This is a genomic window from Enterococcus sp. AZ091, assembly GCF_051714805.1.
Taxonomy (GTDB): domain Bacteria; phylum Bacillota; class Bacilli; order Lactobacillales; family Enterococcaceae; genus Enterococcus_D; species Enterococcus_D gallinarum.
The window spans coordinates 576,713-692,055 of record NZ_JBIOSO010000002.1; the positions used below are offsets into that span (position 1 = coordinate 576,713).

100 protein-coding genes, 2 pseudogenes and 1 riboswitch (2 of these 103 running past the window's edge) are annotated in these 115,343 nt (G+C 39.7%); of the genes and pseudogenes, 87 read left to right on the plus strand and 15 right to left on the minus strand.

Annotated elements, in window-relative coordinates:
* The 15 genes and pseudogenes from IGJ28_RS15160 to IGJ28_RS15230 all read left to right on the plus strand — a co-directional run.
* On the plus strand, positions 1 to 394 hold the final stretch of the coding sequence (locus IGJ28_RS15160; protein WP_438845471.1) for a glycoside hydrolase family 125 protein. It extends 896 nt beyond the left edge of the window; the window shows 394 of its 1,290 coding nt (coding positions 897–1,290); its start codon lies beyond the left edge, outside the window; it ends in the stop codon at positions 392 to 394.
* Between the two features lie 32 nt (positions 395 to 426).
* Positions 427 to 3,111, plus strand: a complete 2,685-nt coding sequence (locus tag IGJ28_RS15165) for an alpha-mannosidase (RefSeq protein WP_252711475.1) — start codon at positions 427 to 429, stop codon at positions 3,109 to 3,111.
* Between the two features lie 5 nt (positions 3,112 to 3,116).
* Positions 3,117 to 3,974: an ROK family protein gene (locus tag IGJ28_RS15170; protein WP_005470873.1), complete on the plus strand. Its 858-nt coding sequence runs from the start codon at positions 3,117 to 3,119 to the stop codon at positions 3,972 to 3,974.
* A 249-nt stretch (positions 3,975 to 4,223) separates the two neighbouring features.
* Complete coding sequence (locus IGJ28_RS15175) at positions 4,224 to 5,105, plus strand: ABC transporter permease (RefSeq protein WP_086269301.1); 882 nt, start codon at positions 4,224 to 4,226, stop codon at positions 5,103 to 5,105.
* A gap of 13 nt (positions 5,106 to 5,118) precedes the next feature.
* Complete coding sequence (locus IGJ28_RS15180; RefSeq protein WP_003125954.1) at positions 5,119 to 6,039, plus strand: carbohydrate ABC transporter permease; 921 nt, start codon at positions 5,119 to 5,121, stop codon at positions 6,037 to 6,039.
* Positions 6,040 to 6,061: 22 nt separating this feature from the next.
* Positions 6,062 to 7,534, plus strand: coding sequence for an ABC transporter substrate-binding protein (locus IGJ28_RS15185; RefSeq protein ID WP_003125956.1), 1,473 nt, complete (start codon positions 6,062 to 6,064; stop codon positions 7,532 to 7,534).
* 206 nt (positions 7,535 to 7,740) lie between these two features.
* Entirely contained in the window at positions 7,741 to 8,361 is a 621-nt protein-coding gene (locus IGJ28_RS15190) for a YesL family protein (RefSeq protein ID WP_003125957.1), read from the plus strand.
* Entirely contained in the window at positions 8,354 to 10,099 is a 1,746-nt protein-coding gene (locus IGJ28_RS15195; RefSeq protein WP_003125959.1) for a sensor histidine kinase, read from the plus strand. The genes IGJ28_RS15190 and IGJ28_RS15195 overlap by 8 nt, the downstream gene beginning before the upstream one ends.
* Complete coding sequence (locus tag IGJ28_RS15200; protein WP_005470875.1) at positions 10,083 to 11,573, plus strand: response regulator transcription factor; 1,491 nt, start codon at positions 10,083 to 10,085, stop codon at positions 11,571 to 11,573. Before IGJ28_RS15195 ends, IGJ28_RS15200 begins: the two co-directional genes overlap by 17 nt.
* A gap of 107 nt (positions 11,574 to 11,680) precedes the next feature.
* Positions 11,681 to 12,265 carry a YitT family protein gene (locus tag IGJ28_RS15205; protein ID WP_170081272.1) on the plus strand — a complete coding sequence of 195 codons (585 nt, stop codon included), beginning with the start codon at positions 11,681 to 11,683 and terminating at the stop codon, positions 12,263 to 12,265.
* A 367-nt stretch (positions 12,266 to 12,632) separates the two neighbouring features.
* Positions 12,633 to 13,844 (plus strand): MFS transporter, encoded by a 1,212-nt coding sequence (locus IGJ28_RS15210; RefSeq protein WP_438845472.1) that lies wholly within the window; start codon positions 12,633 to 12,635, stop codon positions 13,842 to 13,844.
* Between the two features lie 113 nt (positions 13,845 to 13,957).
* Positions 13,958 to 15,277 (plus strand): annotated as a pseudogene (locus IGJ28_RS15215) (APC family permease).
* A complete protein-coding gene (locus IGJ28_RS15220) occupies positions 15,274 to 16,239 on the plus strand; it encodes a D-2-hydroxyacid dehydrogenase (protein ID WP_252711474.1) in 966 nt (321 codons plus the stop codon). Before IGJ28_RS15215 ends, IGJ28_RS15220 begins: the two are co-directional and overlap by 4 nt.
* Positions 16,240 to 16,582: 343 nt before the next feature.
* Complete coding sequence (locus tag IGJ28_RS15225) at positions 16,583 to 17,302, plus strand: metal ABC transporter ATP-binding protein (RefSeq protein WP_252711782.1); 720 nt, start codon at positions 16,583 to 16,585, stop codon at positions 17,300 to 17,302.
* A 1-nt stretch (position 17,303) separates the two neighbouring features.
* Positions 17,304 to 19,058, plus strand: coding sequence for a metal ABC transporter solute-binding protein, Zn/Mn family (locus IGJ28_RS15230; protein WP_301554792.1), 1,755 nt, complete (start codon positions 17,304 to 17,306; stop codon positions 19,056 to 19,058).
* 66 nt (positions 19,059 to 19,124) lie between these two features.
* On the opposite strand, the gene IGJ28_RS15235 is transcribed toward IGJ28_RS15230, so the two are convergent.
* A complete protein-coding gene (locus IGJ28_RS15235) occupies positions 19,125 to 19,985 on the minus strand; it encodes a metallophosphoesterase (protein ID WP_005470881.1) in 861 nt (286 codons plus the stop codon).
* Between the two features lie 360 nt (positions 19,986 to 20,345).
* The gene (locus tag IGJ28_RS15240) at positions 20,346 to 21,026 is read right to left on the minus strand and encodes a hypothetical protein (RefSeq protein WP_252711473.1); all 681 of its coding nucleotides are present in this window, start codon (positions 21,024 to 21,026) and stop codon (positions 20,346 to 20,348) included.
* Positions 21,027 to 21,213: 187 nt separating this feature from the next.
* Between IGJ28_RS15240 and IGJ28_RS15245 the strand changes: the two genes are divergently transcribed.
* The 14 genes from IGJ28_RS15245 (at position 21,214) to IGJ28_RS15310 (ending at position 35,095) form a co-directional block, all read left to right on the plus strand.
* Positions 21,214 to 21,987, plus strand: coding sequence for a TatD family hydrolase (locus IGJ28_RS15245; protein WP_081131481.1), 774 nt, complete (start codon positions 21,214 to 21,216; stop codon positions 21,985 to 21,987).
* Entirely contained in the window at positions 21,977 to 22,552 is a 576-nt protein-coding gene (gene rnmV, locus IGJ28_RS15250; protein WP_113849481.1) for a ribonuclease M5, read from the plus strand. The genes IGJ28_RS15245 and rnmV overlap by 11 nt, the downstream gene beginning before the upstream one ends.
* Complete coding sequence (gene rsmA, locus IGJ28_RS15255; protein WP_252711472.1) at positions 22,549 to 23,451, plus strand: 16S rRNA (adenine(1518)-N(6)/adenine(1519)-N(6))-dimethyltransferase RsmA; 903 nt, start codon at positions 22,549 to 22,551, stop codon at positions 23,449 to 23,451. The genes rnmV and rsmA overlap by 4 nt, the downstream gene beginning before the upstream one ends.
* A gap of 254 nt (positions 23,452 to 23,705) precedes the next feature.
* Positions 23,706 to 24,320: a hypothetical protein gene (locus IGJ28_RS15260; RefSeq protein ID WP_003125974.1), complete on the plus strand. Its 615-nt coding sequence runs from the start codon at positions 23,706 to 23,708 to the stop codon at positions 24,318 to 24,320.
* A 215-nt stretch (positions 24,321 to 24,535) separates the two neighbouring features.
* Positions 24,536 to 25,306, plus strand: coding sequence for a C39 family peptidase (locus IGJ28_RS15265; protein ID WP_371823123.1), 771 nt, complete (start codon positions 24,536 to 24,538; stop codon positions 25,304 to 25,306).
* 486 nt (positions 25,307 to 25,792) lie between these two features.
* Positions 25,793 to 26,746 carry a homoserine O-succinyltransferase gene (locus IGJ28_RS15270; RefSeq protein ID WP_252711471.1) on the plus strand — a complete coding sequence of 318 codons (954 nt, stop codon included), beginning with the start codon at positions 25,793 to 25,795 and terminating at the stop codon, positions 26,744 to 26,746.
* Between the two features lie 326 nt (positions 26,747 to 27,072).
* Positions 27,073 to 28,164 (plus strand): aminotransferase class I/II-fold pyridoxal phosphate-dependent enzyme, encoded by a 1,092-nt coding sequence (locus tag IGJ28_RS15275; RefSeq protein ID WP_252711470.1) that lies wholly within the window; start codon positions 27,073 to 27,075, stop codon positions 28,162 to 28,164.
* A 266-nt stretch (positions 28,165 to 28,430) separates the two neighbouring features.
* Positions 28,431 to 29,246 carry a MetQ/NlpA family ABC transporter substrate-binding protein gene (locus IGJ28_RS15280; RefSeq protein WP_103299481.1) on the plus strand — a complete coding sequence of 272 codons (816 nt, stop codon included), beginning with the start codon at positions 28,431 to 28,433 and terminating at the stop codon, positions 29,244 to 29,246.
* 15 nt (positions 29,247 to 29,261) lie between these two features.
* Positions 29,262 to 30,842, plus strand: a complete 1,581-nt coding sequence (locus tag IGJ28_RS15285; RefSeq protein ID WP_438845474.1) for an ABC transporter substrate-binding protein — start codon at positions 29,262 to 29,264, stop codon at positions 30,840 to 30,842.
* Between the two features lie 310 nt (positions 30,843 to 31,152).
* Positions 31,153 to 32,115, plus strand: a complete 963-nt coding sequence (locus IGJ28_RS15290) for an ABC transporter permease (protein ID WP_005470889.1) — start codon at positions 31,153 to 31,155, stop codon at positions 32,113 to 32,115.
* The gene (locus IGJ28_RS15295; RefSeq protein WP_003125985.1) at positions 32,112 to 32,942 is read left to right on the plus strand and encodes an ABC transporter permease; all 831 of its coding nucleotides are present in this window, start codon (positions 32,112 to 32,114) and stop codon (positions 32,940 to 32,942) included. Before IGJ28_RS15290 ends, IGJ28_RS15295 begins: the two co-directional genes overlap by 4 nt.
* Before the next feature lie 5 nt (positions 32,943 to 32,947).
* Positions 32,948 to 33,820 (plus strand): ABC transporter ATP-binding protein, encoded by an 873-nt coding sequence (locus IGJ28_RS15300; protein WP_252711469.1) that lies wholly within the window; start codon positions 32,948 to 32,950, stop codon positions 33,818 to 33,820.
* Positions 33,817 to 34,713, plus strand: a complete 897-nt coding sequence (locus IGJ28_RS15305; protein ID WP_103299487.1) for an ATP-binding cassette domain-containing protein — start codon at positions 33,817 to 33,819, stop codon at positions 34,711 to 34,713. The genes IGJ28_RS15300 and IGJ28_RS15305 overlap by 4 nt, the downstream gene beginning before the upstream one ends.
* Complete coding sequence (locus IGJ28_RS15310; RefSeq protein WP_252711468.1) at positions 34,703 to 35,095, plus strand: OsmC family protein; 393 nt, start codon at positions 34,703 to 34,705, stop codon at positions 35,093 to 35,095. The genes IGJ28_RS15305 and IGJ28_RS15310 overlap by 11 nt, the downstream gene beginning before the upstream one ends.
* Before the next feature lie 68 nt (positions 35,096 to 35,163).
* Here IGJ28_RS15310 and IGJ28_RS15315 read toward each other — a convergent pair whose 3' ends face one another.
* On the minus strand, positions 35,164 to 35,820 hold the full coding sequence (locus IGJ28_RS15315; RefSeq protein ID WP_003125990.1) for a Crp/Fnr family transcriptional regulator: 657 nt from the start codon (positions 35,818 to 35,820) through the stop codon (positions 35,164 to 35,166).
* Between the two features lie 258 nt (positions 35,821 to 36,078).
* Here IGJ28_RS15315 and IGJ28_RS15320 point away from each other — a divergent pair, with 258 nt between their 5' ends.
* From IGJ28_RS15320 to IGJ28_RS15335, 4 genes are all read left to right on the plus strand, one after another.
* Positions 36,079 to 37,302 carry an MFS transporter gene (locus IGJ28_RS15320; protein WP_103299824.1) on the plus strand — a complete coding sequence of 408 codons (1,224 nt, stop codon included), beginning with the start codon at positions 36,079 to 36,081 and terminating at the stop codon, positions 37,300 to 37,302.
* A 20-nt stretch (positions 37,303 to 37,322) separates the two neighbouring features.
* The gene (locus IGJ28_RS15325; RefSeq protein WP_003125992.1) at positions 37,323 to 37,505 is read left to right on the plus strand and encodes a hypothetical protein; all 183 of its coding nucleotides are present in this window, start codon (positions 37,323 to 37,325) and stop codon (positions 37,503 to 37,505) included.
* Between the two features lie 182 nt (positions 37,506 to 37,687).
* Positions 37,688 to 37,786, plus strand: a riboswitch (THF riboswitch).
* Between the two features lie 26 nt (positions 37,787 to 37,812).
* On the plus strand, positions 37,813 to 38,343 hold the full coding sequence (locus IGJ28_RS15330; RefSeq protein ID WP_029486579.1) for a folate family ECF transporter S component: 531 nt from the start codon (positions 37,813 to 37,815) through the stop codon (positions 38,341 to 38,343).
* A 152-nt stretch (positions 38,344 to 38,495) separates the two neighbouring features.
* Positions 38,496 to 39,680, plus strand: a complete 1,185-nt coding sequence (locus IGJ28_RS15335) for a glycoside hydrolase family 3 N-terminal domain-containing protein (RefSeq protein WP_103299491.1) — start codon at positions 38,496 to 38,498, stop codon at positions 39,678 to 39,680.
* A 106-nt stretch (positions 39,681 to 39,786) separates the two neighbouring features.
* Here IGJ28_RS15335 and IGJ28_RS15340 read toward each other — a convergent pair whose 3' ends face one another.
* Together IGJ28_RS15340 and IGJ28_RS15345 are read right to left on the minus strand one after the other, a co-directional pair.
* The gene (locus IGJ28_RS15340) at positions 39,787 to 40,674 is read right to left on the minus strand and encodes an Rgg/GadR/MutR family transcriptional regulator (protein WP_252711467.1); all 888 of its coding nucleotides are present in this window, start codon (positions 40,672 to 40,674) and stop codon (positions 39,787 to 39,789) included.
* 457 nt (positions 40,675 to 41,131) lie between these two features.
* Positions 41,132 to 42,613, minus strand: coding sequence for a helix-turn-helix domain-containing protein (locus tag IGJ28_RS15345; protein WP_228073953.1), 1,482 nt, complete (start codon positions 42,611 to 42,613; stop codon positions 41,132 to 41,134).
* Between the two features lie 777 nt (positions 42,614 to 43,390).
* Here IGJ28_RS15345 and IGJ28_RS15350 point away from each other — a divergent pair.
* Complete coding sequence (locus tag IGJ28_RS15350; protein ID WP_252711466.1) at positions 43,391 to 44,437, plus strand: hypothetical protein; 1,047 nt, start codon at positions 43,391 to 43,393, stop codon at positions 44,435 to 44,437.
* A 250-nt stretch (positions 44,438 to 44,687) separates the two neighbouring features.
* On the opposite strand, the gene IGJ28_RS15355 is transcribed toward IGJ28_RS15350, so the two are convergent.
* Positions 44,688 to 46,373: a cache domain-containing sensor histidine kinase gene (locus tag IGJ28_RS15355; RefSeq protein ID WP_171917403.1), complete on the minus strand. Its 1,686-nt coding sequence runs from the start codon at positions 46,371 to 46,373 to the stop codon at positions 44,688 to 44,690.
* A complete protein-coding gene (locus IGJ28_RS15360; RefSeq protein WP_113849492.1) occupies positions 46,370 to 47,887 on the minus strand; it encodes a response regulator transcription factor in 1,518 nt (505 codons plus the stop codon). The genes IGJ28_RS15355 and IGJ28_RS15360 overlap by 4 nt, the downstream gene beginning before the upstream one ends.
* Positions 47,888 to 48,055: 168 nt before the next feature.
* On the opposite strand from IGJ28_RS15360, the gene IGJ28_RS15365 reads away from it, so the two are divergent.
* The 6 genes and pseudogenes from IGJ28_RS15365 to IGJ28_RS15390 all read left to right on the plus strand — a co-directional run bounded on the left by IGJ28_RS15365 (position 48,056) and on the right by IGJ28_RS15390 (position 54,260).
* Complete coding sequence (locus IGJ28_RS15365; RefSeq protein ID WP_003126003.1) at positions 48,056 to 49,342, plus strand: ABC transporter substrate-binding protein; 1,287 nt, start codon at positions 48,056 to 48,058, stop codon at positions 49,340 to 49,342.
* 154 nt (positions 49,343 to 49,496) lie between these two features.
* On the plus strand, positions 49,497 to 50,372 hold the full coding sequence (locus tag IGJ28_RS15370) for a carbohydrate ABC transporter permease (RefSeq protein ID WP_021150076.1): 876 nt from the start codon (positions 49,497 to 49,499) through the stop codon (positions 50,370 to 50,372).
* A complete protein-coding gene (locus tag IGJ28_RS15375) occupies positions 50,369 to 51,190 on the plus strand; it encodes a carbohydrate ABC transporter permease (RefSeq protein ID WP_138372152.1) in 822 nt (273 codons plus the stop codon). Before IGJ28_RS15370 ends, IGJ28_RS15375 begins: the two co-directional genes overlap by 4 nt.
* A gap of 25 nt (positions 51,191 to 51,215) precedes the next feature.
* Positions 51,216 to 53,405 (plus strand): alpha-galactosidase, encoded by a 2,190-nt coding sequence (locus tag IGJ28_RS15380; protein ID WP_252711465.1) that lies wholly within the window; start codon positions 51,216 to 51,218, stop codon positions 53,403 to 53,405.
* A 355-nt stretch (positions 53,406 to 53,760) separates the two neighbouring features.
* Positions 53,761 to 53,988: pseudogene (locus IGJ28_RS15385) on the plus strand ((4Fe-4S)-binding protein).
* Positions 53,988 to 54,260, plus strand: coding sequence for a GNAT family N-acetyltransferase (locus IGJ28_RS15390; RefSeq protein WP_003126008.1), 273 nt, complete (start codon positions 53,988 to 53,990; stop codon positions 54,258 to 54,260). The pseudogene IGJ28_RS15385 and the gene IGJ28_RS15390 overlap by 1 nt, the downstream one beginning before the upstream one ends.
* Positions 54,261 to 54,338: 78 nt before the next feature.
* Here the strand turns inward: IGJ28_RS15390 and IGJ28_RS15395 are convergent, their stop codons facing one another.
* Positions 54,339 to 56,093, minus strand: coding sequence for an ABC transporter ATP-binding protein (locus IGJ28_RS15395; RefSeq protein ID WP_252711464.1), 1,755 nt, complete (start codon positions 56,091 to 56,093; stop codon positions 54,339 to 54,341).
* Entirely contained in the window at positions 56,090 to 57,814 is a 1,725-nt protein-coding gene (locus IGJ28_RS15400; protein WP_003126011.1) for an ABC transporter ATP-binding protein, read from the minus strand. Before IGJ28_RS15400 ends, IGJ28_RS15395 begins: the two co-directional genes overlap by 4 nt.
* Positions 57,815 to 58,228: 414 nt before the next feature.
* On the opposite strand from IGJ28_RS15400, the gene IGJ28_RS15405 reads away from it, so the two are divergent.
* The 13 genes from IGJ28_RS15405 to IGJ28_RS15465 all read left to right on the plus strand — a co-directional run bounded on the left by IGJ28_RS15405 (position 58,229) and on the right by IGJ28_RS15465 (position 73,481).
* Complete coding sequence (locus tag IGJ28_RS15405; RefSeq protein WP_081131461.1) at positions 58,229 to 59,290, plus strand: LCP family protein; 1,062 nt, start codon at positions 58,229 to 58,231, stop codon at positions 59,288 to 59,290.
* A 561-nt stretch (positions 59,291 to 59,851) separates the two neighbouring features.
* A complete protein-coding gene (gene arcD / locus IGJ28_RS15410; protein WP_003126013.1) occupies positions 59,852 to 61,264 on the plus strand; it encodes an arginine-ornithine antiporter in 1,413 nt (470 codons plus the stop codon).
* Positions 61,265 to 61,275: 11 nt separating this feature from the next.
* Positions 61,276 to 62,391, plus strand: coding sequence for an aminotransferase (locus IGJ28_RS15415; protein ID WP_021150069.1), 1,116 nt, complete (start codon positions 61,276 to 61,278; stop codon positions 62,389 to 62,391).
* Between the two features lie 42 nt (positions 62,392 to 62,433).
* On the plus strand, positions 62,434 to 63,657 hold the full coding sequence (arcA, locus tag IGJ28_RS15420; protein ID WP_029486596.1) for an arginine deiminase: 1,224 nt from the start codon (positions 62,434 to 62,436) through the stop codon (positions 63,655 to 63,657).
* Between the two features lie 51 nt (positions 63,658 to 63,708).
* Positions 63,709 to 64,731: an ornithine carbamoyltransferase gene (gene argF, locus IGJ28_RS15425; RefSeq protein ID WP_171917423.1), complete on the plus strand. Its 1,023-nt coding sequence runs from the start codon at positions 63,709 to 63,711 to the stop codon at positions 64,729 to 64,731.
* Between the two features lie 16 nt (positions 64,732 to 64,747).
* Positions 64,748 to 65,683, plus strand: coding sequence for a carbamate kinase (gene arcC / locus IGJ28_RS15430; RefSeq protein ID WP_003126017.1), 936 nt, complete (start codon positions 64,748 to 64,750; stop codon positions 65,681 to 65,683).
* Positions 65,684 to 65,706: 23 nt separating this feature from the next.
* Positions 65,707 to 66,396: a Crp/Fnr family transcriptional regulator gene (locus IGJ28_RS15435; RefSeq protein ID WP_156232261.1), complete on the plus strand. Its 690-nt coding sequence runs from the start codon at positions 65,707 to 65,709 to the stop codon at positions 66,394 to 66,396.
* Between the two features lie 184 nt (positions 66,397 to 66,580).
* On the plus strand, positions 66,581 to 67,042 hold the full coding sequence (locus IGJ28_RS15440) for an arginine repressor (protein ID WP_252711463.1): 462 nt from the start codon (positions 66,581 to 66,583) through the stop codon (positions 67,040 to 67,042).
* Positions 67,043 to 67,388: 346 nt separating this feature from the next.
* Entirely contained in the window at positions 67,389 to 68,333 is a 945-nt protein-coding gene (locus IGJ28_RS15445; protein ID WP_170081285.1) for a cation diffusion facilitator family transporter, read from the plus strand.
* 809 nt (positions 68,334 to 69,142) lie between these two features.
* The gene (locus tag IGJ28_RS15450; RefSeq protein ID WP_438845475.1) at positions 69,143 to 71,797 is read left to right on the plus strand and encodes a cation-translocating P-type ATPase; all 2,655 of its coding nucleotides are present in this window, start codon (positions 69,143 to 69,145) and stop codon (positions 71,795 to 71,797) included.
* A gap of 145 nt (positions 71,798 to 71,942) precedes the next feature.
* On the plus strand, positions 71,943 to 72,344 hold the full coding sequence (locus IGJ28_RS15455) for a MarR family winged helix-turn-helix transcriptional regulator (RefSeq protein ID WP_081131456.1): 402 nt from the start codon (positions 71,943 to 71,945) through the stop codon (positions 72,342 to 72,344).
* Between the two features lie 14 nt (positions 72,345 to 72,358).
* Positions 72,359 to 72,997 (plus strand): nitroreductase family protein, encoded by a 639-nt coding sequence (locus tag IGJ28_RS15460; protein WP_034704225.1) that lies wholly within the window; start codon positions 72,359 to 72,361, stop codon positions 72,995 to 72,997.
* Between the two features lie 124 nt (positions 72,998 to 73,121).
* Positions 73,122 to 73,481, plus strand: a complete 360-nt coding sequence (locus tag IGJ28_RS15465; protein WP_005470923.1) for a DUF1304 domain-containing protein — start codon at positions 73,122 to 73,124, stop codon at positions 73,479 to 73,481.
* A 181-nt stretch (positions 73,482 to 73,662) separates the two neighbouring features.
* On the opposite strand, the gene IGJ28_RS15470 is transcribed toward IGJ28_RS15465, so the two are convergent.
* Complete coding sequence (locus IGJ28_RS15470) at positions 73,663 to 74,265, minus strand: ECF transporter S component (RefSeq protein WP_003126027.1); 603 nt, start codon at positions 74,263 to 74,265, stop codon at positions 73,663 to 73,665.
* A gap of 103 nt (positions 74,266 to 74,368) precedes the next feature.
* On the opposite strand from IGJ28_RS15470, the gene IGJ28_RS15475 reads away from it, so the two are divergent.
* The 3 genes from IGJ28_RS15475 to IGJ28_RS15485 all read left to right on the plus strand — a co-directional run bounded on the left by IGJ28_RS15475 (position 74,369) and on the right by IGJ28_RS15485 (position 78,665).
* On the plus strand, positions 74,369 to 74,965 hold the full coding sequence (locus IGJ28_RS15475; RefSeq protein ID WP_003126028.1) for a TetR/AcrR family transcriptional regulator: 597 nt from the start codon (positions 74,369 to 74,371) through the stop codon (positions 74,963 to 74,965).
* Positions 74,966 to 75,366: 401 nt separating this feature from the next.
* Positions 75,367 to 76,731 (plus strand): C40 family peptidase, encoded by a 1,365-nt coding sequence (locus tag IGJ28_RS15480; RefSeq protein WP_170081286.1) that lies wholly within the window; start codon positions 75,367 to 75,369, stop codon positions 76,729 to 76,731.
* Positions 76,732 to 76,823: 92 nt separating this feature from the next.
* Complete coding sequence (locus tag IGJ28_RS15485; protein ID WP_438845476.1) at positions 76,824 to 78,665, plus strand: glucosaminidase domain-containing protein; 1,842 nt, start codon at positions 76,824 to 76,826, stop codon at positions 78,663 to 78,665.
* Between the two features lie 218 nt (positions 78,666 to 78,883).
* Here the strand turns inward: IGJ28_RS15485 and IGJ28_RS15490 are convergent, their stop codons facing one another.
* Entirely contained in the window at positions 78,884 to 79,507 is a 624-nt protein-coding gene (locus IGJ28_RS15490) for a hypothetical protein (protein ID WP_252711460.1), read from the minus strand.
* A 368-nt stretch (positions 79,508 to 79,875) separates the two neighbouring features.
* On the opposite strand from IGJ28_RS15490, the gene IGJ28_RS15495 reads away from it, so the two are divergent.
* The 3 genes from IGJ28_RS15495 to IGJ28_RS15505 all read left to right on the plus strand — a co-directional run bounded on the left by IGJ28_RS15495 (position 79,876) and on the right by IGJ28_RS15505 (position 82,573).
* On the plus strand, positions 79,876 to 80,262 hold the full coding sequence (locus tag IGJ28_RS15495; RefSeq protein ID WP_225585844.1) for a DUF7006 family protein: 387 nt from the start codon (positions 79,876 to 79,878) through the stop codon (positions 80,260 to 80,262).
* Between the two features lie 143 nt (positions 80,263 to 80,405).
* The gene (locus IGJ28_RS15500) at positions 80,406 to 81,176 is read left to right on the plus strand and encodes a putative ABC transporter permease (protein ID WP_081131452.1); all 771 of its coding nucleotides are present in this window, start codon (positions 80,406 to 80,408) and stop codon (positions 81,174 to 81,176) included.
* A gap of 203 nt (positions 81,177 to 81,379) precedes the next feature.
* Positions 81,380 to 82,573, plus strand: a complete 1,194-nt coding sequence (locus IGJ28_RS15505; RefSeq protein ID WP_159151289.1) for a 3D domain-containing protein — start codon at positions 81,380 to 81,382, stop codon at positions 82,571 to 82,573.
* Between the two features lie 106 nt (positions 82,574 to 82,679).
* Here the strand turns inward: IGJ28_RS15505 and IGJ28_RS15510 are convergent, their stop codons facing one another.
* Positions 82,680 to 83,612 carry an L-lactate dehydrogenase gene (locus IGJ28_RS15510; RefSeq protein ID WP_170081504.1) on the minus strand — a complete coding sequence of 311 codons (933 nt, stop codon included), beginning with the start codon at positions 83,610 to 83,612 and terminating at the stop codon, positions 82,680 to 82,682.
* 159 nt (positions 83,613 to 83,771) lie between these two features.
* On the minus strand, positions 83,772 to 85,241 hold the full coding sequence (locus IGJ28_RS15515) for a helix-turn-helix domain-containing protein (RefSeq protein ID WP_185079675.1): 1,470 nt from the start codon (positions 85,239 to 85,241) through the stop codon (positions 83,772 to 83,774).
* Positions 85,242 to 85,971: 730 nt separating this feature from the next.
* Between IGJ28_RS15515 and IGJ28_RS15520 the strand changes: the two genes are divergently transcribed.
* The 28 genes from IGJ28_RS15520 to IGJ28_RS15655 all read left to right on the plus strand — a co-directional run bounded on the left by IGJ28_RS15520 (position 85,972) and on the right by IGJ28_RS15655 (position 114,434).
* Positions 85,972 to 86,835 carry a hypothetical protein gene (locus tag IGJ28_RS15520; protein WP_252711459.1) on the plus strand — a complete coding sequence of 288 codons (864 nt, stop codon included), beginning with the start codon at positions 85,972 to 85,974 and terminating at the stop codon, positions 86,833 to 86,835.
* Between the two features lie 27 nt (positions 86,836 to 86,862).
* Complete coding sequence (locus tag IGJ28_RS15525) at positions 86,863 to 87,795, plus strand: LCP family glycopolymer transferase (protein WP_029486612.1); 933 nt, start codon at positions 86,863 to 86,865, stop codon at positions 87,793 to 87,795.
* A 15-nt stretch (positions 87,796 to 87,810) separates the two neighbouring features.
* On the plus strand, positions 87,811 to 88,590 hold the full coding sequence (locus IGJ28_RS15530; protein WP_252711458.1) for a YveK family protein: 780 nt from the start codon (positions 87,811 to 87,813) through the stop codon (positions 88,588 to 88,590).
* An 11-nt stretch (positions 88,591 to 88,601) separates the two neighbouring features.
* Positions 88,602 to 89,306: a CpsD/CapB family tyrosine-protein kinase gene (locus IGJ28_RS15535; protein ID WP_003126043.1), complete on the plus strand. Its 705-nt coding sequence runs from the start codon at positions 88,602 to 88,604 to the stop codon at positions 89,304 to 89,306.
* Positions 89,307 to 89,326: 20 nt separating this feature from the next.
* Positions 89,327 to 90,091 carry a tyrosine-protein phosphatase gene (locus IGJ28_RS15540; protein WP_005470967.1) on the plus strand — a complete coding sequence of 255 codons (765 nt, stop codon included), beginning with the start codon at positions 89,327 to 89,329 and terminating at the stop codon, positions 90,089 to 90,091.
* Positions 90,092 to 90,103: 12 nt separating this feature from the next.
* Entirely contained in the window at positions 90,104 to 91,921 is a 1,818-nt protein-coding gene (locus IGJ28_RS15545; RefSeq protein WP_252711457.1) for a polysaccharide biosynthesis protein, read from the plus strand.
* Positions 91,922 to 91,931: 10 nt separating this feature from the next.
* On the plus strand, positions 91,932 to 92,564 hold the full coding sequence (locus IGJ28_RS15550; RefSeq protein ID WP_005470969.1) for an acetyltransferase: 633 nt from the start codon (positions 91,932 to 91,934) through the stop codon (positions 92,562 to 92,564).
* Between the two features lies 1 nt (position 92,565).
* Complete coding sequence (locus IGJ28_RS15555; protein ID WP_005470970.1) at positions 92,566 to 93,687, plus strand: DegT/DnrJ/EryC1/StrS family aminotransferase; 1,122 nt, start codon at positions 92,566 to 92,568, stop codon at positions 93,685 to 93,687.
* The gene (locus tag IGJ28_RS15560; protein WP_208787508.1) at positions 93,677 to 94,300 is read left to right on the plus strand and encodes a sugar transferase; all 624 of its coding nucleotides are present in this window, start codon (positions 93,677 to 93,679) and stop codon (positions 94,298 to 94,300) included. The genes IGJ28_RS15555 and IGJ28_RS15560 overlap by 11 nt, the downstream gene beginning before the upstream one ends.
* A 19-nt stretch (positions 94,301 to 94,319) precedes the next feature.
* Entirely contained in the window at positions 94,320 to 95,471 is a 1,152-nt protein-coding gene (locus IGJ28_RS15565; RefSeq protein WP_208787509.1) for a glycosyltransferase, read from the plus strand.
* Positions 95,416 to 96,255 carry a hypothetical protein gene (locus IGJ28_RS15570; RefSeq protein WP_005470973.1) on the plus strand — a complete coding sequence of 280 codons (840 nt, stop codon included), beginning with the start codon at positions 95,416 to 95,418 and terminating at the stop codon, positions 96,253 to 96,255. Before IGJ28_RS15565 ends, IGJ28_RS15570 begins: the two co-directional genes overlap by 56 nt.
* A gap of 12 nt (positions 96,256 to 96,267) precedes the next feature.
* On the plus strand, positions 96,268 to 97,290 hold the full coding sequence (locus IGJ28_RS15575; protein ID WP_005470975.1) for a polysaccharide biosynthesis protein: 1,023 nt from the start codon (positions 96,268 to 96,270) through the stop codon (positions 97,288 to 97,290).
* On the plus strand, positions 97,287 to 98,396 hold the full coding sequence (locus IGJ28_RS15580) for a capsular polysaccharide biosynthesis protein CapF (protein ID WP_005470977.1): 1,110 nt from the start codon (positions 97,287 to 97,289) through the stop codon (positions 98,394 to 98,396). The genes IGJ28_RS15575 and IGJ28_RS15580 overlap by 4 nt, the downstream gene beginning before the upstream one ends.
* Positions 98,397 to 98,398: 2 nt before the next feature.
* Complete coding sequence (gene wecB, locus IGJ28_RS15585; RefSeq protein WP_005470980.1) at positions 98,399 to 99,526, plus strand: non-hydrolyzing UDP-N-acetylglucosamine 2-epimerase; 1,128 nt, start codon at positions 98,399 to 98,401, stop codon at positions 99,524 to 99,526.
* Positions 99,526 to 100,749 carry a glycosyltransferase family protein gene (locus IGJ28_RS15590; protein WP_208787510.1) on the plus strand — a complete coding sequence of 408 codons (1,224 nt, stop codon included), beginning with the start codon at positions 99,526 to 99,528 and terminating at the stop codon, positions 100,747 to 100,749. The genes wecB and IGJ28_RS15590 overlap by 1 nt, the downstream gene beginning before the upstream one ends.
* Positions 100,750 to 100,815: 66 nt before the next feature.
* Positions 100,816 to 102,060 carry an O-antigen ligase family protein gene (locus tag IGJ28_RS15595; RefSeq protein ID WP_438845477.1) on the plus strand — a complete coding sequence of 415 codons (1,245 nt, stop codon included), beginning with the start codon at positions 100,816 to 100,818 and terminating at the stop codon, positions 102,058 to 102,060.
* Positions 102,005 to 103,207, plus strand: coding sequence for a glycosyltransferase family 4 protein (locus tag IGJ28_RS15600; protein ID WP_208787511.1), 1,203 nt, complete (start codon positions 102,005 to 102,007; stop codon positions 103,205 to 103,207). Before IGJ28_RS15595 ends, IGJ28_RS15600 begins: the two co-directional genes overlap by 56 nt.
* A complete protein-coding gene (locus IGJ28_RS15605) occupies positions 103,191 to 104,588 on the plus strand; it encodes a lipopolysaccharide biosynthesis protein (RefSeq protein WP_005470991.1) in 1,398 nt (465 codons plus the stop codon). The genes IGJ28_RS15600 and IGJ28_RS15605 overlap by 17 nt, the downstream gene beginning before the upstream one ends.
* Positions 104,585 to 105,751: a nucleotide sugar dehydrogenase gene (locus IGJ28_RS15610; RefSeq protein ID WP_005470993.1), complete on the plus strand. Its 1,167-nt coding sequence runs from the start codon at positions 104,585 to 104,587 to the stop codon at positions 105,749 to 105,751. Before IGJ28_RS15605 ends, IGJ28_RS15610 begins: the two co-directional genes overlap by 4 nt.
* Before the next feature lie 461 nt (positions 105,752 to 106,212).
* Positions 106,213 to 107,142, plus strand: coding sequence for a PTS sugar transporter subunit IIC (locus IGJ28_RS15615; protein ID WP_208787512.1), 930 nt, complete (start codon positions 106,213 to 106,215; stop codon positions 107,140 to 107,142).
* Positions 107,143 to 108,000, plus strand: a complete 858-nt coding sequence (locus IGJ28_RS15620) for a PTS system mannose/fructose/sorbose family transporter subunit IID (RefSeq protein ID WP_005470996.1) — start codon at positions 107,143 to 107,145, stop codon at positions 107,998 to 108,000.
* A gap of 21 nt (positions 108,001 to 108,021) precedes the next feature.
* Positions 108,022 to 108,492 carry a PTS sugar transporter subunit IIB gene (locus IGJ28_RS15625; protein ID WP_005470998.1) on the plus strand — a complete coding sequence of 157 codons (471 nt, stop codon included), beginning with the start codon at positions 108,022 to 108,024 and terminating at the stop codon, positions 108,490 to 108,492.
* An 11-nt stretch (positions 108,493 to 108,503) separates the two neighbouring features.
* Positions 108,504 to 109,493: a D-isomer specific 2-hydroxyacid dehydrogenase family protein gene (locus IGJ28_RS15630; protein ID WP_252711456.1), complete on the plus strand. Its 990-nt coding sequence runs from the start codon at positions 108,504 to 108,506 to the stop codon at positions 109,491 to 109,493.
* On the plus strand, positions 109,490 to 109,891 hold the full coding sequence (locus tag IGJ28_RS15635) for a PTS sugar transporter subunit IIA (protein ID WP_252711455.1): 402 nt from the start codon (positions 109,490 to 109,492) through the stop codon (positions 109,889 to 109,891). Before IGJ28_RS15630 ends, IGJ28_RS15635 begins: the two co-directional genes overlap by 4 nt.
* A complete protein-coding gene (locus IGJ28_RS15640; protein ID WP_029486635.1) occupies positions 109,884 to 110,183 on the plus strand; it encodes a UxaA family hydrolase in 300 nt (99 codons plus the stop codon). The genes IGJ28_RS15635 and IGJ28_RS15640 overlap by 8 nt, the downstream gene beginning before the upstream one ends.
* On the plus strand, positions 110,183 to 111,358 hold the full coding sequence (locus IGJ28_RS15645; protein WP_252711454.1) for a UxaA family hydrolase: 1,176 nt from the start codon (positions 110,183 to 110,185) through the stop codon (positions 111,356 to 111,358). The genes IGJ28_RS15640 and IGJ28_RS15645 overlap by 1 nt, the downstream gene beginning before the upstream one ends.
* Before the next feature lie 483 nt (positions 111,359 to 111,841).
* Positions 111,842 to 112,642 (plus strand): acyltransferase domain-containing protein, encoded by an 801-nt coding sequence (locus tag IGJ28_RS15650; protein ID WP_438845478.1) that lies wholly within the window; start codon positions 111,842 to 111,844, stop codon positions 112,640 to 112,642.
* Between the two features lie 427 nt (positions 112,643 to 113,069).
* Positions 113,070 to 114,434, plus strand: a complete 1,365-nt coding sequence (locus IGJ28_RS15655; RefSeq protein ID WP_252711452.1) for a peptidoglycan DD-metalloendopeptidase family protein — start codon at positions 113,070 to 113,072, stop codon at positions 114,432 to 114,434.
* 218 nt (positions 114,435 to 114,652) lie between these two features.
* Here the strand turns inward: IGJ28_RS15655 and IGJ28_RS15660 are convergent, their stop codons facing one another.
* Both IGJ28_RS15660 and IGJ28_RS15665 read right to left on the minus strand, forming a co-directional pair.
* Complete coding sequence (locus IGJ28_RS15660; RefSeq protein WP_005471013.1) at positions 114,653 to 114,784, minus strand: hypothetical protein; 132 nt, start codon at positions 114,782 to 114,784, stop codon at positions 114,653 to 114,655.
* A 248-nt stretch (positions 114,785 to 115,032) separates the two neighbouring features.
* Positions 115,033 to 115,343: the 3' end of a hypothetical protein gene (locus tag IGJ28_RS15665; protein WP_252711451.1), read on the minus strand. Its footprint extends 466 nt past the window's final position; the window shows 311 of its 777 coding nt (coding positions 467–777); its start codon lies off the right edge, out of view — the gene reads right to left on this strand; it ends in the stop codon at positions 115,033 to 115,035.

Below are 115,343 nucleotides of genomic sequence, written 5' to 3' on the forward strand. Positions count from 1 at the left end.
TGATAGCAACGTACCGAATTTGATTGCCGTCCCTTATTTAGGTTACGGATCAGATCAAGATGAAACCTATTTAGCCACACGCAAAACGTTGCTCAGTTCCGAAAATCCTTACTTCTATGAAGGAAAATATGCGAAGGGGATCGGAAGCTCTCATACACCAGAAAACTATGTGTGGCCGATCGCGATGGCAATGGAAGGCATGACGACACCAGATAAGGCGGAGAAAGAACGAATCCTCAATCAATTAGTTGCAACCGATGCTGGCACCCATTTGATGCATGAAGGATTCGATGTGGATGATCCGACGAAATATACCCGGGAATGGTTCTCATGGGCCAATATGATGTTTTGTGAGCTTGTCATGGATTACTTTGATATTCGAGTAGAAAAATAAGCATCTCCGGCAAAAACGAGAGGAGTTAGACAATGAAAAAACAAATTTATATCGTATCTCATAGTCATTGGGATCGTGAGTGGTATATGCCTTATGAGCAACACCATATGCGCTTGATTGAATTGATGGATGATCTATTGGAATTGTTTGAGAAAGATCCTGAGTTCCACAGTTTTCATTTAGATGGTCAGACCATTATCCTAGATGATTATTTGGAAGTTCGTCCGGAAAAGCGGGCAGCGGTCAAACGAGCAATCGATCAAGGAAAATTACAAATTGGTCCCTTTTATATTCTTCAAGATGACTTTTTGATTAGTTCAGAGTCCAATACCCGCAACATGTTGATTGGAATGGCTGAAAGCAAAAAATGGGGAACACCCGTCATGCTGGGCTATTTCCCGGATACATTCGGGAATATGGGCCAAACGCCGCAAATGATGAAGCAAGCCAACTTACACAGTGCAGCTTTTGGTCGAGGAGTTAAGCCAATCGGGTTTGATAACGAAGTTTTACCGGATGATCAGTTTACCTCCCAATACTCAGAAATGAATTGGCGAGGTCCAGATGGCAGTGAGATCTTTGGTCTACTTTTTGCCAACTGGTATTCCAATGGCAATGAGATTCCGGTTGATCGGGAAGAAGCACACCAGTTTTGGACCCAAAAATTGCAAGATGTTGAGAAATTTGGTTCGACAAATCATTACTTGATGATGAATGGGGTGGATCATCAGCCTGTCCAAAAAAATATCAGTGAAGCGATCCGCTTAGCGAATGAATTGTTCCCTGATTATGAATTCAAGCATGCTGGGTTCACAGAGTACCTTGCAGCAGTTCAAGCGGATTTGCCAGCAGACCTTGGGACCGTGAGCGGCGAATTGACAAGTCAAGAGACAGACGGCTGGTATACGCTAGCCAACACGGCCTCCTCGCGGGTTTATTTGAAACAATGGAATACGCGCGTCTCACGTCAATTGGAAAATGTGGCTGAACCATTAGCAACGATGGCGTATGAGGTAACGAAGAAGTATCCCCACGATGTGCTGGACCACGCTTGGAAGCTATTGATGCAAAATCATCCTCATGACAGTATTTGTGGCTGTTCGGTGGACGAAGTGCATCGGGAGATGATGCCGCGGTTTGAAAAAGCCAATGAAATCGGCAAATATGTCGCTGATGAAGCAGTAGCACAGTTGCTAAATGCCATCGATACTTCCGCTTTTCCAAAAGAAAGCCGACCATTTGTAGTCTTTAATACCTCGGGGACGACACGTTCGGGCATCGTTGAAGTGGAAGTAGAACTGAGCCGGAAAACATTCCGAGAAGGGCTTCCTAGCCGGTTATATCAAGAGTTGCAGCAACAACCTAAAGGTTCTTACCAAATCATTGATTCTGAAGGAAAGATCTTACCGGCAAAAATCAGCGAAGAAGAAGTGCTTTTTGACTATGAATTACCGAAAGACGCTTTTCGGATTCCTTTTATGAAGCGTTTTGTCAATGTACAAGTCCAAGTGGATCAAATGCCGGAATTTTCATGGCAGACCTTTGCACTGATTGAGGCTGACAAGCCACAAGTAGCATCTACGACAGAAAAAATCGTTTCAGCAGATGGTCGTGTTTTAGAAAACGCGTTTGTCCAAGCAACGATCACTTCAAACGGCAGTCTGACCATCAAAGAAAAAGCAACCGGGAAAGAATTGACGGATTTATTGGTTTTTGAAGATGTTGGCGATATCGGCAATGAGTATATTTTCAAACAACCTGAAGGGGACCGCGCCATTTACTCAACAGCTTTTCCTCATCAAATTGAGGTCATCGCAAATTCTGTTCTTTATGGCGTCGTTAAAGTAACGCAGATGATGCAAATTCCAGTATCGGCTGATGAGCAATTACTTGAAGAACAAAAAGCAGTCGTCGATTTCCGTTTCCGTAAAGCACAAAGGGCGCAACAAACAGGGCCATTTACCTTGGAAACAGAAATTCGCTTGGACTGCAACAGTAAACGAATCAGTTTTAAAACGACAGTGAACAACCAAAGCAAAGACCACCGGTTACGGGCGCTTTTCCCTACGGGAATCCATACGGATCAACATGAAGCTGATAGTATCTATGAAGCAGTTAGAAGGCCGAATCAAGTCTCTAGTCATTGGCAAAATCCGACAAATCCGCAGCATCAACACGCATTTGTTAATTTACATGAGGAAGATTTCGGCGTCACAGTTTCCAATACTGGTTTGAATGAATACGAGATCGTAGAAGACAAAATTTGTTTGACATTGTTACGATGCACAGGAGAACTTGGCGATTGGGGCTATTTCCCAACACCAGAAGCGCAATGTATCGGTAAGCATACGTTTGAGTACGGGATTGAGTTGCATGCTCAAGCCAACGAACGCTACGAAACCTATCGACAAGCACAAGCAGCTCAAGTGCCTTGGATCGCCCGGCAAACAGCCATCCACTCAGGTCTATTAGAAAAACAGTCACAATTCGTAGAAGCCAATGGCGCTACAGTGGCGATCACGGCTCTTAAACGTCGTCGCCAAGATGACTTGCTCGTTCTAAGAGGGTACAATCTTGCCGATACAGCAACACCTTTTGTCGCGAAGAAAGAAAAGACAGATCGTTGCCTGCTTAATTTGTTGGAAGAAGAACAGCCTCAATCAGTCGGAGAAACACTGGCTGCTTATGAAATTCGAACAATCGGTTTGAAGGAGTGAAAAAGATGTTTTATGGTGCAATTGAAGCCGGTGGAACAAAAATGAATTGTGCGGTCGCTGATGAACGATCTATCATTGATGAGTGCTCACTACCTACGACGACACCAGAGGAAACGATGGCTGCTATTTTTGCTTTTTTTGATAAGTACACCTTAGCCACCATGGGGGTAGGATCATTTGGTCCGATTGGGATCGATCCTCAACAAGAAACGTATGGCAAAATCTTAGCAACACCCAAAAAAGGCTGGCAGCAGTTTGATTTTTTAGGGACTTTGAAAAAACGGTATCCCGCCACTCGTTTTGCCTGGACGACAGATGTCAATGCTGCGGCTTTTGGGGAACTGAAACAAGGTGCAGCACAAGGAATGCGCAGCTGCGTGTATCTAACTATTGGCACTGGTATTGGAGCTGGAATTGTAATCAATGAGGAAATCTTCCAAGGCGCAGGTCATCCGGAAGTTGGGCATACTTTTGTGAAACGGCATCCGCAGGACGATTATGTCGGCACCTGTCCCTATCACAAAGATTGTCTGGAAGGGTTAGCAGCTGGTCCCTCACTGGAAGCACGGACAGGTATCAAAGGACAACATTTGCCAAAAGATCATGAGATTTGGGATTTACAAGCCTTTTATATTGGGCAAGCACTTGTGAATATCACTTTGACAGTTGCCCCTGATCGAATTGTATTAGGAGGCGGAGTGATGAACCAACCGCATCTTTTGACGAAAATCCACGATCAGTTTACTGAGCAAATGGCTGGTTATATGGAAACACCGACAGTCACAGAATACATTGTTGCTTGGGGGCTGCCGAACAAAAGCGGCATTATTGGCAGTCTGTTATTAGGAAAAGAAGCCCAATAAAAAAAAGTAAAACAAGCAGCAATACGTGCTGCTTGTTTTTTTGTGAAGAAAAATCGTCTTTTGATCGATGGGGAAAATCATACAAAAGATAATAGAAAAGACAAAATCTTTAATTTGTTTCTTTTTACCTTTAGTTTGTTCCTTAATTATTCACAATGAAAGCGTTATTCTTATAGCAGAAGGAGTTGATCAAATGTGAAGAAAAAGGGATTTTGGAAAAATGTGTGGCAATTTAAAGCACTTATCTTAATGGCACTTCCCGGTGTCATTTGGTTCATCTTTTTTTTCTATATTCCAGTATTTGTCAATGTCGTTGCATTCAAAGATTTTCGTCTTTCACCAGACGGATTTTTTGCCAGTCTGCAACAGAGCCCGTGGGTCGGGTTTGATAATTTCAAATTTTTATTTGCATCAAATGATGCTTGGCTGATCACTAGAAATACATTGCTTTACAATATCGTGTTTCTAGCATTCAATCTATTTTTTGCCATCGCCTTTGCGATCGTGATGAGTGAATTGCGGAACAAGCGATTGGTCAAAGTGTATCATACCATGTCATTGCTGCCTTATTTTCTTTCATGGGTAGTTATTTCCTATTTTGTCTATGCCTTTTTGAGCCCTGACAAGGGAATTATCAATCAATGGATCACCAACATGGGTGGTGAAGGAATCAACTGGTATGCCGATCCAAAATGGTGGCCATTTATCTTTGTTTTCATGAACGTCTGGAAGAGCTTGGGCTACAACAGTATCATTTATTACGCATCGGTGATGGGTATCGATCAAACCTATTATGAAGCAGCGATGGTGGACGGGGCCAATAAATGGCAGCAAATCAAAAACGTGACACTGCCGCAATTATTGCCGATGATCTCTGTCTTATTGATTTTGAATATTGGCGGGATCTTCCGGGCCGACTTTGGTCTATTCTACCAAGTTCCTCGCAACTCAGGTGCATTGTATCAAGTTTCTTCCGTTTTAGATACCTACATCTATAACGGCTTGACGGCCACAGGTGACTTTGGCATGACTGCTGCCGCCGGACTTTATCAATCCGTAGTGGGTATGTGCTTGCTCTTAGCTGCCAACTTAGTGGTACGTAAATTAGAACCAGATTCAGCATTATTCTAAGGAGGATGGACGAATGAAAAAGAAAGTAGCAAAGGTCGAAGTCCGTTCCTTTAATCCAACGGTCAACCTGATTTTCAATATTGTTTTGGCGCTATTTGCCTTTTCTTGTGTCTTACCATTTTTATTTGTAATTGCAATTTCTCTGACGAGTGAAACCTCGCTAGCTGAGAATGGCTACCGCTTTTGGCCCGGTGAATTTTCTTTTGCCGCCTATAGCTATCTCTTTAGTGGCGCCATGAGCAGCAAGATTTTTCAAGCATTTGGGATCTCCGTCTTTATCACCGTCTTCGGGACAGTCATCAATGCAACGATGACTTCATTGTATGCCTATGTGATTTCTCGTTCCAATTTCCCATTTCGGCGATTCTTTACGCTCTTTGCATTGGTAACGATGCTTTTTGCCCCAGGAATGGTAGCCAATTACCTAGTAATGGTTAATTTGATTCAATTAAAAGATACGATTTGGGCATTGATTTTACCGATTGCATTAGGTCCTTTCAATATTTTAGTGATGCGGACTTTCTTCAAGAAGACTGTGCCAGACAGTATTATTGAGTCAGCTCGGATCGATGGTGCCAGCGAAATGAAGATTTTCATCTCGATCGTCTTACCATTAGCGGTTCCAGGAATCGCTACGATCAGTTTATTTGCGGCACTTGGTTACTGGAATGATTGGTTCAATGCATTGTTATACATTCAAAAGGATTCACTAGTGCCGTTACAAGCACTATTGATGCGGATTCAATCGAACTTGGATTATTTAGCTAAAAGTACCGGTATGGCTGCTCAAGTTCAAGGTGGATTGGCCGCATTGCCAAACGAGACTGCTCGGATGGCAATCGTTGTAGTAGCAACATTACCAATTGCCATTACTTACCCATTTTTCCAACGATATTTCGTGGGTGGCTTGACAATTGGCGGTGTCAAAGAATAATAAGGATATAGGAGGAAAACAAATGAAATCGTGGAAAAAAACAATGTTTGCAGGATTCGCTTCAGCAATGCTGTTGAGCTTAGCTGCTTGCGGGTCAAACGGGGAGTCGTCGGATTCTGATTCTAATAGTGCGGACGGCGTAACGACTTTGTTGATGTATCAAGTCGGGGACAAACCAGAGAACTTTGATCAATTGATGGAGATCGCCAACAAACGGATCGAGGAAAAAATCAATGCACGGATCGACCTACAGTACATCGGCTGGGGCGATTGGGATCAAAAAATGAGTACGATCATTTCTTCTGGCGAGAACTATGATATCTCTTTTGCATCTAATTTTGTGGCAAATGCCCAAAAAGGAGCATATGCGGATCTGACCGACCTCGCACCAAAATATGCTAAGGAAGCTTATGATCAATTAGATGAAGCATATATCAAAGGCAACACCATCGATGGCAAGCTGTATGCCTTTCCTGTTAATGGAAACGTGTATGCGCAACAAGTATTGACATTCAACAAACAATATCTCGATAAATACGACATTGATATCAGCAATATCAATTCTTATGCTGATGCAGAAGATGCCTTGAAAAAATTCCATGAGAAGGAACCGAATATTGCCAGCTTCGCAATTGGTCAAACCTTCAACATTTCAGGAAACTATGACTATGTCATGGGAAAAGACTATCCATTTGCGGTCAAACTTGACGGAGACACTACAAAAATCATCAACCCATATGAAGATGACGAACAAATGGCAAACTTGAAATTGATGCACAAATGGTATAAAGAAGGATTGATCCCAACAGATGCCGCTACCAATACCACTGGCTATCCATTAGAAGGAAATACTTGGTTTATGCGTGAAGAAACCCAAGGACCAATGGATTACGGCGATACAATCTTGAACAATGCTGCCGGTCACGAATTGATTTCTCGTCCGCTTACCAAACAATTGAAATCAACAGGGCAAGCCCAAATGGCGAACTTTGTAGTGGCAAATGTTTCTAAAAACAAAGAAAAAGCTGTCGAATTCCTTGGTTTGTTAAACAGCGACCCTGAATTGTTGAATGGACTTGTCTGGGGTGTTGAAGGAGAAGCATGGGAAAAAGTGGAAGGGCAAGATAACAAAATCAAATTGTTGGATGGCTACAAACCAAACACTCACATGGCGGCATGGAATACTGGGAACAATATGATCTTGTATACGCAAGAATCGATCACTGATGAAATGATCAAAGAACGTGACGAAAACATTGCTAAAGCCGAAGAATCACCAATTCTAGGTTTCAACTTTAAAACAGATAGTGTGAAGACTGAAATCACCAACATCGCCAATGTGATGAATCGTTATAAAGCAAGTCTAGCAACAGGGACCATCGATCCAGAAGAAAATGTGCCAAAACTAGTGGAAGAATTGAAAACAGCTGGTTGGGACAAAGTTCGTGATGAAATGCAAAAACAATTCGACGAATACCGTGAATCTGGAAAATAATTAGTTAAAATAAGCGGAGCAACTGCGCGTAGGAGCAGATGAGGAGTAGCCGATGAATGATTTCGTCACTCCTCATTTGTTGTACATAATAGAATAAGATAGAATAAGCGGCGATAAGCGTCAGAAAAAGTAAAGATTCGCATTTTGAGAAGTGACAAAAAAACGCTATAATAAAACGGGCAAATACCAAGAGGGGATGAGGAAGAATGAAAGAGACAACAAGTGGAGGATTAGTAAAGGCCTTTCGTCTGATTTGGGCGGTCATTAAACTGAATCTTTTCTTCGTATTGTTTACAATGATGGGCGCAGTTTTGTTTGGGGTTGGTCCGGCATTTCAAACCATCAGTGATTTGATCGAAGAAGAGGGCTTATCTTACGAGGACCAAACGTTTAGGAAGGCCTTTCGATGCTGGAAGCAAAACTTTTGGCGAGCCAACGCCCGTTTTTATTTATTTTTCGGTTTGCTGGCGATCGCAGCGTATAATTTGTATCTCTCCAGTCAGATCCAAGGACTACTGTGGCTGATGATCGACTTTTTGCTAGTAGTAGTAAGTGGTCTCTTGGTTTTACTGTATTTGTATAGTTTATTGTTTGAATCAATTTATGAAACCTCTTTATTGAATACGATCAAACTGGCATTTGTCAGTTTATTTCTAAATTTTGGCACCTTCGCTAAAGTCATTTTTGGTCTCGTAGGTATTTTGGTGTTTACTTGGAGCATGAAAGGATTGTTTTTATTTGGTACCTTCAGTTTGATCTTATTATGGGTCCATTCCGCTTCCCGGAAAGACCGTGCATTGATCGATGGAAAACTGCAATATGAATAAACGAATCTTAGCCCTTTTCAAGCGTGACTTCCTGATCAATCAATTGATGCAGCTTTATAGTGCCTTGTTGATTCTGATTTCGATTTTGATCATGTTAGGGTTGAGTGTCTATACGGGTGTGGATCGGTTTCGGATGAGTAATCGACTCGTCGATGCAACAAGCACGTATTTAGATACGTATATCCAAGAGCGTAATACGATTGTTTCTGAAGTATTAGGAGAATTCACCAGTTCGGATGCCACATTTGAATCATTGCGCAACTATTTACAGTTATCGATCGCCGATTATTTTTCCTATAGTAATGATATGTTTCGACAATCAGGACAAAATATTTATCTGCCGAATATCCTTTACCGTTTGATCAGCAGTCATCCTGACATTGAAGAAATCATCGTTCAATTGGATGAAAGCAAAGAATATTTAGTTGCTACACCAGACAGACCTTACGGAGAGAAACTGCGGGGCGACCAGATCCAATTGAAAAATCGCCTATATTTTGCGCGGTCGATCGCACAACCGAGTAATTTTGCGCAACCAATGGGACAAGTGTTTGTGGTATTTAATGAAGAAAACGTATTAGCTAATCGTAGTGATGAAAATAGAGAACACGGTATCAAAAGTTTCATATACACAAGCAGTGGACAGCGTCTCTATAAAGATGCACCGAATCTGAATCAGGCGATGATCGACAAAATCGATCAAGCAATGGCCAATAATCAAAAAGAGATCGTGCCGAAATTGTCCCATGATTTTTACATAAAAAAACAAGGGAATATCAACGGAGAAATCACGCTGGTTTTACTAGATAAGCAAGTGATTTGGCGGGATGTCCTAAATTATACATTGTTGATTTTTGGTTGCGGTACGCTGATTCTTTTTGTGCTGCTATTGATTTTGCATCGTACGTTCAAGCGTTACACCCAGCAGGTCAAACAGATCGTTCAAGCAACCCAAAAAGTCAGTCACGGAGATTTTAATGAGCGTATTGATACCACGGGGGTTCAACAAGAATTAAAAACAATCGCCGAGGCGATCAATCAAATGACAGGCAGTATCAATGACTACATTGAGGACATCTATACCCTGGAAATCAAGCAGCGGGATGCGGATATGCGGGCATTGCAGGCTCAGATCAATCCTCATTTCTTATACAATACACTCGAATACATTCGGATGTACGCATTGAGCCGCCAGCAGGAAGAATTAGCGGATGTCGTATACGCTTTTTCGGCACTTTTGCGCAACAATACGACACAGGAAAAGATCAAAACATTGGCAGAAGAAGTGACGTTTTGTGAGAAATACGTTTACTTGTATCAAATGAGGTATCCGGATAAAATCGCCTATCACGTAACTATCGAAGAAGATCTGAAACATCTGCTCTTGCCTAAGTTCACTTTGCAACCTTTAGTAGAAAATTATTTTGTGCATGGAATCGACTATCAGCGAAATGATAATGCCATCAGTATCAAAGCCTTCCGACAAAATGGCAAGATTCTTTTGCAAGTACGGGACAACGGAAAAGGAGCAGATCCAGAGCAATTAGCGATGATCCGCCAAGAGCTTGCAGATGACCGAGTCGTCGTACAAACATCCATAGGCATGAAAAATGTTCATGAACGATTAAGGGGGATGTTTGGCGATCATTATCAGATGGAAGTTGAATCTGAAAAAAATCACGGATTCAAGATTTCCATTGCGATCGATGAGGAGATGTTGAATGATGAGTTTATATAAAGCCATGTTTGTGGACGATGAGTACATGATTCTAGAAGGCCTAAAGATGATCATTCCTTGGCAAGAATTAGGCTTTGAAGTCGTTCACACAGCTAAAAGCGCTTCTGAAGCGTTGGAATATTTAGAAACACAAGCCATTGATCTACTGATCACTGATATTCGCATGCCGGAAATGAATGGGATTGATATGATCGCTAAAGCACAGGCAAAAGGCAATACCTTTTTTTCCATCATCTTATCTGGTTACCAAGAATTTGCATTTGTGAAGCAAGGCATGCAGTTAGGAGTCCGAAATTATCTCGTTAAGCCAGTCAACAAGGTCGAACTCTATGAAAGTGTGCAGGCAATTGCGGAGGAACTGGCACATCAGCAACGAATCGATGAACAAAATGACTTGTATCGAGAATCCAGCTTGTTGCTTTGGCTGAATGATGAATTAAATGAAAGTGAGTACCACTTATTATTGGAACAGTCCACACAACCCATCCATCCGCCTTATACGATTCTACAGCTGACAGGGACACCTGAAATCTTAGAAAATGGGTTTCGTTTTTTTGTCGAAAAAGAACAGCCATTGCTACTGCCAGGACGATTGGGAGAGAATCAGTTGCTGATCGTTTTTTATGGTGAACGTCAACGTCTCTGGTGTCTGCTCAAAGAACTGTCAGCGATTCTAGCAGGAAATTGGCAATTGGTGGTCAGTGAAACGATCAATGAATGGGAAAACTTATACAAAGGGTATGAGAAAATCAAGCAAGTCCAATCACTGCAGACCTTTTACCCGGATTTGCTGCTTAATGAACAAATCATTCAAGTCGATATCTTAGACCGCAACGAAGCGCTACCTTTTCTCTCTTTCAATAAAGCATTGACGATCGGGGATACAAAAACCGTTCAAGATGAATTAGACAAAATCTTTTCAAGTCTCGAGGGGATGCAGGCTGACCCTGAGCATGTCCGTTACGTAGCCTTTCTATTATTCAATGATATTTACCGCCAGTTCCCTGCTTTGACTAGAGAAAATTATGATCGCATCATCACTCGGATTCGAGCATCGAATACGATCCAGGTACTGCGTCAGCTCTTCAACGAGATTTTGCAGTTGGCCAAAGACCAGCCTCAGCAAAAGCGTTATTCTGAGATTGTTCAAAAAGCGGTTGGCATGATTGAAGAGCACTATACGCAAGAGCTGACGGTTAAATCGGCTGCCGAAGCTCTGCATGTTAGTGTAGTCTATCTGGGACAAGTGTTCAAAAAAGAAACGGAATTAAGCTTTAATCAATACGTCAATTTTATTCGGATCAAAAAAGCTCAGCAGCTTCTGCTGCATACGGGACAAACAATTAATGAGATTGCCGATGCGATCGGATACAATAATACGAATTATTTTTCAAAGATGTTCAAGAAATTGAATGGTCTGACGCCAAAAGAATTTCGAGAGAAGTATGAGCAAAGTTACGAATCACTGGATTGACCGCTTGAAGGGTTTTTTAGACAGATAAAAGAAATAGTAGTAATCTCTGAAACGGCAAGGTACACTAAGAGAGTCTAGAAAACTAAATTGGAAAAGAGAGTGATGTCGTGAAAAAAATTTGGCAAATCTTGTTAGGTACGTGTTTGATTGCGTTAGCAATTTCATTGCTGATCACTGCCCATCAGGGGTATGATACGATCAGTACATTTTTGCTGGGAATCTTGAATTATGTGTCTGTTCCGTTTTGGATCGCCAGTCTATGTTTTAATCTGGTCGTCTTATTGGTCGTAGCTATTTTCGATCGCCAGGAGCTTGGAATCGGCAGTTATATCAATGGGATCGGTCTTGGTTTGCTGATTGGGATTTTTGAGCCGGTTATGGATAAGATTTTTGTTCATTTGCCATTCTATTCTTGGTTGGCGATTTTCATCGCCCCCATCTTGTTCGGCGTTGGGGCAGGGATCTATGTCTCTTCAAATCAAGGATCAGCAGCATTAGAAGCACTAACTGCGCTGATTTATAAACGTACGAAGCTGACCCAAAAGACGATCCGGATCGGCTTGGATGCAGCGATGGTCTTGATTGGCTTTGGTTTGGGTGCCAATGTCGGTATCGGTACATTGCTCTGTATCATCTTTATTGGACCAATTTTTGAAGCCACAGTCAAAATGCTGGCAGCACATTCCAACTAATCTGCTGTCTCTGAAAAGCGCAAGTATAATCCTTTTCGGACAACTTATTCAAAATAAAAGAACTGTTGGACAGAATTAGTACAATGACCAAGGATCTTCAGCCAGTAGAGATCTTCAATCGTTGTGTTTCAAAAAAAAAACGATATTTCCAGATTGCTGAAATCGGCAGGGGAGATTCGTTTTTTTTTATGATACTAGCACTTATCACCACTAGCTTTATTGAGATCTGACTTGCAATACCAGTAGGGAGCATTTTCAACTGATAATACACCAAAAAAGAGAACATACTCTAGCAATTTGAATAGCATTTTCCATGGCGATTGTGAAAGTTCTCTTGCTATACTAAACAAATCTGGAGGAGGTAAAAATGAAAAATTATCAACGAACGATCATTGCTTGCTTTGCTGGTTATATTGTTCAAGCAATCATCAATAACTTTGCACCTTTATTATTTTTGACATTTCAAACACAGTATCAGATTCCGCTAAGTCAAATCACGCTTTTGGTTACATTTAATTTTCTAACGCAGCTGAGTGTGGACTTTGCAGCGATCTTTTTTGTCGATCGGATTGGTTATCGTATCTCGATTGTCGCGGCGCATTTTTTTGCGGCTGTAGGGTTGATTGGGTTGGCTGTTTTTCCACTTATCTTTCCGACCCCCTTTACCGGTTTATTGACGGCAGTCTTCCTCTATGCAATTGGTGGCGGACTTCTGGAAGTATTAGTGAGCCCAATCGTCGAAGCTTGTCCAACCCCGAATAAAGAAAAAACCATGAGTATGCTGCATTCGTTTTATTGTTGGGGATATGTTGGGGTCGTCTTAGTCTCAACACTCTTTTTCTTTGTCTTCGGTATTGCTCGTTGGCCATTTCTTACATTGATCTGGGCTATTTTGCCGCTGGTCAATTTGGTTGTTTTTACTCAAGTTCCATTAGCACCAATCGTAGCAGAAGGCGAAGTAGGACTGAAGAATCGTGAACTGTTCTCATTGAAAAGCTTTTGGCTGTTTCTAGTCATGATGGTCTGTGCCGGGGCAAGTGAACAATCAGTTAGTCAGTGGGCATCCACTTTTGCAGAACAAGGACTTGGTGTGTCCAAAACGGTCGGTGATCTTGCGGGACAAATGTTGTTTGCGATCATGATGGGACTTGCTCGTCTGTATTATGGGAAATTTGGCGAACGTATCGATCTACGGAAATTTATGTTTGCAAGCTTATTGCTATGCTTGGTGGCGTATTTGCTGATCGGGTTATCAAGTGTCCCAATTCTAGGCTTTATCGGTTGTGGATTGAGTGGATTTGCTGTCGGTATATTGTGGCCGGGAATTTTTAGTTTAACGACAAAATACATTCGTAATGGAGGTACAGCAATGTTTGCTTACCTAGCCTTAGCGGGTGATTTAGGTTGTTCATTGGGACCTTCATTGGTCGGTTTGTTGGCAGAAGGCAGCGACAAAGGTTTGCAGCAAGGAATTTTGGGAGCGGGGATCTTTCCTTTGATCTTGTTGCTTGCAGTTTTCTTAGTGAAACGAATGCACCAAAGGCGTACACAAGTTTTGGTTTCAACAGTAAATAAATAAGAGGGATAGCTGTTGAAAAGCAGCTGTTTTTTTGTGGTCCAAACGAATCACTCTAGCCAACAAAGCATCTATCCGCTATACTTTGATTTAGTCAAAAAAAGGAGCGTGAGTATTTGAAGAGTCAACTAAAGAAAGAAATCACTTTTTTCGGAGCACTTTCGACAGTCATGGGAACTGTGATTGGAGCCGGGGTGTTCTTTAAAGCGGCTGCAGTGGTCCAACATACGCAATCCTCTGGCTTAACATTGCTTGTGTGGTTGATTGCGGGCTGTTTGACGATCTGTGGCGGACTAACGGTAGCGGAGCTAGCAACAGCAATACCAGAAACTGGTGGTCCTATTCGCTACATTGAACGAATTTACGGGAAATTGCCTTCTTTCTTGCTAGGATGGGCTCAAAGCATTATTTATTTCCCTGCCAATATAGCAGCGTTGAGTATTATTTTTGCCACTCAGTGTTTGAATCTGTTTCATTTGCCCGCAAGTTATCTCTTGCCGCTATCGTTGATCACCGGTACCAGTGTTAGTTTGATCAATCTATTAGGGACAAAAACCGCCGCAGGCGTACAGTCATTTACATTATCAATCAAATTGATTCCCATCGCATTGATCGTTTTAGTGGGATTGATGACACCAGGACGAGTGTCAGTCTCGGTAATCAATTTTTCTACAACAAGTGATGGTTCGATCATCGCAGGAATCAGCAGTGCATTACTAGCGACTCTCTTCGCTTATGATGGTTGGTTAGGTGTTGGAAATATTGCTGGTGAAATGAAGCGGCCGGAAAAGGATCTTCCGAAAGCGATTATCTTTGGATTAAGTTTTGTAACCTTGGTTTAACTCCTGATCAATCTTGTTTTCTTGAAAACATTGCCCTTAGAACAGATTGCTGGAAACTTAAATAGTGCTTCAGAAACCGCATTGCAGTTATTTGGCGATTTTGGGGGCAAACTAGTGACGATTGGTATTTTGATTTCAGTTTATGGCGCACTCAATGGGTATACGATGACCGGATTGCGGGTGCCTTATGCCATGGCACTCGAGAATGAAGTTCCATTCAGTTCGACCTTTGTTAAATTGACAAATAAAACCAAGGCTCCTTATGCGGCGGTTTTTTTCCAATTAGCAATTGCGTGTTTAATGATGTTGTTAGGTAGTTTTGATCTCTTAACGGATATGTTGATTTTTGTGATGTGGTTTTTTAGTGTATTATTGTTTGTAGGTGTGATCTTGTTAAGAAAAAAAGCACCTGAACTCAATCGTCCATACAAGGTTCCGTTGTACCCGATCACACCGATCATTGCTCTTTTAGGGGGCGGATTCATTTTAATAATGACGATCCTTACGGCCCCTGTGCTTGCATTGATCGGTATTTTGATCACCTGTTTAGGGATTCCAGTCTTTTATTTCCAACAGAGAGGAGCAAAAAAATGAAAATTGTTGTTTTAGACGGCTATGCGTTGAATCCAGGAGATTTAGATTGGCAGCCATTAGCTGGATTAGGGGAAATCACGATTTATGATCGCACTTCCTATACAGATACGAAGGAGATCATTGAGCGAATCGGCAAAGCAACGGCTGTTTTTACGAACAAAACGCCCCTTACAAAGGAAATACTACAAACATGCCCTAACATCGATTATATCGGCGTGCTGGCAACTGGCTACAATGTTGTGGATTTACAAGCTGCAGCATCTCAAGGGATTACCGTCACAAATATTCCCAGCTATAGTACGAATTCAGTAGCGCAAGCTACATTTGCTTTATTACTTGAGGTAACGAATCAAGTAGGGCGGCACAACCAATCCGTCCATCAAGGAGATTGGCAAAACAGTCCCGATTTCTCTTATTGGCAAACGCCACTGACTGAAATTGCCAACAAGACGATCGGTTTGATCGGCTATGGTGCGATTGCTCAGGCAGTCGCTGAAATTGCTCATGCGTTTCAAATGAAGGTCATCTATTACAATCATCGACCAAAAACGCCGCAGGCTGAATGGGCAGAACAAGTTTCGTTGGAGAGACTCTTTCAACAAGCAGATGTGATCAGTCTCCATGTACCGCAATTTCCCGATACTGAAAGGATGATTGACGCCCGTGCATTGTCTCAAATGAAAAAGGATGTTATCTTGATCAACACTGCTCGCGGTGGATTACTAGATGAACAAGCGGTAGCAGAAGCGTTGTCAGCTGGACAAGTTGCTGCTCTGGCAGCTGATGTTGTTTCGAAAGAACCAATCACGGCTGACAATCCATTGTTGCATGCGCCTAACTGCTATTTGACGCCGCATATTGCGTGGGCACCATTAGAGACCCGGCAACGATTGCTAGCTATCGCTGTCTCAAATTATAAGCATTTCTTAGAGAATCAACCAGTCAACGTAGTATCTGAGTAGTGACGAGTATATTGCCGACAATTGGTACTCCAGGTTGATTCTTCATCACAAATTTTGAAAAAAACAGCGAATGCTGATTAGAAAGTTTTCTTTTAAAAAGTTTCCCTCAAAGGAGTGGAAACTTTTTTTGTTTGGTCACACTAAAAGTAACGGCGAATGAATAAAACGATCTGCTAGGGGCAAGGAAGTTGAAGGGACACTTTATTTTTTCTTATTGGATTTTATTTGTGTAAAAAATCCCTTGCATTCAACAGGAGAATCGGTATAATTGGAAATAAGTTAGGCATACCTAAAAAATAAATAAACGATACTTTAACATAAATGTAAAGGAGCGCAAACTAAGATCACATTTTCAAAAATTTCCGCCAGCTATGATGGGAAAAATCAAGCTGTCTCTGGAGTATCTTTCTGTGTTGATAAGCCGGCCATTGTAGGGATCATCGGACCGAATGGTGCGGGAAAATCTACCTTCATCAAAGCTGCACTGCAGCTGATCCCTTCTGAAGGACATGTCACATCGAATGGAATGGCACTCAATAAGTTCCAAAAAAAGATAGCCTACGTGGAACAAAAGACTGCAGTCGATTATACATTTCCGATTACAGTAAAAGAAGTGGTGTCATTAGGACTCTATCCGCAGCTTTCTCTGTTTCAACGAATAACGGCCAAAGATTGGCAGAAAGTCGCCGCTGCATTGGAGTCTGTCCAAATGGCTGACTTTGCTGAACGGCAGATCGGCGAACTATCTGGCGGTCAGTTCCAAAGAGTATTGATCGCTCGCACATTACTGCAAGAAGCGGAATTTATTTTTTTAGATGAACCATTTGTAGGAATCGATGCGATGAGTGAAGCAATTATTGTAGGACTTCTGCGTGAATTTCGCCAACAAGGAAAGAAAATTTTTATTGTTCATCATGATTTAGGCAAAGTGACTGAATACTTCGATGAACTAGTGATGATGAATCAGCATTTAATCGCATATGGTCCGACGACGACTGTTTTTACTGAAACAAATTTGAAAGAAACATTCGGCGATACGATCATCGTGAAAGGAGGGGCTTAAGATGATTAGTCAGTTTATTGATGGATTAGTTCATTACCATTTTCTGCAAAATGCCTTGATCACCGCCGTAGCGATCGGTGTTGTTGCAGGGGTGATTGGTTGTTTTATTATTTTGCGGGGAATGTCATTGATGGGAGATGCCATTTCTCACGCCGTACTTCCCGGAGTAGCATTATCCTATATTTTAGGGGTGAACTTTTTTGTCGGAGCAATTTTCTTTGGTGTTCTTGCATCGATCATTATCACCTATATTTCTAACAATAGTTTGATCAAAAGTGATACGGCGATCGGGATCACCTTCAGCTCCTTTTTAGCTTTGGGAGTTATCTTGATTGGCGTAGCTAACAGTTCTACGGATTTGTTTCATATCTTATTCGGAAATGTGCTCGCAGTCCAAGAGGGGGATAAATGGGTCACGATTGCGATTGCTTTACTGGTCATTGCACTGATTATGATCTTCTTTCGGCCATTGCTGATCACTTCTTTTGATCCGATGATGGCAAAAGCTTTTGGAATGAATGTACAGGTATATCATTACTTGTTGATGCTGCTTTTGACATTAGTTTCCGTTACTGCGATGCAAAGTGTCGGTACGATCTTGATTGTAGCTTTGCTGGTTACGCCAGCAGCAACTGCTTATTTATTTACAAAACGCCTTAGCCATATGATGGTGATTGCAGGGATTCTAGGCGGTGCTTCTTCTGTGATTGGGTTATTTATCGGTTATTCCTTTAATATTGCAGCCGGATCAAGCATTGTCCTCACTGCAGCTGTTTTGTTTGTCTTAGGATTTCTCTTTTCACCAAAACAACAAACGAGTCCTGCCAAACGCTGGCTGACCACGGCAATGGTTTCTGCTGCCGCTGTTGCAGGAGGATTCTTGATTTATCAGCAAGCAGAGCAGGCGGCAACCGTTGATGACAAATTAAATGTTGTAGTGACCAATTCGATTTTAGCAGATATGACCAAAAACATCGCCGGGGACAAAATCAATCTCCACAGCATCGTTCCTGTAGGGCGTGACCCTCATGAATATGAACCACTGTCAGAAGATGTCCAAAAAGCCACTGATGCAGACATTCTATTTTATAATGGCTTGAATTTAGAGACGGGCGGCAACGGCTGGTTTACTAAATTAATGAACAACGCCAACAAAAAAGCGGGTGAAGATTATTTTGCCGTCAGTGATGGCGTGGAAGTCCTGTATCTATCGGATGATGCTGATCATACAAAGGCAGATCCTCATGCATGGCTTAATTTGGAAAATGGGATGATCTATGCGCGAAATATCGCCCAACAATTGAGTAAGAAAGATCCTGCAAATCAGGGGGTCTATCAAGAAAACTTGGAACACTATCTGCAGCAGCTTTCCGAATTAGACCAACAAGCGAAAGATAATTTTGCTTCAATTCCTGAAGAAAAGAAATTGATCGTGACAAGTGAAGGCGCCTTTAAGTACTTTTCGAAGGCCTATGGTGTGCCATCCGCTTATATCTGGGAAATCAACACCGAAGAAGAAACGCCTGCTCAGATCAAGAATTTAGTCGACCAATTGCAAGCATCGGCAGTTCCTTCATTGTTTGTCGAGAGTAGCGTTAATACTCGCCCAATGCAAAGCGTGTCTCGGGATTCAGGTATTCCGATCTACGGCACTGTCTTTACAGACTCCATCGCTGAACCTGGACAAGATGGCGATAGTTATTATGCGATGATGAAGTGGAATTTGGAGACGATCTATAACGGATTACGCCAATAACGAAAACAAGCTCTTAAGTATCCTAACTATCCAAATGAAGATAGGAGGATCACTTAAGAGCTTGTTTTAGGCTACAGCATGTTTTTCGGCGGGCACGAGATGATAGTATGTGATTTCTGGCGGCACAGCAAAGCGCGCTGGAATCGCCGTGGTCCCCACACCATTGGACACACTTAGAAGTGTGTTCGCGGCCAAAAGATAGAGACCATCTGTGTATTTGAGGGCGCCTTTCGTTTTCGCACGATAAAAGGGCACACGAATCTGGCCTCCATGGCTGTGACCGGATAGAACGAGATCATAGTCACGAATGTTGTCTACTCGAGAGACATAGTCAGGTTCATGGATCAAGAGAATCTGCCATTCTGCTAAGGTTGGCTCGTAATGGTAGTGGGCGCTTTTGCTCGCACTATCGATCCCTACGATATTCATCGAGGTTTTCTCATCAGAACCAAATACAGATTCATTGTCCAACAAGGTGAAATTGGCGTTTTCATACACTTCATTCACAAAATATTGCCCATCATTCAAATGATCATGATTTCCTAACACAGCGATTTTCCCCATTGGCGCATTCAATTTCTTTAACTTTTCAATGAGGCGGCTGGTTGAACGGTGAGGCCACTTACGGTAATTGTCGATCAAGTCACCCGTGATGATGATCAAATCAGGTTTGTTTAAGATCGTGGAACGGATGATACGATTGATGCGTTGCGGTTTGAACCAACGAGAAAAGTGTAGATCACTGATATGTGCGACTACTACATTCTGTTCATTTTGATAAAGATCATAGGCTTTGGAAATATCAAGGACCGTTTGCTTTTCTTTTTTGATCAAATAATGCCGCTGTTTTAATCGGCGCGGCTCAATAATAAAGGCGTAAAAAAGCAAGCCCACAAGGAAGGAAAAGATAAAAATGAAGGTCAGCATAGCGGGTCTCCTTTTTTGTTTAGCTAACTAATAGCATAGTAGATTCACCCCAAAAAAGCAATCAAACAAAAGACATTCAGTAAAAATTTTTTTCCTTTTTTTTATTGATTTTCAAAAAATAAAAAAACAAATCCACTTTTTCCATTGTTTTTGTTTAACGATGAAAATATCCAGCTTAGATAACAAGAGCAGCAGTCAAGCACATCTTAAATAATAGGCGAAGGGCTCCTGCATTGCAGAAGCCCTTTGTAGGAAGTCTAAGTGTTCATAACCGCGTCCTTTTCCACTAGGCATGGATCTTAAATGTTGGCAAATCAGTTTCAATGTCAGCGTGGAATCAAGCTTTAGGTTCCGCAAAAATCATTTGTTTCGCAGTCGTTGTAATCGGCGTCCTTTCTTTGAAGGAATCAATGCAGTCAAACAATCATAAGGAGTGGTGATCAGTCGCCAAGCAACTGCTTTACTAGAGGCAAACTGATAATTTCGCTTAAACAAAAGATGCCCGCTGATCAAGGCAAAAATAACCGCTGCAATCATGATCCATTGATCATCGAATGTTGTAAAATGATGAATCGCTGTGATCAAGAAAGGGTAGCTGTAAAAGTACACGGCTGTAAAAATAAAGGTCAAGTTTCTTGTCAACTGCCTGAGAGTGAGCAGAAAGAAAAGCGCTGAAAGCAACAAACCAAGAGGAGGAAAGAGTGTCACTAGAAACGAATAGACAACTCCCCAGAGAATCATTCCAGGACCTTTGACTAGTGCTGCAATGACAAAAACAAATAAAAGAAATAAGAGCTGTTGGGTAAATGTGGCTACAGTCACTAAACTAAATAGAATCAGTAAGAACCAGTGAGAAAATGTCGCTGTTTGATCTTTGGCAATCGGCTTTTGCTGCAATTTAAGCCAGTTAGCAAAACTTGGGAAATCTTTTTGGAAGTTTTGTTGAAAATCCCCGTTAAATTGTTGATGAGCATTTTGCTGACGATAATAGTGATAGCGTTGCCGTAAAGTACATTTTGTAAATGGTTTTGATTTTTCCATCTTTTCACCTCCGAATCTGATGGATCATAGGTCTATTATAATCGACTGGCTTTTTTTCTCCCTCCACCTTTGGGCTGATTTTTCTTGATTGCTGAAAACTTTCTTTAGCAAATGAAAAAACAAGAAGGATTCGTTTCTTAAAGCCGCAAAATATGCTAGAGTATAGAGGAAACAAGGAGGAAGTTTTATGATTTTTGATTCACATACGCATTTAAATGCAGAACAATTTAATGAAGAGATTCCCGAAACGATTGCCAGAGCTCACGAGCTAGGAGTAACGAAAATGGCAGTTGTCGGATTTGATCAACCTACGATTGAAAAGTCATTGGCATTAAGTCAAGAATATGATGGGATATACAGTATCATTGGATGGCATCCAACAGAAGCGGGATCTTACACAAAAGAGATTGAGGCATTCATCCAAGAGCGCCTGACACAACCCAAAGTTGTAGCTTTAGGAGAAATTGGATTGGACTATCATTGGATGGAAGATCCAAAAGAGGTACAATCGGCTGTCTTTCGTCGGCAAATCGCGATCGCTAAAGAGATGCATTTACCTATCAGTATTCATACCCGAGAAGCGATCGAAGACACGTACCAGATTTTAAAAGAAGAAAAAATCACTGATATCGGCGGCATCATGCATAGTTTCAGTGGTGATGGCGAATGGGCAAAGCGCTTTTTGGATTTAGGTATGCACATTTCATTTAGTGGTGTAGTGACCTTCAAAAAGGCGTTGGATGTCCAAGAAGCTGCGCAAGTGGTTCCGATCGATCGTCTATTAGTGGAAACTGATGCACCTTATCTTGCACCAATGCCTTACCGAGGAAAACGCAATGAACCAGGGTATACCCGCTATGTAGTCGAAAAAATCGCGGAACTGCGTCAGATGTCTTTTGAGGAAGTCGCCAAGCAAACGTATATCAATGCTGAGAAGTTGTTCAACCTTTATGAAGGATAGATGGAGAATCGAAGAGATCATTGTCGTCGAAGGGAAAGACGATACGCGCCGATTGCAAGAAGTGTTTGATGTCGATACGATTGAAACGATCGGATCAGCGATTGACGAAACCATCTTAAGTCAAATTGAACATGCCCAAGAGACTCGTGGCGTGATCGTTTTTACAGACCCTGATTTTTCAGGTGAAAAAATTCGTAAAATCATAATGGAAGCTGTCCCGGCTGCCCAACATGCCTTTTTGCCTCGAGGCCAAGCTGCACCAAAGAAAAAGGGCAGTTTAGGAGTGGAACACGCTAGTGATGAAGCGCTTAGAGAAGCACTTCGCAAAGTCGTCACGCCAGTCAGTCAGCAAGATGAAGACGAGAGTGAGAAAATTTCTCGTCAAGTTTTAGCAAGCTATGGGCTGATTGCTGGTGAGCAAGCACGAGCAAAACGGGAAAAACTCGGAGATGTTTTACGAATCGGTTATACGAATGCCAAACAGTTGGAAAAACGTCTTGCCATGTTTCGTATTACTGAAACAGAATTGGCTGAAGCAATGAAGATAGTGGAGGAAGAATTGTGAAAGAACAAAGGGATATTGCAACCCCATCAAGAACGAAAGAAATATTAGCAAAACATGGCTTTACCTTCAAAAAGAGCCTGGGGCAGAATTTCTTGACTGAATCTAATATTTTGCGCAAAATCGTTGCGACTGCTGCAATCGATGATCAAACAAATGTGATAGAAGTCGGACCGGGGATCGGCGCTCTGACCGAGCAATTGGCGAAACATGCGCGTCAAGTCCTGGCTTTTGAGATTGATGACCGTTTGATTCCAGTTTTACAAGATACATTGGCTCCTTATTCGAACATTCAAGTGATTCATCAAGATGTTTTACAAGCAGACTTGTCTACAATGATCAGAGAAGCTTTTACCGATGAACGGCCAATCAAAGTCGTAGCGAATCTTCCTTACTATATTACGACGCCGATCATGATGCATTTCTTAGAATCACAGGCACCAATCCAAGAAATGGTTGTCATGATGCAAAAAGAAGTGGCTGACCGTATTTCAGCTGTTCCAGGAACGAAAGCGTATGGCTCTTTATCGATCGCTGTCCAATACTACATGGAAGCAGAGCTTGCTTTTATTGTCCCTAAGACGGTTTTTGTGCCCCAACCAAATGTGGATTCCGCAATCTTGAAGCTGACTCGTCGTGCAACTCCTGCGGTTGAAGTAACAGATGAAAAAGAATTCTTCAAGTTGACGAAGGCAGCCTTCCAATTACGACGGAAAACGTTGTGGAATAACCTGCAGAATTCCTATGGAAAAGATGAAAAAACGAAAGAATGGCTTAAAGCGAGTTTAGCTGCCAGTGAAATTGATCCAACTCGTCGCGGAGAGACATTGTCATTAGCAGAATTCGCACGTTTGAGCAATGAAATGCTGACGCACAAAAAGGGACTTGAAATAAATGAATAATGAAACAGCAGGGGCTGTGGCATAAGTGAGGCAACAAACTGAATATCTGAAGGAAAGGGGAAAGGACCTATTCCAACCGTATCGTTGGTTCAAGGGGCACTTTTAACAGCATTCGCTACCTTATCTCCTTCAGGTATTTTTGTCTGTTCATACTTAGGTCATCGTCCTGTTTTTTTGTGTCTTGACACCTTGGTGTTTTCAAGCTACAATGAGCGAGATAAATGTGTCAAGACACATTGAAGGAGGAATTATTCATGAAGAAACATTCAGTACGTCATTTAACGATTGCAGCACTTTTGATTGGTATGGGAATCGTTATTCCAATGGTGATGCCCAAGATCGTCATCGGGCCGGCTTCCTTTACTTTAGCTAGCCATGTGCCATTGTTTGTGGCGATGTTCTTTTCACCAGGGATGGCGATAGCAGTAGCTTTAGGTACCACATTTGGCTTTTTTATCACATTACCGCCGATCATTGCTTTGCGGGCATTGTCGCACGTTGTTTTTGCCGTGATCGGGGCATTTTATTTACAAAAAAATCCAAGTATTTTATTAAAGAACGGCAAGCCAACATTATTCAATGCTCGTTTTCAAGCCTTTAATCTTGTGATTGGCCTTATCCATTCTATTGTGGAAATGCTTGTTGTAGCTGTTTTCTATTTTACCGGCAATGTACCAGGCACCGCGTTTGATGGCAATTTTTACTACTTCTTGTTTGTCTTGATGGGTATCGGTGGCTTGATCCATAGTTTGATAGATTATAACTTAGCCTATTTTGTTGCCGGGGCACTAAGCAAACAGTTCGATATTCGTTCCTTTTCAAGCGCAAAAAAACTATTACTAGGAAAAAAGAAACAAGTCCTTTCTTAGAATTAGACAACAAATACAAAGCGTAATGGTAAATGCTAAGGGAACTTTCTCCATGTTCTCTTAGCTTCTTTTTATGCTCATTTAGGGATGGTCTAAATCATTGGATTCAACGCTTTGAGAAGCATTGTTTTCCTAAATTATGGTTCTAAAACATAAATTCTTTTCGTTCCTTTGACATTCAAGGTATAATAGTCAAAGAAGAAAGGAGTAAACTGATGAAAAAGAAAAGCATTCGTTTGCTTTTAGGTCTGCTCACCTTTAGTTTGTTCTTTATCTTGCTTTTCTATGATAAAGCTGGAGCAACTCCTTATGTGAAGAAGCAAGAACAAGCGGCACAATCGGTGACTTCGATATCAGGACTGGATCTGACTGCAGAAAAAGAAGAGCCCGTGATTCGATTAGATGTACCATTGGAAAGCCAATTTGATCCAGAATATTTAGGGAATGGCTGTGAAGTCACTGCTTTATCCATGCTGTTGAATTTCTACGGATATGATACAAATAAAAATGAGCTGGCTGCCAAATTAGACTATGTCCCTGTTTACGCAGATGAAACTCATCGAGGAGACCCACGAGAAGGTTTTGTAGGGAATATTTATGGCGGCGATGGAGCAATGGGGGTTGCGGTAGAACCAATCGCCAAAGTTGCGAGCCAGATGGTAGGGGCATCCTATCAAGTGGTAAGTGGTCGAGACAAATCTTTTGATGAGATTATTGAAGTTTTGGAGCAGGGCACGCCTATCTGGATGATTGCTACCCTTGAATTGCAAGTACCAACCAATGCTGATTTTTTTGAGTGGCCGACGCAATCGGGAATGATCTACGAAACTACATTGATCCATTCCGTTGTTATTACTGGAATAGATGGAGACAAAATGTATGTCAACGATCCTTATGGCTACAAGGATCGTGAAGTTTCACGAGATGATCTGCAAGAAATCTATGAACAAATGGATCAACAATATCTCTATCTTTCAGAGAAATAAGCCAAAGTCTTAAAAGCGGATTGACATTGAATGGAAGAACGATTATAATTCTTAGAAATTACAAATAGAGATGAAACGTTGAAGAGAAGAGTAAGCGCTACGTTGAAGGTACAGAGACTCCGGTTGGTGAAAAAGGAGACATGAGACAGGCGTTGAAGATGAGCTCTGAGTTTTTATTTGGTTCACGCCAAATAGACGGTATGCGCCCGATAACGCGCCAAGTATCATTGGTACTGTTGAGGTGCACGCCTGCAAAGGCAGCACGAATTAGGGTGGTAACACGAGTCAGTCGTCCCTTTTATCGTTAATGTAACGATAAAAGGGACGACTTTTTGCTGTGAATCACTGCGACTGACATGCAAAGCATGGCATGCAAGTCACACTGAACCAACCATGTTCAGAAGCAACGATAGGTGAAACCACGAGAAACGATAATGTAAGAAAAAGTAAATGTTCATAGGAGTCGATTGAAAAAGGAGTGAGAAGATGCCAATCATCATCCCCAAAGAATTACCGGCAGCAGCTATTTTGCAGCACAACATTTTTGCTTTACAACAAGAGCGAGCTATCAAACAAGAAATTCGCCCTTTGAAAATTGCGATCGTCAACTTGATGCCGCAAAAAATCACTACAGAAAATAAATTGTTGCAGCTTTTGTCCCAAAGTCCTTTGCAAATCGAAGTAACATTATTGAAAATGCAGCAACATGAAAGCAAAAATACTAGCTCGACTCATCTAGACAAGTTTTATGTCGCATTTAAGGCAGTCAGTGAGGAACGTTTCGATGCCTTGATCATTACAGGAGCACCAGTCGAAAAAATGCCTTTTGAAATGATTGATTATTGGCAGGAACTTCAGGAAGTCATGGCTTGGAGTCAAACAAATTGCACATCGGTATTGCATATCTGCTGGGGAGCACAAGCTGGGCTGTACTATCATTATGGTATCGAAAAAGTGCTTCATAAGCAAAAACTTTTTGGTATTTTTGAACAGCGAGTGATCGAGGCTCATCCGCTGATACGAGGATTTAATGATTCCTTCATGATGCCCCATTCTCGTTATACGGGGATCAATGAGGCGCAGCTGCCACTTGCACCTCTGAATGTGCTTGTTACAGGAATAGAGACCGGTCCAGCACTCTTAGTTTCCCATGACCATAAAAATAGTTTTCTTTTAGGGCATTTGGAATACTATACAGAAACGTTGAAAGAAGAATATTTGCGAGATAAAGCCAAAGGGCTCAAAACGGCACTCCCCAAAAATTATTTTTCCGACCAGCAAGGAACGGTCATCAATCGCTGGCGAGGGCATGCGTCCTTGTTTTTCAGTAACTGGATCCACGAAACCTACCAGCGCACGCCCTATGATTTACAGATTCTGCCAACGCGTACTGGTTATTATATAGGTAATGAATGGGAGGGCGGACATAGGCGGCAGTGACTTTAGTCAATGTTTTTTTCAGTGAAACAAAAGAGCGCTAGACAAAGAAGGTTGATCTGAAAAGCCCGCTAGTTTTAAATCAGTGACTGCTGTACTCATTTACTGCTACCCTCCCCTCCATCAATGGTCAGGTTTTCCACAGCGAATGATCAAAACAGCTCATTTTGCTTCATTGTTTCACAAAAGGCTATGATTGCTTCATTCTACTCATCAACGAACAATTTGACAGTTAAGGCAACTAGTTTCACTACTATCGTCAGAATCTTGCGACAACGACTTTATCCCGCTTCATTGAGCACACTAAACAAAGAAAGGAAAATACGATTATGACTGTTGATATGACGACTTTTTTAGCACAACTAGGCAATCGTTCGGATCAAGTGACGGGAGCTGTCAGTGCACCAATCTATCTCTCTACCACCTATGCGCATCCTGAATTAGGTCAAAGTACCGGTTATGATTATACACGTACCAAAAACCCGACGAGAGAGCTATTAGAATCCGGACTGGCTACCTTAGAAAATGGCGCTCGAGGAATCGTCACGAGCTCAGGTATGAGTGCGATCGCATTGATTTTTGAACTTTTCCCAAGCGGTAGTGAATTTCTCGTATCAAGAGATTTATATGGGGGTAGTTATCGTTTTTTTGAAGAGTTACAAGCGCGCCAGATTGCTTATTTTCATTATTTCAATACGCTAAACGAACTTGAAGAACAAATCAGTTCAACGATTGCGGCGGTCTTTTTAGAAACTCCGACAAATCCATTGATGACAGAAATCGATGTGTCTGCGGTCGCCGAGATCGCGCATCAAGTCAATGCTTTACTCATCGTTGACAATACTTTTTTGACACCATTGAGACAAAAACCGTTGGAACTAGGCGCAGACCTCGTTCTTCATTCTGGGACCAAGTTCCTGACAGGTCACAATGATATTTTGGCTGGTGTGATCATTGCAAAAGAAGTCTCCCTTGGTGAACGCTTGACCTATCTTGCCAATACCACTGGCCCAACTTTAAGCAGCTTCGACTGTTGGTTGTTCATTCGCAGTTTAAAAACGTTGCCGTTACGGTTTGAAAGACAAGAGCAAAACGCAAAAGAAATCGCTGCGTTTTTAAAACGCCAACCAGCAATCAAAGACGTACTGTATCCTGGTGTAGGAGGTATGATCAGTCTTCGGTTAAAGGAGGCAGTGAAAGTCCGTTCATTTTTGAAGGAACTCTCAATTTTTACATTTGCTGAAAGTTTGGGCGGAGTTGAAAGTCTCATCACTTATCCTACGACGCAGACACATGCAGATATCCCTAAAGAGTTACGGGAGTCCTATGGTTTGACGCCGGATCTCTTGCGGCTCTCTATTGGGATCGAGAATAGTCAGGACTTGATTGCGGATCTTACGCAGGCATTGTCTTACATCTAAAAAAACCCCTTTTTGCGAGTACTATAGAAAGATATAGCGCAAGGCTTTACTAGAGTTTCTTTATTGACAGTTTTTGGTGTATAAGATAAAGTTACACTACATATGAATAGTTAGTCCGATGATCAACTGACTACAGCAGAAAATGTAAAGTTGTAGTTAAGTACTAAGTATTCTATCCAGTCATTGCGTCTATTTGCGACAATCACAAGAAAGGGATCGTTGCTTCTGTAGGCTTCGCTCAAAGGGGGAAAAAGGGGAAGAAAAAAATGAAAATAAGCTGGAAAAAATGGGTTAGCGTATTTTTAGGCGTATTGGTTTTTGCTTTGGCAGGCTGCAGCAAACCTGCCTCAGAGGCAACTACAGTAAAGCTTGGGGTTGTTGGAGAGCAAAATGAAGCTTGGGAATATGTTCAGGAACAATTGTTGGAAAAAGAGCAAATCAATCTACAGCTCGTTAAATTTACTGATTATCGTCAGCCCATCCTGGCACTAGAGGACGGTTCGATTGATCTGCACGCAGCCTTGACAGAGATTTTTATGGATAATGTCAATCAGGAAAGCGGATATTCCAATACAACGATTGCTTATACCACACTCAATCCACTGGGGATTTATTCAGACAAAATCAAAGACATTGCTGAATTGGCTGATGGTGCTACTGTCGCGTTACCAAATGACGTTTCAAATGAGAGCCGCGCATTATTGTTGCTGCAGACGGCCGGGGTGATCACATTGGATCAATCAAAAGGTCTGTTGCCAACGACGAATGATATCACCGATAACCCGAAGCAGCTGACGTTCAAGTTGCTGGATGCCAATCAGACCGCGCGAGCAATAACGGATGTCGATATTTCATTGATTAACAATGGGATGGCTGTTGATGCCGGATTTGTGCCAACAGAAGATGCGATTTTCTTAGAGCCTGTCGCAGATTCGTCCAAACCTTATTACAATGTGATCGCGGCCCGAGCGGAGGAAAAAGAAAATCAGACGTATCAGACGATCATTGAGTATTATCAAACAGATGAAGTCAAAGAAATCATTGATAAAGTAACAAAAAAATCAAGTATACCTGTATGGTAAGAAAGTAGGAGAACGATGAAAAATTGGAAAAAAAGATTGATTGGGACAGCGATTATCAGTATAGGTTTATTCTTAGCTGCGTGCTCCTCATCCAGTACACAAGATTCAACAACAAAAACTTCAACTCAAGCAGGAGATAAAGACACGTTCACTTATGCGATCAGCGGTGATCCAACGTCAACGAATCCAATCAATACGAGTGACCGTTGGGGGCTGACTGTCACTAACATGATCTATTCTCCTTTAGTGATTGTTGAAGCGGATGGAACAACCCAAAATGCACTAGCAGATTCCGTTGAGCCAGCTGAGGATGGCTTGTCCTTGACGGTTCATTTGAAAAAAGATGTGAAATGGTCAGATGGCGAAGCCTTTACCGCAGAGGATGTTGTTTTTACTTATGAACAAAAAGTGAAAAAAGAAAACGGCAATGCAGATGCGTTATGGGTAGATGGAAAACCGGTCAGCATTGAAAAAGTTGATGATTATACAGTGAAGTTTGTGTTACCTTCTGCAAGTGCAGCAGCATTAAATAATATCGCAACTGAAACGTATATCATTCCTGAACATATTTATAAAGATGTGACTGATTTTTCTGTTAGCGAATTGCCTGAAACCCCCGTAGGAACAGGGCCTTACAAATTAAAGGAATACAAGCGCGGCGAATATTTTACTTTTGAAGCCAATGAAAACTATTACGGCGGCGAAGCAGCAATCAAAAATGTGACGTTGCGGATCATTGAAAGTACTGATACGGCTAAAGTCGCTTTACAAAAAGGCGAAGTAGATGCGGCAGTTGTCTTGCCTTCTGATATTGAAGATTTGGATGAATCAATGATCTCAGTATATCCGTATACTGAAAATCGGGTTGGTTATCTAGGATTGAATACTCATTCTGATGCCCTCAAAGATGTCAAAGTAAGACAAGCGGTTCTTTATGCTTTGAACAAAAATGAAATGAATCAGGCAGCGTATTTGAGTGATGAATATTATGATACGCCATATTCTTTCTTGCCACCGAACAATCCTTACGCGACCGAAGACGTGGAAAAATATGAAACAAATGTGGAAAAAGCCAAAGAACTTTTGCAAGAAGCGGGTGTATCCAATCTCCAACTGAATCTAGCATTTACTTCAACGGATCCTGCACAAACGATTCAGGCAACATTGATTCAACAACAATTACAGCAAGCAGGTATCAACGTTTCATTGGAAGGCGGCGATGGAACAGCGATCTTTACAGAATTGAAAAAAGCCGGTTCGACAAAATACAATTTATTTTTAGGCGGCTATATCATGGGAAATGACCCAGATCTTTATGGTATGCTTTTCAAAACGGATGGCAGCTCAAATTATTTCCAAACACAGAACAAAACTACCGATGATTTGTTTGCTAAAGCAGCGGTTGAGTTAGATGAAACAAAACGGAAAGAGTTATATGACCAGCTGCAACAAGCCATTGCCGATGATGCTCGAATCTATCCTATCGTAGATAATAAAAAGATTTTAGCCGTCAACAATCGCATTGCCAATGTAGAAGAAGCTGGCTTGATTCCAATCTACACATTTGAAGATATGTCAAAATTGACGATCAAGTAACATGAATGGTTGTGACAGAAGTCAAAGAAAGACGGAAAACATAGACGGATTCGCCTTCTTTAAAGTTGGCGGATCTGCACCAAGAAGTTGGGCTGTGCCCTAAGTAACATCCAGATGAAAATGCCTGAAATGGTTGAGATAGAGGTAGACGCTGAAGGTACAACCGCTCTTGTATGACAGGAGCCATCTCAAGTTTCTTCGGATATCAGTTGGATGAAATACTTAGGTTCTTGCTCCTCTGGTGCATGCGATTTGTTATCTGTCTAGCTGCCTTCTGTCATGATTTTTTTTGAGAGAAAGAAGGGAAACCATGTTCCGATATATTATGAAGCGAGTATTGCAGGCTATTCCTCTGCTATTCGTTATTTCATTCATCGTTTTTTCACTGATTCATATCGCACCTTATGATGTGATCGATTCAATCACAACGCCAAATATGACACAAGAGCAAATTGATCTGTTGCGGCAACGCTATGGATTGGATCAACCATTTCTAGTGCAATACTTTCTATGGATCAAAAACATCCTTACAGGGAACTTGGGATTTTCATTAGTATCCCAGAACAGTATCGCTCAAGAATTAGCGGTCAGAATCCCTAATACGATTCGACTGGTTCTGCCAGCGTATCTGACTGCATTGTTGTTAGCAATTTTACTCGGACTGTTGGCGGCAGCAAACAAGGGAAAAGTATGGGATCGTCTGATCGACGGTATTGCTTCTTTAGGAATCGCGGTGCCTACATTCTGGTTTGCAATGATTTTGATTTATCTTTTTGGGTATCGGCTGAATCTGTTTCCTATCATTGGGATGTATACTGTTGGAAAAGAAGGAGATTTCAACGATTTTCTGCAACATTTTATTTTGCCTTATGCAACACTGACGGTCGCTTTTTTCCCAGAATTAACTCGGTACATTCGCGCCTCAGCTACGCAACAAGTATCAGAAGATTATGTCGTTGTACAGCAGGCATTTCACGCTACGAAATGGCAGATTTTTAGCCGTCATATCAGTCGCAATGTGTTGATCCCGATCGTGACGCAAATTGGTTTGGCACTGCCAATGCTGGTCACAGGAGCAATCATTACAGAAACCATCTATGGCTGGCCAGGGGTCGGTCCTTATTTGATGAGTGCTACGAAAAGTTTGGACTATCCCGTGATCATGGCAATCATGTTGCTGTCAGCGACCTTAGTTATTTTAGGCAATCTATTGGCGGATGTTCTTTATTCGATTGTTGATCCAAGAATACGTAAAGGAGGGAATCGTTCATGAAACGATTGAAGAAAATCAGAAAGGCGATTTTCTCTTCTCCAGTTTACGCCTTTTCTTTTATCTTTTTGACGTTGCTGATTTTGTTGTCATTAGCGGCACCTTTGATTCCAATCGATCCGAATGCGACGGATGTCAGCAATATGTCCCAAGCACCTAGCTGGGCCCATCTGTTCGGAACGGATGAAGTTGGACGAGACTATTTCATTCGAGTTGTCTACGGCGGTCGGGTCTCGTTATTAGTGGGAGTACTAGCGATGATTACAGCGACATTGATCGGCACGATGGTCGGTTTAGCTGCTGGATACTTTGGTGGTTGGGTGGACAGTCTTTTGATGCGTCTTGTTGATGTCTTGTCTTCCATTCCTTGGTTGGTATTAGTGATTGTTTTAAGTGTCTTTCTGCGTCCGGGATTGACGACGATCATTATTGTAATTGGCGGCTTTTCGTGGATGAATATCGCTCGTCTGATTCGGGGAGAAACACTTGCTGCGAAAGAAAGAGAATATGTTGTCTATGGTAAGTTTATTGGTCGGACATCCTTTAGTATTATTTTCCGCCATATTTTTCCAGCAGTTTTACCTACGCTGATCGTGGCAGCTTCTGCCAGCATCTCAGGAGCGATCATGACAGAATCTGCGTTGAGTTTTTTGGGAATGGGAATCCAACAGCCAATGGCTTCTTGGGGGAGTTTGCTGCAAAATGCCCAAAGCAGTTTGCAACGAGCCCCTTATATGGCAATTCTGCCCGGCTTATTCGTGATCTTTACCATCTATTCATTTAATAATCTGGGGGACATGATCAAACGTGTCTTGCAGCGGGAGGTGTAGCAAGCATGACAGAGCCATTACTGACGGTGAAAAACTTAAATGTGTTTTTTCATAGAAAACAAGGAAATCAGCAGCTGCTGAAAGAAATCGACCTAGTCATTCCTAAAGGACAAGTCGTGGGGATCGTCGGTGAATCAGGCAGTGGCAAGAGTATGACGATGAAAAGCGTGATGGGGATCTTACCAGAAAATATCTCCGACTCCTTTGACTCGTTTGTTTTTGAAGGCCAACCAGTTGTTGATCGCAGCAAATTACCGCTAGCCATGATTTTTCAAGATCCAATGACATCATTGAACCCTTTGCGAACCATCGGGTATCACTTGATTGAAGTCATTCGCAGACATCAGAAAATGTCAAAAAAAGCTGCGCAAACAATTGCCATTGCAGAGTTGAACAAGGTAGGGATCCCCCTTCCTGAACAGCGGATGAAGCAGTATCCCCATGAATTATCAGGGGGGATGCGGCAGCGGGTCATGATCGCTATGGCACTGTTGGCACAGCCGAAGTTGCTGATTGCAGATGAACCAACGACTGCATTAGATGTAACGATTCAAGCTCAGATCTTGGCATTGATCAAGCAATTGCAGCGAGCAGAGAACCTTTCGGTCGTTCTGGTGACCCATGATTTTGGGGTTGTCGCTGGCATGTGTGATTTTATCAAGGTGATGTACCAAGGAAGAGTGGTAGAGGAAGGAACTACTGAAGAAATTTTCTATCAACCTCAGCATCTCTATACGAAGCAACTGCTCGAGGCCGCCCACTTAGGGGATAAAGAAGAAACAGTTGTCTTTGACTATCAGGAAGAACTTCCTGATGTGTTACACGTTCAGGAAATCTCTGAGACGCATCGTGTTTGGGAAGGAGGGGCAAGCAATTGAAGGAATTGATACGAGTCGAAGAGGCCAGCAAAACGTTTCGAAGCAAAAACTGGCGTGGGGTAGTGACAGAAGTGCGCGCAGTAGAGAATGTTAGTTTGACGATCCATCGGGGCGAAACTCTAGGCCTTGTAGGAGAATCAGGCAGTGGTAAAACAACATTAGGCCGTAGTATTTTGAATCTGGAAACTTTATCTGCAGGCAAAGTCTTTTTTGAGGGACAAGAGCTGGCAAGTTTGTCACCAGAGGAACAAAAGAAACGCTATCAGCAGATGCAAGTAATTTTTCAAGATCCTTATTCTGCGTTGAATCCACGAATGACTGCTTTGGAGTTAGTGATGGAGCCTTTACTGAAAGAAACGAAAGACGCTGCACGAGCAAAGGCTAAAGAGATACTTGCGATCGTTGGAATCAAAGGAGAGGACATCCATAAATTTCCTCGGAATTTCAGTGGTGGACAACGTCAACGGATCGGGATTGCTCGAGCAGTCGTTAATCGACCAGCCTTTGTCTTGTGTGATGAACCAACTTCTGCATTAGATGTGTCGATTCAAGCGCAGATCATTCAATTACTTCTAAAGCTGCAAAAAGAATTTTCATTGTCCTATTTATTTATTTCCCATGATTTGTCCGTGATCCGTCATATCAGTGACCGCACCGCAGTCATGTATCAAGGAAAATTGGTTGAATTGGCGCCAACAAAACGACTCTTTGAAAGCCCTCAGCATCCTTATACAAAGAAACTATTGGCAGCAGCACCAATCGCTGATCCAATTCTGGCTCGAGCAGCAATGGATCAGAAAGACATCCAAGAAACGATCACTTTAAGTCCTCTTTTTGAATGGATAGAAGTAGAAAAAGAACATTATGTAAGGAGAGAAAAAAATGACAGTTGAAACCTTAACACTGGTTCAAGGAAAAGATAAATTAGAATTACCACAGCAAAATGGCAACTGGGTCTTGGCTCGAGAACTAGGATACTCACCGGTTCAGATACTTGTAACTGCAGCCGCAGCTTGTGGCGGTTATGTGTATACTTCTGTTTTGGAAAATTCTCATGTGCCTGCTGAGATTGAAAAAATCGAAGTCAGTTATACGAGAGATTCTACGAAGAAAGCAGAGCCGATCTCTTCGATCCAGATCGATTTTTATGCGCGGATTTCAGCGGAATATCAAGAAAAAGCCATTCGCTGTCTCAAACTCGTTTCTCCGAATTGTCCAGTCATCCAATCATTAGAGCCAACGATCACGGTAGCAGAAACAGTTCATTTCATTTAATTCAAACAACACAAAACACGTTAAACAAAAAGGCAGCTAGTCAAAAGAAATTCGACTAGCTGCCTTTTTTAATAAATAATATTTTCGCGAATTGACCCGATATCTAAAACCAATAGTTTCCGGTCTTGAGTCTTGATAGCACCGCTTTCTCTCAACCGCTGCATCATTCGATTGACACTACTTGCTGAAGTGATACCGCAAAAGCGGGCGATTTCCTCATTGGTTACCTCAAAATCAATCAAGGTTCCTTCACCCACTGGTACCCCAAAGGTTTCGTATAATTCATTCAATTGTGTACAGACCGCACCAAATTTGCCATTCATCAGCATTTGCTGCATTTTTTTCATGGAGTACATTAGATTTTTGCGATAGTACTCTTTGACATAATCTTGTAACGCCCGATTTTGATTGACATCTGTCCAGAATTGATCGCGCACGATCTTATATAATTCGGCTTCTTCTGACTCGACACGCACATTGAAGGGCGCTTCGACTTCTTGTGAAGATTCATCTTTAAAAAGAGAAACAATATCGAAATCATTCATATAGCGCAAATTGAATTCACGCCCCTCATGAGTGACGACACTTGTCTTGATGATCCCTTTTTTCAAAATATAGACATAACGATCAGGGATTCCTTCATACGTCAAATAACTTCTTTTTTTACGTATGACTACTGGAATATTATTTTGTTCTAAATAGTCCATTAATAGCTGTTTTACCAAACAAAGCACTCCTCTTATTCCTATAGTGTTTCCTTTTCAATGAACAGTCACATTCGCCAAATCTGGGTGAATATTCTTTTTTAATTAAAGAACATTCTAACTCAAAAAGCAATAACAAATGTTAATGTATTATGTTTTTGCGTTTTTTCAGCAACAAAAGCGAATTTGCGCTCTTGAAATATCAGGTATAGTTAGACCTGTCATCTGAGAAAGAGGATGATGAAACAAAGAAACAATAAAAAAGGAGCAAAACACAACATGTCAGAACAGGAGCAACAAACAGAAAAACTATGGAACAAAGGTTTTATTACTATTACATTGATTAATTTTATTGTTTTTCTGGTCTATTATTGTTTTGTCGTCATCACGGCAAAGTTTGCTACGCAAGAATTAGGGGCTTCCGCTGCACAAGCTGGGTTTGCAGCAGGGATCTATATTATAGGAACATTGATTGCCCGCTTGTATATTGGTAAGGTATTGGAGCTAGTTGGACGAAAAGCCATCTTACGTTGGGGAATGATTTTTTATGTCATAACTACGGCGGCTTATTTGATTTCATCGAATATCATGATTTTGGATGGTGTCCGTTTCTTGAATGGTTTCGCCTATGGAGCAGTGTCTACAGCGGCAAATGCAATTGTTACGGCGTACATCCCCTCTTCAAAACATGGAGAAGGAATCAACTACTATGGATTAAGCACGAGTTTAGCAGCTGCTGTCGGTCCATTTATCGGAATGCTGCTGTTACCCTCTTTTGGTTTTGATTTTATTATCCTATTAGCAACTGCTCTTTCGATAGTAACAGCCATTGCTTGTTTCGCTTTCCCAGTGAAAAATATTTCCTTAACACCAGAACACCGAGCAGAACTAAAGAAATGGTCATTCAGCAGTTTTGTTGAGCCAAAAGTCTTGTTTATTTCAGGTCTGGCCTTTTTGATTGGGTTGTCTTATTCCAGTGTATTAGGTTTCCTTTCTATTTATGCCGGAAATCTTGGCCTAGAAACCGCAGGCGCATTCTTCTTTGTTGTTTATGCATTATCCGTAACCTTCACTCGACCAATGACAGGTCGCTTGTTTGATCGTCGTGGTGCAGATGCAGTGATGTATCCAAGTTTTATCTTCTTGACATTAGGATTGTTCTTGTTGAGTATTACAGGCAATAGCTTGATGCTGTTGATTTCTGGCTGTTTTGTTGGACTTGGCTATGGTACATTCATGTCTAATGGACAAGCCGTATGTCTAAAAGAAGTCGATTCTCATCGGATCGGTGTTGCACTTTCTACTTATTTCATTGGTCTAGACTTAGGATTAGGTGTCGGTCCTTATGCATTAGGTAGCTTAAACGGGATGTTTAATTATTCTCAAATCTATATCATTTGCGGAGTGATTCCAGTCGTTGTTATTGTACTGTACAAATTCTTTTATAAAACCAAAAAAGTCGTCGAAAGCGCCGCTATTTCAGAACGTTCGAGAGAAGAATAAAGACAAGGAGTGTAGGAATAATGGACAGCAATCAATTGATTTTAGAAGCACTGAAAAATTTGGTAAACAATGTCAATGAATTGAACAAAGAAATCCATTCGATGGAAGAAGTAAATCAACGTTTGACGATCGAGCAAGTTGAGATTGCTCACGAATTGAAAAACATCAAGCGTGTGTTGATCAACGATAATATCATTGGCTGATCAACGTTAATCAAAGTGGCAGAGCAGTAGTATTGGGTTTCACTACTGCTCTGCCTTAATTTTTGCCCAAGATACGGCAAAAAAACGAACGATTCTTAAAAAACAGCTGTCATTAAAGGGACTAAAATTGAAGACCACTAGAATCTGTGCTATAGTTTGTCTGGGTAGAGATACCTAAATAAATCAGAGTAGGAAATAAAGCGTTAAGTGCCGAAAGGATGGGATGTTGCCTTTTGGACGAAGAACGATTCGTTCGCGGTTTTATTTTCGCATTCGCTGCATGAATTTGTAGCAGCTCTAAAAGGAGATGCTCGTTATGAAAAGAAAAGTCGACGCACACATGATCGCGGTCATGGGGCTTTTGATTGCCCTGATGGTGGTCTTGTCGCAAATCTTGGGGTTTGAAACAGCCTATTTGAAACTCACCTTCACTTTTGTTCCTGAGTTGATTATGGGGATGCTTTTTGGGCCATTCTGGACTGCTGTAGGGGCTTCGGTCGCTGATATAGCAGGAATGATTTTATTCCCTAAATCCGCTTATTTCTTCGGATTTACGATCAATGCATTCGTAGGTGGGTTGATCTACGGTTACTTTTTTTATAGAAAGGAAGTAACTTGGAAACGGGCAGCAACAGTGGTCTTGCTGAATACCCTTCTGATCACATTGATTTTGACACCGATCTGGTTGGCAATGATGCTGAATATTCCATTAACAAGCTGGGCAATTTGGTCGGCTCGATTGATGAAAGCTGTTATCATGTTTCCTATTCAGACAGTTTTGATCTACTTTGTTGGGCGCGCAGTGCCTTATAAACGCTTGACTCGGCGTTTTACCTAATCATTTTAGCAAAAAAAAAAGAATAAAAAACAAACATCCATTAAAGCGAACAGTACACTTAAGTGTGTCGTGTTCGCTTTTTTTACCTTAAAAGGCATGCTAAAATAGGCTGATGTAAAACAAGACGAGGAATTGATGAACTGGAGGAATTTATGAATAAAAAAGGAATCCTTATGGGTGGCTTTATTTTGCTTCTGTTGCTCATTATAGGAGGAATGAAGTGGCTGATGGACCAACAGTCAAATGGGGAAGAACCGACAAACGCTTCACAAACAACGTCAACAAGTTCTCTAAGTACCGAGTCGAGTATTCCCGAACAATCAACTGAGGAGGAAACGACGATTGATAAGCGGATTGACCAAATGAGTCTAGAAGAAAAAGTCGGGCAACTATTTTTTGTACGAGTGCCTGAAATCAATCAAGTCGAAGATATACAAACCTATCATTTAGGCGGCTATGTCTTATTCGGACGTGATACGGAGAATGAGACAGCTGAGACGTTGAAGCAAAAGATTGCTGATTATCAGCAAGCCAGTTCCATACCTTTGCTGATCGGAATGGACGAAGAAGGGGGAACTGTCACTCGAATCAGTCGCAACCCTGCATTGGTACAAACACCATTTTTATCCCCTCAGCAACTTTACCAACAAGGGGGCTGGCAAGCAATTGAAGAAGATACTGCTCAAAAGGCAGCTATTTTCCACGAATATGGCATTTCTACCGGTCTGTTTCCGGTCGCCGATGTATCCACTGACCCTAATTCATTTATCTATGATCGGACCATAGGTTTAGATGCAGCAGGAACCAGTGAATTTGTTCGTAGAAACATTGCCGTTTTAAAAGAGAATCGGATTGGTTCGACATTGAAGCATTTTCCGGGTTACGGCAATAACCGTGATTCACATGTAGAGATCGTTACCGATGATCGTCCGTTAGAAGAGTTGGAAACGAATGATTTCTTACCTTTTGAAGCCGGGATCAAAGCAGGAGCTGACAGTATTTTAGTCTCACATAATATTGTCACAAGTATTGATGACAGCGCACCAGCCTCTATCTCGAAGCCTGTCCATGAATTATTGAGGAAGCAGCTGGGGTTCAAAGGAGTAATCATGACGGATGACATGGATATGGCGGGTCTAGCTGACTTTATTTCTCAATCAGAAGCAGGGCTGAGAGCATTAGAAGCAGGGAACGATTTAGTGATGTCATCTACCTATCAGCAACAGATCCCAGTGATTGTGGATGCTGTCAGAAGTGGTAATTATCCGGAAGCAGCCATCGATGCTTCCGTCAAACGAGTGCTTGAATGGAAAGCTTCCATTGGGTTAATCAATTAAAGAAAACGATCTGAAAGACACTCTTTTCTGCTAACAAGTATTGGCGCAGAAAGAAGACTTTCAGATCGTTTTTTTTTATCCTATACAGATTTTTCCGGCAGCAACATTATAAAAAAGGTTCTTCAGATGGTGCCACTGTCAAAAGGACGTTGGTTGCTAATTCTGATAGTTCAGCAGCGTAGGCAGATTGACCTAAAAAGTGTAGGATCTCAATTGCTTTCGTGATTGTTTGTTTTCCAGTTTCGATTTCACCATGGAAGATCGCGATGATCCCTTCGAAATAGCGGATCATCAATCGAATCCGGTCGTTATCCAATGGAATATTTTTGGTCATATAAAACAAAATTTGTTTAAGATGATCGATCTGATTGCGGTCAATGAAAAGAAAGGCCGCGTTAGTCAACAACTTAGAATAAATATGATAATTGAGACTAAGCAAATTATTATAAAATTCCTGCTTGTTTAGTTGCTCGATTTGAAACAAAATATATTCGTCCGTGAAAAGAAACATTAGATTTGCAAATATGGTAATCTCAAATCTTCCCCAGGTTTCTATTTTGTCGAGGTAGCTCTTTATCGCTGCCTCGATTTTTTCTGTTTCATCGATGGTATGTAGAAAACCCTTTTTCTTTAGGATCAAATAGTACTGGCTATAAAGAAGATAGTAGAAAAAGTCTTGTGTTTCTTGGTAGGTTGTTTTTGACTCGTCAATCAAGATTGCTAGCTGATCATAATCATGTTGGTAATAAGCATTGTGAAATTGTTTCGAGAGTTGCTTCTTTTCATTTAATTGATTGTTTGTCAAATGATACTCAAATTCTTCGAGAGTCACATTCAAGCGATCAAGGTATTTGTAAAGAATATCAAAAGCAATTCGATGACCTTTTTGTTCAAAAGTAGCTAACGTGCTCCGCTCAGATATATCGGCTGCTAACTTTCTTTGGGAAAGATTACGTTCAGTACGTAACTTTTTCAGTAATAGATTGGCTTCCAAAAAAGCACCTCCTAAATGCACCTAGAAAATAGGTGGACGAAAAAATAGTCCAAATCAACTATAGTACTATTTTCCAATTAAACTGAAGGAAAGTCAATTAAAGGAGGAAAAGAAAATGTTTCAATTATTTGGGTTTCCATGGGAAGTTGTTGAAAATATGATCAACATTTTTTCTTTCTTACGCTAAAAGTTCGTTCAGTAAATCTGATCAACATCAGATTTCAGTAACGCAAAAATAGGTGGTTTCTAGTAATAATTTACTATTTGCTCCTCCAAGGTCGTTGACCTCTCCCCAAAGTCCTGCTTAGCAGGCATTCTAGGCTGTCGATCTTAGGAGGAAACAGGAACTTGAAGTAGGAAAAAGCAGGAAAACAGCGATTTCTGCTTTTTCCTATGTTTAAATCAAGAATGATAGACAGAAAACCAGTGGCATTCCAAAAAGGAAGCCACTGGTTTTTTAGTTTATCGAAAAGTCGTTGATTGTCAGATATTCCTCCCATAAAGCGTCAAATAATGGCGACAACTCTTTTAGAGTCTCAGTTTCTTCCATGACATAAGCAGGATACTCAATTGCTGGCAACAATCTATTTGCTGGAACGATGTAATAGTCAAAGTCTTTTTCGTGGTTTCTTACGATATCATAGTCCACAAATTGAATTTGATCCAATAAAAAACTGATTTGCTGAATGGCTGATAAATTCAATGAAGGAATGATTCCCACCTGTAATTTTTGTAAATGATGCTGTTGATAAAACGGATATATGAAAAAAGTCAGATAGTCTAGGACTAGTGATTTGGCTTTTTTGAGCCATTCATAACCAACACGTCGAGTGTATTTTGTCAAAAATGGACGAATCTTTTTCTGTAGATTTGTAAATCCTTTCTTTTGAAAGGATAGATTCAACTCATTTTGAGACCAAAAATCAATCAATAGGCCATTGTTTGCATAAAAAATATACAGAATAATGAAGCTATCTTTTTGAATTTCAGAAAATACTTCTTCATCAAAAGGGATCCCAACGATTTCTGGTAATAATACGTGACTAAAATCAGCCATAAACTCATGAAAAATAGGATCATCTTCTTTGATCTGTTCATAGAAATCACAAAGTAGAGCAGCTCTTTCTGGTGTTGGCTCAGCGAAACGGACTAGAAAGAACAGCATTCCTTTGACATAATTGATCTGATAAGTTACTTGTTTTTCGTCAGTCATAAATGCCGTAAAATAATTTTCTAGAGGATGGTTCATCTTTGAAAATAATTTTTCAAAACCATTGATTGGGTTAAGCAAATAGCCTTGTTCGAATCGAAGTTTGGATACAAATAAAATGACTAAGATCAGTCGTTGGTTAACAGGAGAAAACTTTTGTAATGCTAATTCGTTGATCAAAACCGTTTGATCACTGAAGTCCGTTAAGTAATCCGCTTCTAATGGTGAGTTCTCTAGATAAGTTAAAATTTGAACGTAAAATGAACGGATATTGATTTCATTTCCAGTCAGTTTCAACTGAGAAACATTCAAATGGATTTCTTTTCCCAATAAATAAGTCTTCAGTGGTTTAAGTGCCCGGGTGATCGTTGAATGACTGACAAAATGAACAGTTGAAAAATCATTGATGGTCATTTCCGGGTTCATGATCGATGTAAGTAGAAGTTGGAAAGCAAGGCTTTCCTGAATCAAATACTTCTGATAAAGTGAATAGGAAAGTGGTTCTTCTAATGAACGAACCTTGAAACCTTTTTCACATAACGAAACTTGATAAAGCGCTGAAAACTCTTGTTGCATTTCCTCTATGAGTGGTGCTATCCCGTGATAAGACAAGCCCAGATGCTCGGCGATTTTACTGATATTGATTGGTTGATTGGTATTCTCATTTAAATAAGTCAAAATTGCTAATTTTTTCTTTGCATGATTGGTGAGTAACAGATCTTCAAACATAATCATCCTCCTTTTAAAAATATTATCATAAATATTATTTAATAATGAATCAAAAATGTAAGTTTGAGATGCCAATTTTTGATTAAAAAAGTTCTTCTTTTGTCGTGTTGTGTAATTAAATAATCTCGGTGTAAAATTATCATTGGATTTTATGTGAAGAAAATCGCTATTCAAAAATAGCAGATTTTCTCTTTTTTTTATGCGTTTTTTTAGAGTAAAAGAATCACTATAGAATAATTATTCGGTCTTTAAATATATGTACGTAATTAATAAACGAACGATATAAGAAGATTTTTTGTTTTTAAAATAACACATAATACCTGTTCCTACAAGTTAAAAAACAGTGACAAGTGCGTGTACTTATTTTTATCCATGTGATTTCAGTAAATAGACGATGCTGATCCTTAGGAAATCCTACATGCTGAACTTAGAAAAAGGCGGTACAAAAGCTTTTTGACGATTATTCTTAGAGAACAAGAGAGATGTTAGTTGTGCTTTTTTGTTTACATAGAAATAATCTGAAAAAATTGTTGTCCATTTAGGAGTGAGAATGGTTAGGAGACAATTGAGAATGGCGTGGGTTTCTTCAAAAACGATTTTTTTTATTATCTTTCAAGAAATGGTGACAAAACCTAATAAATATAAGTTGAAAAGCTAGTGCTGATGAATAGAAAAACAAATGTATTTTTACTTCTGGGCGAGGGATAAGTCGTCTTGATTGATAAAAAAACGTAGGGGTGTTAGACTGTTTTTAGAGGAAAAAAAGGAGGACGTAAAATGAAACACGGATTTAGAGATTATTTAGGAGCAAATGAGCGGGAGGCCGGTTTTAACTTATCCTGGGGCTCAATTTTCGCAGGAGTCGTGACGTTTATTGCATTATTCATGACATTTTCATTAATCGGCTCAGCGATCGGCTTTGGAATGGTAGAACCTACTTCAAACAACCCGCTGGATGGTGTGGGAACAGGCTTGATGATTTGGACTGTTGTGACACTGATTCTTTCATTATTCGGCGCAGGATTTGTTTCTGGTGTAGCAGCTAGACGCGTTGGTTTGGTACATGGATTTCTTACTTGGGCAACCAGTATGATCGTTACGATCGTTATGTTATCATATTTAACGATTGGGGCTTTTTCTGTAGTTGGTTCACTATTGGGCAATATCGCTTCAGCTGTCGGAAGTGGCGTAGAGAATGTCGCGTCGGGAACAGCAGATGTCGCATCAAAAGCCTTTGATGAAATTACAGGAAACATGGGAGATATTGATACAGATCAATTGCAAACGGACGTCCGCGACGTATTAAAAGACACTGATGTTCCTGAATTGCAGCCAAACTATTTGCAAGATCAAGTTTCTGATGCAACGAGTGATATTACCGATGCAGGTAAGAAAATCGCTACGGATCCAAATAAAGCAGACGAAATCATCGATGATCTTTCAACAAAATTACAAGATCGGGCAACGAAAATCAGCGATTCCGTTGATGAAGATGCCATTTCAAATGCGGTAGCAAAAAATACCGATCTAAATCAACAAGAAGCACAAGAAGCTACCCAAAATATTGTCAATGGGCTGCAAAAAGCTTCTGACGAAGCACAACAGCAAATTGAAACAGCACAACAAAATCTTGAACAAGCAAAACAAGATATCGATCAAGCAGTCAAAGATGCGCGTAAAAAAGCTGATGAAGTAAGTGATGCAACTGCTAAAGCATCAATTTGGGGCTTTGTAGCAATGGTCTTAGGACTAGTTCTAACATCGATCGGCGGCATGGTCGGAGCGAACTTAGTCAAAACTGCCGATCATGAAAATCGGATCTAAAGGAAAAAGACAAGCACGAAAATAGTAGTGAGTGACCAATCATCGATGCAGTATCTCCATGGGAGACGGATCATTGATGGTTGGTTTTTGTATCAACAAGTCATTGCCTCCAATGGTGAAAACTTAAACAATTACTATCAAAATATATCCAACCATAAGCCCTCTGAAGAAGCTGTTTTTCTAAAAGTTGAGAAAAACAGCCGGAGTGCTAATGGTTGGATTTTTTATGTTCTTTCAATAGTTATACTGCTTACTGGTTTGGTAGTAATAGGCGTACAGTAGTTCCTTCATTGACGCGAGAGACAACGGTCAAGCCATATTTTTCCCCGTAGAGTAACTTGATTCTTTGATCGATATTCTCCAATCCGATACCAGAATAATGTTCGATCGACTGATTCTTATTCAACGAGGATGCTTCATCAAAGCCGATACCTGTATCAATGATTTCGATGATTAGTCCTGATTTACTGATGCGAGAAAAGATTTGAATATAGCCTTTTTCTTCTTCAGGAAACGCATGCAGATAAGCATTTTCGATGATTGGCTGCAAGATCATTTTAGGAACCAAACAATTTTCACATTCTTCTGCGGAGAAGATCGTTGATTGAATCCGGTCACCATAGCGAACGTTCATCAGGATCAGATATTCTTCTACGATGGCTAGTTCATCCTTTAATGGAACGATCTCTTTGCGGTTGAATGTATGGCGAAGCAATTGAACGAAACTATCGATGGCTTGAGTTGCTTTCTCTTGTTCATTTTGCCAAATCAAAAATTTGATTGCTGTTAGTGTATTATAAACAAAATGGGGTTGGATCTGCATCTGTAAGGAACGGATCTCAAATTTGCGTTTTTCCGCTTCGGTGATCATCAAATGGTCGACATAGGATTCTAAATCCTCCAGCATCAAATTATAGGCACGACCTAGTTCTTGCGTTTCATACGTGCCATTGATTGAGACTTTATTGCTGAAATCACCTTGTGTGACTGCCGGCAGCTTGTCGATCAATTGATAGATAGGTTGTGTGATTGTTCGAATGATCCAGAAAGCGAACAGACTAAAAAGCAAAATACTAAGAAAAGCGATCAGTACGGCTGGTTTGATCAGATTCATATTGCGTACTAAATGAGATTCATCTAGGAGATCATAAAATGTGAATTGATAAGAATAAAGAGGCATTTGATTAACAGAATCATTTTTCACTTCGATCATTGCTGGATCAAAAGCTGTTCCTAGTTTTTGTTCTTCAGAAGAGGACAAGATCTGTCCTTGATCATTGACCACGTAGATGGTATGCAATGTGGTGTCTAACAACTGCCGATAAATAGAAGAAAAATCAGATTCTTTCAAAAAAATCAACGCGTAACCGAATAAAGCATCGTCTTTCATTAATTTCCGCACGTACATCAGTCCTGGTGAATGGCTCGTAGAAGTGCTCAACCCTTGCTCCAGAAAATAGTATTGACTAATAGCCTCATTTTCATTGATTTGCTGCGTAAATTCACTTGCCAAAAAAGTTTCAACCGACTGGTTTCGGACAGCATCATTTTGAAAGAATGATCGTCCGTTCGTTCCAATCAATACCAAGTTGGAAGGAATCGTTTGAAAAAGCGAGCGAGTATCTTTCAACTGTTCATTGAGTTCTAAAATCGTTCTTCCCTGATTTAGCTGTCCTTTTAAATAATTTTCTACGGCTTTACTCTCATCGACGACATCAAAAATACGATTGATATTCTCATTCAAGCGCTCATAATCTTCCTGGATCTTATCCAAAAGCAAGCGGTTCGAGCTCTGATACGAAGCCACATAAGCATCTTTGGACCGTCCATAGATAACGATCACTGTCAGTAAACAAACACTGATTACTCCTACCACAACAAACAAAAAGATTCGGCTGAACAATTCATTTTTTTTGAGCCACTGTTGGATTCTCATAATTGGTTCAACCGCCGATACTTAGAAGGAGTGACTTGAAATTCTTTTTTAAAGATTCGAGAAAAATAGCTGATATCGGAATAACCAACTGCTTCACTGATTTCTGACAAATTCAACTCAGATTGGGTCAGCAACTCTTTGGCTTTTTCTAGACGTGTATTTTTTAAATAATCAGAGAAACTCATTTTTAATTTTGAAGAAAGGAAAGCTGACAAGTAGGTATAACTAAAGTGGAACGTTTCTGCCAACTCAGATAGTGAGAGACTCTTCATATAATTGTCTTGAATGAAGCGCTGGATCGAGACCAGTAAGTCATCTTCATCCATAGGGGAAAGAGTCGTCAATTGCAGACGTATCTCATCGATCGTTGACAATAACAAATCGGAAAAATCTTCTAAATACAAGACATGACCGATCTCATGGAGAAATTCCGCTCGCAAGCGACTAAAGCGGGAAGCTGTTGGAAATTCTTCTTCTAAGCGGGACAACAGCGTATAAAAAATACTGCTGGCCTGCTGCTTCAAAAAGTTAGGATCGACATTTGATAGAATCATCTCATTGAAATAGTCTTCGATACGTGTAATCCCCAATAAAAAATTATTGTCTAATAATGCCCGTAAAAATTTTTTTGTATCAAAACGATCACTTTCCATATACAAAAAAAGCTCTTGTTCCAAGACAAGCCGCTGCTGCTTATAAAAAAAGGATTGTTCACGACTTTTATCTTTTAGAGTCAGAAAAGCCGAACGCAAGTCTTCAATCGATTCAAACGGGCATCCAAGGGTAAAAAAGGCATTCGGTTCGGTATAGTTCAACTGGTCCAAACAATTTTTCAAAGAAGCAAAAAAATCACTTTCTTCTGCGTAACTGATCAATAGTCCCGCATCATTATTACTGGTCTTGAACGCCAATGTTTTCAAGCGAGAATTCGATTGCGAAAATTCTGTCAATGCATGAAAAAGCTGTTCAGTGGAACGAAAATAACTGACATTCGTATAAAGAAAACATAGTTGCTGTTTCATAGCTATTTCAAGATAGTCAGCAAAAGGAGTAAGTGGTTCTTCATACCCAGCCAGATAGCGATTCAAAGATTCTTGTAATGGGACCTCAGCGGTTATTTGGCGGGTATCAGATATTTTTTCGCGGATGGTGTTTAGGGCTTTCAGCAACAAAGCAGGCGTCAATGTTGGCTTTAGCAAGTAATCAATGGCACCGTTCTTAAAAGACTGACTGACATAGTGAAAATCATCATAACTGCTCAATACCAGAAAATGGATAGATGGGTATTGTTGTTGAATGATGGTTGTTAATCGGATGCCGTCCATTTGCGGCATTTTTAAATCTGTGATCACGATCTCTGGCTGTAATTGCTGGATCAGGGTTAGAGCCTCCTGTCCGTTTGCTGCATCTCCTAGCAAGCGAAAACCTTCTTGCTCCCAACGAATCATATGTTTTAAACCATCACGAATAGTGGTCTCGTCATCCACAAGCAAGACTGTATGTAAATGATGCATGGTATCCCCCCTATTTCTTTATTCTAGTATAAACGCTTTCATAAAAGAAAGGTATTGGTAAAAATTTTCTATTTTTGGACTATTTTAGTAAGCTCTTCCACGCGTATTGTATCCGTTTACAACTCCAGTGTATAGTAAAAATGTAATTAAAAGGAAAGAGGGAGAAAAATGAAAAAATTGCTTGCATCACTTGTGACTGCCGCTACTGTATTGACATTGACAGCTTGTGGCAGCAACAACGAAAGTACTGGTGACACTGGAGGTTCTTCTGATAAGGTTACAGTTTGGGCTTGGGATGAGACTTTCAATATCAAAGCTGTCAATGAAGCAAAAAAGGTTTACGAAAACAAGGATGTTGATGTGGAAGTAGTGACCATGTCACAGGATGACATCGTTCAAAAGTTGAACACTAGTCTAGCATCAGGCAATACGGATGGCTTGCCAAATATCGTTTTGATCGAAGACTATCGTATTCAAGGCTATTTATCTTCCTATCCGGATGCTTTCAGCGACTTAACTGATATTGTCAATGAAGATGACTTTTCCAGCTACAAATTCGCCGTCAACAAAATCGATGATGTGATCTACGGTGTACCTTTTGATAGTGGGGTAGCAGGGCTGTTTTATCGTACAGATTATTTAGCAGATGCAGGATATGAAGCTGCTGATCTCCAAGATATTACCTGGGATGACTTTATTCAAATTGCCAAAGATGTCAAGGAGAAAACGGGACATGCCATGATGTCTCTGGATCCAAGCGATTTGGGATTGGCACGGATCATCATGCAGTCAGCTGGTGAATGGTATACCGGTGAAGACGGCACCACAGTAACGATTAAAGACAACGAATCATTCAAAGCCGGCTTGAATGTATTGGCGACACTACTGAATGAAGGATTAGTTGAACAAGTCTCTGATTGGGATGGCGGCGTCAATGCAGTCCAATCCGGAAATGTTGCTGCAGCACCAACAGGCGCTTGGTATTCTAGTACGATTCAAGGGGCTGAAGATCAAAGCGGCAAATGGGCGATTGCACCGATTCCGGCACTAGCTGGTGGCAATTCAGTGAACGCATCAAGTATTGGCGGAGCAGGATGGTATGTCATTAAAGGCGTAGCTGGTGAAGAGAATGCGAAAGACTTTTTAGCGAAAACGTTTGCTTCAAATAAAGAATTGATGGGAACATTGGCAACTGAAATTGGGCTGGTTTCAACGATGAATGCTGCCGAAGAGACAAAAGAATATACTTCAGGACTTGATTTTTATGGAGGACAAAAAGTTTTCCAAGACTTCTCTCAATGGTCACAAGAGATCCCGGCCGTCAACTACGGCAATCATACTTATGCGATCGAATCTGTATTGACAGAAAGCTTGCAGCGAGTAATCAATGGGGAAGATATCGATAAAGTACTAGAAGATGCACAAACACAAGTAGAAGCACAAATCGCAAACTAAGCAAATCATTTAGCTATGGTTTCATAATCAATAAATCAGATACGAACGATAGCTGCTGGTACCAATAATTTCCCATTAGAGGAGATTGTTAAGCAGCAATCGTTCGTATAGTCATTAGATTGGTGCCATAGTGTCGTTTGAAGGAGGAATCACCATGAAAAATAAATCGAAAAATTGGTTTGCGAATGGAAACGCGTTTATTTCTTTGCCTGTGATCTTGATTACACTATTAGTATTTGTTCCTATGATTTCAGCTCTTTTTACGTCTTTCCAGTCGGGACCGCCGACAACGATGTCATTCAACGGTTTGGGAAACTATCAGCGGATGCTGAGTGACTCAACCTTTAAGAAAGCTTTTGGTAATACATTTTTATACTTATTGATCCAAGTACCGATCATGCTGTTTTTGGCATTGATCGTCTCGAACATACTAAATGACAAAAAATTAAAATTCAAAGGTCTTTTCCGAACGGCCTTGTTTTTACCTTGTATCACTTCATTGGTCTCTTACTCGTTGATCATGAAAAGTTTATTCTCAGCGAATGGGTTAGTCAATAATTTTTTAATGCAAATTCATTTGATTGAGGTGCCGATTCAATGGCTAACGGATCCTTTCTGGGCAAAAGTCTTGATTATTTTTGCCATTACTTGGCGCTGGACAGGCTATAATATGATTTTCTTTATTTCTGGTATGCAAAACATTGATCCTAGCATCTATGAAGCTGCTGAAATTGATGGTGCGACTAAATGGGATCAACTTTTCAAGATAACTATTCCTAATTTGCGGCCAATCATTTTATTCACGACAATTACTTCAACGATCGGAACATTGCAATTATTTGACGAAGTACAAAATATTACAGGTGGGGGACCTGCCAATGCAACCACCACGCTCTCGCAGTACATTTATAATTTAAGTTATAAATTCACCCCGAACTTTGGCTATGCGGCGGCAGTATCCTTTGTGATCGTGATCGCTATTGTGGTCTTATCCGTCATCCAAACAAAATTAGGAGGGAAAGAAAATTGAAAACACTCTCTTTAAGCTTAAAGTATCTTTTCTTAGGTCTTTTGGCCTTTATTTCCGTCTTTCCATTTGTCTGGATGGTATTGGGAATGACCAATCAAACCTTTGACATTGTGGCAGGAAAAATCATGATCGGTGATCAGCTGGTGATCAATTTCCAAAATTTATTTGCTTCTGAACTGAACTTTACTCGTGCTTTGGGCAACTCTGCAGTGATTGCGGTCATTACGACCGTCTTCGCGTTGCTGTTTTCTTCCATGGCGGGCTATGGGTTTGAGATCTATCGAACCAAAACAAAAGATCGCATTTTCAATATTTTACTCTTATCGATGATGGTTCCTTTTGCGGCTTTGATGATTCCGTTATACCGCATGTTTAGTCAGCTTAGCGGAACCCCAATCGGAATCAATACTTTTGCAGTGGTCATTTTACCTTCTGTTTGTACAGCGTTCCTGATTTTCTTTTTCCGCCAAAATATCAAAGCTTTCCCTAAAGAATTAGTAGAAGCAGCCCGCATTGATGGGCTAAATGAGTTAAGTATTTTCTTCCGAGTCTATATGCCTACTGCTAAAAATACTTATGCAGCAGCAGCGATCATTACCTTTATGAATAGCTGGAACAACTACTTGTGGCCATTAGTTGCCTTGCAATCACCGGATAAACGGACAGTTCCGTTGGTTTTATCTGCGATGGGGGCTTCCTATACACCGGATTACGGCATGATGATGTGCGGGATCGTGATCGCCACTTTGCCAACAGCGATTATCTTTTTCGTATTACAAAAACAATTCGTACAAGGCATGTTAGGTTCTGTGAAGTAAAGAAAAGAGAAAACGAGGAAATGAAATGATCCATTTTGATAAAAAAAACCAAATTTTTCATTTAAGCAACAACAAAATCAGTTATGTGATGCAGATCGAAGAAGGTGGAAATTTAGCGCATATCTACTTTGGAAAGAAAATTACCCATTATTCTGGCCATTATCGTTACCCGCGATTAGATCGTTCTTTTTCGCCGAATCCAGCAGGCAGCAAGGATCGCTTATTCTCGCTGGATACACTGATGATGGAATTTCCTGGGAATGGGTTCGGTGATTTTCGTGAAGCGGCATATGATATCCAACTGCCAAATGGCAGTCATGTTGCGCATTTTATCTATCAAAGCCATGAAATCAGTCAAGGCAAACCAGCACTTGCGGGGTTGCCTCAAACTCACGGTGCTCCGCAAGAAATCGAAACGTTGCAAATCATATTGCGAGATGAAGTTGCCGCGCTTGAATTGGTTTTGAACTATAGTATTTTTACTGATACATCAGCAATCATTCGTTCAAGTGCCTTAAAAAATGACGGTCTTGAACCAATCGTTATCCATCAACTAGCCAGTCAATCACTGGATTTTCCCAACCGACCGCTTGATTTGATCCAATTGAATGGTGCATGGGCGAAAGAACGGCAAATCAGTCGAGAACCAGTTCAGACAGGTATCAAGAAATTGGACAGCAAGCGAGGTTCCAGCAGCCATCAACAGAATCCTTTTGTTATTTTGGCAGATCCCGCTACAACAGAATTCTCGGGAGAATGTTATGGCGTTAGTTTACTGTATAGCGGCAATCACGAAATGATTATCGAAAAAGATCCTTATGATCAAACGCGGCTCATCATGGGCATCAATAGTTATCGATTTGCTTGGACAGTACCACCTCAGGAAAGCTTCCAATCACCAGAAGTGGTTACAGTTTATAGTAATCAAGGGCTCAACCAAATGTCACAAACCTATCATCGCTTTTATAATAGTCATCTTATTCGTGGACAGTATCAGCTGACTGAACGTCCGACGTTGATCAATAACTGGGAAGCCACTTATTTTGATTTCGATGAAGAAAAACTGGAGCAGATCGTCGATGAAGCGAAGGCATTGGGAATTGAATTGTTTGTTTTGGATGACGGTTGGTTTGGTGCACGAGAAAATGATTTGACTTCTCTGGGTGACTGGTATGAGAATGAAGGAAAGTTAGCTTCTGGTCTGCGAGGGTTTGCGGAAAAAGTCCATCAGAAGGGTTTGAAATTCGGTCTCTGGTTAGAGCCGGAAATGATCTCAGAAGCGAGCGAGTTGTATCGTCAGCACCCCGAGTGGGCCTTAAAAGTACCTGGACGTTCTCCCGCATTAAGTCGCAGTCAGTTTGTATTGGACTTTTCTAGAGAAGATGTTCGGAAACATATTTTTGATCAGTTAGCCCTTCTATTTAACGAAGTACCCATTGATTATATTAAGTGGGACATGAATCGCAACATGACGGATGTCTATTCATTGTTGTTAGATCCTACCCAGCAAGGGGAGGTGTTCCATCGCTATATTTTAGGTCTGTATGACTTTTTAGAACGATTGACAGCTGCTCATCCCACTATTTTGTTTGAAGGATGTTCTGGCGGGGGCGGTCGTTTTGATGCAGGTTTCTTGTATTACATGCCGCAGATATGGACGAGTGATAATACCGATGCGGTAGCCCGTTTGAAAATCCAATATGGAACCAGCCTGTCATACCCGGCTTCTAGCATGGGTTCGCATGTTTCAGCAGTGCCTAACCACCAAACACAGCGGATCACTGACTTAGCGATCCGCGGAAACGTTGCAATGTCTGGTGTCTTGGGCTATGAGCTGGATTTGACGACAGTGACCGATGAAGAAAAAGCAGCCATCAAAGAGCAAGTTGCCTTTTATAAAAAACATCGACAACTCTTCCAATATGGCACGTTTATTCGCTTGTTGAGTCCTTTTGCAGGAAATGATACTGCATGGATGTACGTTTCTGAAGATAAACAAGAAGCGATTGTTTTCTATTTCCGTGTATTAGCCGAAGCATCAGCACCGCTAATCACTCTCAAATTGGCGGGATTAGCGGCAGATACAGTGTATCAAATGGGGGGATATAAAATCGGCGGCGATGAATTGATGCGGATCGGTTTCTATATTGATCCTGCTTTATCCGGCGACTATGCAACACAAATGGTTCATCTAACAGCGATCAACAATGACTAAGGTTCTTTTCAGTAATCACTATCAAATGAAATCAAACGAATAGAGCTGTAACAGAAGCAAAAGCAGACGAAATGATCCAAACTGGACTTGAGAAAGAATTCTTCTCTCTGTGACTAGGGACGAGGATCGGATTGTAGAGAGGATTCGATGTGTCTTCGGATCGTTTGTTTGTTGAAGTGCTTATGTTGCAGTTTTTTCTAGTAGAGTTGTTTTTTCTGCTAAATCTTTTACGTATAAATGGCGATTGTTTTATTTTTTTGTTGATTTAGCTTATGATGAAGGCGGTCAATAAAAGTCAAGCAGTGACGGAGGGAAAACAACGACAGAGCACTTAAAAGAACACGCAGAGGAACAGTTGCTTGCTGATGGGTATCGCAAATATCATGGCTCAGCATTCGATGTTTATTCTCACAAAGACATTTGTATTCACAGTGGGAAGTGTGTTTGAGGTAATCCAACTGTTTTTGAGGTAGGACGTCGACCGTGGGTCATTCCCGATAATGCTCAAAAAGAACAAGTTGCTCAAGTGAATCAATCTTGTCCAAGCGGCGCATTAAAATTTATTCAAAGGGGAGAAAACTAATGGAAATCAAGGAAGAAAAAAATCGTTTTGCCTTATTAGACGGCGAGAAAGAGATCGGCGAAATGACTTGGTCAAATGCAGGAACAAAACGAATGATCATTGATCATACTTTTGTCGATCCAGCCTATCGTGGTCAAGGACTGGCAGAAAAGTTAGTGGCAAAAGGGGTAGAAAAAGCGCGTGCGGAAAAGAAAACAATCATTCCACTCTGTCCATTTGCAAAAAAAGAGTTTGAACGTAAACCGGAATATAGCGATGTTTGGAGTAAATAACAATTCTCAATTTTAAAAAAAGAAGTGGTTCTTTTAGGGAACCACTTCTTTTAGCGTTAATCTATCAACATGTGCCTGTTAATGTTGAAATTGAGCATGGTAGAGACGGTAATAATACCCTTTTTCCGCTAACAATTCTTCATGAGTACCTTGTTCGACGATTTGTCCGGCATCCATAACCAAAATTTTATCAGCCGCACGGATCGTTGATAAGCGGTGGGCAATGACGAAACTGGTTTTTCCTTCCATCATTTTCAAAAAGGCATCCTGAATTTTCTTTTCTGTCAGTGTATCGACTGAACTGGTGGCTTCATCGAGGATCAGCATCGGGGGATTACTGATCATAGTACGAGCAATGGTCAGTAATTGTCGCTGCCCATCGGAAATCTTGATGCCTTGTTGCCCAATCGGCGTATCCAATTTATCTGGTAACCGCATAACGTATTCATACATATATGCATTTTTTAAAGCATCGTATATTTCTCCATCGGTAGCCGTGTCATTGCCATATTGGAGATTCTCTCTTAAAGAAGCATCGAACAGCCACGTGTCTTGAAGGACCATACCAAAACTCTTTCGTAACGCTGTTCGCTGCAATTGACGAATATCGACGCCGTCTACTCGGATAGTTCCCTGATCAACATCGTAGAAACGCATCAGCAAATTGACTAGTGTCGATTTACCGGCACCAGTCTTTCCGACAATTGCCACCGTTTCACCTGGTTCAGCTGTAAAAGAAAAGTTTTCGATCAGTTTTTGTCCTGGATCATAAGCAAAAGCCACATTTTCAAAGTCGATTTTACCTTTGATTTCCTTCATCGTTTGTGTTGCTGTGTCATCCGCACTTTCTGGCATTTGATCCAATAACTGGAAGGTTCGTGCCAAACCAGCTAATGCAGTCTGAATCTGAGTGGTGATGCCTGACAGTTCAATAAATGGTTTTGAAAATTGGCTAGAATAGATCGTAAAGCTTGAAATCATCCCAACTGTTACCAGCCCCGAGCCTGAAAAGTACAATAAACCACCGACGAAGCCGACAGACAGATAGGAAAGATGGTCAACAAAACGGGAAAGCGGATTGGTCAACGAGGAAGAAAACTGTGCTTTTCGGCCACGAAGGTTTAATTCGTCATTGATCATTTCAAACTGTTCTTGGTTGATTGCTTCTCGTTCAAATGCTTTGACAATTTTTTGATTGCCGATCATTTCGGTAACGAATCCAGAAATTTCACCGACGATCTCTTGTTGACGCGCAAAATCTGCTTGTGATGTTCGTGCCACGATCCAATTGACTAAAAAGATGATCGGTGTTGAAACAAGAACGACGAGAGTCAGTGGCACACTCATCTTAACCATGACTACCAAGGCAATCAGCACGACAGAGATACCCGAGAATAATTGGTTGAAGACAGCAGCAACCGCAATTGAGATATTATCCATGTCATTGGTAAAACGACTGACGATATTCCCGTGAGACGTTTGATCGTAATAACGCAAGGGCAGTGTATTTAAATGAGCAAAACCTTCTTTGCGCAGATCAGCGACAGACAGATAGGCCACTCGATTCCCTAATCGTTGGATCAGCCATTGACTGACAACAGTAACGATCACTACACCGCCAAACAACGCGAGAATGCGATAAAGTTCTTCGAAATGAACCTTGCTAGGACCAATCATTTTATCGACAGCCTGACCTATTTCATAAGTCATAAAAACCGTTGAGATGCCAGCAGCGATCCCTAAAACGACAGCAGTCCAAGTTTCTTTGGCATACACAGCGAGATAGGGGAGGTAGCGGCGGAAGGCAGACCAATCAAATGATTTCTTTTTCATTCTTCTTCCTCCTCTTGAGATGCCACAATTTCTTGATAAGCTTTGGAAGTGATCATCAACTCGTCATGGGTGCCTTTGGCGACCAGATTTCCCTGATCTAACACTAAGATCTGCTGTGCGTCTTGAATCGAACGAACACGCTGAGAAATGATGATGATCGTTCCGCGAATTTTTTCTTTTAAAGCCATCCGCAGATCCAGATCTGTTTGGTAATCTAGCGCACTTAATGAATCATCCAAAATCAATATATCAGGTTTAGCAATAATTGCTCGAGCAATCGTTAAGCGTTGTTTTTGCCCACCAGAAAAGTTCTTGCCTCCTTCAAAAATCGGCGTATCCAACTTTTGCGGTAGTGCTTCGACGAAGTCGCGACTTTGGGCGATCTCTAATGCTTGCCAGCATTCCTCGTCTGTCGCATCTTTTTTTCCCCATTGTAAGTTTTCACGAATCGTACCAGTGAACAGAACAGCCGTTTGAGGAACCATGGCAATTTTTTGTCTTAATTGTTTCAGCGGCCACTTGCGTACATCCTGTCCATCAACGATCACTTTACCAGCAGCTGTGTCATAAAAACGCGGGATCAGTTGCGTTAATGTCGATTTCCCACTGCCAGTTGGACCAGTGATGCCCAAGGTTGTGCCAGGAGCAATCTCAAAATCGATATTTTTTAATGCTAAGCCATAGTTAGGTGAAAAGCGAAAGTCCACATGTTCGAAACGAAGGGCACCTGCCTGTTTTTGTTGATCCATAAAAACCTCAGATAAACTATCATCAATCGACGGTTCTGTATCAAGAACTTCATTGATCCGTGAAGCCGAAGCAGCAGCGCGAGTAAAAATGATGACGAGATTCGATACAACGATCAGTGCCAACAGCATTTGGTTCATATAATTGACCAACGCCAGTACTTCCCCCTGTTCCAAGTTTCCGATGTTCACTTTGAAACCGCCAAAGTAAAAGAGTGCAATAATTCCTAAGTTCATAATCATGGTTGTAGCCGGGGTCAATAATGCAGAAAGATTGGTCACACGAATATAGACATTGGTCAAATCATCTGTGGCTTGGTCAAAACGTTTGGTCTCAGTTTTTGATCGAGCAAAAGCACGAATCACGCGAATACCGCTCAAATTTTGGCTGACTAGTTCATTTAGTTCGTCCAAGCGGATCTGGACTTTCTTATATAATGGCACTGTCTTGCTAATGATCCAAAATAAAATGATACAAAAAAGTGGCAGCACACATAAGAAAATCAAGCCCGCTTGCCAATCGATGACAAACGCCATGATCACTGAACCAATACTCAAAAAAGGTGCTCTGACGACTAAACGGATCAACATAGCCAATGCAACTTGCATTTGGTTGATATCATTGGTCATTCGAGTGATCAACGTATCTGTTCCAAATAGATTCAATTCATTGTGGGACAACAAATTGATTTTTTTCATTAATGTATTGCGTAATTCCGTGCCAAAACCTTGAGAAGCAGTGGCTGCATAGTATTGACAGATGACCGCACAGATCATCCCGATGACGGACATCGCAATCATCCAGAGGGTCATTTCAACTACTTTCGACCAATTGTTTTGGCGAATTCCCTGGTCCACGAGTGCAGCCATTTGGAGTGGCAAAACCAGTTCAAACACAGCTTCTAAAAACTTAAAAAAAGGACCTAAGACGATCTGCTTACGATAGTCTTTGGCATAGCGCAATAATCCAATCATAAAAACCTCCTGTAAAAATAAAATAGTCAATGAAAGAAAAAATGCATCAGGAGAGGAATTCTCCACTGTGAATTTACGAATAAAAAATCTTTCGTTTCTAGCATATCTTACCATAGTTCCAAACTGAGGGGGAGCAATCAAGAAAGAAAAGAAAGTTTCATTCTTATTTCAGAAACAAACAATTAGTTTTCAATTTTTTTGATAATTATACGATAAATACTGCGTATGATACTTTACTTGGCTATGATCTTTTTAGATTTTTTCAAGGAATAATCATAGGGAAATTTTTTCGAACAAATTTGCATTAGCATAAAAATTCACAGCAAAAATATAAAATATCTTAAAAAAATAGGCGCTGAAAACAAAATCTGGTACAATCGGGGAGAGTGAAGTAGGAAACATGAAGGAGGCACTATGGATAGAAAGTCGAAATTTAGCAAACAGCGGGCCCGCAAAGCTCGTAATAAGCGCCGAATCATAGGAGGCGTCGTACTTTTTGCGATTGCAGGAGTCTTTTTATTTGCAGGATATACGTATTATGCTGCAAAAAATTCTGTGGATAAAATGTTTAAAGAATCCGCTGTGATCAAATCCAATAAAGAAAAAGACAATTCATTGAAATCAGCAAATGTTGATTCTAAATTTGGGATCCTGTTAATGGGGGTCGACAATGATGCTGAACGAGAAAAGAAAGAGCATCTAGATACGACTCGAGCAGACAGTTTGATCTATATGGTCTATGATGGCGAAAATAAAAAGATCGACATGGTAAGTTTACCTCGAGATATTTGGACAAATATCTACGATGGTACCGGAAACGGGACGGTCGTCAACACGGCAAAAATCAATAGTGCATTTGCGATTGGTGAGGAAGATGCAACGATTGAAACGGTGCAAAACTATTTGAACTTGCCAATTGATTATTATGTCAATATCAATTTTACAAGTTTTGAGAAGATCATTGATGCAATCGGCGGTGTTACCGTAGATGTTCCTTATGACATTAATGAAAAGTATACTTCGGACAATTCTGGTAAAACACTGATTCCAAAGGGCCGACAGTCGTTGAATGGAGAGCAAGCATTGATTTTTGCTCGAATCCGTAAAATGGATACTGACGTGGACCGTGGCAATCGGCAGCAAGAAGTCATTGAAGCAGCCATTAGTCAAGCATTGAAAATCAATAATGTCACAAAATATCAGGAGATTCTTGACTCTGTCAGTGACAATGTCAATACCAACTTTAAGTTTGAAGACTTGGTTTCACTAGCTGGGAATATGCTTTCTGGTTTTACTATCGATAAACATACTTATGAATGGTATGATGGTGAATCTTATGATGGCCAATCAATCGTTTATATTCAAGATTACTCCTATAATGAGATCCGTAATGATATGCTGAAAGCATTGGGTCAATTAGATGAGACGACATCAGAAAATCAAGGGACGACTACGGATACAAGTACAAACTATTAATGAAATGATGTTCTTTTATAATAGGAAATAATAAAAAAAGAAACGCTGCGGCGTTTCTTTTTTTTTTGTTTCTAAAGAGGCCGTTTTTGGCGGTCGTATGCAATAAATTCATAGGTCTTTGAGAAGAGAGTGGTTTTGGACATGTAGTTAGAAAATGATTGATTTTCTTCAAAAAATAGACACTATTCAATTTTTCTAATGAAATTCTTAGAAAAAAATATCTGAATGATTATGAGCTAGAGGAGAAAAAAATGGGTAAAAAAAGAGGATAAAAGCGATTATTCATTACGGATGAATAATGCCAATTTTTTGGCATTGGAAATGATAACTGAACCACAATGTAAGCGTTTTTAACTCGTTATCATATACATGTACCTGATAAATAATTGTTATTTCTCAGGAAGAAGAGTGATTGATTTCAGCTGAAAAAATCAATAAATAAAAGGAAAGAGGCGAGAGAGTATTTCATTTAGCTAGATTGGTTTTAATGCTTTTTGTGATTTTTTTTGCAAGTGGGATTTATGCAAGTTACTACACAATACTAAAGAAAGTTGGAGAACAATGGAAAAGAAAAGAGGAATCAGTAAAATCGGCTTGATTGCCTTAGTAGTCAGTTCATCCATTGGTAGTGGAATCTTCGGTATCACGAATGACTTAGCGATGTCCGCTGCTCCTGGACCTGCAATCATCGCCTGGATCATCGTCGGAATTGGCATTCTTGCATTAGTTTTATCATTGAATAATTTAGGCGCCAAACGACCAGATTTAGACGGCGGTATTTTTGGGTATGCAGAAGCGGCATTTGGGAAATTAGGAGGTTTTATCAGTGGCTGGGGCTATTGGCTCTCTGCCTGGCTGGGAAACGTCGCCTTTGCGACAATGCTCATGAGTGCAATTGGTGAATTTATACCCGCATTCAAGGGAGGACAAAACATTCCGTCAATCTTACTAGCAAGTGTTTTTATTTGGGTATTGACCTTTCTGGTGAATAACGGAATTGAGAGCGCTTCATTTATCAACACAATTGTTACGATCTGTAAATTAGTTCCTTTGTTTTTATTTATGGTTATCGCACTGGTTAGTTTTCATGTCGATATTTTCTCAGCAGATTTCTGGGGAAATGTCAGCAGCTCACTACAAAGTGGTGCTTCTGTCAGTCTCTGGTCACAGATCAAAGGTTGTCTAATGGTGATGATGTGGGTCTTTGTTGGGATTGAAGGGGCAAGTGTTTTAGCCAATCGTGCGGAAAAACGGTCGGATGCCCAAAAAGCATCAGTCATCGGTTTGCTTTCCTTGCTAGTCATCTATGTGCTAGCTTCCTTATTGCCATACGGCGTCATGTCGCAAGCTGAATTGATGGCGTTACCACAACCAGCAATGGCCAACATTTTGCGCTATATGGTTGGAGAGTGGGGTGCAGCCTTTATCAATATCGGTCTGATCATTTCCATCATTGGTTGCTGGCTGTCATGGACGATGTTACCAGTAGAAACAACCTTATTGATGTCCCGCGATGGGATGCTGCCAAAAAGTTGGGGCAAGGTCAATCGAAAACAAGCACCAAGTTATTCATTGTTTATCACTGCTGCATTGACGAACGTGTTCTTGTTAACGTTCCTTGTGACCGATTACGCGTATCAATTTGCTTATTCGATGTGTACCGCAGCGATTTTGATTTGTTACTTGCTCGTGGGGATCTATCAAATGATTTATTCCTATCAGCAAAAAGACAATAAACAATTGTTTATTGGTGCAGTCGCAACGGCCTTTCAGATCATTGGGATCACATTAGCAGGCTTTGCCTATGTTCTCTTATGCAGCATCGCCTATTTACCAGGATTCTATTTCTACTTACGGGCATGTAAAGAGAACAACTATCAAATCAGCAATAGGCAAAAAATGGTCATGGCTGTGGTCAGTTTAGCAGCAGTATTATCGATCGTAGCAATCGCTACTGGAATGATCTCAGTATAAGGGGGTTGATTATGGATATTGCTAATTTTGGTGTCGAGGAATGGTTGAATATCTGGGAGAAAAAAGCAACCTATGACATTGCCCAAAGTTCTATCGAAGCACTGACGCTAGAGGAAATCATGGCCTTCAGTGGCAAAACGAGTACAGATTTTTTGAAACGTGTCGCGCAGCAGCCTTTAGATTATGGCTGGATCGAAGGATCGGATCGGTTCAAAGAACTCGTCGCTTCATTATACCAACACATGACACCAGCGAATATTTTACAGACAAACGGAGCTACAGGAGCAAATTTCCTGGCACTATTCGCTTTGATCGAAAGCGGGGATCATGTTGTCTCCATGCGGCCAACGTATCAGCAACTCTATGATTTGCCAAAAGCATTTGGGGCAGAAGTAGACTTTGTTGAATTAAATCAAGCAAACTGGCAGCTTGATCTAGCAGTTTTGAAAGCCAAAGTGAAACCTGAAACAAAAATGATCTGCTTAAATAACGCGAATAACCCCACCGGTACGCTATTTGATCAAGAGCAATTACAGCAGATTGTCGCCATCGCTAAAGAAGCGGATGCCTACATTTTAGTAGACGAAGTCTATGCACCATTAACAGAAGAAGGCACATTTTGTTCCATCGTCGATTGCTATGAGAAGGGAATTGCCACCAACTCTTTGTCAAAAACCTACTCAACGCCAGGTATTCGTATCGGTTGGACTGCCGCTAGTGAAGAACTCACGGAACATTTTCGTAAATACCGAGATTATACGATGATTTGTGGCGGTGTTATCGCTGATGAAATAGCGATTCAAGTATTGGAAAACAAAGAGCAGATTATCGCACGAAACAAGAAAATCGTCGCAGAGAATCTTGCCATTGTCAAGCAGTGGGTAGACCAAGAACCGAAAGTGGAATTAATCGTTCCCCATTATGTTTCTACGGCATTTATCAAGTTGAAGATCCAACAAGAGGACTATCAATTCTGTGTGGATCTATTAGAAGAAACTGGGGTCTTGCTTGTTCCGGGAACAGCTTTTGGGGTACCAGGGCACGCCCGCTTAGGTTATTGCTGTAAGAAAGAGACGCTAGAAACTGGTTTGAGATTACTCTCAGACTATTTAAAAAAAGTTTCATAGAAAAAGGGAAACAAATTGTATAGGAATGAGGAGGATGAAAAAATGAATGAACCTATTCACGTTTTTTCAGAGATTGGACGATTAAAACAAGTGATGCTTCATCGTCCAGGAAAAGAATTGGAAAATTTAATGCCGGATTATTTGGAACAATTGCTGTTTGATGATATTCCTTTTTTACAGCAAGCGCAAAAGGAACATGATTTCTTTGCCGAAACATTGCGAAATAAAGGGGTTGATGTGCTTTATTTGGAAGATTTAGCAGCTGAATCTTTGACCTCTACAGGACTCAAGGAACAATTTGTTGCAGAGTACTTGCAGGAAGCAAACATCCAAAGTGAAAACACCCGCAAAGTGATTGAAGAATATTTACTATCGATCTCTGATAATCGTGAACTGATCGACCGAACGATGGCAGGATTGAGAAAAAATGAAATGAAGATCGCTGGCCATCAGAATCTGACCGATCTTGTAGACGATCAGTATCCGTTTCTGATCGATCCAATGCCGAACTTGTACTTTACCCGCGATCCATTTGCTACGATCGGAAATAGTGTTTCCTTGAACCGAATGTATTCAGAAACGAGACGAAGAGAAACATTGTACGGCAAGTATATCTTTAACTATCATCCAATTTTCAAAAAAGAAGCCGAGCATCTTTTATACAATCGGGATGAATCCACACGAATCGAAGGTGGCGATGAATTAGTCTTGTCATCAAAAGTGTTAGCTGTTGGGATTTCACAACGTACAGATGTCGCTTCAATTGAAAAATTGGCGAAAAAATTATTTGAGAAAGAACCGACTTTTGAACATGTGCTAGCTTTCAATATCGGTGAAGAGCGTAAATTCATGCATTTGGATACGGTCTTTACAATGGTGGATTATGACAAGTTCACTATCCATCCGGAAATCGAAGGCGAGTTAACGGTTTATTCCATCTCCAAACAAAATGACCAAATCAAAATCTATGAAGAAAAAGAAACATTGGAACGGATTCTTTGCCGCTATCTTGATTTAGATGCAGTGGAACTCATTCGTTGCGGAGGTGGAGATATCACAGCAGCTGCCAGAGAACAATGGAATGATGGTTCGAACACGTTGACGATTGCACCAGGAGAAGTAGTCGTCTATGACCGGAATTTGATTACGAATGAAAAACTAGTCGAAGCAGGGGTCAAACTTAATTACATCCCAGGAAGTGAACTCGTTCGCGGACGTGGCGGCCCTCGTTGTATGAGCATGCCATTTATCAGAGAAGATCTTTGAGCAACCTGAAATTTACAAAAATAAAGACTAACGGTATCATAGGAGGAATGAATAATGGAACAAGTATTTCAAGGAAGAAGTTTATTAGCAGAAAAAGATTTTACGAAAGAAGAAATCGAGTATCTGATTGACTTTTCGATTCACTTAAAAGGACTCAAGAAAAAAAATATCCCGCACCGCTATTTAGAAGGAAAAAATATTGCCTTGCTCTTTGAAAAAACATCGACTCGGACACGGGCGGCCTTTACGACAGCTGCCATCGATCTAGGTGCTCACCCAGAATTCTTGGGCGCCAATGACATTCAGCTAGGTAAAAAAGAATCTGTTGAAGACACAGCGAAAGTGTTAGGCAGTATGTTTGACGGAATTGAATTTCGCGGCTTCAGCCAGCAAGTCGTCGAAGATTTAGCGAAGTATTCTGGTGTTCCTGTATGGAACGGATTAACAGATGAATGGCATCCAACCCAAATGATCGCTGATTTCATGACGATCAAAGAGAACTTTGGCACGTTGAAAGACATCACGTTGGTGTATGTGGGAGATGGCCGTAACAATATGGCGAATAGCTTGTTAGTTACTGGTGCGATTCTTGGGGTCAATGTTCGAATCTGCGCACCTAAATCCTTATTCCCAGAAGACGACGTCGTTCGTTATGCCAATGAATTTGCCAAAGAATCTGGCAGCCAATTGATGATCACAGATGACACTGCTGAAGGTGTTCGTGGTGCGAATGTCCTTTATACGGACGTGTGGGTATCAATGGGTGAAGAAGACAAGTTCACCGAACGGGTCAATTTGCTAAAAGACTATCAAATCAATATGGATTTGATCAAAGCGACAGGTACACCAGACGACCGCTTGATTGTTTTACATTGCTTGCCTGCCTTCCATGATACGAATACTGTCTACGGAAAGAAAATCGAAGAAGAATTCGGGATCAAAGAAATGGAGATCACTGATGAAGTCTTCCGCAGCAAATATGGCCGTCAATTTGAAGAGGCTGAAAATCGGATGCATTCGATCAAAGCAATCATGGCCGCTACTTTAGGAAATCTATTTATTCCAAGAGTGTGAGAGGACGAGGGATACCATGACGAATAAAAGAACAGTAGTCATCGCATTAGGTGGAAATGCGATCTTGACCGATGATCCTAGCGCAAGAGGGCAGCAACAGGCGCTTAGACAAACAGCCAAACATTTAGTATCTTTGATCAAACAAGAGATCCAAGTAGTGATCACCCATGGAAATGGACCGCAAGTTGGGAATCTCTTATTACAGCAACAAGCAGCAAACTCTCCCAAAAATCCTGCGATGCCATTAGATACCTGTGTCGCTATGACTCAGGGAAGTATCGGTTATTGGTTGCAGAATGCATTAGAAGAAGAATTAGCAGCAGAAGGCTTACCAACAAAGGTAGCAACGCTGGTCACTCAAGTAGTAGTCAGTGAAAAGGATCCAGCATTTGCCGATCCGACAAAACCAGTAGGACCTTTCTTGACTGAAGAGCAAGCCCAGCAGATGATGACAGAAACCAATGCGATCTTTAAAGAAGATGCCGGTCGCGGTTGGCGCAAAGTCGTTGCCAGCCCGAAACCGATCACAATCCATGACCAAGCCAGCATTCGTGCATTGGTCGACAACGATTTTATTGTCATTTGTGCAGGTGGCGGAGGGATACCCGTTACTGAATCAGGACAAGGAGTCGAAGCCGTGATCGACAAAGATTTTGCTTCAGAGAAACTGGCAGAGGTCTTGGAGGCAGAAGAGTTGATTATTTTGACAGGTGTCTCTAAAATTGCCTTAAACTATGGAAAAGACAATGAGCAATGGTTAGACCAAGTCAATTTAACAGAACTGGAACAATACATCCAGGAAGGTCACTTTGCGCCAGGAAGTATGTTGCCAAAAGTTCAAGCAGCGATGGATTTTGTGCAGGTTAGCAAAAACAATGTTGCGATCATTACCTCGTTAGAAGATCTAGCTGATTTTGATCACGAAACAGGGACTCGTATCATTTCTGATTAACTGGCAAACAAAGTATTGGAGTGATGGATATTAGTGGAAACATGCGAGAATACGTAAAAGACAATTTTGATTGTCTAAAAGTGCTGACGCAAGAAAACAGGGAACGATTGGAAGAAAATATGTATTACCGAACCTTTCCTAAAGGGCAGATTCTATTCAACGATGGAGATTTGCGTGATCGTATTTTTGTTCTGTGTAGCGGACTGATTCGTATCGAAAAAAATGATCAAACCGATTCTTTCTTTTATACGGATTTCATCAGTGAAGGTGAACTGTTTCCGGTAAATGGCCTTTTTGAAGCAGCGTGTTATGACTTTTCTGCCATTGCGGTGACAGAGATCGAAGTCGCGTATGTGGCAACTGCTGTTTTGGAACAATTGATGGTAGCGGATCGAGAATTATTGAAAATGATCGTTAAGAAACAAGGTCGAGTACTGGAACAGCAAGTGACCAGAATGCAATACTGTATTACTTCCAGTGCCCATGATCGTGTCATCAATACACTAGCGATCCTTATGAAAAAGCATGGAAAGCTAGATGAGTCTTGGTATATTCCTTATCCGATCATGATCAACGATCTTGCGAAATTCAGCGGTACGACGAGAGAAACGGTTAGTCAAGTGCTGAAACAATTGATCAAACAGAAAAAAATTTCCTACCAATATAAAGAATTGATATTTATCGATGATGCGTTTTTCCAATTAGATGAATAATAAAAGCACTGTGACGACAATCATTAAAGGGTGGGATCGATTTTCCAAACAACTACTGTGGCAAGCAGCTGATTTACGGATGATCGATCTCGCTTACTTTTAAATGACTCGATTGTCCATCAGTGATAATTTTTTGAATGCGGATACATGACGTATCCGCAGATAATGGATAGAGTAGAAGCAGGTGATCATTTTGAAGAAAAACCAGCGACAAGCGATTATCAGGCGTTTGATCCTCAACCAAGAAGTAGAGACACAAGAAGAATTGATGCGCTTATTGAACGAACAAGGCGTGTGTTCCACACAAGCGACCATTTCAAGAGATATGCGGGAGTTGAATATCGCAAAAACTTATACGAAAGAAGGCAAAACGAAGTATACGATGATTGCTACGGCGGAAGCAGATGTGACCGAAAAGCTGAAGCTATCGATGAATGAATACTTGAAATCAATTGAACAAGTGGAGTTCATCACAGTGATCCATACTGTCAGCAATGGGGCAGATGTTATTGCGAATTATCTAGATGAAATGGATCTTGAAGGGATTGTTGCCACGATGGCTGGCTTTGATGTATTATTGATTCTCTCGCCATCTAAAGAGCAAGCCACACAGTTGATTCATCATTTAGAAAAATATATCGACTAGCGGCGACGATGCCCATCACCAATGCTTGACCACCATTGCCTCTCGGCACGAACAAGCATGGAACAAATGAATACAGAATCAACCAGAGACAAAAAAGCAACGCGACTCACTCGGAACGACAAGCCAGAGAATGACAGTTACTGTCGCAATCCTCTCACTTGTAGCCAGCTTTCGAAGGAGAATGCAACGCTCACTTGTCTCTTTTTTTGTATTAAAAAAGTTAAATTCTATTTCTGGGCCTCGTCAGCGCTAAGCGCAATTGTTTTCCTCCTCTATTGGAAGGTGCTATTCTTAAATAAGCAGAAGGAAACACTTGATAAAAGTGGACAGAACGGAGACATAGAAAATGAAAGAGGCCGATCAAGAAAAACGACAGGCACGAGGGATTGTCTTAGTCACGCATATTATTGCAGCAGTGGTCAAAATCATTGGATTTCTTTTCAGCGGCAGTGCGGTGTTGATGAATGAAAGTATTCATAGTGTCATTGATTGTCTCAATCAGGGATTACTAGCAATCGGCGAAAAACGAGCACGGCGCGGCCGAAGTGAACTTTACCAATTTGGTGAGGGGCGCGCGACTTATTTTTTTAGTACGGTTGTGGCAATGACGGTCTTTTTCGGTGGCGGACTGTTGGCAATCGTGGAGGCAAGTCAGGATCTTTTGGATCCTACCCACGAAGTGGAGAACATCCAACTAGTTGCAGCCATTCTTTTTGCTGGTTTTTTTATTGAAAGTTCAGCAGTCCAAAGTGGATGGCAAGAAATCAAAGAGCAAAACACGGATAAACAGCCGTTGATCGCTTTTTTGAAAGAAAGCCGAGAGAGCGAGATCCTTTTAGGCTTTACAGAAGACTTGTTTGCATTGATCAGTGTGAGCATTGCATTGGTGGGTATTTTATTGACAGCAATCACCAACAACCCCATCTTTGATTCTTTAGGGGGTGTCATTGGTGGGGTCCTTCTAGTGATCGTAGCTGGTTTTTTAGGGAAAGAATTTTATAGTTTATTGATCGGAGAGAGTGCTTCGAAAAGTGATCTGAAAAAAATTCGTCAAGTATTATCATCTAGGGAAGTAGGTGAAGTGATTGACCTGCGTACTCTGCATTTAGGTCCAGATGAATTACTGATCGTTGCTGAATTGACGATTTCTCCTAAAGTAACTTCGAGTGACTATGAGGTGATCGATCAATTGGAACAAGAAATTCGCACAGTATTAGCTCCGAAAAAAACATATATTTACTTAGAGACAGAAAGACAGCAGCAAGAACAGGTAAAAAAACCGATTCCATGAGGGGAAGAAGACCTCAAAGGAATTGGTTTTTTTACTAAGCAGTGGTTAGTTTTCCTCTAGATGATAAATATCTGGGGTTAAATGATCTTCTGCTACTCTCAAACCCGTTCGTAGTATTTCAAATGAATACTTGCGGCAGGCTGATTTCTTCAAGAGGATCACTTCTTTTTCTGGGTTGACTTGGATTGAATTGGATTGACTTAAAACGAATAAATTCAGGTGGAAAAGCGCGAGCGAAAGAAATTTCTTATTAAAAAAAGTTGTTATTTTTTTTATTTATTTCACAAGGAAAGGGATTGCTCTATCAGATTTATTTGTGAAAAGAAATCGGAAATCTTGATTCTCTTTATTTTAGATTCAAATTTACATAAATTTTGTTCTTTATCTTAATGATATTGATATTTTTCAAGCAAAATAATTTACCTGTCTTTTATTCCATGATAACTTAAAGATAGAAAGATAGTTTTTTTCACAAAGTAAACATCCTTATCTGCAGACACCCTTTTACGAAGTACCCAGATCTCCCTTTCTAAAACCAATGATTTTCAATTGCTGTGTTCCAATCAACTCGTAAAAAACTTGTGGAGGCGTTTTCCCATCTGTATTCGCATTTGATCAAGATTACAGACACCCTCACAACATACGAAAGAAGCAATCCTTGCTTGATTTTTCCGTTTTGTCAATCATACGCCCTGACTCCAAGCACAAGTGACACAACTTTACTTGAAGCCATAATTTGTCATGGACAAAATCTCACTATAAAAACAGAGCTATAGACATAGAAGATACTTATACAAGGAGGAGAATAGATGGAAAATTTTTATCAACGAACACCGACAGAAACACTTGAATACTTTCATTCAGATCAGACGAAAGGGCTTAGTAAGCAAGGCGCAAAAGAGGCGCTAGATACATATGGTGAAAATACGATTCAGCAGCAAGAATCGACCTCCCCTTGGAAATTGTTATGGCACAATTTAAATAATCTAATCGTTTATTTATTACTAGCCGCCGCATTGCTCTCTTTTGCGATGGGAGAAACGATAGAAGGAATTGCTGTGTTGATTGCGGTGGTAATTGCCGTGATGACTGGTTTTGTGACAGAGTTGCGTGCACAAAAGTCAATTGATTCCCTTCAGGAAATGATTTACACTACCGCAAAAGTGATTCGTGATGGGCAAGTGATGGAAGTCGAATCTGCTGCGATCGTTCCAGGGGATATTCTCGTTTTGGCAGAAGGTGATGCGATCGCTGCCGATGCACGTTTGCTGGAAAGCCGCAATTTAGCCTGTATTGAGTCCGCATTGACGGGCGAGTCCGAAGCTGTAGAAAAAAATGCGGCAGAACAATATGATGAAGACGTCCCCTTAGGTGATCGCCGCAATGTTGTTTTTGCAGGAACAGCAGTGACAAGAGGAAATGGCTATGCCGTCGTTACAGCCATCGGGATGAAAACGGAAGTCGGAAAAATCAGCGATATGCTGACTGGAAACAAAAGCGCGAAAACACCTTTGGATATCGAGCTGGATAAATTAGGGAAAGCAATCATTATTGCGGCACTCTTTGCCGCCGTGACGGTCCTAATTGCAGGTCTTCTAACGGATCAGCCTTTGGTAGAAATGCTGCATATCTCAATCATCCTTGCAGTAGCAGCCATTCCAGAAGCAATGCCCGCTGTCTCAACCATTACTCTTTCTCGCGGCATGCGGATCATGGCTGAACACAAAGCATTAGTCAAAACCCTCTCAGCGGTTGAGACTTTGGGCGCTACGAGTATCATTGCCAGTGATAAAACCGGGACATTGACAGAAAATCAGATGACGATCGCTGAGATCATTCTAAGTAATGGAGAGCACTACACTGTGACCGGTAATGGGTACGAACCGATGGGGAGCTTCCATAAAGAAGGACAAGAAATCTCAGTCAATGAAGAGCCAGCACTTCAAGCGATGATTGAAAACGGTGCACTATGTACGTCCGCTTCTTTGAAAGAAACGGATGGCCAGTTTGAGGTCCTAGGAGATCCAACCGATGGAGCGTTTGTTGTATTAGGAAAAAAAGAAGGCATCGATCGTCAAACACTGATGGATCAAGGCATTGAAAAAATCGCTGAGCTTCCTTTTGATTCAGAAAACAAATTTATGATCACCGTCTATGAAAAAGAACAGCGAACGTTGATCATGAAAGGTGCACCGGATGTTTTGATTGAGAAAGCTGCCGTCGATCCGTCTGTGAAAGAGCAGTTGAACGACATCAATCATACACTAGCTTCCAATGGGCAACGAGTGATTGCGGTGGCACAAATCAGTAACTATCAGGGTGGTTTGTCGGAGTCTGAGCTGACAGAATCATTGGATAATTTAGAGATCCAAGGTTTTGTTGGCATCATTGATCCCCCACGAACAGATGTTAAAGAAGCTGTCAAAATCGCTCAAGAAGCGGGGATTCGTGTCAAAATGATCACAGGTGATCACCCGCAAACTGCCTCCATGATCGCACAAGAAATTGGTTTGATCGATTTTGATAAGACGATGACGGGAAAAGAGATCGACGCCTTGGCAGGTAAAGAAGCGTTTAATGAACGGATCGAAGAAGTGGCTGTATTTGCTCGGGTTTCGCCGGAAAATAAACTTCAACTAGTCAAAGCACTGCGGGAAGAAGGAGAGATCGTGTCGATGACTGGTGATGGCGTGAATGACGCTCCTGCTCTTAATGGTGCCGATATTGGGATCGCGATGGGCATTCGCGGCACGGAAGTAGCTAAGGAATCTTCTGATATGATCTTGACTGATGATCGCTTTGGGACGATCGTCGACGCAATCAAAGAAGGAAGAATCATCTTTGACAATATCAAAAAATACGTTTCTTTCCTTTTTTCTTGTAATATGGTCGAAATCGTGACAATCTTTCTAAGTGTCATTTTTCTTCTTCCCATGCCGATTCAACCGCTGCATATTTTGTTCTTGAATCTAGTGATCGATATCGCTCCTGCGATGGCGTTGGCCTTTGAACCTGCAGAAGAGGACCTGATGAAACGTCAGCCTCGTTCCAAAGAAGACAGTTTGGTCAATAAACGATTCTTAGGTCGAATTATTTTAAGCGGGATAGTGATCGGATTGACGGCTTTTGGTTTTTTTAATTTTTTGATACAAACAAATCATGAATTAGCTTATGCCCAGACCGCTACGTTTACCTTTATGGCGATCGCACAACTGATGCATATTTTTAATGTTCGCAAGCAAAGCGGATTTGGATTAGACAAGTCTTTCTTCAAGAATAAACCGTTGATCGGCGCACTGATCCTTTCGATGGGATTGCAGTTGTCAGCTGTTTATCTCCCTTTCATGAATGAATTATTAGGGACTTCACCATTGCAAGTTGGCACATGGGGAATCATTTTCTTAGCGGCTAGTCTTTCCACACTGGTTGTAATGGGATTAAAAAAAGCCTTTCAGTTGAAGTGAAAAACAGCAAGAAAACCAACATCATCGTTGGTTTTCTTGCTGTTTGCTTTTTGTCTATCGCAGGAAATTATTTACAAAAGCAAGAAAAAAAGTTATTATTGACGAGTCAATGATTGATGAGTCAATTATTAGAGAGGAGTATTCCATGCAGCTAAGAGAAATCAGCCGCCTGCTTTATCAGTTGAAAATTGCCAATCAAGAATTGACGGCAACTTTTGAAAAAAGCACCGGGTTCAGTCTGACCCGATATGAATTAATGATGTTCATCAAAGAAAATGGACGTTGTTCGCAATCTGACTTACAGACTGAATTGAAGATCGATAGTGCAGCAGTTACAAGACATCTAAAAATTTTAGAACAAAAGAATTATGTAGTGCGGGAAAGGAACAAAGACAACAATCGTGAAGTCTTTGTGGAAATAACACCTAAAGCCAAGCAAGAGCTGTCTGCTTGCGAGAAACACCAAGAGAAGGAAGCATTCGCCCTATCGCTGACCGAAGAAGAAGCAGCTGCGTTTTTGCAGTTGTTGAATAAATTAATGAAATGAAAGAGGCTACTAATATGTCAACCAATAGAGTAAACAACGATTTTTCAGATATCACTTTTGGAAGAAAATCCGTCCGTGTCTATGATGAGACGGTCAAAATCTCTCATGAGGAAATGTTAACGATGATTCAAGAAGCAACGACTGCCCCCTCATCTGTTAACATGCAACCATGGCGTTTCGTTGTCGTTGAAAGTGCTGAGCAAAAAGCAAAACTAAAACCACTGATCCGATTCAACACACGCCAAAACGACACATCGGCAGCCATGATCTTGATTTTTGGTGATTTAGCTTGTTATGAATACGGGGAAGAAATTTACAATCAAGCAGTTGAAGCAGGAAAAATGCCGGCAGAAGTCAGAGACCAACAATTGGCAACGATCATTCCTTACTACAAGAGCTTCACGAAAGATCAAATGACCTCCATCGTAAAAGTTGACGCCAGCTTAGCGGCAATGCAGCTGATGTTAGTCGCGCGTGCCCATGGCTACGAAACGAATCCAATTGGTGGCTTTGAAGCAGACCAATTAGCAGAGGCTTTTGATGTCGATCCAGAACGCTACGTTCCAGTTATGATTCTATCAATTGGTAAAGCTGAAGAATTAGGCTATGAATCCATTCGTTTGGATGCAGAAAAAATCACGACATTTAAATAAATCTACTCTTACTTTCTATGTGGTCTTCCGTTTGTCTTTGTGTTCGCTAGAAGCATGAAGGACGGAAGATTGCTTGGTTTACTTTATAATAAAGAAAACCAGATTTAAAAAAGGAGGAAGCAAAATGTCCACTATTACTATAGGTTTAATCATGTTCGTTGCACTTGAATTTCTATTTATCATGTATTTGGAAACTTTTGCGACTACTTCAAAGAGAACGCAACGGGTTTTCAATTTATCAAAAGAAGAATTAGAACGCCCTTCACTGAATACATTGTTCAAAAATCAAGGAATCTATAATGGGTTAATCGGCATCGGCTTGCTCTATAGCGTGTTTCTTTCCGCTTCTCCTGTCGAATTGAGTCGCCTGCTTTTGATTTATATCATTTTAGTTGCTCTGTATGGCAGCATCACTAGTGACAAAAAAATTATATTGACACAAGGTGGCTTAGCAATCCTTGCATTGATAGCAACTTTTTTCTGATTTTTGAAAGATAATCAAAATGACCTCTCACAGTTATGTGTTCCATTAAATGATGGAACCGTTGCTAGTGAGAGGTTTTTTTGTTGATTTCATTTGTTAAATGAGAGGACAAGTTTGCACTTGTCGTAAAAAATGATAGGATAAAGCTAACGATACAAACCTAAAAGAATCGGACTTTTACTCAGCGGTTTTCTGGACGTAAACTGGTGGCTGCGAAAAGCGCTTTGACTAATATTGGTGTCAGGATCACTGCTGTGATCACTTCAGAAACGCCGTTAGTCACTGCAATAGCTCCTAATGTGACAAACAAAGCGGAAGCATCAACACCATAGGTAGTTGCCACCAAACTAGTGTACAGGGTTCCCATCAACGTTAACACGAGAACCGTGTTGGTAAGGGTACCAAAGATGGCTGCAACAATAGAAGCAAGGACGACTTTCTTTGTTTTACGATAGAGCCAAGTAAACAATATACCAGCGACGAGACCTACTAAGACCCTTGGCAGGACTGAGATGATCGGATTAGTGAATACTGTGATATCCAAAGGGGTCGTAGGGGAAGTGAATGCCCGAATAATCGTGAAAATCCCCCAAACCAAGCCGATAAACATCCCATCTTTCGTTCCTAAAACAATGGCAGCAACAATGACCGTGATATGAATGATCGTCAGACTAGTGATGCCGATAGGAATAAAGCCAAGGAAAGGTACCATAGTTTGTAAGATAATGATTGCGGTTAGAATTGCACGGATCACTAAACGATACGTTTTGTTTTTTGTGTTCATGAGAAAACACCCTTTCTTATAGAATGACACTCGTGTCATTTTTATGTTAGGATGATTATACAATAAAATGACACAGGTGTCATTAATAAAGTGAGGTGGAAGCATGAAAAAGCCGATCGAAGAAAAAAAACGGCAAAAACGAGAAGCGATTTTGGAAAGTGCCAAAGTAGTATTCAGCAAGAAAGGATTGATCGATGCGACGATGCAAGACATCATCGAAGAATGCGGCATCAGTCGCGGCGGGATCTATCTGTACTTTCAATCGGTGGATGCGATTTTCTTAGAAGTGCTGCAACAACGTTCGCAACGACGGTTTAATGAAGTTCGAGCAATGATCAAAGCAAATGCTTCTTTCGAGACTATCTTGACGAAATATTTTGAGGATCATAAATACCGATTGCTTCATAGCATATCCGACAGCATGCTGCGAGCGACGTATGAGTATTATTATACGCATAAGTCAGTTGAGACGAGTTCGTTGCAGCAAACGCAGTTGACTGAGACGAAACGCACGATCCAAGAGATTTTTCAAGTTGGAGTTGCGCAAGGCGTGATTGCCGATCGGAATCTGGAAGCAATCGCGGAAAACTATATGTTTGTTATAGAAGGTCTGGGTATTTTAGCTTTGACGGGTCATATTCAAGAAGAACAAATCGATCATCAAATTCAAGTGATGCGAACACTGTTGCCGTACCAATAAAAGTTTTTAGAAGCTGTGATAGAAGATAATACAAAAAATGGAGAAATAGCCTTTCTCAAGTTCGATTGAGATCGAACGATCTCTGGACTTTTTTGTAGTGAATTCTTTTGTTACGGCTTTTTTCTACGGCTTTGTAATCTTTTTGAAATCAAGAACGGTTTGTATCTTACAGATACTGCTTGATTTCATAAACTCACCAACTTAGATGTCTCTTCGAAAAGTGATCATAATGGAAGGTTGAGTGTTTTTTAAGGAACTATCGAGAATTAAAAAACAAGTGATTTCACTTGTAATGAAAATGTAAACGGGAAATCAATTGGGTTGTGAATAGGAGTATGTTAAAATGATAAATGTCAAATAAATGTAATTTGATGATCAAAATTGACGAATTGGAGGAGAAAATGAAAAAGAAACTTGCATCATCTTTGTGCATTTGTGCAATAGCGCTGACAAGTCCTGTCATCCCAACCGCCGTGTTCGCCGATGATTACGATCAATTGATTCAGCAAAAAAATAACGAAGTAGCTGAATTGAAACAACAGCATCAATCGGTGCAGACACAAATAGATCAGTTAACAAATGAAGTGTCTGACATCAATGAACAAGCAGCTGAATTAATCGCTCAGCAGAAAAAACTAGGGAATGAAATCAATGATTTAGAAAAAGAAGTGACTGATTTGGAAGCACGGATCGAGAAACGACAAGTAGCGATCCAGAATCAAGCACGAGACACTCAAGTCAATGGGAAAAGTGATCGCTTTATTTCCGTGCTTTTGGATTCCGAATCTTTCGGTGACTTTGTTCAGCGGTTCCACGGAATGACGACGATCGTCAATGCCAATAATCAGATGATCCAACAGCAACAAGCGGACCAAGCAGCTGTTAAGACAAAGAAAAATGAAGCAGAAACCAAAATGGCGGAAATGCAGCAAATGCAAGGCCAGCTGGAAGCCCAAAAAGGGAAGCTGGCGTCCAAGCAAGCAGATCTGAATGTCTTGCAGACAAACCTTGCTTTACGGCAAGCAAATAAAGAAAGTGAAAAGGAAGCATTGCTCGCTCAAAAAGAAGCCTATGAGGCAGAACAAACTCGAATAAGAGAAGAATCAGAGCGGGTCGCAGCAAGACAGCAGGCAGCAGCTGAAGATCAGCTCATACCAATGACTACCGAGTCTTCTGAAAATTCTTCGATTTCTGAAGCTGATTCTTCTGAAACCGAACGTTCTGTTCAAGGAGAATCCACTGATGTACAAGGGGATATCCAAGAAATACCAACAAATAATGAAACAAGCCCCGTAGCTACTCCAGATTCTTCTTCGACGGCAGCAAGTACGGAAAGCAGCAGAAATCCTGATTCTCAGCCTGCTCCTAGCTCTAAGCCTGCACCTCCGACACCATCTGCGCCAATTGGGAACGTTGGAGCTGCGATCGTAGCAGAAGCTTACCATCATCTCAATAAGCCGTATGTCTGGGGAGCAAAAGGACCAGATAGTTTTGACTGTTCAGGATTTACCCGCTATGTCTATTTACAAGTAACCGGAAAAGATATCGGTGGCTGGACAGTACCACAAGAAACTGCTGGTACAATGATTTCTGTTAGTCAAGCGCAAGCTGGTGACTTACTGTTTTGGGGTGCTGCCGGCAGTACCCACCATGTAGCCATCTCTTTAGGAGGCAACCAGTACATTCATGCCCCTCGTCCAGGACAGACAGTTTCTGTGGGGAATACAGCGTACTACACTCCGAGCTTTGCTGTTAGAGTCAATTAATTATTTTATCTTTATAAATACTTGATCCAGTGGACTGATTCTCATTGAACCCAATGCGCAGAATGAATCAGTGCTAGTAGAAGGAGAGAAAAATGAAAAGCAGAAAACAGATCCGCAAAGAGTTGCAACGGCAAAAACGCAGTCAATTGTACCGAAAAGGAGCTGCTACCACTACCGCTCTCGTTAGTACGCTGAATTTAGTACCGGTTAGTGTGCTCGCAACTTCTGTTGAAGAATCGAATGACACAGGTGTACAAGTGGTTGAACAGCCTACGGTAGCTTCGTCGGATGATACAGCCGATTTACACGATTTAGTAAATGAATCACAAGCGAGTCAAGCAACAACCACCGAGGATACTGGAACCGAAACATCGTTGACTGAGGACACAGATTCCACAGTATCATCAAGTGAGTCAACTACCAGCGAGTCTTTAGAAGAACCTCTAGGAACGGAGCCTGCCAGTGACGCTGATTCTGCAGAATCGACAAGTGAGATCCCAATGTTGTCAGAGGCAGAGCGAATTGCATTAGAAACAAAGATTATGCCTAATATCGATCGTGTGATGGCAAGATCTAATACACAACAAGCCTTCATCCAGCAAGTAGGACCAATGGCGCAACAAGTAGCAAGTGTCAACGATCTTTATGCCTCCGTCATGATAGCACAAGCGATCCTTGAATCAGGATGGGGACAATCCACACTTACGACGCAAGCAAACAATATGTTTGGGATCAAAGGTTCATACAATGGTCAATATGTTGAGATGCGAACAATGGAAGATGATGGCAACGGCAATCTTTATGAGATCGTTGCAAAATTCCGCAAATATCCGTCTTTAAAGGAATCATTTGAAGATAATGCCCATGTCTTAAAAACGACTTCTTTTTCACCAGGCGTTTATTTTTACAGTGGGGCTTGGAAATCCAATACCTCTTCCTATCGTGATGCCACACAATGGCTTCAAGGGAGGTATGCGACAGATACGACTTATGCCGGCAAGCTGAATAATTTGATCGAAACCTACAATTTGACACAATTTGATTCCGCGACCGGTGGCGGCAGCGGGAATGGCAACAACACCAATAATTCAGAACAAACCATCAACAAACAATTCAAGACCACGGCAGCGCTGAATATTCGTTCAGATTCTTCAACCAGTGCCAGTGTAGTGGGGTCATTAGCCAATAATACGACCTTCAAAGCAGTAGCCCAAAAACAAGGAACCAGTGTTAATGGCAACAGTACTTGGTATCGGGTGGAAGGCAAAGGCTGGGTCAGCGCTGCGTATGTGACGGAAGTAGGATCCAACAATAACAGCAATAATTCAGAACAAACGATCAACAAGCAATTCAAAACCACGGCAGCGCTGAATATTCGTTCAGATTCTTCAACCAGTGCCAGTGTAGTGGGGTCATTAGCCAATAATACGACCTTCAAAGCAGTAGCCCAAAAACAAGGAACCAGTGTTAATGGCAACAGTACTTGGTATCGGGTGGAAGGCAAAGGCTGGGTCAGCGCTGCGTATGTGACGGAAGTAGGATCCAACAATAACAGCAATAATTCAGAGCAAACCATCAACAAGCAATTCAAGACCACGGCAGCGCTGAATATTCGTTCAGATTCTTCAACCAGTGCCAGTGTAGTGGGGTCATTAGCCAACAATACGACCTTCAAGGCAGTGGCCCAAAAACAAGGAACCAGTGTTAATGGCAATAGTACCTGGTACCGGGTGGAAGGCAAAGGCTGGGTCAGTGGTGCCTATGTGAAAGAAGTCAGCAGTACCTCTAGTTCTAAGACATATACCGTAAAATCAGGAGATACCTTATGGGGAATTGCACAGAGCTATGGGGTCTCAATCAATCAGCTGATGCAATGGAACAATATCAGCGGCTCATTGATTTTTGTGGGACAACGATTGATCGTCAGCAAATGACCCTAATAATAGGCAATAGATAGAAACATTAAGATGAAAGTACAATGATAAAGGCACAAGAGGGCAATATTCGAATAGCTGCCAGATAAAAGAAATATGAAAAAAAAATCAGATGTAAAAAATTTCCAAACGAAGGAAGGAGACCGCACAATTTTTGTGTTGGTCTCCTTCTTTTGTTCGTTTGAGTTTAAAGCAACGGCTGTTCTGCATTCATGCCTTTATTGAGGGAGCTCCTGGAAACTATCCATGATCTTTGTTAGTTCATCTTTTGAGGAATCAAAAAGACTTGCTAAGGTCCAACCATACAATTGAACATAATTATTATCGGTTTCTGTTACATAATATAAGTAATGTATGTTCAACCCTTCTACAGTTGCAGCAAAATCAACCATTTGGGTTTGAGTACCAGGAACCGGTAAAAATGTCGCGTTGGTACCAAAATTCGATGCTAAACTGTCTTGAACCAATGCAAGATAACTGTCGAAATCTGCAAAGTCTTGTTTAGACTCCACAACAGCCGCCAGAAATTTTGTTTGTAACGAATCAGAAAGCATAAAATCATTATCTGGATTTAGTGACTCAAAATCGGCTACAGTTTGCCAATTTGTCGGCAGTTCCAGCGAATAGGAATAACCGCTTACACCAGTGATCGTCTGCTTCTCAACAGGAATCACATTTTCTGAAGTGCCAGTGCTGGCTGTTTCAGAAGATCCTACAGTGGAAGATAATTGTGTACGCTCTTTTTCTTTTGTGGAAGAATCAACCGATCCCGATGGTTTTTCTGTACATCCTGCTAAAAATAACCCAAACCCAACTAAACCTAAAACCATGTGCTTTTTCATTTTTTTACTCCTTCTAGTTTTTTTAAAAAACTTATTTTATTTATCCTATAATAAGCTCGTAAATAAGGCAATAGAAGAATCTTTTTAAATAAGCACTATTGAAAGTAGTTTATCGAATTTTAAAAATTCAAGTTTCGTTTATCTGCTGGCTAAGTCTGGATAGTATAGGAGATTGTACACATTTTTCCTTACATGATGCAAAAATTGATTATAAAACCCACAAATCATTTGCTATGCTATATAAAAAGTGAATGCATCCCTCGCTGCTCAGGATGATTATTGTCGGAAAGGTACACTTGTGCTGTCATTGGCAATCAGAACTTTTTGTTAGCTGTCGATTATCCATTGATAGTCTCCTAAGCAGGGAAATGCTAGAAAACAGAGGTGAGTGGATGTTTTATCCAGATGTCAAAGAGTATTTGCGAAAGATGCGTGGGAATATTGATTTTGCAGTGATGAAGGAACGTCTGCCATTGGTTCATAGATACTGGCAAGTGACGGAAGCAGAAGTAGAAAGAATTGTTCGTGAAGAATCTGAGGAAGATTTCTGGACAAGTGTACAACAAATCATCTTACTCGATGCCAAATTGGTCCTTTTGCGAAGCTATATCAGCGAATTTGATTTCCAAGGTTTTTCAGAGGAAGAAATCATCGAGAATATCGAACTAGATCATAGCACCTATACAAAAGAATTGTGCGGTTACAATTTAACAGATACAGGACATCCCTCGATCCTTTTTGGAAAGGGCAGATGACTCGATCAGATTAACGCAAATCTTTTCTTTAACGACAAACGAAGCGTATACTGGAATAAGAAAGAAAAGTTTTCTACTATTATATTGCTCTTTTATAATGCTTTTCCAAAAAAGTTATTTACCATTCGTTAGGAGAGATTTCCATGACTGAATTTACTCAGATCGTTTTGCTGTTTTTCTTGTATTCTTTTGTAGGCTGGCTGTGGGAAACGGTTTACTGCTCGATAAAAGCCAGACATTTTGTTTATCGAGGATTTTTGGTAGGACCGATCACTCCTATTTATGGCTTTGGAATTTTAGGTGTCTTGTATTTACTGCGACCGTTACATAACCAATTGCTGCTGCTCTTTTTTGCAGCAGCTGTTTTAGTGACCTTATTAGAGTACGTGACGAGCTTTTTATTAGAAAAACTGTTTCATGCTTCATGGTGGGATTACCACAATGTTTTTTTGAATATCAATGGTCGCGTGGCTGTCCCAATTTCAATCTTTTGGGGCATTTGCTGTGTCTTGATCGTCCGCATCGTTCATCCGCAAATGTTGATCATTGTCCAAATGTTGGCTGAAAGATTCAGTTTTTATCTACCTGTTGGATTGTTGATGGTGATGTCGTTGGATATGGGCTATACATTGGCTAATCTTGCTGCTTTTCAACGAACGGTTCAACGACTGGACCGTGCTATTGAACAGCAGAAAGCCACTTTATCAGAAAGTTTGGAACAAAAGAAAAACAATTGGCAGGAACGTATTTCTGAACTGCCAATCGATTGGCAGCAATTGCGTGAAACGTTACCGAAGCTGAATTTTCATCAGCGAAGACTTTTAAAAAACTTTCAAAAACTGCAAATCAATGAGATTACCAATGTTCAAGACTTACGGCGGTTTGTGGAAGAATTACGTAAGAAGAGAGAGTAATATTACAAAAGTGTTACAATAAAAAAAGCCTTTTCAAGGCTCTGATTTCCCACTTTCACGTGAATTATTTTTTAATAGACTCTTATTTCTCCCACTTTGGCTAAAAATTGTAATAAATTGTAAAAGAGTTGCAATATATCTTGCCCCCAGAATTTGTATAATAATAAGCGTTGGAAACCATAGTGAGAAGTGAGGGAATTTTTTTGAAGGCAAAGAAATTACGTACCATGGTCGTCGCAGTCTTTGCGGCAGGTATCGTTTCGCCGATCTTTGCGCAGGCTGAATCTCTGGAATCATTGAAAGAGAAAGAAAGTGCCGTTATGCAGCAAAGTCAGCAAATCAGTACAGAAGTACAAATCGCTTTGACCGATGTCAATAATAAATACAGCGAGGTTGAAGCATTAAAAGCACAAATCGCTAACAATGAAGAAACGTTGGCACAAACCAAAGAAGAAATAAAGGCAACTCAAGAAACGATTGAAAAACGTGAAGCTGTAGTTGCAGAACGAATGAAAGACATTCAGGTCAACGGTGGAGTAACCAGAGATTGGACAGTCTTGTTGGAATCTTCCAATATCCAAGATTTCATCAACCGGGCTTACGCCATGACAATGCTCCAAAATCTAGAAAAAGAAAAAATCGACTCGTTGACATCTGAAAAAGAAAAATTAGAGTCTCTGCAAGAAAAAGCCGAGTCTACCAAAGAATCCTTACAGCAGGATCAATCCTCTTTGGAAGCACAGGCGCAAGAGTTGGATAGTAAGATCGCCAACTTGCAGACACAGTTGAAAGAAAACGAATCGACCTTAGCAAAGATTGCTTCCAGCAAAGAAGCAGAAGAAGCTCGGATAGCTGCTGAAAAAGCAGCCAAAGAAAGAGCAGCCAAAGAAGCGGCCGAACAAGAAGCTAAAGAAAAAGAAGCGAAGGCAGCGGCAAAAGCAGCGAGTGAAAGCTCAAGTCAAGAGTCGTCATCTTCAAGTGAGAGCGCGCAATCAAACAGCAGTTCAAGCAGCAATTCAGCTTCAAGCAATACGAGCAGCAGTTCGACGAATAATAGTTCAAACAACTCGAATAACAGCTCCAACAATTCGGGTAGCAACACACCTTCCAGCGGCAAGACAATGATCATGGAATCAACCGCATATTCTTATGCAGAGAAAGGTGCTAGCCACCTGACTGCCAGCGGAACAGATCTTCGCAGCAATCCAATGGCGGTCGCAGTCGATCCAAGTGTGATCCCATTAGGTACCTTGGTGAATGTTGAAGGATATGGCGTGGCGCTAGCGCTAGATACAGGAGGCGCGATCAAAGGAAATATCATTGATGTCCACTTTGATAATGTAGCCAAATGTCTGCAATGGGGCCGACGTCAAGTAAAAGTCACGATTCTAGACTAATAAACGAAAAAGCGTATCTTGTAACCCTACCATCATTCATGATTGATGGTGGACAAGATACGCTTTTTTATTTAGTGGGTAAAAGCATCATCTAGAAAAGCTCGTTTCATTCCTGCAACTGTGCCTGCATCGTTTTCAATGTTTGGATGGAATCGTACATTTGTTGTTGCTCGGACTCATTGAGAGACATTTCAATAATTTCGCGAATGCCTTGACTATTGACGATTGCAGGGGAACTAATACAGACATCGGTTGCTTGATATTGTCCCTCTAAGTGTACAGAAACCGGCAGTACTGCATGTTCATCTTTTAAAATACTGCGGGTGATCCTAGCCAGCGAGATTGCTATCCCATAATGTGTCGAACCTTTGGCAGCAATGATGTCATAAGCGGCATTTTTCACTTTTTCTGCAATCAGGCTGAGATCCTGCTCCGAAAAATTTGGGTGTTTTTCCAACCACTCGTGAACACTTAAGCCACCAATATTGCCATGGGACCAGACTGGAAATTGGGTGTCACCATGTTCCCCTAAGACGTAAATCTGAATATCCCGTGGATCAATGGTCAACTGCTCGCCAATCGCATTACGCAAGCGCGCACTATCGAGAGAAGTTCCAGAACCAATCACTTTGTGAGAGGGAAAGCCAGTGATTTTTTTGACATAGTGAGTCAAAACATCTACTGGATTACTAGCAATCAAGAAGATCCCTTGAAAACCGCTAGCAATAACAGATTTCACGATCTTTTTCATGATCTGAGCATTCTTTTTCGTCAAATCCAGTCGTGTTTCATGGGGCAGCTGTGCTGCACCAGCGGTGATCACTACAAGATCTGCATCTCGACAATCCTCATAATCAGCAACATATAGTGTTTTGGGACCAACATATGCCAAGCCATGATTTAAATCCTGAATGTCACCCGCTGCTTTTGCCTTATCTAAATCAATAATACCAATTTCATTGCCAATTCCTTGAGCGACTAATGCAAAACTGTAACTCGAACCTACATCCCCATTTCCGATCAGAATGATTTTCTCCATGAAAGATCCTCCCAAATTTGATTCGACTTAAATACACCTAAACTGTACCAAAGAACCAGAAAAAAGAGTATTGATACGTTCTCAGGGGCGTTGCTGTCTTATGATTAGGGAAGCAATAGACGCTTAAGAGCACTTCCCCTGTCATAGTCGGAAGTGCTCTTAAGCATTCATATGAGGATTGAGACATTTGGCTAGCTTATTCCAGTCATTTTTGTCAGGGAAAGTTTTAAAAATCAAACAATCAATGTCATTAGCATAATCGGAAACATATTCTGTGTAATTTGTTACCACGAGATCAATGTGATTCATCATTAAATAATCAGGTGACAATTCATTTGAATCAGGAAAGAAAAAGTTTTTTGAGCTATGCAAGTAATGCATCGATTTGCTTTTTAAATACTGACAGAGAATATATGAGCCTTCAAATAAGAAAGCAACATTTTTTTTGGTATGCCAATAAAGCGATTTGATAGATTCCAAATAGATCGTCAGACTGGCGCTTAAATGGGATAAACTCTTTTTATTCCAAGTAGCAACAGCTAATGGATTTTCTGTGAGAAAATTCCGACATTTTTGATAAGACTCAGGAAACAAGCGCTGGGCGTAAAGATTGACATCGGCAATATTATGATTCAACAAAGGGGAGAGCAACTGCTTGATTTTGGCTACGGTAAAGAAAGATTCGATCAAGATATGATCGCGGGAGGAATTTTTGGTTTCAGGAATACAGGTAGCTACAAAATCACTGGCCAGCTGAGTGATTTCTGCCCACTGATTGTATTTTTGGCAGAAGACTTCCTCACCAGTAACGTCACTAATCGAACGCCGGCTCCAAACCAACAGAAAGAGATAGAGAATCTCTTCTTGGGGCAGTCTTTGTTGGTAGTGTTCAAAGATATGCTGATTGATTTCCGCAAATTCTTTGAAATCTTCTTTAGTTGAAAACAGTTTGCTGATTTTTTTTGGTAGTTTCACTGTGTGTCCCCCGCAATAGCGCTCAAGGGTTATGTACAAATAATAATTGAGCTCTCCAAATGAGCAGGCTTGCTTGTTGGTTCGCTGGCAGTCAGAAAAAGCTTTGACGGTGATGTCGTGAATCGCAATAGGGGGAAAGATCGTGTGTGCCGTGATTTCTGATTCATAATAAAAATCATGAAAAAATTTACGGATATCCATTTCATCGCCAATGAATGTGATTGGGTTATAATCCAGCTGCAAGTGGTAGTCGCGAAGAACAGGTTGTACTTTTCTCAAGTAACGAAGAACCGTACTCTCCGAGATATGATACCTTTCTGCCCATTCTGAAGAACGCATTTCTTCATGCTGAAAAATACTCTCGACAATATGGAAAAGAATCTCGTCAGTAATCAGTGCTCGTTTCGCTGCGAGGTACTTCGTCGGGTTCAATACGGTGAAAATATAGCCCTTGTGGGACGAATCGATATGGAGGGCATCCTTGAAATGGGACTTCATGTCTGTGATATCAGTCACAATCGTTCGCGTTGTACTTGAGGAAGCCTTTGCCAGTGCACGAGTAGAGCAAAGCGGCTCTAACTCAAATAAGTCGAGAATGCGCATCCAACGGATCGTTGCAGTATTCGTAACGAATTTCATCTGAAGCTCTCTCACTGGTTTGCTCCTTTCATTTTCCAATTAAAGAATTGAATCTGTCTATAGCTATCTTAATGAAGTTAGAATCGCAATAACAAATCACGTATTTCATCAAACGGTGAAAAAATTGACATGAATTGCCAATAAACCATTCTTTTGCAGTCATTTATTGGCAAAAAAACCAGATGAAAAAGAACAGACACCTTCCCATTTCAAAGAATAGAATATTGAAAAATAATTTAGTTTATCAGAACAGATCAAAGCGAGCACTTAAAAATAGAAAATTAAATGAGTAAAAAATGGTTTTTTCAACTATTTAAATTATTTAATTACTAGATTGAAAAAAGACTCAAAAATAATTGCAAACATCCAAGATTCCTTTAAGAAACAAAATCGTGATTTTTCTCGCTGTTTATGATGCTAGTTTTATTACAAGGGATACACCTTAACGAATGCCTGAAGAAAGATGAAAAAGAGAATGAAATTCTTTTAATGGAAAAATTGATCGTCAGAAATTAAATAACAAAATATATAGTTTTTAATGTTTTTTTATATAAAAGAAATCGCTGTTTTATTCAAGTTAAATCACAATTTTTGCAAAAACATTGTTCTTAATGATGTAAAAACTTGGTAAATTACCTTTATTTAATTTCAATTTTCTCTTATAATTAACTAGAATTGAGCAAATTTGCTTTTCTTGATTGAAAAGATAAATTTATAAAGCACAAATAATTTAGGGAGTGTGTTCATGGGAAAGCCGTTACTTAAGACTTTGACCGTTGTGGCAGTCGGTGTTGGATCCGTTGCCATTTGTTTGGTTGGGTATCGCCAGAACAATCAGCGACAATACCAGCAGCGGGTAGAATATGCGCAAACTGCGATCGCCAGTGAGACCGACAGTATTGCAACATTGAAGAAGGAGGTCGCAAGCCTTTATCTCAATGAGGATCGAACATTCTTAAAAGCGGGCATCACCGCTGATGATATCAGCCAGCTCGTTGGAAAGTTGTCCATGATCAAAGTATCTGGTGAAGAATACGGCATCGAAGAGAATGCATTGCCGGCAGATGCAAAAGAGATCCAAAAGCAGAAACAAGCCATTGACGATGAATTGAAGGATATCGAAGCAAAGCAAAAAATCCAAGAAGCAACCGATAAGCTCTTCACGAAAGGCGTCTCCAACTGGCAGAAAGCCGAAAATGACGTCATTATCAAAAAAGATCTGAAAGAGACTGACGTTGGCAGCATTCGTGAAAACTTGAATTTTTTTGAGGATGACAAATGGACAGCGTTAGTGAAAGAATACCTTGGTTTTGCAGATGCTCAACTTGATCGCGTGACAAAACTGCAAAAAGAATTTGATCGTATGCTTAAAGACGACAAAGTGACGGATGCAGTGACCTATGAGAACTACTTATCAGCCGTTGACAGCATCAGCAAAATTCGCAATAAAGACTTGAAAGAAAAATATACCAAGCTTGCAGAAACCGTCGCTTCACAAATGGGCTATGTTGGTTACTACAGCAATACAACAGATACGGCAACGACTGATGATGGCTATTCAGATAGTATGACGGATAGTTCAGAAACAGATTCAGAATCCTATTACTGATAGGAAGAGCCAACTGGAGGAATAATTATGTCAAAAGGAAAAAAGATTTTTTTGATTATTTTTGGAATCGTTGCTGTACTCGTGATCGGTGTGGTAGGAATCGGCGCCAAGTTATACATGGATCTATCTGGTTCGATCCAAAAGACCTATGAATCAGTGGAGCGTTCACAAGATGAAAAGAAACGGGAAAATCCTGTTGATTTAAAAAAACAAGAGTCCTTTTCAGTTCTATTGATGGGGATCGATACTGGGGACTTGGGACGTGTCGATCAAGGCCGTTCAGATACGATGATGGTAGCGACGGTTAGTCCAGAAGATCAACAAACAACGATCGTTAGTATTGCTCGGGATACTTATGTGGACATTGTCGGTCATGGTACGAAAGACAAAATCAATCATGCCTATGCATTTGGTGGTCCTGCAATGTCGATGGATACCGTGCAAAAATATTTAGATATTCCCGTTGATCATTACATCTCAATCAATATGGCCGGTCTGAAAGAATTGGTAGATGCCGTGGGAGGCATTGAGGTCAATAACGACCTGACTTTTAGTCAAGACAATTATGATTTCACGATTGGAAAAATCACTCTAGATGGCGATCAAGCATTGGCGTATTCCCGAATGCGGCATGAAGATCCCAATGGCGATTATGGCCGTCAAGAACGACAACGCAAAATCGTTGAGGGAATTGCTAAGAAAGTGTTGAGCTTTGATGGCGTCAGCAAATACCAAGATATCTTGAGTGCTGTCGAAAGCAATATGAAGACAGATATGAGTTTTGATAATATGCGGACGATTGCATTGGATTATCGGGATGCTTTCAAAACGATCAAACAAGATCAACTTAAAGGGGAAGGCTTCATGCAAGATGGCATTTCCTACCAACGGGTTAGTGAGGAAGAACTGAATCGAGTTCAAACAGAACTGAAAGAACAATTAAATCTAGAGAATGAATAAGAAAGTGGAGAAGAAATGGAAGAAACAATTAGCTTAAAAGAGATATTTGAAGTCTTGCGAAAACACTTGGCTTCAATCATTATTGCCATGTTTGCCGGCTTGGCACTTGCAGGAATTGCAACCTTCTTTGTGATCACACCAAAGTATAGTTCACAAGCCCAATTGATCGTGACACTGCCGCAATCGGAAACCGCAAATGTCAATGATGTCAATACCAATCTGCAAATGATCAATACGTATAAAGACATGATCGTCAGTGACTTAGTATTGAACGAAGTCAAAGATCGTCTGGAATCAGAAAGCAATGTCAAAATGACGGCTGGAGAAATCAAAGACGCGATTTCAGTCAGTCAATCTCAAAATTCCCAAATGTTTTCGATTCAAGCAACCAATCCGAATGCTGTGACCGCCCAAAAAATTGCTAACACCACAGCACTAGTCTTTCAGGAAAATGCCAAAGACGTCATGAATGTGGACAAAATTTCCATCATTTCAAGTGCTGTTGCCAGCACATCACCCGTATCGCCAAATAATAAATTAAATTTAGCTATTGGATTAGTGCTGGGGCTGATGGTCGGTGTCGGACTTGCTTTCTTATTTGAATTATTAGATCGTACCGTAAAAGACGACAAATTTGTTACCGATACGATTGGCTATACGATTTTAGGGACTGTACCTCAAATGTCGCAAAAAGAATTAAATGCGACGATCCAAAAGAAACCAACAAGACCAACTTTGAAGAAACCAACGAATGACAAAACGACGGAATCTCGTCGCAGCCGTTCGAGAGTATAGGAGGAAGAGACATGGCTAAACAACAAGAACGTAAAGGGACCCAAACCCATGCAGTAAGTCTGATCACTTTAGTGGATCCTTCTTCTCCTATTTCAGAGCAATATCGGACGATTCGAACCAATATTCAATTTGCGTCTTCAGCGGATCAACAAATAAAAACATTAGTCGTCACTTCTTCGGGACCAGGAGAAGGCAAATCGACCACATCTGCTAACCTAGCAGTGGTCTTTGCAAAATCAGGTCAACGAGTATTGTTAGTGGATGCAGATATGCGGAAACCCACCGTCCACAAAACGTTTAATTTACTGAATAATGTGGGCGTTAGTACAGTTTTGAGCACTTCAACGAATCTAGCTGAGGCAGCCCAGCAAACAGTGATCGACAATCTCTCCATTTTACCAAGTGGTCCTAAACCACCAAACCCTTCGGAATTATTGGGATCATCTAGAATGAACCAAGTGATGGCGGAAGCAAAGAAACTCTATGATATTGTGATTTTTGATATGCCGCCAGTAGTGGCAGTAACGGACGCCCAGATCATGGCTTCCAAAGCAGATGGGACGATTCTCGTTGTGCGCGAAAATGTTTCCCGCAAAGAGCCATTAACAAAGGCAAAAGAATTATTGAATATGGTGCAAGCTCGCGTATTAGGGGTAGTCTACAACGGGGCAGAGAATAACAAAGATTCAGGCTATTACTATTATTACGGGAATTAATGAATTAGGAGACGAACGAAATGATTGATTTACATTGTCATATTTTACCTGGTATCGATGATGGTGCCGAAACGATGGAAGCAAGTATTGCGATGGCAGAAAAAGCCATTAGTCAAGGAATCACTCACATCCTGTGTACGCCACATCACAACAACGGGAAATATCACAATCCAAAATCTGACGTTATTTCGTTGGTCTCTTCTTTGCAATCAGAATTAGACCAACGAAATTTGCCGTTGACCGTATTAGAAGGACAAGAGGTACGGATAACAGGAGATTTAATTGAGGATATTCGTAATGATGAGATTTTATTTACGGATCTGGACGATACGTATATTTTGATAGAATTTCCTACAATGGAAGTACCAACTTATTCCGAACAAGTCTTTTTTGAGTTGAAGAGTCTTGGAAAGACACCCGTTATCGTGCATCCAGAGCGAAACGCCTATTTTAGAAAAGATCCGAATAATTTGCTTCCATTCCTAGAAATGGGGTGCTTAGCACAATTGACGGCTCCAAGCTATATGGGAGTCTTTGGAAAAGACATACAAAAAACGGCCAAATTAATGGTTGAATACAATTTGGTTCAGATGGTAGCTTCAGATGCTCACGGAGTCAAGAAACGGACTTTTTATATGAAAGAGGCTTATGAGCAAATCGCCAAAGATTTTGATCCAAATAAAGTGGCTTTAATGAAACAAGTGGCGAAAGATTTGATAAATGGGGATCAAATCGATTATCCAGAATACACAATGATAAAAAAGAAAAAGTTTGGGTTATTTTAGGGGGCTTTTGGGTTGTTTGAGTTAACAAGAAGAAGAAAAATAGCCACGTTGATTCTAGTGGACAGCATCTTATTGGTTTTTGCCAATATTGCTTCGTATTATTTTATGAAACCATTTGTTAGGATTCCAATGGATTTTATGCAAATTTCAATTGTTCTTTCAATTGTCTTATACTGGCTATTTGGTTGGATTTTCCGCGTTTTTTCCAGAATCAATCGTTACACGAATCTGCGAGAAATGATCGCTATCTTTTTAGCGTTGACATTAAGTTCATTTGCAACGATCATTCTTCTTTTTTTCAGTAAAGAAAATTATAGTATGCGTCTGGTGATCTCTACGTACTTTCTTTCGATGTTCTTTATTATCGCTAGCCGGCTAATTTGGCGCTTGTACATCGAAAAGAAAAACAGCCGCTGCATAACGAGTGAAGAAGTAAAAAACACCTTGATTCTCGGGGCTGGAGAGGGTGGCCGAATCCTTTATAATAGCTTGCTAGGTTCAAAAACAGCTGGCGATATCAATGTGATTGGTTTCATTGATGATGATCCCAACAAAAGACATACCTATCTTTCTGGCAAGAAAGTACTTGGCTCTATCAAAGACTTACCTGAACTAGTTGAAAAATATGAAATTGCTATGATCACCATTGCGATTCCTTCGCTTTCTCGCAAAAAGCTTCGTGAGATTTTTGAATTGATCGAGCCGTTACATGTAAAAGTAAATAGTATGCCGTCAATGGAAGAAGTCGCTTCAGGAAAAATCAATCTTTCTCGCTTAAAAGAAATCGATGTGGTTGACTTATTAGGACGAGATGAAGTCCAGTTGGACATTGATGCCATCAAAGATCAAATCACAGGAAAAACGATCCTAGTGACAGGTGCCGGGGGATCAATCGGTTCAGAGATTTGTCGTCAAGTAATCCGCTTCAACCCTCGTAGGCTATTGTTACTGGGTCACGGAGAAAACTCAATCTATTTAATTGATCGCGAATTAAGAAACAACTACTCAGAGTGTGTTACGGAAATCGTTCCTATCATTGCAGACATCCAAGACCGTAAGAAAATCTTTGCAATCATGGAAGATTATCAACCAGAAATTGTTTATCATGCTGCGGCCCACAAACATGTGCCATTGATGGAATACAATCCAAGAGAAGCTGTTAAAAACAACGTCTACGGAACTAAAAATGTGGCAGAAGCTGCTAAAGCAGCCAAAGTAAAAAACTTCGTTATGGTTTCAACTGACAAAGCAAACAATCCTCCGAATGTCATGGGAGCGACGAAACGAATCGCCGAAATGATCGTTACCGGATTAAATGAAGCAGGATGTACGAAATTTTCGGCTGTCCGCTTTGGGAATGTGTTAGGTTCTAGAGGAAGTGTGATTCCCGTGTTTAGGGAACAAATCGCAAATGGCGGACCAATTACCATCACGGATTTTCGCATGACGCGCTATTTTATGACGATTCCGGAAGCCAGCCGATTAGTGATTCAATCAGGAGCTTTAGCTAAAGGTGGAGAAATCTTTATTCTAGATATGAGTGAGCCAGTCAAAATCATTGATTTAGCAAAAAATATGATTCGATTGAGTGGCTATAGTGAAGATGAGATAGAAATTATTGAGACCGGGATTCGTCCTGGGGAAAAACTCTATGAAGAACTGCTATTAGATAAAGAACGAAACGATGAAGCTGTGTTTGAGAAAATTTTTGTTGGCAATATCACTGGCTATTCAATAGCAGAAGTCATGGAATTTGTTGAACAATTATCTGATGATGACAAACAGCTAGCAAAAGATGTTGTTGCTTTTGCCAATGCTTCAAATAAATGAGGTGATTACAGTGGATTTAGTTATTGTTGGGGCAGGTGGCTTAGCAAAAGAAATAATTTTTATGGTAGAGCGAAATGATGAGTACGATATTGAAGGAATAGTTGACGATAATTGTTGTAATCTTCCTGAAAGAATACTTGGATACCCGATTTTGGGCGGCTTGGATTATTTATATCAGAGTTCAAAGAGTACAGCGGTGGTAATAGGAATTGCGTCTCCTGAAACAAAAAAAACTATATATACCAGCCTTAAAGAAAATAAAAATTTATTTTTTCCCAATATCATTGATAACACAGCACTAATTGGAAAAAGTGTTATTTTTGGCATTGGAAATATAATAATGCCTTATACAACGTTCACCTCAAGTATAACTATTGGTGATTTTAATATGATTAACATACATGCGACAATTGGGCACGATGTTAAAATAAAAGATTATAACTCTTTTTATCCAAGTGTAAATATTTCTGGAAATACAGTCATTGAGTCACTCAATGAATTTGGAGTAGGAGCGAAGGTAATTCAGAACCTCCAAATTGGTGATGGAAATATTATCGGGGCCGGTGCTGTAGTAATTCGTAGTGTCGGAATTAAGTCAAAACTAGTAGGAGTACCTGCAAAAATTATAGAAAGCTGGGATTAAGATGGTAGAAAAACGAATATTACTTTCTTCACCTCACATGAGTGAACAAGGCTTTGAGCAAGAATATGTTAAAAAAGCTTTTGATACAAATTGGATTGCTCCGTTGGGAGAGAACGTTGATGGTTTTGAAAATGAGTTAGCAAGTTATGTAGGAATAGATTATGCGGCGGCTCTATCATCGGGAACTGCTGCAATCCATTTAGCACTAAAAGCTGCTGGAGTTGGAAAAGATGATGTTGTAATATGTCAGTCCTTAACTTTCTCTGCTACAGCTAATCCAATTATTTATCAAGGAGCGATTCCTGTTTTTGTCGATAGTGATTTCGAAACTTGGAACATGAGCCCTACACATTTGAGAACTGCATTAGAAAAATATCCTGATACAAAAGCTGTTATTGTTGTGCATCTTTATGGCTTATCTGCCAATTTAGAAGAAATTATGAAAGTTTGCCAAGAATATGGAGTTACTCTTATTGAGGATGCAGCCGAGTCTCTCGGAACTACTTATAAAGGCAAACACACAGGAACTTTTGGTAAATATGGTATATACTCTTTCAACGGAAATAAAATAATTACGACATCTGGTGGTGGAATACTTGTTTCTAAGGATAAAGAAAGGATTGATAAAGCTCGTTTTTGGGCGACACAATCCCGAGATGATGCAAGACACTACCAACATAGTGAAGTCGGATTTAATTATAGAATGAGCAATATAGTGGCTGGCATTGGAAGAGGACAATTGAAAGTTCTAAATGATAGAATTGCCAAGAAAAGATATATCTTTAACTTCTACAAAAATCATTTATCAGATTTAGATGATATTAATTTTATGCCTGAAAATAGTTGGAATCAGCCTAATTTCTGGTTAAGTGCTATTACTTTAAATAATATCAATCCGAATCAGCTAATAGATGTATTACAAGAAGAAAATATTGAAGCAAGACCCATCTGGAAACCAATGCATCTTCAACCTTTTTTTGAGAAATATGATTATATTGGTGGCGAAGTTTCAGAAAATCTCTTTAATACAGGCATTTGTCTCCCTTCGGATACAAAAATGACTGAAGAAGATTTAAATAGAGTTGTGAAAAATATAAGAAAAGTGGTTACTGATGCAAACTAAAAGTTTATATGAAAGATATTTTAAAAGATTATTAGATATTATTTGTTCACTACTAGCAATTTTTGTTTTCTCTCCTTTAATAATCATTTTAGCAATTTTAATAAGATGTAAATTAGGAAGTCCAATATTTTTTGTGCAAAAAAGACCAGGAAAAAATGAAGAGATATTTTCTATGTATAAATTTAGGACTATGTCAAATAAGTTAGATAAGCACGGAAAACTCCTTCCCGATAATGAAAGGTTGACAAAATTCGGAAAAGTTCTCCGTTCGACAAGTATGGATGAATTACCTGAATTATGGAATATTTTGATGGGGCATATGTCTTTTGTCGGTCCAAGGCCGTTACTTGTTGAATATTTAGAATTATATAATGAACAGCAAAAAAAAAGACATTTAGTTAGACCTGGGCTGACAGGTTTAGCTCAAGTTAATGGAAGAAATGCAATTAGTTGGGAAAAAAAGTTTTTCTATGATATTAGATACGTAGAAAATATTACATTTATTGGAGACTTATTAATTATTTTTAAAACTATGGTAAATGTTTTCAAGCGAGAAGGCATTACAGACGAAAATCAAGCCACGGTCGAAAAGTTTAAGGGCACAAAAAATTAACGAAAAAAGGAGTTTAATTATGGGAAATCTTTTTTGGATTTCAGTATTGTTAATTTTCTATACAATGGTTGGATATCCTATTTTACTAATTTTGCTAAATAAAATACTACCTCATAAGAAAATAAAAATAGATGAATCATTTAGTCCAAATGTGACCGTTATAATTGCTGCACACAATGAAGAAAACGTTATAGAAAATAAGATTATTAACTTATTGAATGTTGATTACGAGAAAAATAAATATGAAATACTTGTTGCATCAGATTTTAGTACGGATAATACAAATACGATAGTTGAAAGATATTCAAAAGAATTTCCAGAAAATATAAAATTAGTTAAGGTTGCAAAAAGACAAGGAAAAACTAATGCACAAAACGAAGCAGTAACTAAAGCTAGAGGAGATATCCTAGTTTTTACAGATGCTAATGCAATGTTCGATAAAAATTCTATTAAACAATTGGTTTCATACTTGTCAGATTCGGAAGTAGCTTATGTATGTGGAAAGTTAGTTTATAATAATGACGACACTTCCATAGCAAGTGAATCAGAAAGTTCGTATTGGAATTTGGATTTAGCTCAAAGAAAAATTGAATCAGACTTATCTTCGATAACCGCTGGAAATGGAAGCATTTATGCGGTTAGAAAAGACGATTATATATGTATAGATCCAATATATAGTCATGATAGTGTTTTTCCTCCTAAATATGTAATTTATGGTAAAAGAGCTGTATTTAACCCAAATGCTATAGCTTATGAAAAAGCTGGAGAATCTATAGGAGATGAATTTTCGCGGAAAGTTAGGATGTCAAGAAAAATAATAGGAATTAATTTTTTAGATATATCAAAGTATAATTTCGTAAAGCATCCTTTGTTTACATTATTTTATGTATCGCATCGTACTTTCAGAAATAATCTCTATTTATTTCATATGATTGCATACCTTTCCAACTTATGTTTGATTCTAAATCAGTATAATTTTATTTTTATTGTAGCTTTCATCGTACAAAACGTATCTATTCTATCTGGATTAAACATAAAAAAAATTAAAAATAAATATTTTAGATTTATGGCTTATTATGTAATAACAATATTTGCACAATTCTTAGGAGCAAAAAATGAAATCACAGGAAAATCAAAACCATTTTGGCAAAAAGCAGAAAGTACTAGGTGATTCAATGGAAGTAATTGTATCATGCATGAATAAGGACAGTAATTTGTATAAAACTATGAACTTGTCTACGAACGCTATAATTATAAATCAAGTTAAAAAGGATGCTTTTAAATATGAGAAAATAAATTTCAAGGGTTCGAACATCAAATTTTTTTCCATGCCTGAAGTAGGAGTCGGTTTAAGTCGTAATAATGGTCTGATGAGAGCTGAAGATGAAATATTAATTATTGCTGATGAGGACGAGGTTTTTGTAAATGGTTATGAAGATATAATAAAAAAAGAATATGAAAGATTAAACGATGCAGACATGATTGTCTTTAATGTGAGGATACATCAGAATAATAAGGTTAGTGAGAGAGTTAAAAAAAATGGCAGAGTGAGAAAATTTAATTCTTTAAAGTATGGAGCCGTTACATTTACTTTTAAAAGAACAGTCTTTGAAAAAAAAAGAATTTACTTTTCACAGCTTTTTGGTGGAGGTACACAATATGGTTCAGGGGAAGATTCTCTTTTTATTATGGATGCATTAAAAAGAAAATGTAAAGTATATTCTTCAACAAAAATTATTGCAGATGTATACAATGATTGTTCATCTTGGTTTACTGGATATAATCAAAAATTTTTCGAAGATAAAGGTGCTTTATATTATTCACTATTCCCTAATTTGCATTTTATTTTTTCTTACGCATTTCTTATGAGAAGAAGTTTTGTTCTCGAAAAATTTACTTTTCATGAAGCGTATAAACTAATGCTAACAGGAGCAAAAAAATTTAAGAATAACTAAAGAGGGATTAAAATGTTCAAAAATAAAATTTTGCTAATTACTGGCGGTACAGGCTCTTTTGGAAATGCTGTAATGAAGAGATTTCTAGATTCCGATATAAAAGAGATCCGTATATTTTCTCGTGACGAAAAAAAGCAAGATGATATGCGTAAGAGATACAATAATGATAAATTAAAATTTTATATTGGTGATGTAAGGGATATAAATAGCGTGAAAAACGCAATGTATAATGTTGATTATATATTCCATGCGGCTGCTTTAAAACAAGTTCCTTCATGTGAGTTTTTTCCTATGGAAGCTGTCAAAACGAATGTTATGGGGACAGACAATGTTGTGACTGCAGCTGTTGAAATGGGAGTCAAAAAGGTTATTTGCCTTTCAACAGATAAAGCGGCCTATCCTATCAACGCTATGGGAATTTCAAAAGCAATGATGGAAAAGGTTTTTGTTGCCAAAGCGAAAACTGTTTCTGACGATAATACTATGATTTGTGGTACCCGTTATGGCAATGTTATGGCATCTAGAGGTTCTGTTATTCCTTTGTTTATTGAACAAATCAAATCCGGTAAGCCATTAACTGTGACAGACCCAGGTATGACAAGATTTTTAATGAGCTTAGAAGAAGCAGTTGAACTTGTCGTATTTGCTTTTGAAAATGCAAAAGCAGGGGATATCATGGTTCAAAAATCGCCAGCTTCTACCGTTGGAGATCTAGCACAAGCAGTGAAAGAACTATTTCATGCAGATAATGAAATTCATATCATTGGTACTAGACACGGTGAAAAGCGATATGAAACTTTACTTACAAAAGAAGAATATCTTGTGGCAAAAGATATGGGCAACTTCTATCGTGTCCCTGCTGATACACGTGATTTGAACTACGATAAGTATTTTGTGGAAGGAAGTACAGAGTTAACTCAAGAAGGGGAATATAATTCAGATAATACACAACGTCTTTCAGTAGAACAAATCAAAGAAAAGCTATTAGAGCTAGAATATGTTCAAGAAGAGTTGAAAGTGTGGAGAAATCAATGAAAATTTTAGTGACAGGCGCAGATGGTTTTGTTGGTAAAAATTTAGTTGCTGAATTAGAGAATAAAGGATATTCTGAAATATTTAGTTACGATATTGATACACCAGATTATTTATTAGATGAATATTGTTTAAAGGCTGATTTCGTTTTTCATTTAGCTGGGGTCAATCGTCCGAAAAATGATTCAGAGTTTATGGACGGAAATTTTGGGTTCACGTCTCTTCTATTAGATAAGCTAAAAGAATATAACAATACTTGTCCAATAATGATTTCCTCATCTATCCAAGCTGCATTAGATAACTCTTATGGTAAGAGTAAGAAAGCAGGAGAAGAATTACTATTTTCTTATCAAGAAGAAACTGGTGCTAACGTATATGTCTATCGTTTTGCTAATCTATATGGTAAGTGGTCGAAGCCAAATTATAATACAGTTGTTGCCACGTTTTGCTATAAAATTGCTCGAAGCGAAGAAGTCATCGTAAACGATGAAACAGCTAAAATTGAATTATGTTATATTGATGATGTGGTTAAGGAATTACTTCAATGCTTGGAAGGAAATCCAAATTCAAAAGAAGGTTACTGTGTTGTTCCAGAAACTGATACAATCACTGTGGGATTATTACGTGATCTCATTTTATCTTTTAAAAACAATCGTCAGAATTTGTCTGTTCCGAATTTGAATAATCGAATTGAGAAAAATTTATATAGCACATATTTAAGCTTTTTACCTAAGGAGGACTTTTCTTATCCATTAAAAATGAATATAGATGAAAGAGGATCATTCACTGAATTTTTAAGAACAGAAGATCGTGGACAAATTTCTGTGAATATTTCTAAGCCTGGAATCACTAAAGGAAACCATTGGCATCATACCAAAAATGAGAAATTCTTAGTTGTAAGTGGTGAAGGAGTAATTCGGTTTAGAAAAATTGATTCTGAAGAAATTATTGAATATTTTGTATCCGGAGAAAAATTGGAGGTAGTGGATATTCCCGTAGGTTATACCCACAACATTGAAAATTTAGGGTCCTCAGACATGGTTACCATTATGTGGGTAAATGAGCCGTTTGATTCTAAAAAACCGGACACTTATTATTTGGAGGTTTGAATATGAAGAAATTGAAGGTAATGACAGTTGTTGGAACTCGTCCAGAGATCATCCGGTTATCGGCTGTAATCAATCGTTTAGAAAATTCTGAAGCTATCGACCATATATTGGTTCATACAGGTCAAAACTATGATTATGAGTTAAATGAAGTGTTTTTTGAAGACTTTAATTTGAAAAAGCCAGATTACTTTTTGAATGCTGCAACGGGTACTGCTATTGAAACCGTAGGGAATATTTTAATTAAAATTGATCCAATTCTTGATACAGTAAAACCAGATGCCTTTTTAGTGCTTGGGGATACGAATAGTTGTTTGTGTGCTATTGCAGCTAAAAGAAGACATATTCCTATTTTTCATATGGAAGCAGGAAATCGTTGCTTTGATCAGCGTGTCCCTGAAGAGACAAATCGTAAGATTGTTGATCATACGGCAGATATCAATTTAACTTACAGTGATATTGCTCGAGAATATTTACTAAGAGAAGGACTCCCAGCAGATCGTATCATTAAAACTGGTAGCCCAATGTTTGAAGTATTGAATTCAAGAAAAGAAGATATTGAAAACTCAATGATTTTAGATGAATTATCTCTAGTACAAGATGAATATTTTTTGGTTTCAGCACACAGGGAAGAGAATATCAGTTCAGAAGAAAACTTTTCTAATTTAGTTGAATCGTTAAATACTATTGCTGAAAAATATCAATATCCAGTAATTATCAGTACACATCCACGTACGATGAAAATGATTCAACAAAAAGGAGTTCAATTTCATTCTTTGATTCAAACGATGAAGCCAATGGGATTCAATGATTACAATAAATTACAAATGAATGCAAAAGCCGTTTTAAGTGACAGTGGAACTATCAGTGAAGAATCATCTATTCTTAATTTCAAAGCCTTGAATATTCGACAAGCCCATGAACGTCCAGAGGCTATGGAAGAAGCATCTGTAATGATGGTAGGTCTAAGTAGCGAGCGTATACTGGAAGGACTTAGTGTATTGGAAACACAAGAAAAAGATACATTGAGACAAGTTTCAGACTACTCAATGCCAAATGTATCAGAGAAAGTACTTAGGATTATATTATCATATACAGATTATGTGAATATCACAGTATGGAGAAATAAGTAATGCCAACCAAAATATTGATTATTAACGATTATTCTATTAATAATGAAGATGCTGTAGGAATAACTTTAAGAAGTTTTTTCAATAATGATTGCTTTGAAGTTAGAGATTTTTATAGAATGGATAAAAACATTGAAAAAGATAGTATTTTCATTAGTTATAAAGTACCTAATAATGTTAACCTGATAGATAGCCATCTAAGAAAAAATAGAAATAGAATTTCTAAAAACGAAATGGCCAATCTTTCTAAAACAACTTTTGTAGGTAAAATAAAGAATACAGTGAAGTTCATCTCAGAAAACTTTCTTTTCTTACCTCAAAATTCATCTTTTCTTAGAGAAATAACCGAATATAATCCAGACTATATCTATACTATTGGAGGAAGTTTATATAGCTTAAAGCTTTCTTATTTAATATCTAAGAAAATAAAAAAACCTTTAATAATTCATTATATGGACAATTGGATAGAAACTCTTTACAAAGATAATCCTATTATAAATAGGTTTTGGAAAAGGGAAGTAAAAAAAATAACACATTATGCCCATAAAGTATTAGTAATTTCACAAAAAATGAAAGTGAATTATGAAGTTTATTTTGAGAGAAAAAATATGTACACCTTATTTAATGTATCTGATGAACTTTCTATCGAGAAAAATTATCAAAAGATAAAAAATTCAATAAATATCTCCTATATTGGTGGGCTTCATCTAAATAGATATAAAAAAATTTTGGAAATCGAAAAAGTAATTAAGGATAGATTTAATAGCTACAATATTAGACTGAATATCTATACTAATAGTAATATTAATGATGATATTATTAATAAATTCGATTGTCAGATAACCCACTTTCATCCGCAATTGAGACACGACGATATCTCGGAAGCTTATTCAGATACTGATATATTACTACATGTTGAGGCTGATGATGAGGATACTATTCTTTATACAAAATATTCACTTTCGACAAAAATATCAGAATATTTGTTTTCTGGTCTTCCGATTATCTATTTTGGTCCTGCCAACTTGTCTGTTGCTGAGTTTCTTATGGAAAACAGACTAGCTAAAGTTGCCTCAAATAAAGAAGATTTTCAAAATTTTTTACAACAGTTTATTGACGATGAGGACCTACGGATTTCTTTTGGAGGTAAAGGGAAGATATTTGCTACAAAAAACTTGTCACGAAAAAAAGCAGAACAAGTATTAAACTCAGTTTTTAAAGATTAGGAGAAAAAAATGTCTTTCAAATTTAAAGATATGTTTCTATCAATAATAATTTTTATTATCTTATTTGTGAGTGATGATTCATTATTATTTGGGACTAATTCAAATAATTTGTTTATTTTTATGAAGTTTCCAATATACGCCTTGTTGGCTATTTTGTTGATGAGTTACTGTAACTTTAATAAAATAAAACTTAATATTAAAATTATTGAACTTTTTTTTATTATGTCTTCATTAATAATTTTAACTTGTTTAGTAAACTTAGATTTTAAGTTTGGTTATTTATATAGAATCTTGTCACTTTTTTTAGGAGTTCTACTAATACATTCTGTGAGGTTTGATTACTTTACACATATATTCCTTAAAATTTTTAAACTTATTTGTCTTTTTTCTCTAGGAGTATACTTAATAGAATTATTCTCCCCAGGTTTACTGAGTAAATTTCCAATACTAACGAATTCAGCAGGAAATGCTTATTTTAACTTGTTCTTGACAGTTGCTCCTGTTGAAAATTGGGGTGTTCCACGAAATTATGGGATTTTTAGAGAGCCTGGAGTATTTGTTATATTTATTGTTTTTTCTTTGATGTTGGAACTATTTTATAAAAAAAATAGTTCAATTTTAAATCAAATAATATTTTTATTAACACTTATCACAACAAAATCCACTACTGGATTTATAGTATTAATTTTTATATACTTCATGGTATTTACTTCGAAAGTTCAAAATAGAAATCAACTAGTTAAAAAATTAATTTTTCTTATTTTGGGGTTAGCTATTGGTTACTATCTGATTTATCATACCGAGTTGATTTTTTCAGAGAATCAATATAAATCTGTTTTTAATAAATTTAACAATGAAACAGACACAGTAGCAAGATATGCATCGCTAACAATAAATTTTCTTATATTTCTGAACTCTCCTTTTTTTGGTGTTGGAATTTCGAAATTGACAGAGATATTTCCTCAATTAACAGCACAATACTATGGAATATACTCTGAACATAATACCAATACAACTCTAATACAATTTTCTACTTTCGGGCTATTTTTTGGAATACTTTGGTTATTTTGTTTATACAAGACTACGAGACTATTCTCAAATAACAAAATCATTTCACTTGTAGTATTTATTGCCTTACAAGTTTTATTTGTTGGTGAGAATATATCCAATAATTTATTTTTATCGATTCTAACATTTTACGGGATATATGAGATGCTTAGTCAAAAAGATCAGTTAAATTATACTGGAGGAAATCATGAAAAAAATTATGTTGATACACCATTTTGGAGGTATAGGTGGGGCCGGAGTTAGCTTGATTGACATTGTAAAGTCTCTGAAAGAAAGTTATGATGTAACTGTTTTGTGTCCTGTGGAACCAAATAATATGATAAATTTGTTAGAAAGTATGGGTGTTAATGTAATAAGCATACCTTATTCTTCTTACATACTTGACTTTTATAGTGGTGGAGGTAGGTTCTTCTTTTCTAGAAAAGCATGTAAGCTATACTTAAACAGAAAAAAAGCGAAGCCATTATTTGAAGAATTGATTGACAACTTTGAAGGTGATGTAGTAGCAATAAATTCAATGACATTGTCTTGGTTGGGACCAGTTTTAAAAAAAAAACAGAAAAAAACAATATGCTTTCATAGAGAAACTTTCTTACCAAACTACTTTTTAGGAACTAAGCTTATAAAGCATTATTTAAGAAAATATTTTGATCGAGTAGTATTTATTTCAAAGTATGATTGTTCGAGTTTCGAAAATTATCCTAAGGAAAAAAAAGTTGTAATATATGATAGGGTTGACTCAAAAAAATTTTTTGAATCAAAATTAATATATAGTAAAGGAGAAAAAAAATATATTCTTTTCTTAGGTGGATTTTCAAAGTTGAAGGGCGCAAAAGTTTTAGTGAAATCTCTTAAGTATCTCAAAGAAAGTAAATTTGATATCAAACTAATATTTGTCGGAAATAAAGAAGCAAAAAAATCCCAGAATAAATTAGAGAAAATTAAAAGATTATTCATTAAGAATGTTGAGCGAGATGTTAATAAGATAATCAAACAAAATAAATTAGAAAATGAAATAATTTTCAGGAATATTACATCTTCTCCAGAAGAATATTTTAAAGAAGCTAGTATTATAGTTTTCCCATCGACCTTGCCTCATCAAGCTAGACCAGTTTATGAAGCTGGGTTTTCTAAAATACCAATAATAATTTCTAATTTTAAAAATACAGAAGAATTTATAAAAAATAATGTGACCGGGTTTACTTTTAAAAAAAATGATCCTAGAGATTTGGCAGCGGTTATAGAAAAAGTACTAATGATGCCTAAAGATAAATTAAATAAAATCTTAGAAAATAACTTAATAAATTCTAATAATAAACACGAATATGAAACTTTATCTTCCGAACTAATAGCATTGATAGAGAATATAGAAGGTGAAAAAAATAAGTAAGTATAAGAAGCTATATAAGGATTCTATAATTTTTGCAATTGGCAACTTTGGAAGTAAGATTTTATCATTAATTTTAGTGCCGTTGTATGTAAGATATTTAAGTACTTCTGAATATGGGACAATAGATATAATAATTACCACCACAAATATTATCCTTCCCATAATGTCATTTAGTATTTACGAAGGTGCATTAAGATTTCTGTTTGATAAATCATTAAGTAAAAAAAGAATTGTATCAACATCTTTGAATATTAGTTTTTTGGGAATAATAGTGGTATTTATAATAGGATTCTTTTTAGGTAATTTTATAGAGAAAAATTTTGTGTTTTATTCATTATTTTTAGTCTCATTTCAATCAATACAAACTTTATTTGCACAAATTGTTAGATCTTTAGGTGATACTAAGTTATATGCTATTAATGGAATTATTTATACATTTGTAATGGGACTTTTAAATATAGTCTTTTTGATGATTTTTCATTTAGGAATTTCAGGATATTTTTATGCATTGATTATTACAAATATTTGTTCAATCATATTTCTATTATCTTTTTCTAAAATAACAAGTTTTATAGATGTAAAAGTTGTCGATTTATCATTGGCAAAAGAGATGCTGATGTATAGTATTCCTTTAATACCAAATGCTTTAATGTGGTGGATTATGAATGGGGTAAGTAGATATTCGATTTTATATTTTTGGAATGCTGAGACTAATGGCTTATTTGCCGTAGCCAACAAATTACCAAGTTTAGTGACTCTAGTTACAACTATATTTTTTCAAGCGTGGCAACTTTTTGCAATTGATATGTATGAACGTAATGATGATGATGAAATATACAATACAGTATTTAATTATTTTTCTTCGTTACTTTTTTTGGTTGCATCAGTACTTCTAGGACTACTAATACCAGTAATGAAAATTTTTATCTCAAATGATTTCTTCTCGGCGTGGGTTTTTACTCCACCGCTCATATTGGCAGCAGTTTTATCAAGCTTTGCTAATTTTTTTGCGATAATATATAATACCTCAAAAAAAACTAAAGGTATATTCAAAACGTCTATGATAGCTGGCGTTGTGAATATATTGATGAGTATAACACTCATCCCTTTTTTAGGAGCTTTTGGAGCGGGTGTTTCGAGTGTAGTTGGTTTTTTTATAATGTGGATTTTAAGAATAAGGGATTCACATAATTTAATCAAGTTAAAAATAAATTGGAATTTACTGTCAAAAAATTTTATCTTAATTTTCTTTCAGATGATTTTTCTATATATTTTAGAAAAGGAAAACACATTGAATTTAGTCCAATTTATTTTTGTTTTATTAGAAATATATATTAATAGGGATTTGTTCTCTATTCTTAAGAAGAAAGGGAAAATATGAAAGTATCAGTTTTTGGTCTTGGCTACGTAGGCCTAGCAAATGCACTATTGTTGTCCCAAAATGAACAAGTAAAAGCTTATGATATTGTAGGAGAAAAAATCGAGTTGTTGAATCAAGGAATTTCTCCGTTAGAAGATAAAGAAGTACATGAGTTCTTAAAACGGGATGACTTAAATGTTGAATTCACAAAAGATTTTGAAGATGCCGTTACTTTTGGAGATTATTTGATCATCGCAACGCCAACAGACTATGATGAAAAGAAAAATTATTTCAATACATCCACTGTTGAAGATGTCATTGAAAAAGCGTTAGCAATTCGTCCAGACGCAACGTTTATTATCAAGTCAACTGTACCAGTTGGATACACATTAGATGTTAAAGCTAAATTTAATACGGAGAACATTATTTTCTCGCCCGAATTTTTAAGAGAAGGCAAAGCGTTATACGACAACTTACATCCTTCGAGAATTGTCGTTGGCGAAGTATCTGATCGAGGACAAGAAGTGGCTAATATGTTTAAAGAAAATGCATTAGACGAAGATGTAACGGTTCTTTTAACCCATTCAACGGAAGCAGAAGCGATTAAATTATTTTCAAATACTTACTTGGCTTTACGTGTGGCTTACTTTAATGAGTTAGATACTTATGCGGAATCTAGGGGATTAGATAGCCGACAAATTATTGAAGGTGTAGGATTAGATCCAAGAATTGGTTCCCATTATAATAATCCTTCATTCGGTTATGGAGGCTATTGTCTACCAAAAGATACGAAGCAGCTTCGTGCAAATTATGAAGATGTGCCAAGTAATATAATTGGGGCTATTGTTGAAGCCAATACGACTCGTAAAGATTTTATTGCGGAACAAATTCTTGCAAAAAAACCAAATGTGGTTGGTATATATAGACTGACGATGAAAGCGAACTCTGATAATTTCAGGTATTCATCGATTCAAGGAATTATGAAACGGATCAAGGCTAAAGGAATCGAAGTGGTTGTCTATGAACCGACTCTTGATGCGGATCATTTCTTTCATTCTAGGGTGATCAAAGATTTTGATGAGTTCAAAAGTGTTTCTGATATCATTGTCAGCAATCGTTTTGAAGAGATACTTAAAGATGTAGAGGAAAAAGTTTATACGAGAGATATCTTTGGTGATAATTAGATTGAAACAAGCTTTTTCTTTAAAAATACTTACTTTTGATTAAAAAATAATTTTCTCCTTTCTATTAAGAAAATACATCCCCAAAAGAAGATACTCCGTATCTTCTTTTTCTTTCCCGAAAAAATCCCCTCAAAAAACTCCACGAAAACGTATGTTCCCTCTTGCCAAAAGGTAACGCTTTCTATATGATGAAATGGAATAGAAACCAAATAAAAAAGGCACTTTCTACGGGTGTTGGCGCACCTGTAGAAAGCCCTGATCAGTCACAACGTTTACACAGCTGACCAATCAAGTTGCCATAGTTGTTTCCCGAAGGAACCAACGTGTTTATTTTACCGAAAGTTGATAGCGATTACTAGTCGCTTTGTGCAATTTTTTGAAATTTTCACGTTTTTCCTGAGGTTTATTTCGCTATGTCAAAGGCATTGGACACGCTGGTCTGATGCCTTTTTTGCTGTTTCTTGATCGAGGGGTTTTCATGGGAATGGGACGCTGTTTCGTTATTGGAAGCTGCTTTTGTTGGCGGATCAAGAAATGCTTTCATCCTAGGTAAAAAGCAAGATTTGGTTTCTATTCGCCTTTCATTTTTCACTGTTGGTATTGATAGAATTAGAAACGGAGGAAAAAATATGTCAGTGATCCAGGCGTTGATCATCTCAATTTGGGTGGCGTTAATTCAAGCCCGCTTCTTCGGGTATGCAGGCTTGAATTTGCGGTTTAGTCCGCTTATGACGAGTTTATTTGTCGGTGTCGTTCTGGGAGATGTTGCCCAAGGGGTAACGGTTGGTGCAGCTATCCAATTGATTTCTATGGGTCAGATTGCGCCAGGTGGCCAGATGGCAACAGAACCGGCTGTCTCGGGAACTGTGGCTACAGCAGTCGCTATCTTGGGTAATCTAGAGCCGACAGCGGCAGTAGCAATCGCGATTCCCGTCGGAATTCTAGGAAGTTATTTATATACATTAAAAATTATCGTGAATTCTTTTGTGACCAAATACATTGATCGGGTGGTCAATAATCTGGAGGACAAGAAATTTACTTTTGCAATCGGTCTGTTGCCAACCCTATTGACGATGCTGACTCATGTGCCGGTATTGTTTATCGCTTTATATTTCGGGGCAGATTCGATAGCTAATGTTGTGACACAATTGGAAGGCACGGTTGTCTTTCATATACTAGATGTTGTCGCCAGTGCGTTAGCAGCTGTTGGGATCGCGATTTTGATTCGGATCATTGGTCAAAAGACCGATATGTTCTTTTTCTTTTTGGCATTCTTCTTAACGATTATTTTGAAAGATTTAGGAATCACCATGGTTACTTGGGCTGTCTTGGGTATCGTGACTGCAGGCATTTACACCATGATTATGATCAATGCAAAGGAGGCAGCCTAGATGGATGCAGAGAATACTTCGACTGAAAACAATGGACTGACTAAAAAGGAACTGAACCAGATTTGGAATCGCTGGTACTGGATGAACGAGATCCCTCGCACCTATGAGCGACAAGTCGCACCAGCGTTGATGTATGCATTGACGCCTCTGCTCAAAAAAATCTATAAAGATCCTGAAGACTTGCGGGATGCCTACAATCGGCACTTGACCTTTTGGAACACTGATGCGATCTGGGGCGGCAGTACCATTTCTGGGATTACTGCATCTCTGGAAGAACAGCGGGCCAAAGAGTTGGCAGAAACAGGTTCTGAACAGACCGTTTCAACAGAATTGATCGAAGCAACGAAAGTCGGATTGATGGGGCCAATGGCAGGGATCGGGGATTCCATTAATAATGGCACGTTGCAGTATCTATTGATTGCGATTGCACTGCCTTGGGCTGCAGATGGTTTGTGGTTCGGTGCGGTTATTCCTTGGATCGTCTTTTCTGTTGTGACGTATCTCTATGGTCGTGCATTTGTCCACTTTAGTTATCGGTTAGGGAGGCAAGCGGCTCGAGAACTGATTGCCGGAACAAGAGCCAATTTAATCATGAAAGCGTTGACGATTCTTGGTATGTTCATGATGGGAGTGACGGCGGCACGGTTTGTGACGATTCAATCTTCATTATCTTTTGTCCTGTCAGAAAGAGAATTTGCTTTACAGAGTATTCTGGACTCTATCTTGCCAGGCATCTTACCACTTTCACTAGTCATGGGCTTGTACTTCTACTTTGAAAAGAAGGGTCTGAATGTACTAAAAGGGATGTTATTGCTGACTGTTATCGTTGGATTGCTGGCAGCGATCGGAATTTTATAAATCAGAAAGAGGGTGTCACAAATGGGGAAAATTACTTTTGCTCGAGTAGATAGTCGCTTGATTCATGGTCAGATCGTGACAAAGTGGGCCAAGTCTTCGGGTGCGAATACGATTTATATTATCGATGACGCGGTGCGTTCCGATGATTTTTCGATGGATATTTATATGGCTTCAGGAAAACGTTACGGTTTTCAAGTGAAGGTATACAGCATAGCGGAAGCGCTGGCAGCTTGGGAAGCCAATCAGTTCGGTGCAGATAAAGTATTTGCTTTGTTCAAAACGGTAGCAACAGCGATCAAGTGTTTGGAGTTGGGGTTACCGTTACCTTGTTTGAATCTAGGCGGCACGCCAAAAAGACAAGCGGCCGAGTTCTTCATCAAAAATGTTGCCCTAACCGAGACAGAGTTGGAACAATTGCGTCAATTATCAGCTGAAAAGGACATCAAGATTTATGCGCAAACGGTTCCTGAAGCAGCGAAGAAATCGATTTAGGGGGGATGTCGATGAAAAAAATTGCAGTAGTCAATTCAAAAAGTTTTGGTAAGTTTTTTCCGGAACATATCCAACGACTGCAAGCATTTGGTGAAGTGGACTTTCATCTGTTTGAACCAACGATTAAAGGGGCACAACTGGCTGAGGCACTCAGCGACTATCAGTGCATTATCGCTAGTGTCACGCCAACTTTCGATCGTACGTTTTTTCAGAATACACCAAATCTAGGATTGCTTTGCCGTCATGGTCTAGGGGTCGATAATGTAGACCTTAGTGCTGCAACCGAAAATCAGGTACTGGTGACCAAAGTTTTAGGACCAATCGAACGGCAAGCGGTAGCAGAACATGCGATTGCTTTGTTAATGAACGAACTTCGTAAGATCAATAAAGGGCAGCGGCTGATCAAAAATGATGAGTGGCACTTGCGGTCGAGTTGCAATAGTTTTGAACTCAAGCACGCAACGGTCGGTGTGATTGGCTATGGCAATATCGGCTCCAAGGTTGGCCAGATTCTGCATGAAGGCTTTGGTGCTGAAGTGCTAGTCTATGATCCTTATAAGTCTGCTGAAGATATTCACAAAGCAAAAGGAAAAAAAGTATCTTTGCCGGAATTATTGTCAGAAGCGGATGTCATCACACTTCACTGCAATCTTTCAGATGAAAACCAGCGGATGCTTTCTGATGCAGCTTTTGATCAAATGAAGCAGCATGTCTTGCTGATCAATACTGCACGTGGGGAATTGGTGGATGAAGCAGCTTTGATCCGTGCGTTGGCTAGAAAAGAAATTTCCGGTTATGCTGCCGATGTCTTTTGTCAGGAACCGTTAGATCCTACGCATCCATTACTGGCTTTTGAAAATGTCACATTGACCCCTCATATCGGTGCGTATACTTCTGAAAGTTTAGCCGGAATGGGAGATCATGTAGTGACGAATATTGAGCGCTTTTTTGCGCACTTAGAACCCTTTGGTCTGGTGAATGAAAGGAGTTGGTCGGTATGATTGGTATGCAAATTATTTCTCATGGCGAACTCAGCCAAGGGATCGTTCATTCGTTACAAATGATCATTGGTGAGACACAGCAGATGGTGTTCGACACACTTGCTGAAAATGAAGAGGTCGACAGTTTCCGTCAAAAAATTTTAGATCAAAGTCGCAAGCTGGATAGGGGGCATGGGGTCTTGGTATTTGTCGATATGTTTGGAGCAACGCCTTACAACTGTGCTTATTATAATTCACAATTTTTTGACCCTAACCATTATCAGATCGTTGCCGGGTTCAATCTGCCGTTAGTGATTGAAGCAATCATGCAACGTGAACAGATGTCTTTGTCACAATTAGTCGCACATTTGCGTCAGGCAGCGATCGACACGATTGTCTTTCAAGACAAATATGAGTGAAGAGAAAGTGAGGCAGTCTATGTATACGGCATTAATGATGCGTCCCGAGGACAATGTTGCCATGGTTTTGCAACCAACGCCGGCGGAATCATCCGTGAAGATTGTTAATCAAGCGACCTTAAATGAATTCCTGATTGTCCAGTCTATTGACAGCTACCATAAATTTTCTGTAAAAGATATTGAATCTGGCGAAGAGATTATCAAATATGGCGAAGTGATAGGGATTGCTACAGCAGCGATTACCAAAGGTGAACATGTGCATACACATAATGTGAGGAGCATCAGAGTCTAATGAAACCAATAATGGGTTATAAACGATCCGATGGGCAATATGGAATCCGCAACAAAATTTTAGTCATTGCGACAGTGGGCTGTGCCAATGAAACTGCACGCCGTCTGGCTGAACGAATTGCCGGCACGGTCTTTATCCCAGCTGGAAAAGGCTGTGGTCAAATTGGAGATGCAGTAGAAATCACCAAACGAACGTTGAGGGGATTTGTCTTAAATCCCAATGTCTATGGGGCAGTCTTTGTCGGGTTAGGCTGTGAGACGATTCAGCCTCACGAAATGGTGGCTCGGGTTCAGAAGGTATCAGACAAACCGGTCTACTCTTTTAGCATCCAGGAAGAAGGCGGGACAACAAAAACAATCGCGACAGTCGTTCCTTTATTAGAAAGACTGGTAGGCGCGGCTGCCCGGATTGTGAGGGAACCCGTTGAACTATCTGCTCTTACTTTAGCGACCAATTGTGGCGGCAGTGATGCAACCAGTGGGTTATCCGTCAATCCTGCTTTGGGAGTTGCGACAGAACTTTTGGTAGCTGCAGGCGGTCGATCGATCCTAGGAGAAACGACAGAATTGATCGGTACAGAGCATATCTTGATCCGTCGTGCCAAAAACCAACAAGTCAAACGGGATATTCAGACTATCATTGGCGGTCTCGAAAAACAATTTGAACGTCTCCAAGTAGATATTCGAGGAGCAAATCCTTCACCTGGTAATCAAAAAGGTGGTTTGACGACACTTGAAGAAAAATCGTTAGGCGCAATCATGAAAGCAGGACACGCCACGATCAATCAAGTCGTCAAATATGGAGAGATCGCCACTGAAAAAGGGTTGATCATCATGGACACTCCAGGATATGATATTGAATCTGTAACGGGGATGGTGGCTGGCGGCGCCCAGATCTGTGTCTTTACAACGGGGAGAGGCACGCCCATTGGAAATCCCATCGTACCAATGATCAAGATTACCGGTAATCATGAGACGTATCAACGAATGACCGAACATATGGATCTTGAGTTATCTGCAATCATTACCGGCGAAATGTCCATCAAGGAAGGTGGCGAAAGAATCCTTTCTGAGATGATCGCAGTGGCAAATGGAAAACGAACTGCAGCGGAGAAATTAGGCTTTCAGGAGCTAGCGATTTATCGCAACAATGAAGTCTGGGGCTGTGATTTATAAAACAGCCCCAACTAAATACTGCTAAACATCCTATCTAGGTGATTTGGCAGTTGCTATTAAGCCGATCGTACTTTTGAAAAACTGTCACTTTTAACAATCGTCATTACTGCAATAAAAAAGAAATATCAAGAAAGTACATTCAAGAAAGAACTGTTATCGAAAAACGATGTAGCGCCCTCTATAGGTTAGCTGTTTCAGCTATCCTATAGAGGGCGCTCTCTTACGAATAGATTCTTGAAGAAACGTGTGAGAGTGCCTTTTCGGATAGAGAACGGATTCTTCGTGAAAAAATTGTCTAGAGAGACGACCCAAATGAGTCTATCTTCTTTGAAGCAATAAATGGGTTAGGATTTTAGTATAAACCGGTATATTTTAGTATCATTTAAGCCCTAAACTTTTTATAATTGGATGAAGCGGTTACAAACAAGCATTGATGTCATTGATCAAAAAGAAAGATTCCAAGTTGATAATAGGAGGAATAGCATGTTAGCTAACAGTGAGCCATTACAGCAATTGATGGATTTAATTGAAATCCCCGTTTTAGTCCAAGAGAAAGTGAACGCAGCCATAGAGGAGCTGCAAGAACAAGAGATGATTACTAGTGTACATAAATTGCTCGATCCAGTAACAGCTTCAGCAGAAGCCAAGTGGTTATCCCAACTGTACAAAGAGGAGTCGATGAAGGAATTGGCGATCCATTTGTATGCAGCGACCATCAGCTGGAAACATATTTATCAACCGCTGCAAATTCCTCATGAGATTTATTTGGCTACGATGAGGGCATTTACTCGATTCTTAAAAGAAACGAAACAAGCCGGTAATCAGGATGTGTTTGATCGTGGATTTTGGACATGGCGGTATTTGTGCGGATTAGAATTTAGGATCGATCAGCTAGAATTTGAAATGATCGCCGCTGATCATAAGAGCAAAGCACCACAACTTGAAGGTCAAGCCTATCTTTCTCTTCACATCCCTTCAGATGCAAAACTGGTTCATGAGCAAGTCCAAGAAAATTATCAGTCAGCCAGAATGTTTTTTGAAACCTACTTTCCTGCATACGCTTCAGCACCAATTGTGACGGATACTTGGCTGCTTTCGCCCAAGTTGAAAGAATGGCTGCCAGCAACTTCCAACCTCGTTTTGTTTGGAAATGACTACGAACTGCTGTTGACAGAACCAGAAAAAAATGACGGCGTACTCTGGCTCTTCAATACTATTTCTAACGATGTCAGCAAGTATCCGAAAACACCACCTTACAAAAATCAGCGAAGGCATGGCTGTTAGCAGGGAATGCGATTGGATCGGCTATCGGGCGCTTGCAGTAATTTTGCACTAGTAGGAACATGACTATCCCAATGCTTTTACCACCGGAATGGTTTTTCCTGAAGAAGCGATGGTAGTAGCTGCAGCTGATTTGGCAGCTGGACGATTCAATTGACTGTGGTGTCGATCATTCAATGAAAATCAAACAGAGATAGAGGCGTGCGCAATGAGTGAGCATGCCTCTATCTCTTTGTGTAACAAACCTCCGATTTATTTAGTCCGAAAAGAATCAAAAAGCAATTTACGATTCATGCTGGAATCTAACAAGTTGATTGCAACGAGATGTCAGAATTTTGCAACCAGATGTTTTTCCTGTGTTTCTGCCCAAAAGCAGCAAAATATTCGGTATGCTAGTAGAAATGAAAAGTAGGATTCAAAAGGAGATAGCATGAAAAAACTGGAAAAATTGATAGTCGCAAGCTCGTTGATGTTGATAGGTTTTCCATTGGTTGCAAACGCAGAGGATGTCGATCGTCAAATTCAACAACAAACCCAGCGAATCAATGAAATCAAAGGGGAATCTGCTTCAATAGAAGCGTTCAAACAAAAGACGGAAGCGGAGATCCAACAACTTGAATCTGAAATGGATTCGATTTTGGCGTCAAAGGCCAGCACAGAGCAAAAGGTCAACAAAATCGCGGTTGAAATCAAGGAATTGGAGGGGAAAATCGCCAAACGGAAAGAAACACTGGCGAATCAAGCAAGAGATATTCAAGTTTCAGAACCTTCGAATGCCATGATGACGACATTACTTGATGCTGACTCACTAGGTGAAGCAATTCAACGAGCCATTGCTTCTGTCACCATCATGAATGCCAGCAATAGTATCGTTGAGCAACAGCAAAAAGACATCGAGACAAGTATCAAGCTCGAAAAAGAACTAGAAGAAAAACTATCCGAAATTGGAACTCATGCGAGCGAGCTGCAACAAAAGCAAGGGGAGCTTGCGGATGTACGATTGAATCAGGACGTGGCATTAGCCGACTTACGATTGTCTCTGAATCAAGAAGAGAGCAAAAAGTCTGACTTGGAAGCAGAAAAAGCGGCTGCTGAAAAGAAACGGGAAGAAACACTGAAACAATTAGCAGCAGAAGAAGCGTTAGCCGCAGAAGCTAAGATACAAGCACAAGCTGAGGCAAAAAAAACTCAGGAACAAGCGAAAAAACAAGTAGCCGCTGAAGCAGCGGTCTCTCAAGAAAAAGAGTCGGCAAAAGAAACCGGCACAGAAGCAACGACATACGCTAATGCTTCTACACCAATCAATGAAGAGACCAACATTGAAGAAACAAGTAAAAAAGAAACCAATCAAGATACTGATCAAGAAACACCGGAGCTTGCTAGTGGAAATCAAACAAGCGGTTGGTCTTTACCGGTCGATTCTGTCCATATCTCGAGTCGTTTTGGATACCGTACAGATCCAACGGGCTCTTCCGGCAACCAGCACAATGGGATGGACTTTACCGGCAGCAGTGGAACACCGATTTATGCGATTCAAGGTGGGAAAGTGGTAGAAGCCGGTTATGGTCCGTCCACAGGAAATTATGTGATCATAAAGCATCCGAATGGCATCTATAGTTATTACATGCACTTCAATGCATTGCCTGCTGTTAGTAGCGGTCAAAGTGTCACAGCACGTCAATACCTTGGTGGAATGGGAACAACTGGAAATTCGACTGGTGTCCATCTACATTTGGGAATGGCGACAGGACTATGGTCAGGCTTCTTTGACCCTGCGTCTGAATTAGGCCTCTAAATAAAAAAAGCAGCGGCTGCTTGCAGTGATCCGAAAAGTTGGACCAAAAGTCAACTTTTCGGACACACTTCATTTTTGCCGCTGTTTTTTATTATGGTCATTGCTTGCTGTCCTCTTTTGAGAAAAGAAAGGCATTTCAGGCATTGCATCAGCCAACTGCCAATGGGTTCGGCTGACTTGCAGTTTCGCTTGCGGATCTTACTTCGAAGATCAGTTCTCTACTCGGCTAAACCTTCTAACAACGCTAGCCATCGCTCAGCGAGCTGCTCACTGCTGCAAGTAACTGTAAATGATTCTTTCCCTGTCATTTCGACATAGATCTCTGTCTCTGAAATTTTAACGATACGCATACTAGTTTTCCTCCTTCGCAGCATTCCGCCACTATTTTCTTAAAGTAATTTTTTCTTAAAGCACTACTTTCTTAAAGCACTATTTTCTTAGAGCACTATTTTCTTAAACTAGTGCTTTTTTGTTTCTCAAAAATAAAATACGCTAAAAGATCAAAAAAATTTTTTCTTTTGAATTTCTTCTAAATTTTCTGTAGCTGCTCCTTTCAGAAGCAAAAGCGTTGGTAAGAGGGAAATTTGACCAAATGCACTCATTTTTGGCGCATTTTTTGTTGGCTTTCTTCTGCATAGAGATCTTGATAAATCAGACTAAAACTTCCTCGTTTGCCAGGCAGATCATGAAAATGAAGATCTTCTAGTAAGTGGTTGGTGAGGGGAGAAAAAGAAAGTTCCAAAAACTCAGTGAGGCTAGTGTTCGCCCGAGGCAGTTGATAGCTATGTTCTCGTTTGATAATGCCGTGAGCAAGGAAACTGATCAGCATGGTTTGCTTTAAGCGGCGGGACTCAACCAAGCAGGGGAAAGAGAACTGATTGTGCAGTTCAATGAACAGCTGCGGTCCAG

Bases quoted from the DNA above. Each gene is read 5' to 3' on its own strand.
- IGJ28_RS15165 (WP_252711475.1), top strand. From the start codon at position 427: ATGAAAAAACAAATTTATATCGTATCTCATAGTCATTGGGATCGTGAG.
- IGJ28_RS15170 (WP_005470873.1), top strand. From the start codon at position 3,117: ATGTTTTATGGTGCAATTGAAGCCGGTGGAACAAAAATGAATTGTGCG.
- IGJ28_RS15175 (WP_086269301.1), top strand. From the start codon at position 4,224: ATGGCACTTCCCGGTGTCATTTGGTTCATCTTTTTTTTCTATATTCCA.
- IGJ28_RS15180 (WP_003125954.1), top strand. From the start codon at position 5,119: ATGAAAAAGAAAGTAGCAAAGGTCGAAGTCCGTTCCTTTAATCCAACG.
- IGJ28_RS15185 (WP_003125956.1), top strand. From the start codon at position 6,062: ATGAAATCGTGGAAAAAAACAATGTTTGCAGGATTCGCTTCAGCAATG.
- IGJ28_RS15190 (WP_003125957.1), top strand. From the start codon at position 7,741: ATGAAAGAGACAACAAGTGGAGGATTAGTAAAGGCCTTTCGTCTGATT.
- IGJ28_RS15195 (WP_003125959.1), top strand. From the start codon at position 8,354: ATGAATAAACGAATCTTAGCCCTTTTCAAGCGTGACTTCCTGATCAAT.
- IGJ28_RS15200 (WP_005470875.1), top strand. From the start codon at position 10,083: ATGATGAGTTTATATAAAGCCATGTTTGTGGACGATGAGTACATGATT.
- IGJ28_RS15210 (WP_438845472.1), top strand. From the start codon at position 12,633: ATGAAAAATTATCAACGAACGATCATTGCTTGCTTTGCTGGTTATATT.
- IGJ28_RS15220 (WP_252711474.1), top strand. From the start codon at position 15,274: ATGAAAATTGTTGTTTTAGACGGCTATGCGTTGAATCCAGGAGATTTA.
- IGJ28_RS15230 (WP_301554792.1), top strand. From the start codon at position 17,304: ATGATTAGTCAGTTTATTGATGGATTAGTTCATTACCATTTTCTGCAA.
- IGJ28_RS15235 (WP_005470881.1), bottom strand. From the start codon at position 19,985: ATGCTGACCTTCATTTTTATCTTTTCCTTCCTTGTGGGCTTGCTTTTT.
- IGJ28_RS15240 (WP_252711473.1), bottom strand. From the start codon at position 21,026: ATGGAAAAATCAAAACCATTTACAAAATGTACTTTACGGCAACGCTAT.
- IGJ28_RS15245 (WP_081131481.1), top strand. From the start codon at position 21,214: ATGATTTTTGATTCACATACGCATTTAAATGCAGAACAATTTAATGAA.
- rnmV (WP_113849481.1), top strand. From the start codon at position 21,977: ATGAAGGATAGATGGAGAATCGAAGAGATCATTGTCGTCGAAGGGAAA.
- IGJ28_RS15260 (WP_003125974.1), top strand. From the start codon at position 23,706: ATGAAGAAACATTCAGTACGTCATTTAACGATTGCAGCACTTTTGATT.
- IGJ28_RS15265 (WP_371823123.1), top strand. From the start codon at position 24,536: ATGAAAAAGAAAAGCATTCGTTTGCTTTTAGGTCTGCTCACCTTTAGT.
- IGJ28_RS15270 (WP_252711471.1), top strand. From the start codon at position 25,793: ATGCCAATCATCATCCCCAAAGAATTACCGGCAGCAGCTATTTTGCAG.
- IGJ28_RS15275 (WP_252711470.1), top strand. From the start codon at position 27,073: ATGACTGTTGATATGACGACTTTTTTAGCACAACTAGGCAATCGTTCG.
- IGJ28_RS15280 (WP_103299481.1), top strand. From the start codon at position 28,431: ATGAAAATAAGCTGGAAAAAATGGGTTAGCGTATTTTTAGGCGTATTG.
- IGJ28_RS15285 (WP_438845474.1), top strand. From the start codon at position 29,262: ATGAAAAATTGGAAAAAAAGATTGATTGGGACAGCGATTATCAGTATA.
- IGJ28_RS15290 (WP_005470889.1), top strand. From the start codon at position 31,153: ATGTTCCGATATATTATGAAGCGAGTATTGCAGGCTATTCCTCTGCTA.
- IGJ28_RS15295 (WP_003125985.1), top strand. From the start codon at position 32,112: ATGAAACGATTGAAGAAAATCAGAAAGGCGATTTTCTCTTCTCCAGTT.
- IGJ28_RS15300 (WP_252711469.1), top strand. From the start codon at position 32,948: ATGACAGAGCCATTACTGACGGTGAAAAACTTAAATGTGTTTTTTCAT.
- IGJ28_RS15310 (WP_252711468.1), top strand. From the start codon at position 34,703: ATGACAGTTGAAACCTTAACACTGGTTCAAGGAAAAGATAAATTAGAA.
- IGJ28_RS15320 (WP_103299824.1), top strand. From the start codon at position 36,079: ATGTCAGAACAGGAGCAACAAACAGAAAAACTATGGAACAAAGGTTTT.
- IGJ28_RS15325 (WP_003125992.1), top strand. From the start codon at position 37,323: ATGGACAGCAATCAATTGATTTTAGAAGCACTGAAAAATTTGGTAAAC.
- IGJ28_RS15330 (WP_029486579.1), top strand. From the start codon at position 37,813: ATGCTCGTTATGAAAAGAAAAGTCGACGCACACATGATCGCGGTCATG.
- IGJ28_RS15335 (WP_103299491.1), top strand. From the start codon at position 38,496: ATGAATAAAAAAGGAATCCTTATGGGTGGCTTTATTTTGCTTCTGTTG.
- IGJ28_RS15345 (WP_228073953.1), bottom strand. From the start codon at position 42,613: ATGTTTGAAGATCTGTTACTCACCAATCATGCAAAGAAAAAATTAGCA.
- IGJ28_RS15350 (WP_252711466.1), top strand. From the start codon at position 43,391: ATGAAACACGGATTTAGAGATTATTTAGGAGCAAATGAGCGGGAGGCC.
- IGJ28_RS15355 (WP_171917403.1), bottom strand. From the start codon at position 46,373: ATGAGAATCCAACAGTGGCTCAAAAAAAATGAATTGTTCAGCCGAATC.
- IGJ28_RS15360 (WP_113849492.1), bottom strand. From the start codon at position 47,887: ATGCATCATTTACATACAGTCTTGCTTGTGGATGACGAGACCACTATT.
- IGJ28_RS15365 (WP_003126003.1), top strand. From the start codon at position 48,056: ATGAAAAAATTGCTTGCATCACTTGTGACTGCCGCTACTGTATTGACA.
- IGJ28_RS15370 (WP_021150076.1), top strand. From the start codon at position 49,497: ATGAAAAATAAATCGAAAAATTGGTTTGCGAATGGAAACGCGTTTATT.
- IGJ28_RS15380 (WP_252711465.1), top strand. From the start codon at position 51,216: ATGATCCATTTTGATAAAAAAAACCAAATTTTTCATTTAAGCAACAAC.
- IGJ28_RS15390 (WP_003126008.1), top strand. From the start codon at position 53,988: ATGGAAATCAAGGAAGAAAAAAATCGTTTTGCCTTATTAGACGGCGAG.
- IGJ28_RS15395 (WP_252711464.1), bottom strand. From the start codon at position 56,093: ATGAAAAAGAAATCATTTGATTGGTCTGCCTTCCGCCGCTACCTCCCC.
- IGJ28_RS15400 (WP_003126011.1), bottom strand. From the start codon at position 57,814: ATGATTGGATTATTGCGCTATGCCAAAGACTATCGTAAGCAGATCGTC.
- IGJ28_RS15405 (WP_081131461.1), top strand. From the start codon at position 58,229: ATGGATAGAAAGTCGAAATTTAGCAAACAGCGGGCCCGCAAAGCTCGT.
- arcD (WP_003126013.1), top strand. From the start codon at position 59,852: ATGGAAAAGAAAAGAGGAATCAGTAAAATCGGCTTGATTGCCTTAGTA.
- IGJ28_RS15415 (WP_021150069.1), top strand. From the start codon at position 61,276: ATGGATATTGCTAATTTTGGTGTCGAGGAATGGTTGAATATCTGGGAG.
- arcA (WP_029486596.1), top strand. From the start codon at position 62,434: ATGAATGAACCTATTCACGTTTTTTCAGAGATTGGACGATTAAAACAA.
- arcC (WP_003126017.1), top strand. From the start codon at position 64,748: ATGACGAATAAAAGAACAGTAGTCATCGCATTAGGTGGAAATGCGATC.
- IGJ28_RS15435 (WP_156232261.1), top strand. From the start codon at position 65,707: ATGGATATTAGTGGAAACATGCGAGAATACGTAAAAGACAATTTTGAT.
- IGJ28_RS15445 (WP_170081285.1), top strand. From the start codon at position 67,389: ATGAAAGAGGCCGATCAAGAAAAACGACAGGCACGAGGGATTGTCTTA.
- IGJ28_RS15450 (WP_438845475.1), top strand. From the start codon at position 69,143: ATGGAAAATTTTTATCAACGAACACCGACAGAAACACTTGAATACTTT.
- IGJ28_RS15455 (WP_081131456.1), top strand. From the start codon at position 71,943: ATGCAGCTAAGAGAAATCAGCCGCCTGCTTTATCAGTTGAAAATTGCC.
- IGJ28_RS15460 (WP_034704225.1), top strand. From the start codon at position 72,359: ATGTCAACCAATAGAGTAAACAACGATTTTTCAGATATCACTTTTGGA.
- IGJ28_RS15465 (WP_005470923.1), top strand. From the start codon at position 73,122: ATGTCCACTATTACTATAGGTTTAATCATGTTCGTTGCACTTGAATTT.
- IGJ28_RS15470 (WP_003126027.1), bottom strand. From the start codon at position 74,265: ATGAACACAAAAAACAAAACGTATCGTTTAGTGATCCGTGCAATTCTA.
- IGJ28_RS15475 (WP_003126028.1), top strand. From the start codon at position 74,369: ATGAAAAAGCCGATCGAAGAAAAAAAACGGCAAAAACGAGAAGCGATT.
- IGJ28_RS15480 (WP_170081286.1), top strand. From the start codon at position 75,367: ATGAAAAAGAAACTTGCATCATCTTTGTGCATTTGTGCAATAGCGCTG.
- IGJ28_RS15485 (WP_438845476.1), top strand. From the start codon at position 76,824: ATGAAAAGCAGAAAACAGATCCGCAAAGAGTTGCAACGGCAAAAACGC.
- IGJ28_RS15490 (WP_252711460.1), bottom strand. From the start codon at position 79,507: ATGAAAAAGCACATGGTTTTAGGTTTAGTTGGGTTTGGGTTATTTTTA.
- IGJ28_RS15495 (WP_225585844.1), top strand. From the start codon at position 79,876: ATGCTAGAAAACAGAGGTGAGTGGATGTTTTATCCAGATGTCAAAGAG.
- IGJ28_RS15500 (WP_081131452.1), top strand. From the start codon at position 80,406: ATGACTGAATTTACTCAGATCGTTTTGCTGTTTTTCTTGTATTCTTTT.
- IGJ28_RS15510 (WP_170081504.1), bottom strand. From the start codon at position 83,612: ATGGAGAAAATCATTCTGATCGGAAATGGGGATGTAGGTTCGAGTTAC.
- IGJ28_RS15520 (WP_252711459.1), top strand. From the start codon at position 85,972: ATGGGAAAGCCGTTACTTAAGACTTTGACCGTTGTGGCAGTCGGTGTT.
- IGJ28_RS15525 (WP_029486612.1), top strand. From the start codon at position 86,863: ATGTCAAAAGGAAAAAAGATTTTTTTGATTATTTTTGGAATCGTTGCT.
- IGJ28_RS15530 (WP_252711458.1), top strand. From the start codon at position 87,811: ATGGAAGAAACAATTAGCTTAAAAGAGATATTTGAAGTCTTGCGAAAA.
- IGJ28_RS15535 (WP_003126043.1), top strand. From the start codon at position 88,602: ATGGCTAAACAACAAGAACGTAAAGGGACCCAAACCCATGCAGTAAGT.
- IGJ28_RS15540 (WP_005470967.1), top strand. From the start codon at position 89,327: ATGATTGATTTACATTGTCATATTTTACCTGGTATCGATGATGGTGCC.
- IGJ28_RS15555 (WP_005470970.1), top strand. From the start codon at position 92,566: ATGGTAGAAAAACGAATATTACTTTCTTCACCTCACATGAGTGAACAA.
- IGJ28_RS15560 (WP_208787508.1), top strand. From the start codon at position 93,677: ATGCAAACTAAAAGTTTATATGAAAGATATTTTAAAAGATTATTAGAT.
- IGJ28_RS15565 (WP_208787509.1), top strand. From the start codon at position 94,320: ATGGGAAATCTTTTTTGGATTTCAGTATTGTTAATTTTCTATACAATG.
- IGJ28_RS15570 (WP_005470973.1), top strand. From the start codon at position 95,416: ATGAAATCACAGGAAAATCAAAACCATTTTGGCAAAAAGCAGAAAGTA.
- IGJ28_RS15575 (WP_005470975.1), top strand. From the start codon at position 96,268: ATGTTCAAAAATAAAATTTTGCTAATTACTGGCGGTACAGGCTCTTTT.
- IGJ28_RS15580 (WP_005470977.1), top strand. From the start codon at position 97,287: ATGAAAATTTTAGTGACAGGCGCAGATGGTTTTGTTGGTAAAAATTTA.
- wecB (WP_005470980.1), top strand. From the start codon at position 98,399: ATGAAGAAATTGAAGGTAATGACAGTTGTTGGAACTCGTCCAGAGATC.
- IGJ28_RS15590 (WP_208787510.1), top strand. From the start codon at position 99,526: ATGCCAACCAAAATATTGATTATTAACGATTATTCTATTAATAATGAA.
- IGJ28_RS15600 (WP_208787511.1), top strand. From the start codon at position 102,005: ATGAAAAAAATTATGTTGATACACCATTTTGGAGGTATAGGTGGGGCC.
- IGJ28_RS15610 (WP_005470993.1), top strand. From the start codon at position 104,585: ATGAAAGTATCAGTTTTTGGTCTTGGCTACGTAGGCCTAGCAAATGCA.
- IGJ28_RS15620 (WP_005470996.1), top strand. From the start codon at position 107,143: ATGGATGCAGAGAATACTTCGACTGAAAACAATGGACTGACTAAAAAG.
- IGJ28_RS15625 (WP_005470998.1), top strand. From the start codon at position 108,022: ATGGGGAAAATTACTTTTGCTCGAGTAGATAGTCGCTTGATTCATGGT.
- IGJ28_RS15630 (WP_252711456.1), top strand. From the start codon at position 108,504: ATGAAAAAAATTGCAGTAGTCAATTCAAAAAGTTTTGGTAAGTTTTTT.
- IGJ28_RS15635 (WP_252711455.1), top strand. From the start codon at position 109,490: ATGATTGGTATGCAAATTATTTCTCATGGCGAACTCAGCCAAGGGATC.
- IGJ28_RS15640 (WP_029486635.1), top strand. From the start codon at position 109,884: ATGAGTGAAGAGAAAGTGAGGCAGTCTATGTATACGGCATTAATGATG.
- IGJ28_RS15645 (WP_252711454.1), top strand. From the start codon at position 110,183: ATGAAACCAATAATGGGTTATAAACGATCCGATGGGCAATATGGAATC.
- IGJ28_RS15650 (WP_438845478.1), top strand. From the start codon at position 111,842: ATGTTAGCTAACAGTGAGCCATTACAGCAATTGATGGATTTAATTGAA.
- IGJ28_RS15655 (WP_252711452.1), top strand. From the start codon at position 113,070: ATGAAAAAACTGGAAAAATTGATAGTCGCAAGCTCGTTGATGTTGATA.
- IGJ28_RS15660 (WP_005471013.1), bottom strand. From the start codon at position 114,784: ATGCGTATCGTTAAAATTTCAGAGACAGAGATCTATGTCGAAATGACA.